At 56.5% G+C, this 114,030-nt stretch carries 112 protein-coding genes, 1 tRNA gene, 1 pseudogene and 1 riboswitch (1 of these 115 cut by a window edge); of the genes and pseudogenes, 71 read left to right on the top strand and 43 right to left on the bottom strand.

What is annotated here, in order from left to right; genetic code table 11:
- Window positions 1–1,040, bottom strand: the 5' portion of a protein-coding gene (tyrS, locus tag NOR51B_RS07320) for a tyrosine--tRNA ligase (protein WP_009021503.1). 253 nt of this gene lie to the left of the window's left edge; 1,040 of the gene's 1,293 nt are visible here — the first part of the coding sequence; it begins with the start codon at window positions 1,038–1,040; the stop codon falls past the left edge of the window.
- Between the two features lie 146 nt (window positions 1,041–1,186).
- On the opposite strand from tyrS, the gene NOR51B_RS07315 reads away from it, so the two are divergent.
- Entirely contained in the window at window positions 1,187–2,590 is a 1,404-nt protein-coding gene (locus tag NOR51B_RS07315; protein ID WP_230198424.1) for a peptidoglycan DD-metalloendopeptidase family protein, read from the top strand.
- Between the two features lie 5 nt (window positions 2,591–2,595).
- Window positions 2,596–3,684, top strand: coding sequence for an anhydro-N-acetylmuramic acid kinase (locus NOR51B_RS07310; RefSeq protein ID WP_081444014.1), 1,089 nt, complete (start codon window positions 2,596–2,598; stop codon window positions 3,682–3,684).
- Between the two features lie 42 nt (window positions 3,685–3,726).
- Here the strand turns inward: NOR51B_RS07310 and erpA are convergent, their stop codons facing one another.
- The 4 genes from erpA to argC form a co-directional block, all read right to left on the bottom strand.
- Complete coding sequence (gene erpA, locus NOR51B_RS07305) at window positions 3,727–4,080, bottom strand: iron-sulfur cluster insertion protein ErpA (protein ID WP_009019815.1); 354 nt, start codon at window positions 4,078–4,080, stop codon at window positions 3,727–3,729.
- A gap of 127 nt (window positions 4,081–4,207) precedes the next feature.
- Window positions 4,208–4,636 (bottom strand): bactofilin family protein, encoded by a 429-nt coding sequence (locus NOR51B_RS07300; RefSeq protein ID WP_009021110.1) that lies wholly within the window; start codon window positions 4,634–4,636, stop codon window positions 4,208–4,210.
- Between the two features lie 66 nt (window positions 4,637–4,702).
- Window positions 4,703–5,410 carry a DUF6776 family protein gene (locus NOR51B_RS07295; protein ID WP_009019199.1) on the bottom strand — a complete coding sequence of 236 codons (708 nt, stop codon included), beginning with the start codon at window positions 5,408–5,410 and terminating at the stop codon, window positions 4,703–4,705.
- Window positions 5,411–5,422: 12 nt separating this feature from the next.
- Window positions 5,423–6,457, bottom strand: a complete 1,035-nt coding sequence (argC, locus tag NOR51B_RS07290; RefSeq protein WP_009020264.1) for an N-acetyl-gamma-glutamyl-phosphate reductase — start codon at window positions 6,455–6,457, stop codon at window positions 5,423–5,425.
- A gap of 62 nt (window positions 6,458–6,519) precedes the next feature.
- On the opposite strand from argC, the gene NOR51B_RS07285 reads away from it, so the two are divergent.
- The 4 genes from NOR51B_RS07285 to NOR51B_RS07270 all read left to right on the top strand — a co-directional run bounded on the left by NOR51B_RS07285 (window position 6,520) and on the right by NOR51B_RS07270 (window position 10,022).
- On the top strand, window positions 6,520–6,939 hold the full coding sequence (locus NOR51B_RS07285) for a CopD family protein (protein ID WP_009018997.1): 420 nt from the start codon (window positions 6,520–6,522) through the stop codon (window positions 6,937–6,939).
- A gap of 73 nt (window positions 6,940–7,012) precedes the next feature.
- A complete protein-coding gene (gene hemL / locus NOR51B_RS07280; protein WP_009020294.1) occupies window positions 7,013–8,293 on the top strand; it encodes a glutamate-1-semialdehyde 2,1-aminomutase in 1,281 nt (426 codons plus the stop codon).
- Between the two features lie 9 nt (window positions 8,294–8,302).
- Window positions 8,303–9,310, top strand: coding sequence for a porphobilinogen synthase (gene hemB / locus NOR51B_RS07275; RefSeq protein ID WP_009019090.1), 1,008 nt, complete (start codon window positions 8,303–8,305; stop codon window positions 9,308–9,310).
- A 7-nt stretch (window positions 9,311–9,317) separates the two neighbouring features.
- A complete protein-coding gene (locus tag NOR51B_RS07270; protein ID WP_195891481.1) occupies window positions 9,318–10,022 on the top strand; it encodes a delta-aminolevulinic acid dehydratase in 705 nt (234 codons plus the stop codon).
- A 44-nt stretch (window positions 10,023–10,066) separates the two neighbouring features.
- On the opposite strand, the gene NOR51B_RS07265 is transcribed toward NOR51B_RS07270, so the two are convergent.
- Window positions 10,067–10,651, bottom strand: a complete 585-nt coding sequence (locus NOR51B_RS07265; RefSeq protein WP_009019084.1) for an NUDIX hydrolase — start codon at window positions 10,649–10,651, stop codon at window positions 10,067–10,069.
- A gap of 204 nt (window positions 10,652–10,855) precedes the next feature.
- On the opposite strand from NOR51B_RS07265, the gene NOR51B_RS07260 reads away from it, so the two are divergent.
- From NOR51B_RS07260 to NOR51B_RS07240, 5 genes are all read left to right on the top strand, one after another.
- On the top strand, window positions 10,856–11,857 hold the full coding sequence (locus NOR51B_RS07260; protein ID WP_230198423.1) for an adenosine kinase: 1,002 nt from the start codon (window positions 10,856–10,858) through the stop codon (window positions 11,855–11,857).
- 55 nt (window positions 11,858–11,912) lie between these two features.
- Window positions 11,913–12,269 (top strand): pentapeptide repeat-containing protein, encoded by a 357-nt coding sequence (locus NOR51B_RS07255; protein ID WP_009020862.1) that lies wholly within the window; start codon window positions 11,913–11,915, stop codon window positions 12,267–12,269.
- A gap of 69 nt (window positions 12,270–12,338) precedes the next feature.
- The gene (locus NOR51B_RS07250; protein WP_230198422.1) at window positions 12,339–14,087 is read left to right on the top strand and encodes a protein-disulfide reductase DsbD family protein; all 1,749 of its coding nucleotides are present in this window, start codon (window positions 12,339–12,341) and stop codon (window positions 14,085–14,087) included.
- 10 nt (window positions 14,088–14,097) lie between these two features.
- A complete protein-coding gene (locus NOR51B_RS07245) occupies window positions 14,098–14,550 on the top strand; it encodes a copper chaperone PCu(A)C (protein ID WP_050759436.1) in 453 nt (150 codons plus the stop codon).
- A gap of 53 nt (window positions 14,551–14,603) precedes the next feature.
- Window positions 14,604–15,668, top strand: coding sequence for a DUF2333 family protein (locus NOR51B_RS07240; protein ID WP_009020263.1), 1,065 nt, complete (start codon window positions 14,604–14,606; stop codon window positions 15,666–15,668).
- 6 nt (window positions 15,669–15,674) lie between these two features.
- Here NOR51B_RS07240 and prmA read toward each other — a convergent pair whose 3' ends face one another.
- The 4 genes from prmA to aroQ are packed head-to-tail and all read right to left on the bottom strand — an operon-like array spanning window position 15,675 to window position 18,904.
- The gene (gene prmA, locus NOR51B_RS07235) at window positions 15,675–16,574 is read right to left on the bottom strand and encodes a 50S ribosomal protein L11 methyltransferase (protein WP_009021438.1); all 900 of its coding nucleotides are present in this window, start codon (window positions 16,572–16,574) and stop codon (window positions 15,675–15,677) included.
- The gene (gene accC, locus NOR51B_RS07230; RefSeq protein ID WP_009019590.1) at window positions 16,571–17,917 is read right to left on the bottom strand and encodes an acetyl-CoA carboxylase biotin carboxylase subunit; all 1,347 of its coding nucleotides are present in this window, start codon (window positions 17,915–17,917) and stop codon (window positions 16,571–16,573) included. The genes prmA and accC overlap by 4 nt, the downstream gene beginning before the upstream one ends.
- A gap of 50 nt (window positions 17,918–17,967) precedes the next feature.
- A complete protein-coding gene (accB, locus tag NOR51B_RS07225) occupies window positions 17,968–18,441 on the bottom strand; it encodes an acetyl-CoA carboxylase biotin carboxyl carrier protein (protein WP_009019005.1) in 474 nt (157 codons plus the stop codon).
- Window positions 18,442–18,448: 7 nt separating this feature from the next.
- Window positions 18,449–18,904, bottom strand: coding sequence for a type II 3-dehydroquinate dehydratase (aroQ, locus tag NOR51B_RS07220; RefSeq protein ID WP_009020687.1), 456 nt, complete (start codon window positions 18,902–18,904; stop codon window positions 18,449–18,451).
- Window positions 18,905–19,284: 380 nt separating this feature from the next.
- Here aroQ and dusB point away from each other — a divergent pair, with 380 nt between their 5' ends.
- From dusB to coq7, 5 genes are read left to right on the top strand one after another with little or no spacing between them, the layout of a single operon-like run.
- Entirely contained in the window at window positions 19,285–20,295 is a 1,011-nt protein-coding gene (dusB, locus tag NOR51B_RS07215; RefSeq protein WP_040481907.1) for a tRNA dihydrouridine synthase DusB, read from the top strand.
- Between the two features lie 17 nt (window positions 20,296–20,312).
- Complete coding sequence (gene fis, locus NOR51B_RS07210; RefSeq protein WP_009019387.1) at window positions 20,313–20,594, top strand: DNA-binding transcriptional regulator Fis; 282 nt, start codon at window positions 20,313–20,315, stop codon at window positions 20,592–20,594.
- 3 nt (window positions 20,595–20,597) lie between these two features.
- A complete protein-coding gene (gene purH, locus NOR51B_RS07205; protein WP_040481906.1) occupies window positions 20,598–22,169 on the top strand; it encodes a bifunctional phosphoribosylaminoimidazolecarboxamide formyltransferase/IMP cyclohydrolase in 1,572 nt (523 codons plus the stop codon).
- 9 nt (window positions 22,170–22,178) lie between these two features.
- Window positions 22,179–23,465: a phosphoribosylamine--glycine ligase gene (gene purD / locus NOR51B_RS07200; protein WP_009021620.1), complete on the top strand. Its 1,287-nt coding sequence runs from the start codon at window positions 22,179–22,181 to the stop codon at window positions 23,463–23,465.
- A 34-nt stretch (window positions 23,466–23,499) separates the two neighbouring features.
- Window positions 23,500–24,144: a 2-polyprenyl-3-methyl-6-methoxy-1,4-benzoquinone monooxygenase gene (coq7, locus tag NOR51B_RS07195; protein ID WP_040482436.1), complete on the top strand. Its 645-nt coding sequence runs from the start codon at window positions 23,500–23,502 to the stop codon at window positions 24,142–24,144.
- Window positions 24,145–24,274: 130 nt separating this feature from the next.
- Here coq7 and NOR51B_RS07190 read toward each other — a convergent pair whose 3' ends face one another.
- The gene (locus NOR51B_RS07190; protein ID WP_009018875.1) at window positions 24,275–24,703 is read right to left on the bottom strand and encodes an OsmC family protein; all 429 of its coding nucleotides are present in this window, start codon (window positions 24,701–24,703) and stop codon (window positions 24,275–24,277) included.
- A 116-nt stretch (window positions 24,704–24,819) separates the two neighbouring features.
- Here NOR51B_RS07190 and crp point away from each other — a divergent pair, with 116 nt between their 5' ends.
- Window positions 24,820–25,503, top strand: a complete 684-nt coding sequence (gene crp, locus NOR51B_RS07185) for a cAMP-activated global transcriptional regulator CRP (RefSeq protein WP_009021029.1) — start codon at window positions 24,820–24,822, stop codon at window positions 25,501–25,503.
- Here the strand turns inward: crp and trpC are convergent.
- The 9 genes from trpC to NOR51B_RS07140 all read right to left on the bottom strand — a co-directional run bounded on the left by trpC (window position 25,473) and on the right by NOR51B_RS07140 (window position 35,263).
- A complete protein-coding gene (gene trpC, locus NOR51B_RS07180) occupies window positions 25,473–26,300 on the bottom strand; it encodes an indole-3-glycerol phosphate synthase TrpC (protein ID WP_009021729.1) in 828 nt (275 codons plus the stop codon). The two genes, crp and trpC, sit on opposite strands and share 31 nt — an antisense overlap.
- The gene (gene trpD / locus NOR51B_RS07175; protein WP_009018894.1) at window positions 26,300–27,343 is read right to left on the bottom strand and encodes an anthranilate phosphoribosyltransferase; all 1,044 of its coding nucleotides are present in this window, start codon (window positions 27,341–27,343) and stop codon (window positions 26,300–26,302) included. Before trpD ends, trpC begins: the two co-directional genes overlap by 1 nt.
- 12 nt (window positions 27,344–27,355) lie before the next feature.
- Window positions 27,356–27,940, bottom strand: coding sequence for an anthranilate synthase component II (locus tag NOR51B_RS07170; protein ID WP_009019911.1), 585 nt, complete (start codon window positions 27,938–27,940; stop codon window positions 27,356–27,358).
- Window positions 27,941–28,013: 73 nt separating this feature from the next.
- Window positions 28,014–28,862 (bottom strand): glycosyltransferase family 4 protein, encoded by an 849-nt coding sequence (locus NOR51B_RS07165; protein WP_040481905.1) that lies wholly within the window; start codon window positions 28,860–28,862, stop codon window positions 28,014–28,016.
- A gap of 490 nt (window positions 28,863–29,352) precedes the next feature.
- The gene (locus NOR51B_RS07160) at window positions 29,353–31,128 is read right to left on the bottom strand and encodes a tetratricopeptide repeat protein (RefSeq protein ID WP_009021274.1); all 1,776 of its coding nucleotides are present in this window, start codon (window positions 31,126–31,128) and stop codon (window positions 29,353–29,355) included.
- Window positions 31,129–31,135: 7 nt separating this feature from the next.
- Window positions 31,136–32,611 (bottom strand): anthranilate synthase component I, encoded by a 1,476-nt coding sequence (trpE, locus tag NOR51B_RS07155; protein WP_009021257.1) that lies wholly within the window; start codon window positions 32,609–32,611, stop codon window positions 31,136–31,138.
- Between the two features lie 10 nt (window positions 32,612–32,621).
- Window positions 32,622–33,296 (bottom strand): ribulose-phosphate 3-epimerase, encoded by a 675-nt coding sequence (gene rpe, locus NOR51B_RS07150; protein WP_009018836.1) that lies wholly within the window; start codon window positions 33,294–33,296, stop codon window positions 32,622–32,624.
- Between the two features lie 90 nt (window positions 33,297–33,386).
- Window positions 33,387–34,193, bottom strand: a complete 807-nt coding sequence (locus tag NOR51B_RS07145; protein WP_009020279.1) for a nucleotidyltransferase family protein — start codon at window positions 34,191–34,193, stop codon at window positions 33,387–33,389.
- Complete coding sequence (locus NOR51B_RS07140) at window positions 34,190–35,263, bottom strand: aminoglycoside phosphotransferase family protein (RefSeq protein ID WP_040481904.1); 1,074 nt, start codon at window positions 35,261–35,263, stop codon at window positions 34,190–34,192. Before NOR51B_RS07140 ends, NOR51B_RS07145 begins: the two co-directional genes overlap by 4 nt.
- Window positions 35,264–35,450: 187 nt before the next feature.
- Here NOR51B_RS07140 and NOR51B_RS07135 point away from each other — a divergent pair, with 187 nt between their 5' ends.
- The 5 genes from NOR51B_RS07135 to NOR51B_RS07115 are packed head-to-tail and all read left to right on the top strand — an operon-like array spanning window position 35,451 to window position 43,116.
- A complete protein-coding gene (locus NOR51B_RS07135; protein WP_009020435.1) occupies window positions 35,451–36,626 on the top strand; it encodes an undecaprenyl-phosphate alpha-N-acetylglucosaminyl 1-phosphate transferase in 1,176 nt (391 codons plus the stop codon).
- 35 nt (window positions 36,627–36,661) lie between these two features.
- Window positions 36,662–39,013 carry an LPS-assembly protein LptD gene (locus tag NOR51B_RS07130; protein ID WP_009021332.1) on the top strand — a complete coding sequence of 784 codons (2,352 nt, stop codon included), beginning with the start codon at window positions 36,662–36,664 and terminating at the stop codon, window positions 39,011–39,013.
- A complete protein-coding gene (locus tag NOR51B_RS07125; RefSeq protein WP_009020585.1) occupies window positions 39,000–40,307 on the top strand; it encodes a peptidylprolyl isomerase in 1,308 nt (435 codons plus the stop codon). Before NOR51B_RS07130 ends, NOR51B_RS07125 begins: the two co-directional genes overlap by 14 nt.
- Window positions 40,304–41,293 (top strand): 4-hydroxythreonine-4-phosphate dehydrogenase PdxA, encoded by a 990-nt coding sequence (pdxA, locus tag NOR51B_RS07120; protein WP_009020184.1) that lies wholly within the window; start codon window positions 40,304–40,306, stop codon window positions 41,291–41,293. The genes NOR51B_RS07125 and pdxA overlap by 4 nt, the downstream gene beginning before the upstream one ends.
- Complete coding sequence (locus NOR51B_RS07115) at window positions 41,290–43,116, top strand: hypothetical protein (protein WP_009019056.1); 1,827 nt, start codon at window positions 41,290–41,292, stop codon at window positions 43,114–43,116. The genes pdxA and NOR51B_RS07115 overlap by 4 nt, the downstream gene beginning before the upstream one ends.
- 24 nt (window positions 43,117–43,140) lie before the next feature.
- Here the strand turns inward: NOR51B_RS07115 and NOR51B_RS07110 are convergent, their stop codons facing one another.
- Complete coding sequence (locus tag NOR51B_RS07110; protein ID WP_009018946.1) at window positions 43,141–44,148, bottom strand: patatin-like phospholipase family protein; 1,008 nt, start codon at window positions 44,146–44,148, stop codon at window positions 43,141–43,143.
- On the opposite strand from NOR51B_RS07110, the gene NOR51B_RS07105 reads away from it, so the two are divergent.
- The 5 genes from NOR51B_RS07105 (at window position 44,140) to NOR51B_RS15855 (ending at window position 48,735) form a co-directional block, all read left to right on the top strand.
- Complete coding sequence (locus NOR51B_RS07105) at window positions 44,140–45,165, top strand: hypothetical protein (protein ID WP_040481903.1); 1,026 nt, start codon at window positions 44,140–44,142, stop codon at window positions 45,163–45,165. The two genes, NOR51B_RS07110 and NOR51B_RS07105, sit on opposite strands and share 9 nt — an antisense overlap.
- Before the next feature lie 139 nt (window positions 45,166–45,304).
- Entirely contained in the window at window positions 45,305–45,718 is a 414-nt protein-coding gene (locus NOR51B_RS07100) for an H-NS histone family protein (RefSeq protein ID WP_009021651.1), read from the top strand.
- Between the two features lie 2 nt (window positions 45,719–45,720).
- A complete protein-coding gene (gene rsmA, locus NOR51B_RS07095) occupies window positions 45,721–46,518 on the top strand; it encodes a 16S rRNA (adenine(1518)-N(6)/adenine(1519)-N(6))-dimethyltransferase RsmA (RefSeq protein ID WP_009021010.1) in 798 nt (265 codons plus the stop codon).
- Window positions 46,519–46,586: 68 nt separating this feature from the next.
- Entirely contained in the window at window positions 46,587–47,432 is an 846-nt protein-coding gene (locus NOR51B_RS07090; RefSeq protein ID WP_009021248.1) for a symmetrical bis(5'-nucleosyl)-tetraphosphatase, read from the top strand.
- 187 nt (window positions 47,433–47,619) lie between these two features.
- On the top strand, window positions 47,620–48,735 hold the full coding sequence (locus NOR51B_RS15855) for a tRNA nucleotidyltransferase (protein ID WP_009019600.1): 1,116 nt from the start codon (window positions 47,620–47,622) through the stop codon (window positions 48,733–48,735).
- Here NOR51B_RS15855 and folB read toward each other — a convergent pair.
- A complete protein-coding gene (gene folB, locus NOR51B_RS07080) occupies window positions 48,732–49,088 on the bottom strand; it encodes a dihydroneopterin aldolase (RefSeq protein WP_009019573.1) in 357 nt (118 codons plus the stop codon). The two genes, NOR51B_RS15855 and folB, sit on opposite strands and share 4 nt — an antisense overlap.
- Before the next feature lie 19 nt (window positions 49,089–49,107).
- The gene (gene tsaD, locus NOR51B_RS07075) at window positions 49,108–50,148 is read right to left on the bottom strand and encodes a tRNA (adenosine(37)-N6)-threonylcarbamoyltransferase complex transferase subunit TsaD (protein WP_040481902.1); all 1,041 of its coding nucleotides are present in this window, start codon (window positions 50,146–50,148) and stop codon (window positions 49,108–49,110) included.
- Window positions 50,149–50,305: 157 nt separating this feature from the next.
- Here tsaD and rpsU point away from each other — a divergent pair, with 157 nt between their 5' ends.
- The 14 genes from rpsU (at window position 50,306) to NOR51B_RS07005 (ending at window position 67,836) form a co-directional block, all read left to right on the top strand.
- Window positions 50,306–50,521, top strand: coding sequence for a 30S ribosomal protein S21 (gene rpsU / locus NOR51B_RS07070; RefSeq protein ID WP_009021038.1), 216 nt, complete (start codon window positions 50,306–50,308; stop codon window positions 50,519–50,521).
- An 8-nt stretch (window positions 50,522–50,529) separates the two neighbouring features.
- Window positions 50,530–50,979 (top strand): GatB/YqeY domain-containing protein, encoded by a 450-nt coding sequence (locus NOR51B_RS07065; protein ID WP_009020320.1) that lies wholly within the window; start codon window positions 50,530–50,532, stop codon window positions 50,977–50,979.
- A gap of 171 nt (window positions 50,980–51,150) precedes the next feature.
- Window positions 51,151–53,052, top strand: coding sequence for a DNA primase (gene dnaG / locus NOR51B_RS07060; RefSeq protein ID WP_009019212.1), 1,902 nt, complete (start codon window positions 51,151–51,153; stop codon window positions 53,050–53,052).
- A gap of 141 nt (window positions 53,053–53,193) precedes the next feature.
- Complete coding sequence (gene rpoD / locus NOR51B_RS07055; RefSeq protein WP_009019123.1) at window positions 53,194–55,005, top strand: RNA polymerase sigma factor RpoD; 1,812 nt, start codon at window positions 53,194–53,196, stop codon at window positions 55,003–55,005.
- Between the two features lie 8 nt (window positions 55,006–55,013).
- Window positions 55,014–56,252, top strand: coding sequence for a Coenzyme F420 hydrogenase/dehydrogenase, beta subunit C-terminal domain (locus NOR51B_RS07050; protein ID WP_009019920.1), 1,239 nt, complete (start codon window positions 55,014–55,016; stop codon window positions 56,250–56,252).
- A gap of 195 nt (window positions 56,253–56,447) precedes the next feature.
- A complete protein-coding gene (locus NOR51B_RS14965; RefSeq protein WP_009020442.1) occupies window positions 56,448–57,128 on the top strand; it encodes a hypothetical protein in 681 nt (226 codons plus the stop codon).
- A gap of 253 nt (window positions 57,129–57,381) precedes the next feature.
- Window positions 57,382–58,545, top strand: a complete 1,164-nt coding sequence (gene doeB2, locus NOR51B_RS07040; protein WP_009021061.1) for a N(2)-acetyl-L-2,4-diaminobutanoate deacetylase DoeB2 — start codon at window positions 57,382–57,384, stop codon at window positions 58,543–58,545.
- A gap of 76 nt (window positions 58,546–58,621) precedes the next feature.
- A complete protein-coding gene (locus NOR51B_RS07035) occupies window positions 58,622–59,893 on the top strand; it encodes an aspartate aminotransferase family protein (RefSeq protein ID WP_009020789.1) in 1,272 nt (423 codons plus the stop codon).
- Entirely contained in the window at window positions 59,890–61,152 is a 1,263-nt protein-coding gene (doeA, locus tag NOR51B_RS07030) for an ectoine hydrolase (RefSeq protein WP_009019378.1), read from the top strand. Before NOR51B_RS07035 ends, doeA begins: the two co-directional genes overlap by 4 nt.
- Window positions 61,118–62,488 (top strand): NAD-dependent succinate-semialdehyde dehydrogenase, encoded by a 1,371-nt coding sequence (locus NOR51B_RS07025; RefSeq protein WP_040481901.1) that lies wholly within the window; start codon window positions 61,118–61,120, stop codon window positions 62,486–62,488. Before doeA ends, NOR51B_RS07025 begins: the two co-directional genes overlap by 35 nt.
- Before the next feature lie 537 nt (window positions 62,489–63,025).
- On the top strand, window positions 63,026–63,958 hold the full coding sequence (locus tag NOR51B_RS07020) for a glycosyltransferase family 2 protein (protein WP_040481900.1): 933 nt from the start codon (window positions 63,026–63,028) through the stop codon (window positions 63,956–63,958).
- Entirely contained in the window at window positions 63,955–64,365 is a 411-nt protein-coding gene (locus NOR51B_RS14960; RefSeq protein WP_009019037.1) for a GtrA family protein, read from the top strand. Before NOR51B_RS07020 ends, NOR51B_RS14960 begins: the two co-directional genes overlap by 4 nt.
- Window positions 64,366–64,387: 22 nt before the next feature.
- The gene (locus NOR51B_RS07010; RefSeq protein ID WP_009020716.1) at window positions 64,388–66,205 is read left to right on the top strand and encodes a hypothetical protein; all 1,818 of its coding nucleotides are present in this window, start codon (window positions 64,388–64,390) and stop codon (window positions 66,203–66,205) included.
- A gap of 644 nt (window positions 66,206–66,849) precedes the next feature.
- On the top strand, window positions 66,850–67,836 hold the full coding sequence (locus NOR51B_RS07005) for a 4Fe-4S dicluster domain-containing protein (RefSeq protein WP_009019003.1): 987 nt from the start codon (window positions 66,850–66,852) through the stop codon (window positions 67,834–67,836).
- A 114-nt stretch (window positions 67,837–67,950) separates the two neighbouring features.
- On the opposite strand, the gene NOR51B_RS07000 is transcribed toward NOR51B_RS07005, so the two are convergent.
- Both NOR51B_RS07000 and NOR51B_RS06995 read right to left on the bottom strand, forming a co-directional pair.
- A complete protein-coding gene (locus tag NOR51B_RS07000; protein WP_009018953.1) occupies window positions 67,951–70,071 on the bottom strand; it encodes an oxidoreductase in 2,121 nt (706 codons plus the stop codon).
- Complete coding sequence (locus NOR51B_RS06995; RefSeq protein ID WP_050759433.1) at window positions 70,068–71,009, bottom strand: EamA family transporter; 942 nt, start codon at window positions 71,007–71,009, stop codon at window positions 70,068–70,070. The genes NOR51B_RS07000 and NOR51B_RS06995 overlap by 4 nt, the downstream gene beginning before the upstream one ends.
- Window positions 71,010–71,279: 270 nt before the next feature.
- Here NOR51B_RS06995 and NOR51B_RS06990 point away from each other — a divergent pair.
- Both NOR51B_RS06990 and NOR51B_RS06985 read left to right on the top strand, forming a co-directional pair.
- Window positions 71,280–71,356 (top strand) — tRNA-Ile (locus NOR51B_RS06990).
- A 151-nt stretch (window positions 71,357–71,507) separates the two neighbouring features.
- The gene (locus NOR51B_RS06985; RefSeq protein ID WP_009020898.1) at window positions 71,508–71,852 is read left to right on the top strand and encodes a hypothetical protein; all 345 of its coding nucleotides are present in this window, start codon (window positions 71,508–71,510) and stop codon (window positions 71,850–71,852) included.
- A 131-nt stretch (window positions 71,853–71,983) separates the two neighbouring features.
- Here the strand turns inward: NOR51B_RS06985 and NOR51B_RS06980 are convergent, their stop codons facing one another.
- Window positions 71,984–72,523 (bottom strand): VOC family protein, encoded by a 540-nt coding sequence (locus NOR51B_RS06980; protein WP_009019657.1) that lies wholly within the window; start codon window positions 72,521–72,523, stop codon window positions 71,984–71,986.
- A gap of 189 nt (window positions 72,524–72,712) precedes the next feature.
- Here NOR51B_RS06980 and NOR51B_RS06975 point away from each other — a divergent pair, with 189 nt between their 5' ends.
- The 3 genes from NOR51B_RS06975 (at window position 72,713) to NOR51B_RS06965 (ending at window position 74,557) form a co-directional block, all read left to right on the top strand.
- Window positions 72,713–73,213 (top strand): 2,4'-dihydroxyacetophenone dioxygenase family protein, encoded by a 501-nt coding sequence (locus NOR51B_RS06975; RefSeq protein ID WP_009019282.1) that lies wholly within the window; start codon window positions 72,713–72,715, stop codon window positions 73,211–73,213.
- A gap of 58 nt (window positions 73,214–73,271) precedes the next feature.
- Window positions 73,272–74,057, top strand: a complete 786-nt coding sequence (locus NOR51B_RS06970; protein WP_009019421.1) for a glucose 1-dehydrogenase — start codon at window positions 73,272–73,274, stop codon at window positions 74,055–74,057.
- A gap of 329 nt (window positions 74,058–74,386) precedes the next feature.
- Complete coding sequence (locus NOR51B_RS06965; protein ID WP_009021613.1) at window positions 74,387–74,557, top strand: AMP-binding protein; 171 nt, start codon at window positions 74,387–74,389, stop codon at window positions 74,555–74,557.
- Between the two features lie 26 nt (window positions 74,558–74,583).
- Here NOR51B_RS06965 and NOR51B_RS06960 read toward each other — a convergent pair whose 3' ends face one another.
- Genes NOR51B_RS06960 through NOR51B_RS06945 form a run of 4 tightly spaced genes read right to left on the bottom strand, consistent with a single transcriptional unit; the run spans window position 74,584 to window position 81,015 of the window.
- Window positions 74,584–76,338 (bottom strand): thiamine pyrophosphate-binding protein, encoded by a 1,755-nt coding sequence (locus tag NOR51B_RS06960; protein ID WP_009021580.1) that lies wholly within the window; start codon window positions 76,336–76,338, stop codon window positions 74,584–74,586.
- Window positions 76,339–76,363: 25 nt separating this feature from the next.
- Window positions 76,364–77,155 carry a glucose 1-dehydrogenase gene (locus tag NOR51B_RS06955; RefSeq protein WP_009019671.1) on the bottom strand — a complete coding sequence of 264 codons (792 nt, stop codon included), beginning with the start codon at window positions 77,153–77,155 and terminating at the stop codon, window positions 76,364–76,366.
- 28 nt (window positions 77,156–77,183) lie between these two features.
- The gene (mbcS, locus tag NOR51B_RS06950) at window positions 77,184–78,764 is read right to left on the bottom strand and encodes an acyl-CoA synthetase MbcS (protein ID WP_009019030.1); all 1,581 of its coding nucleotides are present in this window, start codon (window positions 78,762–78,764) and stop codon (window positions 77,184–77,186) included.
- Between the two features lie 19 nt (window positions 78,765–78,783).
- On the bottom strand, window positions 78,784–81,015 hold the full coding sequence (locus tag NOR51B_RS06945; protein WP_009020188.1) for a TonB-dependent receptor: 2,232 nt from the start codon (window positions 81,013–81,015) through the stop codon (window positions 78,784–78,786).
- A gap of 245 nt (window positions 81,016–81,260) precedes the next feature.
- Between NOR51B_RS06945 and NOR51B_RS14955 the strand changes: the two genes are divergently transcribed.
- Window positions 81,261–82,079, top strand: a complete 819-nt coding sequence (locus NOR51B_RS14955; RefSeq protein ID WP_050759432.1) for a helix-turn-helix transcriptional regulator — start codon at window positions 81,261–81,263, stop codon at window positions 82,077–82,079.
- A 99-nt stretch (window positions 82,080–82,178) separates the two neighbouring features.
- On the opposite strand, the pseudogene NOR51B_RS15950 reads toward NOR51B_RS14955, so the two are convergent.
- Window positions 82,179–82,376: pseudogene (locus tag NOR51B_RS15950) on the bottom strand (hypothetical protein); the annotation flags it as partial.
- A gap of 403 nt (window positions 82,377–82,779) precedes the next feature.
- On the opposite strand from NOR51B_RS15950, the gene NOR51B_RS06930 reads away from it, so the two are divergent.
- From NOR51B_RS06930 to NOR51B_RS06860, 14 genes are all read left to right on the top strand, one after another.
- A complete protein-coding gene (locus tag NOR51B_RS06930; RefSeq protein ID WP_009018988.1) occupies window positions 82,780–83,307 on the top strand; it encodes a hypothetical protein in 528 nt (175 codons plus the stop codon).
- A 212-nt stretch (window positions 83,308–83,519) separates the two neighbouring features.
- Complete coding sequence (locus NOR51B_RS06925) at window positions 83,520–83,702, top strand: hypothetical protein (RefSeq protein WP_009019796.1); 183 nt, start codon at window positions 83,520–83,522, stop codon at window positions 83,700–83,702.
- Between the two features lies 1 nt (window position 83,703).
- Window positions 83,704–83,877 (top strand): hypothetical protein, encoded by a 174-nt coding sequence (locus NOR51B_RS15515; protein ID WP_009021050.1) that lies wholly within the window; start codon window positions 83,704–83,706, stop codon window positions 83,875–83,877.
- 65 nt (window positions 83,878–83,942) lie between these two features.
- The gene (locus NOR51B_RS06920; protein WP_009020467.1) at window positions 83,943–84,182 is read left to right on the top strand and encodes a hypothetical protein; all 240 of its coding nucleotides are present in this window, start codon (window positions 83,943–83,945) and stop codon (window positions 84,180–84,182) included.
- A 151-nt stretch (window positions 84,183–84,333) separates the two neighbouring features.
- Window positions 84,334–84,765, top strand: a complete 432-nt coding sequence (locus NOR51B_RS06915; RefSeq protein WP_040481899.1) for an antirestriction protein — start codon at window positions 84,334–84,336, stop codon at window positions 84,763–84,765.
- A 270-nt stretch (window positions 84,766–85,035) separates the two neighbouring features.
- The gene (locus NOR51B_RS06910) at window positions 85,036–86,052 is read left to right on the top strand and encodes a hypothetical protein (protein WP_154647635.1); all 1,017 of its coding nucleotides are present in this window, start codon (window positions 85,036–85,038) and stop codon (window positions 86,050–86,052) included.
- 154 nt (window positions 86,053–86,206) lie between these two features.
- Window positions 86,207–88,591 (top strand): DUF3987 domain-containing protein, encoded by a 2,385-nt coding sequence (locus NOR51B_RS14950; RefSeq protein WP_009020602.1) that lies wholly within the window; start codon window positions 86,207–86,209, stop codon window positions 88,589–88,591.
- 174 nt (window positions 88,592–88,765) lie between these two features.
- Window positions 88,766–89,941: a site-specific integrase gene (locus NOR51B_RS06900; RefSeq protein WP_009020851.1), complete on the top strand. Its 1,176-nt coding sequence runs from the start codon at window positions 88,766–88,768 to the stop codon at window positions 89,939–89,941.
- Window positions 89,942–90,083: 142 nt separating this feature from the next.
- Complete coding sequence (locus NOR51B_RS06895; RefSeq protein ID WP_009020725.1) at window positions 90,084–90,626, top strand: hypothetical protein; 543 nt, start codon at window positions 90,084–90,086, stop codon at window positions 90,624–90,626.
- A gap of 106 nt (window positions 90,627–90,732) precedes the next feature.
- On the top strand, window positions 90,733–91,065 hold the full coding sequence (locus NOR51B_RS06890; RefSeq protein ID WP_009019266.1) for a YegP family protein: 333 nt from the start codon (window positions 90,733–90,735) through the stop codon (window positions 91,063–91,065).
- A gap of 221 nt (window positions 91,066–91,286) precedes the next feature.
- The gene (locus NOR51B_RS06885) at window positions 91,287–92,087 is read left to right on the top strand and encodes an EcsC family protein (protein ID WP_009020770.1); all 801 of its coding nucleotides are present in this window, start codon (window positions 91,287–91,289) and stop codon (window positions 92,085–92,087) included.
- Window positions 92,088–92,297: 210 nt separating this feature from the next.
- Window positions 92,298–92,540 (top strand): hypothetical protein, encoded by a 243-nt coding sequence (locus tag NOR51B_RS06875; protein WP_154647634.1) that lies wholly within the window; start codon window positions 92,298–92,300, stop codon window positions 92,538–92,540.
- A gap of 856 nt (window positions 92,541–93,396) precedes the next feature.
- A complete protein-coding gene (locus NOR51B_RS15670; RefSeq protein ID WP_154647633.1) occupies window positions 93,397–93,672 on the top strand; it encodes a hypothetical protein in 276 nt (91 codons plus the stop codon).
- Between the two features lie 151 nt (window positions 93,673–93,823).
- Complete coding sequence (locus NOR51B_RS06860) at window positions 93,824–94,858, top strand: reverse transcriptase/maturase family protein (protein ID WP_009019027.1); 1,035 nt, start codon at window positions 93,824–93,826, stop codon at window positions 94,856–94,858.
- A gap of 7 nt (window positions 94,859–94,865) precedes the next feature.
- On the opposite strand, the gene NOR51B_RS14935 is transcribed toward NOR51B_RS06860, so the two are convergent.
- On the bottom strand, window positions 94,866–96,419 hold the full coding sequence (locus NOR51B_RS14935) for a midcut-by-XrtH protein (RefSeq protein ID WP_050759429.1): 1,554 nt from the start codon (window positions 96,417–96,419) through the stop codon (window positions 94,866–94,868).
- A gap of 223 nt (window positions 96,420–96,642) precedes the next feature.
- Window positions 96,643–97,185, bottom strand: coding sequence for a hypothetical protein (locus NOR51B_RS06850; protein ID WP_040481895.1), 543 nt, complete (start codon window positions 97,183–97,185; stop codon window positions 96,643–96,645).
- A 414-nt stretch (window positions 97,186–97,599) separates the two neighbouring features.
- On the opposite strand from NOR51B_RS06850, the gene NOR51B_RS06840 reads away from it, so the two are divergent.
- The 3 genes from NOR51B_RS06840 to NOR51B_RS06830 all read left to right on the top strand — a co-directional run bounded on the left by NOR51B_RS06840 (window position 97,600) and on the right by NOR51B_RS06830 (window position 102,011).
- Window positions 97,600–99,633, top strand: a complete 2,034-nt coding sequence (locus NOR51B_RS06840) for a S9 family peptidase (RefSeq protein WP_195891480.1) — start codon at window positions 97,600–97,602, stop codon at window positions 99,631–99,633.
- 258 nt (window positions 99,634–99,891) lie between these two features.
- The gene (locus NOR51B_RS06835; RefSeq protein ID WP_009020919.1) at window positions 99,892–100,674 is read left to right on the top strand and encodes a DUF6090 family protein; all 783 of its coding nucleotides are present in this window, start codon (window positions 99,892–99,894) and stop codon (window positions 100,672–100,674) included.
- Window positions 100,675–101,426: 752 nt separating this feature from the next.
- Entirely contained in the window at window positions 101,427–102,011 is a 585-nt protein-coding gene (locus NOR51B_RS06830; protein ID WP_009019087.1) for a hypothetical protein, read from the top strand.
- 515 nt (window positions 102,012–102,526) lie between these two features.
- Here NOR51B_RS06830 and NOR51B_RS06825 read toward each other — a convergent pair.
- The 5 genes from NOR51B_RS06825 to NOR51B_RS06810 all read right to left on the bottom strand — a co-directional run bounded on the left by NOR51B_RS06825 (window position 102,527) and on the right by NOR51B_RS06810 (window position 104,852).
- On the bottom strand, window positions 102,527–102,784 hold the full coding sequence (locus NOR51B_RS06825) for a hypothetical protein (protein ID WP_040481893.1): 258 nt from the start codon (window positions 102,782–102,784) through the stop codon (window positions 102,527–102,529).
- Between the two features lie 154 nt (window positions 102,785–102,938).
- On the bottom strand, window positions 102,939–103,454 hold the full coding sequence (locus NOR51B_RS06820) for a hypothetical protein (RefSeq protein WP_009019261.1): 516 nt from the start codon (window positions 103,452–103,454) through the stop codon (window positions 102,939–102,941).
- 416 nt (window positions 103,455–103,870) lie between these two features.
- Window positions 103,871–104,407 carry a hypothetical protein gene (locus tag NOR51B_RS06815; protein WP_040481892.1) on the bottom strand — a complete coding sequence of 179 codons (537 nt, stop codon included), beginning with the start codon at window positions 104,405–104,407 and terminating at the stop codon, window positions 103,871–103,873.
- A 63-nt stretch (window positions 104,408–104,470) separates the two neighbouring features.
- Window positions 104,471–104,638: a hypothetical protein gene (locus tag NOR51B_RS15385; protein WP_154647632.1), complete on the bottom strand. Its 168-nt coding sequence runs from the start codon at window positions 104,636–104,638 to the stop codon at window positions 104,471–104,473.
- Entirely contained in the window at window positions 104,631–104,852 is a 222-nt protein-coding gene (locus tag NOR51B_RS06810; RefSeq protein WP_154647631.1) for a hypothetical protein, read from the bottom strand. Before NOR51B_RS06810 ends, NOR51B_RS15385 begins: the two co-directional genes overlap by 8 nt.
- A gap of 136 nt (window positions 104,853–104,988) precedes the next feature.
- On the opposite strand from NOR51B_RS06810, the gene NOR51B_RS06805 reads away from it, so the two are divergent.
- Window positions 104,989–105,972 (top strand): AraC family transcriptional regulator, encoded by a 984-nt coding sequence (locus NOR51B_RS06805; RefSeq protein ID WP_009020413.1) that lies wholly within the window; start codon window positions 104,989–104,991, stop codon window positions 105,970–105,972.
- A 167-nt stretch (window positions 105,973–106,139) separates the two neighbouring features.
- Window positions 106,140–106,961 (top strand): M48 family metallopeptidase, encoded by an 822-nt coding sequence (locus NOR51B_RS06800; RefSeq protein ID WP_081443912.1) that lies wholly within the window; start codon window positions 106,140–106,142, stop codon window positions 106,959–106,961.
- A gap of 280 nt (window positions 106,962–107,241) precedes the next feature.
- On the opposite strand, the gene NOR51B_RS06795 is transcribed toward NOR51B_RS06800, so the two are convergent.
- From NOR51B_RS06795 to NOR51B_RS06785, 3 genes are all read right to left on the bottom strand, one after another.
- Complete coding sequence (locus tag NOR51B_RS06795; RefSeq protein WP_154647630.1) at window positions 107,242–107,571, bottom strand: hypothetical protein; 330 nt, start codon at window positions 107,569–107,571, stop codon at window positions 107,242–107,244.
- Window positions 107,572–107,612: 41 nt separating this feature from the next.
- Complete coding sequence (locus NOR51B_RS06790; protein WP_009019210.1) at window positions 107,613–108,119, bottom strand: hypothetical protein; 507 nt, start codon at window positions 108,117–108,119, stop codon at window positions 107,613–107,615.
- Between the two features lie 56 nt (window positions 108,120–108,175).
- Window positions 108,176–108,275, bottom strand: a riboswitch (SAM-I-IV-variant riboswitch).
- Window positions 108,276–108,433: 158 nt separating this feature from the next.
- Entirely contained in the window at window positions 108,434–108,640 is a 207-nt protein-coding gene (locus NOR51B_RS06785; RefSeq protein WP_009021328.1) for a hypothetical protein, read from the bottom strand.
- A gap of 980 nt (window positions 108,641–109,620) precedes the next feature.
- On the opposite strand from NOR51B_RS06785, the gene NOR51B_RS06780 reads away from it, so the two are divergent.
- Window positions 109,621–110,679: a DNA cytosine methyltransferase gene (locus tag NOR51B_RS06780; RefSeq protein ID WP_230198421.1), complete on the top strand. Its 1,059-nt coding sequence runs from the start codon at window positions 109,621–109,623 to the stop codon at window positions 110,677–110,679.
- Here the strand turns inward: NOR51B_RS06780 and NOR51B_RS15210 are convergent.
- Window positions 110,639–111,067, bottom strand: coding sequence for a very short patch repair endonuclease (locus NOR51B_RS15210; RefSeq protein ID WP_081443911.1), 429 nt, complete (start codon window positions 111,065–111,067; stop codon window positions 110,639–110,641). The two genes, NOR51B_RS06780 and NOR51B_RS15210, sit on opposite strands and share 41 nt — an antisense overlap.
- Before the next feature lie 99 nt (window positions 111,068–111,166).
- Complete coding sequence (locus NOR51B_RS14930) at window positions 111,167–112,036, bottom strand: HNH endonuclease (protein WP_009019995.1); 870 nt, start codon at window positions 112,034–112,036, stop codon at window positions 111,167–111,169.
- A gap of 475 nt (window positions 112,037–112,511) precedes the next feature.
- Here NOR51B_RS14930 and NOR51B_RS06770 point away from each other — a divergent pair, with 475 nt between their 5' ends.
- The 4 genes from NOR51B_RS06770 to NOR51B_RS06760 all read left to right on the top strand — a co-directional run bounded on the left by NOR51B_RS06770 (window position 112,512) and on the right by NOR51B_RS06760 (window position 113,934).
- A complete protein-coding gene (locus tag NOR51B_RS06770; protein ID WP_009020574.1) occupies window positions 112,512–113,039 on the top strand; it encodes a hypothetical protein in 528 nt (175 codons plus the stop codon).
- A 212-nt stretch (window positions 113,040–113,251) separates the two neighbouring features.
- Window positions 113,252–113,434, top strand: a complete 183-nt coding sequence (locus tag NOR51B_RS06765) for a hypothetical protein (RefSeq protein ID WP_040481889.1) — start codon at window positions 113,252–113,254, stop codon at window positions 113,432–113,434.
- A 1-nt stretch (window position 113,435) separates the two neighbouring features.
- A complete protein-coding gene (locus tag NOR51B_RS15505) occupies window positions 113,436–113,609 on the top strand; it encodes a hypothetical protein (RefSeq protein ID WP_009020579.1) in 174 nt (57 codons plus the stop codon).
- Window positions 113,610–113,673: 64 nt separating this feature from the next.
- Window positions 113,674–113,934 carry a hypothetical protein gene (locus NOR51B_RS06760; RefSeq protein ID WP_009021147.1) on the top strand — a complete coding sequence of 87 codons (261 nt, stop codon included), beginning with the start codon at window positions 113,674–113,676 and terminating at the stop codon, window positions 113,932–113,934.
- The last annotated feature ends 96 nt before the right edge of the window (window positions 113,935–114,030 follow it).

Genomic DNA, 114,030 nt, shown 5'->3' with positions numbered 1-114,030 from the left:
GGCAGTCCATCGAGTCGCAGTTGTTCGAAATCGTCGGCCGACAGTGCGGTCATTTCCCCGCTAAACAGTGCCCCGGTAATCCGCGTGGCTGCCGTGAGGCCCGCATCACCATGGACGAGGGCAGTGACCTGCTCTGCGAGAATACCTTGTCCCTCAGGTCTCCCCTGCCGCTCCGAGTCCGCCGATTCAATGGCGGCTATCTCTTCAACCGATAAAAACGTGAAGTAGCGAAGAAAGCGGTACACATCGGCATCCGCCGTGTTGAGCCAGAACTGATAAAACGCGTACGGCGAGGTTCGATCGGGATCCAGCCAAATCGTGCCGCTCTCGGTCTTTCCGAACTTGGTGCCATCGGCTTTGGTGACCAACGGAAGCGTCATACCAAAGACCTGTCCGCCGAATCGACGCCGGGTAAGATCAATGCCACCAGTAATGTTTCCCCACTGGTCTGACCCCCCAATCTGAAGGGTGCAGTCATACCGTTGGTAGAGCTCAGAGAAATCGAATGACTGAAGAATCATATAGGTAAACTCAGTAAAACTGATCCCTTCACCCTCGCGCTCCAACCGCTGCTTGACCGACTCCTTCTGCACCATGGCGTTAATCGAGAAGTGCTTGCCAATGTCACGGAGAAAGGAGAGCACATCCACATTGCCGGTCCAATCGAGATTGTTGACCACTTCAGCCGCGTTGGCGCCTTCGAAATCGACAAATCGACTGACCTGCTCACGGATTTTCTCGGTCCAGCCAGCCACCACTTGGGGGGTATTCAGCTGCCGTTCCGCGGCTTTAAAGCTGGGATCGCCGATCAACCCTGTCGCACCTCCCACCAGCGCCAGCGGCTTGTGTCCGGCGAGCTGGAAGCGCCGCAAGGTCAGAAGCGGCACCAGCGAACCGATATGAAGGCTGTCGGCAGTGGGGTCAAAACCGCAGTACAGGGTCCTTGGGCCCCCATCAAGCCAGTCGGGCAATTGCTCCTCTCCGGCTATCTGGAATATAAGGCCGCGGTCGCGAAGATCTTCAAGTAAGGCGCTGGACATAAAGCAGAGTAGTGGCGTGGCGGTTAAGGGGCCGCATTATCACACAAACCCAACCCGGTGAAACCGGACACTATTGCGGCTCGTACATATGCCGTATAGTGGTGGTAGTGAGTTGTTGTTATGGACAATTGCGAGAGGTGCGCGCAGTGAAACTGCCGTTCACAAAGAATCCAGGGCTACGCCCTCGCGGCGCAACACCGCTGCGAACGGCGGTTTCCCCCTGGAATAACCGACGCCATTGGTGGGCGGTCATCGGCGCGACCGCGGGTGTGGCACTGATCGCACTGGCGGCGTCGGGGCCCCAGGAAGCGGCAACCCTCGTCGTCACCGGGCCTGTGCCCAGCGAAATCAAAACCGTAAACCCGGAGCTGACGCTATCGGGGGCAAACCTCAATGTTGACGTCGAAGATTCGTCAGCCACAGAATCCATGCCTGTAGCGCCGCCAGCCCCCCGGTGGCATGAAGAAACGGTTCGTTCCGGCGACAATTTATCGCTTATTTTTGCGAGAGCCGGTTACACGGATCGGGACGTCTATCAGGTCACCCGAGCCGACGGTGGTAAAGCCCTGCGCCGGATTTATCCCGGCGAAACCGTCGCCTTTCTCACGGACGAATCCGACCGCCTCGCTGCGGTCAGGCACACCGAATCCCGCCTGAAATCGACGACCTTTGTCAAAGGGGATCAGGGTTTCGTAACCGAAGTTTTGGAACGCAAGCCCGAGGTCCGGGAACGCGGTACCCGCCTGCGGATCACCTCTTCGCTATTCCTCGCGGGATCCGATGCGGGGTTATCAAATCGCGTCATTATGGATCTGGCGGGCATTTTTGGCGGCGTCATTGATTTTGTTCTCGACCCCCGGGTCGGCGACACCATCGAATTGGTTTACGAGGAAGAGTTCCTCGACGGCGAGAAGTTGCGCGATGGCGATATCGTTGCCGCATCGTTTACCAACAAGGGTGAACGCTTTGAAGCCTATCGCTATACCGACAGTGCCGGCGACACCAGCTACTACAACGAGGACGGCGTCAGCATGCGTAAGGCCTTCCTGATGGCGCCGGTCGACTTCACCCGAATCAGTTCAAACTTCAATCCCAACCGGCTACACCCCATTTACAAAACAAAGCGCCCTCATCGCGGCACCGACTACGCCGCACCCAGAGGCACCCCGGTGTACTCCGCAGGGGACGGTCGTGTGGTGGAGGCCGGCTACACTCGGGCCAACGGTAACTATGTCTTTATCCAGCACGGTGAGTCCTACAAAACCCATTACCTGCATCTGCACAAACGGAAAGTAAAACGCGGAGATCGCGTCAGCCAGGGCTCGGTCATCGGCACCGTAGGCTCAACCGGCGCCGCAACCGGACCGCATTTGCATTATGAATTCCTGGTTAATGGCGTCCATCGAAATCCCCGCAGTGTGCATAAGATGCTGCCCAAAGCGAAATCATTACCCGGTGGTGAATTGCCCGTATTCCGAAGCCACATTGCAGCTTTCGACCAGCAGTTAGCCGCACTGCGTAGCGAAACCAAGCTCGCGCTGTCGGATTGAATCCGGTGCAACGCTACGTCGGACTCATGTCCGGCACCAGCATCGACGGTATTGATGCCGCACTCATTGAGATCGATGACCAAACCGTACGTTTGGTGGCCACTCACTCGTCCACCTATCCGGCGTCGCTTCAGCAGCAACTCAGAGATCTCGCGCTTCCAGGCGATAACGAGATCGATCGCATGGGCGTCGCCGACCACGCACTGGCCGACGTATTGGCTGATGCCGCGCTGGCTGTCATAGCGGAAGCCGGTTGCCAGATCGGTGACATTGCCGCGATTGGCAGCCATGGCCAGACCATCCGGCACCGCCCCGATGGAGCAACGCCATTTACGCTCCAAATCGGCGACCCCCATCGGATAGCCGAGCGCACCGGGTGTCCCGTTGTCGCTGACTTCAGGCGCCGGGATATGGCAGCGGGTGGCCAGGGGGCACCGTTGGCCCCCTTGTTTCATCGTGCGTTGCTCGCACCTGTCGACCGCTGCTCCGCCGTGGTCAATATCGGCGGCATTGCCAACGTAACGGTGCTCGATGCCGGTGGCCGGATCACCGGCTTCGATACCGGCCCTGGCAATACGCTGATGGATGCCTGGATACGCAAGCACAGGGGCCTTGATTACGACGAGGATGGCGCCTGGGCGCGAACGGGACAAATCGATCATCCACTGCTGGCCTGCCTGCAGGGCGATCCCTATTTTTACCGCCCGCCACCCAAAAGCACCGGTCCTGAATATTTCAACCTGAGCTGGCTTGAGCCACAGTTGCCGACAGTGGCCTCCGCAGAGGACATACAGCGAACCCTGCTGGAGCTCACAGCGAGCACCGTAGCGGAGAGTGTGGCGCAGTATCGGCCACAGCGGCTCGCAGTATGCGGCGGTGGCGCTCACAACGGCTTGCTGATGCAACGCCTGAGCGATCGGCTGGATACGATAGAAGTGGTGTCGTCCGAGGTGCTCGGACTGCATCCGGATTGGGTGGAGGCCAGCGCCTTCGCGTGGCTGGCGAGTCAGGCAATCAGCGGGACGCCCGTGGATGCGGCTACAGTAACCGGTGCAGAGGGCCCGCGAATACTGGGGGTTATCTATCCACCCTAGCTACCCACCCCGGCGTTGGTCGCGCGTATCAGATCAACGGTCTCAGACCGAGAACGAGGCACCGCAACCACAGGTCGTCACGGCATTCGGGTTGTTGATGATGAATCGTGAGCCTTCCAGCCCTTCGGTGTAGTCCACCTCGGACCCCACCAGGTACTGAAAACTCATCGAATCGATAACGGCGACCACGCCACCCTTTTCCACCACCATATCGTCGTCGGCGGTATTCTCGTCGAAGGTAAATCCATACTGAAAACCCGAGCACCCGCCGCCGCTGATAAACACGCGCAGCTTGAGATTCGGATTTTCCTCGTCCTCCACCAGTGTGCGCACCTTACGCACAGCGTTATCGGTCAGGCGGATCTCGTTCGGGTCAAAGGCTTCGACGACGGTCATGGTGCTCCATTCTCCTGCGGATTGCGGAGCGGGCTCCGCCCCACACGCCTACTATGGTGTTACCTCGACTGAAAAACAAGGCTTGCAGGTTGGCAATTTCTCCCGAAAAACCATAATAAACAACAGGTTATTGCCCTACCTCGCGATCCTGCTCCCGCGCCTCTCGCTTGCGCGCAAGATCATCGCTCACCGGTGAAACATGCCGCATGCCGCCATTGAGCTTGCAGCCAACCGCCATTTCAATGAGGTTGTAGTAGACATCTCCATCAACCTCCGCCTCATCGGCGAGCTCCAGCCGCTGACTGGCATGGATATCCCCAGCGACCTTACCGTTGATTACCGCGGCAGGGGCACGAATCTCCCCTTCGACGGAACCACCGGCGATAACGCGGAGCATGGCTTCGGCATCGGGGTCCGCCACAATACTACCCACGACGCGCCCTTCAATATCGAGATTGCCTGAAAAATGGATATCTCCAGTGATCACGGTTTGCGGCGCAATCAGTGTCGTTGTCCCCTGAACACTCTCCAGCGGTTTTTCCTTGCGTCCCCTCATGCCCTATTCCTCCTGTTTGCACCGATCGGGCTAACTCGCTTACACCCACGGCGTCAAAAACCGGCCTCAATCGCCGAATACCACATCCTTCCACTCAAACCGCGCCTCGACCACCTCGGTGGACGGCTGGCGAAGCGCCGCCTGCAGCTCAATACCCTCGGGCTCAAACCCCGGTGGTAGCCTAAGCGTACCAGAGAGACGCTGAAAGTAACGAAAACTGAGCGCCACACCGCCATCTACCGCACCGTCGTCGAGCTCCGAGAGTGTGTACAGCTTGGGCAGCCCCTGTTCAACACCCCAAAAAGTGACCCGCAGCTCGCCGCGGCGAGGACCCGATCCCTGCCTACCCTGCTGTACCACAAACTGATAATCCCATTCACCGGGAGTTGCCGCTTGACGCACACGCGGCGGCCGCAGAATCACTCCACCCGCCAACTCCTCGGGTGCCATGACCTCACGATAAAACGCCACCTCGCGTTCGAGCTCGCTAAGCGCGATATTCCGCTCCGCCAGATCTTCGCGCAGGGTTCTGATGGTCTCGCGATTGACGGCATTAGCCGTAGTCAGCCGTGCGACTTCATCGCGCCATTGATCCTGCGCCTCGATTGCGTTGCTATCGAGACCACTCGCTGTGGGTGTTGCGCTGTGACTACCGCCAAACCAGGCAATAGCGACCAGCCCGCAGGTACCCAGCAAAAATCCAAGGCGCAGCAAGGCGCCGCGCCAGGGATGCTCACGCCGGATCGTTTTGCGAAAGGGCTGTCCGAACATCATTGACACCCTCGCTCAGGGAATGAGCGCGATAACCTCGAGTCCCATTGTCTCCGGCAGACCCAACATTATATTCATCGCCTGTACGGCCTGACCCGACGCGCCCTTGACGAGGTTGTCGATGACCGCGGTGACCACAACCGTATCTCTCCCCTGAGGTTGCGTGACTGCAATCTGGCAGGTGTTGGCACCTCGCACACTTCGGGTCTGAGGCAGCGACCCTGCGGGGAGCACATCGACAAAGGGTTCATCGGCATAGCGTCTTTCGAAAAGATCCTGTAAATCCTCCGGCGCTCCGTCCTCCAGCTGCGCAAACAGGGTGGCATGGATACCTCGCGTCATCGGCACAAGATGCGGGACAAAGGTCACGCTCACACTGCTCCCGGCCACCGCAGACAAGCCCTGCTCAATTTCGGGAAGGTGCCGGTGGCCGGCAACCCCATAGGCTTTAAAACTCTCCCCCGCCTCGGTCACCAGATTCGCTATTTTTGCCTGCCTGCCGGCGCCGCTGACGCCGGACGCACAGCTGGCGATCAAACCGCTGGTATCAACCGCTTTGGCCTCGAGCAGTGGGGCAAAGCCCAGCTGAATGGCGGTGGGATAACAACCCGCCAGTGCCACCAGCCTGGCGTCGACGATCTGCGAACGCGTAATTTCCGGCAGTCCATAAACCGCCTCGGCACAAAGCCCGGGGCTGGTATGGGGCTCTCCGTACCACTGCTCCCACACCGCGGCATCCCTGAGTCGATAGTCCGCCGACAGATCAATCACCCGCTGCCCCCGCTCCACTAAATCGGGCACGGTTTTTAGCGCCACATTGTGCGGCGTGGCGAAAAACACCACGTCGCAGTCGTCGAGACCACCGTCAGCCGGATCGGTGAACGCCAGATCACAGACGCCGCGCAGGTTCGGAAACAACGCGTCGAGCCGCTGACCCGCCTCACCGCGGGAGGTGATAACTGCCACGGAGGCCTGTGGATGGCGCAGTAAGAGCCTGAGCAACTCGACTCCCGCGTAACCGGTCCCACCAACAATCCCAACCTTGATCATTTTGCCCTCGCTTCTGTTAGTGTTGAAGGGTCGCCACTTTCGCACGTTCACTCGAGGTCGTCATGCTCTGGACGCAGGCTTTTCACGTGATTTTTATGGTGTCGTGGTTCGCCGGGATCTTTTATCTGCCCCGGATACTGGTGTATTACGCCGCCGCGGACCACCCGGAAACGAAAGCAACCCTGGCCATCATGGCACGAAAATTGTACCGTTTTGTCACGCCCTTTATGCTGCTGACTATCGGTTTCGGCGTGTGGCGACTCAGTGCACAGGCGGATTACTATCTCAGCAGCGGCTGGATGCACGCCAAACTGGCCTGCGTGGCAGTACTGGTCGCCTACCATATCCAGTGCGGTATCTATGTGCGTCGGGTCATGGCCGGCGAAGACAATAAAACCCATGTGTTTTACCGTTTTTTCAACGAGGTCCCGGTACTTTTCCTGTTTGCTATCGTGCTCCTGGTTTATATACGCCCCTTCTGACAGGCAACGTCCGACATGCAAGTAGCGCCCATGCCTGCAATAATCCACCCCCCAATCCAATACGAAGAGCATCATGTCCCAGTCTGAAATTCTTTTTGAACGCGCAAAAAAACACATACCCGGCGGCGTAAATTCACCGGTACGCGCCTTTAAGGCGGTCGGCGGAACCCCCGTGTTCATCGAACGCAGCGATGGCGCCTACTTTTTTGATGTCGATGGCAAGCGCTACACCGATTACGTACTGTCCTGGGGCCCCATGATCATGGGTCACAATCACCCCGAGGTCAGGGAAGCGGTGATCAAAACTGCTGAGCATGGCCTCAGCTTCGGCGCCCCGACCGAAATCGAATGCGAGCTGGCGGAAAAGTTGTGCGCTCTGGTGCCGAGCATGGATTACGTGCGCATGACCAGTTCAGGCACCGAAGCGACGATGAGCGCCATTCGTCTTGCCCGGGGCTATACCGGTCGTGACAAGATCATCAAATTCGAGGGCTGCTACCACGGTCATTCCGACTCGCTGCTGATCAAAGCCGGATCCGGGGCATTAACTTTTGGCGTGCCCAGTTCCCCGGGAGTCCCCGACGTTCTGGCCCAGCACACCGTTACCCTGCCTTTTAATGATCTCGATGCCCTGCGCGCGGCCTTCGATGAGCTGGGGGATGAGATTGCCTGCGTAATTACTGAGCCGGTGACGGGCAACATGAATTGTGTATTGCCCGAGCCCGGCTATCTCGAGGGCATGCGCGAGCTGTGTACGGCCAATGGCGCGGTATTGATTCTCGATGAGGTGATGACCGGCTTTCGCTTTGGCACCCAGTGCGCCCAGGGATTCCTGGGTATTGAACCCGACCTGACCTGCCTTGGAAAAATTATTGGCGGCGGCATGCCCGTGGGTGCCTTCGGCGGCAAAAAAGAGATTATGTCGCACATATCGCCCCTTGGGCCGGTATACCAGGCGGGAACGCTCTCGGGCAATCCCGTGGCTATGGCGGCGGGACTGGCCACTCTGAATATTATCTCGCGCGATGGATTTTATGACGACCTCTTCCGGCACACTACCGAACTCTGTGAAGGCATGCAGAAAGCTGCGGATAAAGCGGGGGTGCCCTTTACCACCAATCATCTCGGCACCATGTTCGGTGGTTTCTTTACCACTGAGAAAAAAGTGACCCAATACAGCCAGGTCATAGCCGCCGACACCGAAGCCTTCGGCCGCTTCTTCCACAGCATGCTCGATTCTGGCGTTTACCTGGCCCCCGCCTCCTACGAAGCGGGTTTTATGTCGTCCGCACATACCGATTCCGATATCGCCGAAACCATCGATGCAGCGGCCGCTGCCTTTGCCGCGCTGTAGGAGTCGAACATGTCTGTCAGTCATCGAGGTCCCTTCCCCGCCAGTCGACCCCGTCGCCTTCGCAGCAAAGCCTTTGCCCGGGCTTTGGTGTCAGAAAACCGACTCTCTCCCGCTGATCTGATTTACCCCGTTTTCGTGCTTGAAGGCAGCGGGGAGTGTGAGGCCGTGCCATCCATGCCCGGTGTCGAGCGGTTGAGCATCGACCTGCTCATCGCCAAGGCGCGGGAAGCACAAGGGTTGGGCATCCCTGCTTTTGCGCTCTTTCCCGTGGTCGGTCAGAACCAGAAATCCCTCGATGCCGCTGCCGCCTACGCGCCGGACGGACTGGTGCAACGCGCCATCGCCGAACTCAAGTCAGCGGTCCCTGAGCTCGGCGTCATTACCGATATCGCACTCGACCCCTACACCACTCACGGACAGGACGGGATCATCGATGAAGCGGGTTACGTCATCAATGATGTCACTACCGACACCCTGGTTCGCCAGGCCCTGTCCCATGCCGAGGCCGGCGCCGATGTGGTGGCTCCTTCAGATATGATGGATGGCCGCATTGGCGCCATTCGCGACACGCTGGAGCGCGAGGGGCACATCAATACCATGATCCTCGCCTACGCTGCGAAATACGCATCCAGTTACTACGGCCCCTTCCGCGATGCCGTTGGCTCGTCCGAGAACATCAAGGGTGGTGACAAGAAGACCTACCAGATGGATCCGGCCAACAGCGATGAGGCGGTACACGAGTGTGCCCTCGATATCGCCGAGGGCGCCGATATGATCATGATCAAACCCGGTATGCCTTATCTGGATGTCGTGCGGCGTATCAAGGAAACGTTGCAGGTTCCGACCTTCGCTTATCAGGTCAGTGGCGAGTACGCCATGCACCAGGCGGCCTTTGCCAACGGGTGGCTGGAGCGGGATGCGGTAACCCTGGAATCCCTGCTGGCGTTCAAACGCGCCGGCGCCGATGGCGTACTGACCTACTTCGCTCTCGATGCTGCGCGGTTGCTTCAGGGCTGAGCCCGCCTTGGGTAAGGCAGCGATGACTCGACAGGCGCTTCTGGTGGCATTACTCACCGGATTCACCAATGTGTCCCTCGCCGACCCCGGTGACTGCAGCTGCCTTTGGCAAGGCAGCTTTGCCGAGGTGGCCAAAAACACCGACGCCGTGGTACTCGGTGAAGTTGTCGCCACACGCGGCAATGCAGTGGACCTCAAGATCGAATCCACACTGCACGGGCTGGCCTACCCCAACCCGATTCGCGTGTGGATGAAGACCGGCAGCTACTGTCGACCGGAGGTTGAGCGGTTTCCAGAGGAGAGCCGCTGGGTCATGGCGCTGTTTCGTATCGAAGCCGACGCTGCGGAGAACTTTGACCCGGCAACGCCCAACCAGAGCTACGGCAGACCTTTTGATTATCGCCTGTCGGGCTGTGGTGGCTACCACCTGCGGGTCAATGGCGACACGGTGAAGGGCAACCTGGTGCCCGGTATGACCCGCTGGGACCAGGAGCCTGAAATGACACCGGTGCTGCTTGAGGTGGTAACGGCATTTTTGAAGGGTCGGGCGAGTAGCGAAGACCTGAAGTCGGCCTCCGAGGAAGATCCTGCGCTGAAAGCCCTGATGCTCGATACACGTACCTTTCTGCGCGGCCAATCCGACTATCTTGACGACGATGCGGTGATGGAGGATGAGGAGACTGTCGGCCAGAAGGATTCGGCGGCACCCTGACCCACCTGCATGGAGTACGCAGGATCCACCGATCGCCAGCCCAACTAGCGCTGGGCCGCTTCGAGTAACTCGTCGATCATTCTGAGTGACAGTCCCCAGATGCGGTGCCCCCGATAGAGATAACTGTCACTGCTTAATCGAGTGCCCCGCCATTCCCAGTGATGCGGCACCCGGTTGCCCTTATCGAGAAAAAACGCCAGTGGTATCTGAACCACCGCATCCACCTCGTGGTTCAGAGTCAGTTCGGGCAGGACCGCGAGCCGGAAAACAAACGGACTCACCAGCAACTCGGGTCGATCCTTGCGCCACCCGGTATCCACATCGCTCAGCTCACACAACAGTTTTGCACAGGCTTCAAGATCGACCCCAATTTCCTCGCGGGTCTCCCGGATGGCGCAGGCCAGCTCACTGGCGTCACCGGCGTCTCTTCGACCGCCGGGAAACCCCATATGTCCGGACCAGGGATCACCGACGCGACGCGCCCGCTGAATCATCGCCAGCTCCGGGCCGCGTCTGCCCTCCAGCAGCGGCAACGCAACCGCCGCCTGCCGCTTTGCAGGACCATGATCCTGTCTTGGCTTGGGGTGTCGCCGCAGCCGTTGCTCAAGTTGCTCGATGTTTAACGACATAGGAACAGGCAAACCACCTTCATCTGGACAGGCGCTGAGTTTACACGGAGCGAACTCCTGCCCCCAGACCACCTGCCAAGGCAAACTCGATAACGTGTGCGCTAAAAGCCAATCGCCGCTGCGGATCAAGACGAAAATTGGCAATACACAACTGCTTTTTGCAGCAGGATGCGGGATAATTCCGGTTTTATCTGGAGCACAATTTTGAACCACTATATGGCCTACGCCATCGGCGCGGCATTGGTCGACACTGAGATTGAGGTCAACGACGATGACCTTGAGGCGATGAACGTTGAAAAGGGCATGATGACGCTGGTCGATGAAGCACGCCAGGCGGAGTTGCTGGGCCATTTATCTGATCATCTCATACGCGCCAATCACGCTTCTGGCGGCAGCGCCGGCAACAGCATGATTGCTTCAGCCCTATTCGGTGCGCCTACGTTTATGAGCTGCAAGGTCGCTGAAGATGAGGATGGCGACATCTATCTCAACGACTTGCTCCAATCGGGTGTCGGCCACGGCCTTGACGACAAGCGTCAGCCGGGCACTACCGGCAAATGCCTGGTACTCATCACGCCCGATGCCGAGCGCAGCATGAATACGTTTCTCGGCACCTCCGAAACCCTGTCCGTCAACGAGATTGATCGCGACGCCTTGATTGCCTCGCACTGGACCTATCTGGAGGGCTATCTGGTGACTTCACCGACCGGTCACGAAGCCGCCGTGCGAACCCGAGAAATTGCCCAGGAACATGGGGTAAAAACAGCGTTGAGCTTTTCAGATCCCGGCATGGTTGCCCACTTTCGCGATCAAATGGCCGCCATTATTGGCGATGGACTCGATATGATCTTCTGCAATGAGGCCGAGGCACTCGAGTGGGGTAATACCGAGGATCTGGAAACCGCCATGGAAGCCATCAAGGCGGTTGCAAAAACCTTTGTGGTCACCCGCGGGGCACGGGGCGCTTTGGCTTTTGACGGCAACCATTTGGTCGATGTCCCCGCGCACAAGGTCGACGCCGTCAATACCAATGGTGCCGGCGACATGTTTGCGGGCGCTTTCATGTACGCGCTCTACCGGGGCGAGGACTATGCTCGCGCCACTCAATTCGCCGTTCGCGCAGCCGGCGAAGTGGTCAAATATTACGGCCCTCGACTGGCACCCGAGGGTTATCGCGCGCTGCGACAGGAATTTTTCGGTGATTAGTCAGTGACACCAACAGTTTCATAAACCCCACTGATAACCGAACAGGAGTGAGAACATGAACAACAAGGTCAGCAAACCCCAGATAAAAAACGATCCGCTATACCAGATGTTGCGGACTGAAGACGTCGATGCCTTTAACGCGAACCGGGACAGCATGGACACCGGGCAACTTGCCGGCGGCGACTACCGCGGTCGAGATCTGCGCCGACTGAATGCGCGAGGGCTTGATTTCTCCAATGCGTATTTCCGCAACTCTGACCTCAGCGGCATTGATTTTCGGGAAACCAATCTCGAGGGCGCGAGCCTGATGGATGCCAAAGTATCCGGCGTCTACTTCCCCGACGCCTTGAGCCCTGAGGAAATCAGGCTATCGCTGAATACGGGAACCCGGCTTCGCTATCGCCAGGACTGATACGCCGACGCCCCTGCACCCGCGTCTGTGTCACTAGTGAGCCCTGCGAATCCGACTACAATGCCCATCATGAATAAACTGTTGCACGCTTTTGCCTGTTGGGTCGTTGGACTCGGCCTGGTGCTCGCCAGTGTGGTCTCCACGGCACAGAGTGGGGGCCTCGCTGCGCTGTCAGAACAGCAAAACCCGTTCCTACCCGTCGACGAAGCCTACCAACTCGCCGTCGAAATCGAGGGGCCGCAGCAACTGCGCCTGGTGTGGCAGATCGCCGATGACTACTACCTGTACAAACACCGCTTCAAGGTCGTCCTCGAGGACGAGACTGGCGTAGTCACGGGGGAAATCGACTTTCCGCCGGCCATTGCAAAAACCGATGACTATTTTGGCGATGTCGAGGTGTATTACATCGATGCCAATCTCGCCTTTGCTGCCGATCGCCCTTTTGGTACTGCCAAACTATCGGTGACATCGCAGGGGTGTGCCGATGCCGGTTTGTGTTATCCACCCCAAACCGAGGTATTTACCGTCAATCCTCAGGCCGGGGTGGTTGATTCGGGCTACGACGACCCACGACCCGAACCCAGGGCAATCGTCGAAGTGGCCACACAGAGCAGCGGTACAACGACAGGGGTTACGCTGTGGACGGCACTGCTGTTCGCCTTTCTCGGGGGTATCATTTTGAATGCGATGCCCTGTGTGTTCCCGATTCTGTCGCTCAAAGTGCTGAGCTTCGCCACCGGTGATCCGCAAAAGCATCATCGCCAGGCGTGGATTTACTTCAGCGGCGTGGTCGCCAGTTTTGTTTTCGTCGCTGCCGTCCTAATCACTCTGCAAAATACTGGCCAGGCGATTGGCTGGGGTTTTCAGCTCCAGTCACCGGGTTTTGTTATCGCGCTGGCCTATCTGTTCACGGCAATGGCGCTATCACTCTCTGGCCTCGTGGAATTTGGTACGGGCCTGATGAATGCGGGCAGTACACTGGCAGGACAAGGGGGCTCTCGCGGTAGCTTCTTCACCGGTGTACTAGCCGTCGTGGTCGCCAGCCCCTGCACCGCTCCGTTTATGGGCTCCGCGCTTGGATTTGCGTTAACACAGCCGACTGCCATTGCGCTGCTGGTCTTCGTCGCGCTGGGTGCCGGCATGGCATCGCCAATGGTGCTGCTGAGCTACAGCGCCCACGCGCGCAACGCGCTGCCGAAGCCCGGCAAGTGGATGGATACCCTGAAGTCACTGCTCGCATTCCCGCTGTACGGTACGGCCGTCTGGCTATTGTGGGTCGCCGGAAAACAGGCCGGGGTGGATACCATGGCGCTCGCGCTGGCGGGGCTGGTAACGCTGGCGCTAGGGCTTTTCCTGCTCTCTGGTCACGGGCTCCGCCGTTTGCTCGGTATAGGCTTCATCGTGCTCGCTGTGGCGCTGGGAACCCTTCGCGGCACCGCACCCAGCCAAACCTCGGCGCGCCTCGAGGGTACTGTCGCCTGGTCGCCCAGTACCCTGGCGGGACTGCGGGACGAGGGTCGGGCTGTTTTTGTCGATGTGACGGCCGATTGGTGCATCACCTGCCTCGCCAACGAGCAGGCAGTTTTGTTTACCGACGATATTCGCGACGCGTTCGAACGCTCAGGGGTGGTTTATATGATCGCGGACTGGACCAACTACGACGTCGACATCGGTAATTTCGTCAACAGCCACGGCCGTAACGGCATTCCCCTGTATGTCATGTATCCCGCGGATGGGGGTCAGCCCACCCTATTGCCTCAGCTTCTTACCAAACAGCTGGTTCGTGACGCGTTGGCCGCCGCTCAACTCCCGCCCTAAAAGAGCCTCAATGAAAACATCAAGCCATCAGCCATTGACCCTACTGCTAATAACGGTGCTATCAGGCATTTTTGCAGCTTCAGTTCTGGCCGCGGACGTGACCTTCAGCAACGCGTGGGTCCGGGCCATGCCGCCCGGTCAGGCCATGACCGCAGGCTACGGAACGTTAACCAATACCGGCAAGAAAACGATTGTGATCACCGATGCCATGAGCCCTATCGCAGCATCGACCGAGATGCACATGAGCAAGACAGAGGGGGGGCAGGTCACCATGGTACCCTTGGAGAAAGTGGTGCTGGAGCCAGGTAAGGCGTTTGACCTGGTGCCCGGTGGAGCGCACCTGATGCTCATGGGTATCCAAAGAATGCCGTCAGAATCCGAGCGCGTATCAATATGCCTCATCACGGATGGTTCGGATCAATTCTGTACCGACGTTCCAGTGAGTCGCTCGGCACCGCAATGAACTGGGGTTATCATCGACCCAACTAGGCCACACCGTCACACGGGATACCGCTGATGCGCTTTGTTGACACCATCAAGGATTTTTTCAGCAACCTATCGGATTCGCTGGCGCTCTCCGGAATCGCTGGCGATGATGGTCGCAACTGGCGCTGGCTTTCAACCCTCGCCGTTATCTATCTCATCGTTATCATAGGCTTGGGAATATGGTGGAGCTTGCCCCCGGCCCCATTCGATATTCGCGAGAATGCACAGGCTCGATCAGCAGCCAATGATCAGGCCATAGTGCCGGGAACGGCGACCACGGCTACCCTCATCGGCGTGATAGATACCTTACTGAACAAACCCGGTGGCTACACCCACAACGACCTGTTCCCCCCGGGCGTTGTCATGGATAACATGCCGCAGTGGGAATACGGCGTGCTGATTCAGTCACGTGACCTGGCGAGGGCGCTGCGAGAAGTGCTCAGCCGCTCGCAATCCCAGTCCAGCGAAGACGTAGATCTGACACTGGCCGAACCCAGAATAAACTTTCAGTCCGATAACTGGGTGCTCCCCGCCTCGGAAAGCGAGTATCTCGATGCGCAACGCTATCTTCAGGCGTATTTTGAACGGCTGCCATTACGGGGTGATGGCAGTTCGCAGTTCTATGCCCGCGCGGATAACTTGAACTTCTGGCTCAGTATGGTGGAGAAGCGCCTCGGCAGCCTGTCGCAGCGGTTGTCTGCCAGTGTCGGGCAACGCCGATTGAATACCGATCTGGCGGGTGATCCCGATGCAACCCAGTCCACGGCTGAACCCACTGAAATGGAAGTGCGCACTCCCTGGAGCAAAGTCGACGATATCTTTTACGAGAGTCGAGGCGCGGCGTGGGCATTGATTCATTTTCTCAAGGCGGCAGAAATCGATTTCGCCCAGGTCCTGGAAAAGAAAAATGCGGTGGTGAGCCTGCGTCAGATCGTGCGCGAACTGGAAGCGACCCAGGGATTCATCTGGAGCCCGATGATTCTGAACGGTTCGGGCTTCGGACTTTGGGCCAATCACTCCCTCGTGATGGCGTCGTATATCTCCCGCGCCAATGCGGCCCTCATCGACCTCAGTGGGCTACTGGAGCAGGGCTGACCTCGCTCAGGGGCGGGTCATTCCGCCCAGCAAGACCCACTCTTCGAGGTCATTCTCCGAAGCCAGCGTCAACCAGGGTTGATAGTGGTCAATCAATGCAGTCATCTGGTGATCCAACAACCCCGCCAGCAATAAACGCCCGCCAGGTTTGAGCAGATCACACAGTAGCGGAGCCAGCTCTGCCAGCGGCCCTGCAAGAATATTGGCCACCACCAGATCGCTCTGACCGCGCCATTGATCGATAGCGGCATCATTGGGTGCAACGATCGCAAACCTATCGGGGTCGACATGGTTTCGCTCTGCGTTCTGATGGCTGGCGGTCAGTGCCTGGGGATCGTTATCGACGCCCAGCGCCCTCGTCGCACCCAGTTTCAGTGCGGCGATGGCCAAAATACCGGTACCACACCCGTAATCCACAACACGCATGCCGGGCTGAATAATCTTATCCAGTGCCCCGAGGCACATGGCGGTCGTCGGGTGGGTGCCCGTGCCGAACGCCAGTCCGGGGTCGAGCAGAATATTGACGGCCTCGGGCTCGGGGGGGGCGGTCCAACTGGGGCAGATCCACAAACGATCGCCCATTTTCATCGGGTGGAAGCTGTCCATCCACGCGCGCTCCCAGTCCTGATCCTCTACCTCAGTGACGGTGGTGTCTATGCGATTAACCAGTTCTCGGGGCACACCGGCGAGCACATCGGCGACGGGAGTCCCCGATGGGAACAGGGCAATGACACAAACGTTATCCCAGATAGGCGTCTCACCGGGGCCGGGCTCCAGCAAGGGCTGATCCGCATTATCGCGCAGGGTCACCGCGGCGGCACCGCAGGAAAAGAGATAGTCCTCTAACGCGTCAACCGACGGGCCAACGGTATCGAAGCGAAGCTCCTGCCATGTCGTGTCTGTCACATCTCGCTTTCCAGCTTGCTTTCCAGGTAATGGATACTCACACCACCTGCCTGGAACGAGGGATCGACGACCAGCGTTTGATGTAACGGCGCGTTGGTGCGAATACCCTCGACGACCAGCTCATCGAGTGCCTGGCGCATCTTCGCCAGTGCCGACTCCCGATCGTGGCCATGGGTAATCAACTTGCCGATCAAACTATCGTAATGGGGTGGAACCGTGTAACCACTGTAAACGTGGGAATCGACGCGGACCCCATGCCCCCCGGGGATGTGGAATTTATTCACTCGACCGGGCGACGGCATAAAGGTTTTCGGGTCTTCGGCGTTGAGACGGCACTCGAATGCATGCCCCCGGAACTGGACATCGGACTGGGAAAACGAGAGTTTTTCGCCACCGGCGATCAGCAGCTGCTCGCGAACGATGTCCACACCGGTAATCAGCTCGGTGACCGGGTGCTCAACCTGAACCCGTGTGTTCATTTCAATGAAATAGAAGCCACCGTCCTCGTACAAAAACTCGAACGTCCCCGCCCCGCGATAACCCATCGTCAGACAGGCCTGCACGCAGGCCTCTCCGATTTCATCGCGAACCTCAGGGGGAATACCGGGCGCGGGGGCTTCTTCGATTACTTTTTGATGGCGTCGCTGCAGCGAGCAATCGCGATCACCGAGATGTACGGCATTGCCCTGCCCGTCAGCCAGCACTTGAATCTCGACATGGCGCGGCCGCTGCAGGAATTTCTCCATATACACGACGGGAGAACCGAAGGCGGCGGCAGCTTCCGACTGAGTGACCTGAATGGAGCTGAGCAGCACCTCTTCGTTATGAACCACGCGCATACCGCGACCACCACCGCCCGCGGCCGCCTTAACAATCACCGGGTAGCCAATTTCCCGGGCGATTTTCAACACCGCATCAGGATCATCGGGTAGCGCTCCGGCGGAACCCGGCACGGTAGGCACACCACTTTTCTCCATGGTCTGCTTGGCCGAGACTTTGTCCCCCATCAGACGGATGGTATCCCCCGTCGGACCAATAAACTTGAAGCCACTTTTTTCGACCTGATCGGCGAAATCGGCATTTTCAGACAGGAAACCGTAGCCCGGATGGATGCTATCCGCATTGGTCACTTCTGCCGCACTGATGATGGCGGGTACGTTCAAATAGCTCTTGGCCGACGAGGCAGGTCCGATGCATACCACTTCATCGGCCAGCCGCACATGTTTAAGCTCACGGTCGGGTACCGAATGCACCGCGACCGTTTGGATACCGAGCTCTTTACAGGCACGCAGTACACGCAGCGCAATTTCGCCACGATTGGCAATCAACACCTTTTCAAGCATGGATCAAATCCTCTTTACGGGAAGCGGTCATGGCGACCGTCATCCTATGTTCAGGCAATCGTGAACAGCCGCTGGTCAAACTCGACCGGCTCCCCATCCTCGGCATGTATTGCCGTAATCGTTCCCGCGCGATCCGCTTCGATTTGATTCATCATCTTCATCGCCTCGACGATACACAGCACATCCCCCACTGCGACTTCCTGACCGACTTTCACGAAGGCGGGCGCGTCCGGGCTTGGCGAGTTATAGAACGTTCCCACCATCGGCGACAGAACACCGTGGCCCTCAGCCGCTGCGTCCGGAGACGCGGCCTCGACAGATGACGGGGCCGCTGCTGCGGCAGGTACCGGAGCCGCGGCTACAGCGGCCGGTGGCGGTGGCGGTGGCGCGTAGTGGATTGGCGCCGGAGACCCGGCACCGTTTCGACTGATACGGACCGACTCTTCGCCTTCTTTGATCTCGATTTCGTCAATGTTCGACTCCTCGAGCAATTCAATCAGTTTTTTGACCTTACGGATATCCATGGTGGCCTCACTCGTCCATCGACTGGTTTGCTAAATGATTCAGTACCGCTTCCAGCGCGCAGTCGTAGCCAAAGGTACCCAGACCACAAATCACGCCGACGGCAATGTCGGAAAAATAACTGTGCTGTCGAAAAGACTCTCGAGCGTGCACATTGGAAATATGGATTTCCATAAAAGGAATATCGACACCAGCAAGCGCATCGCGCAATGCGATGCTGGTATGGGTGAACGCACCCGGGTTTATGATGATGAAGCGCACGCCATCGTCTCGAGCCGTATGCACCGCCTCGATCAATTCGTGCTCGGCATTGCTTTGCACTGCCGTCAGTTCACATCCCGCCGTCGTCGCCCGATCCACCAACCGCCTGTTGATGTCGTCGAGATTTTCATGACCGTAAATCTCGGGCTCGCGGGAACCCAGTAAATTCAGGTTGGGGCCATGTATCAGCAAAACATCCGCCATTGCACAACAATCCAAAGCCAAAACGGTCGGTTAATTATTATCCTATAGGCCGAGTGTCACCCCTAGCCATGGCGTTGTCCAATCTTTTGCGCTAAACCGGTATTTTTGCGATTTTTCAACGACGATAGCTGCAATTTCGCCCACTATGGGTCGTACGCAGCGCCCTGGCAGCTAGCCACCGCCGCCTGGCGTTCTGCGATGCTTACACCGTTGATGGGCAGAAGACCCCGGGCTCGCAGGTGGCCCTTGCGCAATTGCAGCCCACTCACGGCGAATACCCGGGGAATTGCCCCCAGCGGCGTGGATAAATTTTGCCCAACCCCTTCTCTGATCTGGGGCACTGGAGTAGACTCTCGGGCCCCTGTCAATTCGACCCCACCATGCTGAAAATCGGGCACCATACCCTACCAAACAACGTCGTTGTCGCGCCCATGGCGGGCGTAACCGACAGACCTTTCCGGGAACTGTGTCTCGACCTGGGCGCCGCAATGGCGGTTAGCGAAATGATTAGCGACGATCCAGAACTGGCGCAGTCGCGAAAGACCCGATTGCGCCGCGAACACAGTCCGAGGGCAGCCCTGAGGTCGGTCCAGATCGTTGGCAACGACCCCGAGCGAATGGCCGCAGCCGCCCTTCGCAATGCCAAAGACGGTGCAGATATTATCGACATCAACATGGGTTGTCCGGCCAAAAAGGTGTGCAAAAAGGCGGCTGGATCCGCGCTGCTGGGTGACGAGGCCCTTGTTACCGCTATTCTGGAGGCGGTCGTCTCCACCGTTTCCGTTCCCGTTACCCTGAAAATTCGCACCGGCCTCGATCGATCGCGGCGAAATGGGGTGCGTATCGCCAAGATAGCGGAGGACGCGGGCGTACAAATGCTCGCCGTCCACGGTCGTACCCGCGCCGATAAATTCGCAGGGGATGCCGAATACCACACCATCGAGCAAATCGTTGACGCGGTGACTATTCCGGTCCTCGCCAATGGCGACATCAACTCCATTACCAGGGCAAGGCGCGTGCTCGAGACCACGGGTGCTGCGGGTGTCATGATTGGTCGTGGTGCGCAGGGACAACCCTGGCTACCCGGTATGATCGCTCGCGCACTTCGGGGTCAAAGCACTGCCGCACCATCACCAGAAACGCAGGTCCAGATTATTCAGGGTCATCTGCTCGAACTCATTGCCTTTTACGGCGAGTTTATGGGCACCAAGATCGCGCGCAAGCATGTGGGATGGTTTGCCGACGGCTGGTTTACCAACGAGCCCACGACCGCGCGCCGCTGGAAGCAACAGTTTAATCGGCTGGATCACTACAAAGACCAACTGGAACACCTGGCCCACATTCAGCACTTTAACCACCGAACCCCAAGGATAATATCGCTGGCCGCCTGAGCCCGCGTGATTCAATAGTGCCCAAAAAGAAAAAATCACTGCCGACACCGCTTCGCGACAGCGCCCAAAAGGCCATAAAAGCGTATCTGGAGACTTTGGATGGCGAGCAGCCAACGGATGTCTTTGCCCTCGTCATCGCTCAGGTTGAGGAACCATTGCTTGCCGAAGTAATGGCCTACGTGAGCAATAATCAATGTCGGGCGGCAGAAATGCTGGGGCTAAGCCGCGGAACGTTGCGCAAGAAGCTTCGCCAGTACCAACTCATCGACCAACCGAAACCACGAAAAACCAGGGAATAGATCATGACCGAGCACCTCGCTCCCGTCCGCCGTGCCTTAATCAGCGTGTCCGACAAAACCGGCGTTATCGAGCTCGCCAAGGCCCTCGTTGAGCGCGGCGTGGAAATACTCTCTACCGGTGGTACCTGTCGACTACTCGCCGACTCCGGCGTCACAGTAACCGAAGTATCCGATCACACGGGCTTCCCCGAGATGATGGATGGCCGGGTAAAAACACTGCATCCCAAAATACATGGCGGCGTGCTCGGTCGACGAGGCACCGATGACGCCGTAATGTCGGAGTATGGCATCGCCCCCATCGATCTCGTTGTAGTGAACCTTTACCCCTTTGAGGCGACCGTTGCACGTGAGGGCTGCACCCTCGAAGACGCGATCGAGAATATCGACATTGGTGGTCCCACCATGGTCAGAGCAGCGGCTAAAAACCACCGGGATGTGACGATTGTGGTCGACGCTTCGGACTATCATTGCCTGTTGGAGGAGCTGGAAAATCACGACGGCCACACCACCCAGAAAACCCGCTTTGAGCTGGCCATTAAGGCCTTCGAACACACCGCCCACTACGACGGCGCCATCGCCAACCATTTTGGAAGACTCGTTGACGGGGGCAGCGACGCCTTTCCTCGCACCTTCAACCTTCAGCTGCACAAAGTGCAAGAGATGCGATACGGCGAAAACCCCCATCAGGAGGCCGCGTTTTATCGCGAAGCAGCACCCAAAGAAATTGGAATATCGACAGCCGAGCAACTACAGGGCAAGGCCCTGTCTTACAACAATGTGGCGGATACCGATGCCGCACTGGAGTGCGTAAAAGCGTTCGATGAGCCTACCTGTGTCATTGTGAAACACGCCAACCCCTGCGGGGTCGCCAGCGCGGAGACCATTGCAGCGGCCTACGATCTTGCCTTTGCCACCGACCCGGAATCCGCTTTCGGCGGCGTTATTGCATTCAACCGAGCGCTCGATGGACCGACGGCCAGCGCCATCGCCGAGCGACAGTTTGTCGAAGTCATTATTGCGCCCGAGATTTCCGAGTCGGCACTGGCTGCGCTTGCGGAGAAAAAGAATATTCGGGTCTTACAGACGGGTTATTGGCAGTCACCGATTCCTGCAAAGGACTTCAAGCGGGTCAATGGCGGCCTCCTAGTTCAGGATCGCGACGATGGACGGATCACCCGGGAGGACCTCAAGGTGGTGACTCGCCGAGAGCCCACCGACAGCGAGTGGAAAGATTTACTGTTCAGCTGGAAAGTCGCGAAGTTCGTAAAATCGAATGCCATTGTCTACGGCGACGCCGGCCGCACCATTGGTGTCGGTGCGGGCCAGATGTCCCGGGTCAACTCAGCGAGAATTGCAGCGATCAAAGCCGAGCATGCGGGGCTTCCTGTGCAGGGTGCGGTAATGGCGTCGGATGCCTTTTTTCCTTTTCGTGATGGTATCGACAATGCGGCTGAGCGCGGCATTGCCGCGGTTATTCAACCCGGAGGATCAATTCGGGACGAAGAGGTTATCGCCGCTGCAGATGAGGCCAACATGGCCATGGTCTTCACCGGTATGCGCCACTTCCGTCACTAGGGAACTGTCATGAAGGTAATGGTGATCGGTAATGGCGGGCGGGAACACGCGCTAGCCTGGAAACTCGCCCAGAGCGCCTCGGTTGAGCAGGTATTTGTGGTTCCCGGTAATGCCGGGACCGCAATGGAGGCAGGCCTACAGAATATCGATCTCGATGTCATGGACTTTGCGGCAATCGCAGACTTTGCGTCGACCAATGGTATCGGGCTTACTGTGGTGGGACCCGAGGCACCCCTGGTAGAGGGTATTGTGGATTACTTCACAGCGCGCAAGCTACCCTGTTTCGGTCCGAGTAAGGGCGCGGCGCAGTTGGAGGGTTCCAAGGCGTTTACCAAAGATTTCCTCGCGCGACACAAAATCCCCACCGGCTTTTACCAGACATTCACCGAGGTCGACAAAGCACTGGCCTACATCCGCGAGCAGGGCGCGCCTATTGTCATCAAGGCCGATGGACTCGCTGCGGGCAAGGGGGTGATTGTTGCAGAGTCCCTTCCGGTCGCCGAGGCCGCGGTTGAGGATATGTTGTCTGGCAATGCCTTTGGCGATGCCGGCTGCCGGGTCGTGATCGAGGAATTCCTGCCCGGGGAAGAGGCAAGCTTTATCGTCATGGTCGATGGCGAGCACATACTGCCCATGGCGACCAGCCAGGACCACAAACGTATCGGTGAGGGTGATACCGGACCCAACACCGGAGGTATGGGGGCCTATTCGCCGGCTCCGGTGGTCTCTGATGAGATCTTCCAGCGTGTCATGGAGCGGATCATCGAGCCCACCGTTCGCGGTATGGCGAGTGAAGGGAATGCCTATTGTGGCTTTCTCTACGCGGGTCTCATGATTGACGACCAGGGCAATCCCAGAGTCATCGAGTACAACTGCCGCTTCGGTGACCCTGAGACGCAACCCATTATGCTCCGTCTGAAGAGTGACTTCGCCGGCCTGTGCCAGGCGGCGCTGTCCGGTGCACTGGATACGGTCGATGCGGAGTGGGACCCGCGGCCGGCGATCGGCGTCGTCCTCGCGTCGCAGGGTTATCCTGGCACCTACGCCAAAGGCATGGCCATCGCCGGACTCGATAGCCCCTTCGGTGACGATACCAAGGTATTCCATGCGGGTACTGCAGAACAAGCGGGTCATTGCGTCACCAGTGGTGGACGCGTTTTGTGCGTCACCGCTCTGGGTAACACCGTAGCCGAGGCCCAGGCCTTGGCCTACCGCGGGGTCGATAAGATCGCGTGGGAGGGCATGACCTGCCGCCGGGATATTGGCTGGCGTGCAGTCGAGCGTTATAGTCAATAGTGAAATCATGGGTAAATCCAGACTGTTAACGACGATGACTACACGAAATTTGAGCGCTATTGACCGCTTGCTTGCAGAAGCCGACTCGATGTTACGTTCCCTGTCCCGACGCGGTGCCAGCGCCGCGCGCCCCTCCCCGGCCGAAGGGCATAGCGATGCGGATCTCACCCCCGAAGAACAGCGTCATGCGGCGGGTCTGATGCGGGTTAACCACACCGGAGAAGTATGTGCCCAGGCGCTGTATCAAGGGCAGGCGCTCACGGCGCGCACCGCGGGTACCCGTGATGAAATGCTCGACGCGGCGCAGGAGGAGATTGACCACCTGGTCTGGTGCGAGGAACGACTACAGGAACTCAACGCCCGGCCCAGCGCCCTGAATCCCCTGTTTTATGGCGCATCTCTCGCGATGGGTGCCGCCGCCGGTGCGATCAGTGACAAAATGAGTCTGGGCTTTGTGCATGCCACCGAAGAACGAGTCGCCAGTCACCTGCGGCACCACTTAAAGATACTGCCCCGACAAGATCGAAAGTCTCAACTCATACTGCAAAAGATGCTTGAAGACGAGGAACGACATGGGGCCAACGCGCTCAAGGCGGGTGGGGAAGAGTTTCCTCGGCCGATAAAAGACGTGATGTCGGCATTATCGCAACTGATGACACGCAGCACCTACTACCTGTAGCACGTAAGTAGGCCTCCCCCGCAAACAGTATTCCCATCGGCTATTCCATCGTCTTTGCTTCCGGAAGCCCTTCAAAGCCAGCGAGGCAGCGCCATGGTGTAGGCGTTGCTCTCGGTTGACAGCGCATCAATCAGGCCGATTCAGCGTCTACAATTGCGTAGCTATGGCCGACTTTGACGCCAGCTGCTGCGAACATAATCGACGCCGAGCAGTACTTCTCCGCCGATAACTCGACCGCCCGCTTGACCTGAGCCTCTTTGAGACCAAAGCCCGTCACTACAAAATGAAGGTTCATTTCAGAAAAGACGGCGGGCACTGCGTCGGCACGCTCAGCGTGAAGCTCCACGCGACAGTCCACGACGCGCTGACGGGACTTTTTCAGCATACTCAATACATCGTAAATGGCGCAGCCGCCAGTACCGAGTAACAACATTTCCATGGGGCGCAGCGACTCATTGCGACCCCCGAGATCTTCAGGGCCATCCATCACCACCGAATGGCCACTGCCGGATTCACCAACAAACTTGGCTCCATCGAGCCATTTAACCTGTCCTTTCATGCACATCCTCGCTTGGCTGGAAGGTGGGGAATTTCCCGATTGATGCGGGAAAGGCTCTCCACTTTCCCCCCCTAAATACGCTATGCTAACCGAACCGTTAGTAATTCGTTGGATTTATGTCAGATTCGATCAGACCGCAGGTCACCGCTCAAATCCCTGGGGTCGAGGACTTTTTACGCTATTGCGAACGGGTCAAGGTCAACGCAAAGACCTTTATTTTCCGGCAGGGCGATGACAGTGAATTCCTCTACCTGATTCTCGACGGCTCGGTTTCGGTGCTGGTAGACGATGAGGAACATCCCGAAATGGAGATGCTCGTCAGCTACCTTAATCCCGGTGATTTTGTCGGCGAAATGGGACTGTTTGGTGAGCATAAGCGCAGCGCCAATCTGCTTGCACGGACCGACGTAACGCTCGCTCGAATCTCTTATGATCGATTCCACCAGGTGCGCGGCGAGTTCCCGGAGGTGCTCTATGCACTGGCCAACCAACTGGGCTATCGGCTAAGAAACACCACCCGCAAGCTTACAGACCTCGCCTTTGTCGATGTTGCCGGGAGGATCTCAAAAACGCTGCTTGAACTGACCGACCAGCCCGATGCGATGACGCATCCCGACGGTATGCAAATACGTATTACGCGTCAGGATCTGGGCAAACTGGTCGGATGCTCCCGGGAAATGGCAGGCCGTGTGCTGAAGGCACTTCAGGAACAGGGCCTGATTGACGTGTCCGGCAAAACTATCGTGGTGCTCCGTGAGCCTCGCCAAAGTCAGGCACCGCTGCTCGTGAACGACGGATAAAACAGTCGCTCCAACTCAGCGCCAGGATTTTCTGCGCGCATAAAAGCTTCACCGACCAGAAACGAGTGGACGCCAGCCGATCGCATCCGCTGCACATCCTCTGGATTGTGAATGCCGCTTTCAGTGACCACCAGCACATCACCGGGTATCGATCCGAGTAATCCAAGAGTGGTTTCCAGACTGGTATCAAAGGTGTGAAGATCGCGATTATTGATGCCAATCAATGGCGTATGAAGCGCCAGGGCATCCTCGAGCTCGGCAGCCGTATGTACCTCTACCAACACATCAAGACCCGCTTCCCCCGCGCATTCGTGTAAAGCCGCCAATTCACTCGACTCAAGACAGGCCGCAATCAATAATATGGCGTCCGCACCAATGCTGCGCGCCTCCCATATCTGATACTCGTCAATCGTAAAGTCTTTTCTCAGTACCGGCAGGTCACAGGCGGCACGTGCTTCCCTCAAATACTGTTCATTTCCCTGAAAAAAATCGGCATCGGTCAACACAGACAGACACGCCGCCCCACCCGCCTGATAGCTGGCGGCGATCTCTGCGGGTACGAAGTGTTCGCGAATTACTCCCTTACTGGGGCTGGCGCGTTTCACTTCGGCGATCACAGCGGGCTCGCCCACCTCCAGGCGGTGCCTGATGGCGTCAACAAAACCGCGAGCCGGTGACGCCTCAGCCGCTGCAGTCTTCAGTGTCGCGATCGACTGCCGATCGCGACGCTCAGCCACTTCTTCGACCTTGCGATCGACTATTTTCTTGAGCACGGTGGGGGCATTGAGCTTTGCCATTACAGATCACCCGCCTTCAGCCCATTGGTATAGGCGATAAACGACTCCAGCTTTTCCATCGCCTGGCCGGTGCTGACAAGATCATCGGCAAGCTCGATACCGCCGCGCAGTGAGCGCGCCACACCCGAGACATAAATAGCCGCGCCCGCATTCAATGCGATCATCGAACGGGCCTTCACCGCCTCGGCGGGGGGCTTACCGCCCAAAGCGGCCCTGATGAGATCCGCTGACTCCTGCGCGGTGTCGACGACCAGCCCCTCGAGGTTATCGTGGGCCTGATCGTAATCTGCCGGATCAATCGTAAAACGCTCGACATCCCCATCCCGCAACTCACTGACCCGGGTAGGCGCCGCAATCGATATCTCATCCAGACCATCGTTGCTGTGCACCACCAGCGCATGGCGCAGTCCAAGCAGGCCCAGCGCCGAGGCGAGGGTCTGACAAAGATCAGGGCTGAATACCCCCAGCACCTGCCGCTCGACATGCGCTGGATTGGTCAACGGGCCGAGAATATTGAATAACGTACGCATACCCAGGTCTTTTCGCGGTTCCACCGCGTATTTCATGGCACCGTGGTGCGCCGGCGCAAACATAAAGCCGACGCCGACATCGTCCACGCAGCGGGCAATCTGCTCCGGCGTCAGATCGAGGGGGACACCGAGCGCCTCGAGGACATCGGAGCTACCGCTGGAGCTCGACACCGAGCGATTACCATGCTTTGCCACGCGACCACCGGCGGCGGCGACAACAAAGGTCGACGCTGTTGACACATTGAAGAGATTGGCGCCGTCACCCCCCGTCCCTACCAGATCCACCAGATTGGTCTGGTCGACATGAACGCGTTTGGCGAGGCTGCGCATGACCTCCGCAGCGCCTGCGATCTCATCGATCGTCTCACCGCGGATACGCAGGGCAACGAGCAATCCCGCGATCTGGGCGGCGGTATTCGCCCCACTCATGACATCGGTCATGACCTCCCGCATTTCCTCACGCGACAGGTGATCGCCATCGACCAGTTGCTGGATCGCCTGTTGAATATTCATGCCATGGTCCTGTTATTGGGTATTTTCAAGAAAATTTCGCAGCAGGTCATGCCCGTGCTCTGAAAGTATGGATTCGGGATGGAATTGTACGCCTTCCACCGCCAATTCCCGATGCCTCAGCCCCATAATGGCCTCAAATTCCCCGTCGTCGGTTTCGGTCCAGGCCGTGATTTCCAGAACGTCCGGCAGGGTCTTCGGATCCACAACCAGGCTGTGGTAGCGCGTGGCCGTAACCGGGCTCGGCAGTCCGGAAAATACCCCGGTGCCATAATGATGTACCGGACTGGTCTTACCGTGCATCACCGACGGCGCGCGGACGATGTCCGCGCCATAGACGGCACCAATGCTCTGCTGACCCAGACAGATACCAAACAGGGGGATCTTCCCCGCAAAGTGCGCGATGACCGACATCGATATCCCCGCCTCAGTGGGCGAGCACGGGCCCGGCGAAATACAGATTTTTTCAGGCGCCATGGCTTCAATACCGGCAATATCGATCTCGTCATTACGGCGCACCTCAACCTCAGCGCCGAGCTCCCACAAATACTGGACGATATTCCAAGTAAAGGAATCGTAGTTGTCGATCATTAGAATCATGATTGAATAATAGCAGGCAGCAATAGCTTATTAGGCGGCGTTTTTATCGCAATTTTCGCTGCAGGTTCGAACTCTAAAGTCTTGCTTTTAGCAAGTTTATACAGCGCTGATTAGAGAAATTCTCGTTCACATAGTCAGAGATATCAGACAGGTTGACTTCGTTAACTGCTTCATCAATCAGACTAGGCCAGTTCCTAAAGTCGTCGTCGCACCTTACAACCCCGCTTATTCCCTCTGGAAATCCTATAAAGCTATGATGGGTACCGACTACTGACCGGCCGTGCGCTAAAGCTTCAAGAACCTTGATCTTGAGACCCGAACCAAATCTCACTGGCGATAGGCTTACATGGATCGCTTGGTAAAATACACGTACTTGATTTATCGTTCCCATTATTTGGGTCGAATTCATATTCCTCTTGGCCAGATCGGGTCGATTTTGAAGATATTCCGAAATCGGACCGGCTAAAACGAGCTCAAAACCTAAATCCCCATGCTCGAAAAAATGTTGCCAGCCATCAATATTTGGCTCCATCACCGAACCGATCAAACCCGAGGTTATGGGTCTGCGAGGCATCACCTGAGGATTCCAATTAACATTCGGAGGCAGGTAACACACATTATTCAAACCTGATGCATGGAGATAATTTGCCTCGTCTAAACTAATCGAGCAGACGATGTCATAGGTTCGAAGTTTCCTAATCTCCTCTTCTTTTTCGAGCCCTCCCGACCAAGAAAAGCCGAAGCTTTCATATGCCTCCGCTCGCAAGTGCATAACATCATGGTTTTCACAGATTGTTACGCATGACAATGCTGCTGCAATTTCATTTAGATTGTCATAGTTGAAATAAGCGATATCGATCGATTCCTGACTAAATAATGCATCGACCTGGCCACCAAAATCACGTGGAAGTCCATCACCCACCGGCACAGTCCAACCCGGTAGGGGGCAAGAATCTCCGTTTAAGGAGAAATATAGTATAGACACCTGCTCGAAATGACCTAGCAGTAGTTGGTATCGATTGCGTATAAGTGACCCACAACCGGAAGGCAGCTTCCAAAACGGGTGGTGCGTAACTACGCATACATGTGCGCTAAATTCTGGCATTAAGCGTCAAATCTTCCCCGCCTTTGGGCGCGTTTTAAACAGATCTCTGGCTAATGGCCAGTCTGATAATCCAAAAAAAAAAAAACAAATTCCCTAATACACTCCCGCGAGTTAGAACCTAAAGTCGAACACTTATTGATCAATAATCATCGAACCTACCCAGCATAAATGAGATTCGGCGTTGTGATAAAGTCGATAAGAGGTCGAATACATGCGAAAAAATAGTGGGTGTTCGCTTTAGCAGTACAAACAATACTTAACTTTGCTAGCTACAAGCCTACGTCATCCATAGCTGCCCTAAAAAATATCACCCTTCCAAAACTGCCTTCCAACACTGAATCGCCGGGACACTCCAGTCACCCAAGGTCTGCTGCTCATGTACAGTTACCGCCGGAAAAATCAGCTGCTGGATTGCCTTATTCTTCCAGCGAAATGAAGGAAGCTGCTTCGGAACCACAAGGTGAGTGTCGGTGCCGACGGCAGCCGCCAGGTGCGCATTGGCATTATCCACAGTAACAACGGCATCGCAGGCAGCCATTAATTGCAGCAAGGAATCGATGTCGTTGAAATTATCGATGCCGCTGTCCACCAATCTCGCGTCGCCCAGCTTTCGGACCTCCGCCGCGCAATCACCGTACTGCAAATTTACAAAAGTTACCTGTGCATTGACTGCGGCCGAAAGGAGCTCCTTCAGCTCGAGAGAACGCATAGCCGCGGCCGAAGGATCATCTCGACGTCCACCGCGCCAGGAAACACCGATCAGCGGACGATCCATCGGAAAAGACGCACGGCATTCTGCCACAGACTCCTTATCACTCATCAAGAGCGGGTGCCACAAGTCTCCGGGAAGTAACTGCAGCTCCTGCCATTTTTGTGCAAACAAGTCTCCCGCTGAAATTTGAAAATCAAAGCCTGAAAGGCTATGCAAATTACTCCGGTCCACGACCTTTACATCGGGGTATCGCTCCTGGTACCTCGCAACCAGTCGCGAATCGGTGGCAAAGATAATCCGTCCCGGCTCATTGAGCATTACTTCCAATGCCGGGGCAAATAAAATCTGCTCACCCAAACCCTGCTCACCCCATACAAGTAATGTCTTCCCGTCGAGTGGGGCACCGGTGTACTGCGGCTTTTCAGATTCGAGGAGTCTCAGCTCAGGCTCAAGCTCGAAGCGGGCACTGTAATTGGAAAATCCCGCATCATAATCGCCCACCATCAGCTGTAGATTCGCCAGTGACGCACGAACATCATGGTCCTTCGGATTCCACTCCAGCGCCGAATTCAGCTCGCTTACCGACTTCTCGAAGTCTCCTAAAACGACATAGGCCGCGGCCTTGGCGACAGCAGCCTCCCTCGCATTAATATTGAAATTAGCCTGCTCAATCGCCGTACTGTCGCCAGCGCCTGCAACGCGGAGCAAATAGCTCTTACTGACCAGCCCCAGGCGTAACATCAAATCCGCATCCCCGGGGTGCTGCTCAAGTCCACCGCTGAGTGTTTCCATTGCGGAAGCAGGATCACCGGATCGAGCCTGCGCCGACCCCAAAGCGGCAATAACCGCAGTGGAATTGGGTCGCTTATCCAATAGATCACGATATAGCTTTATCGCTGAATCAAACTGCTCCGCCTCATAGAGTGCCGTGGCCAATGCATTGATAAGACGCGGGTCATTGGGCGACTTCTGATAGCCGTTCCAGGTAGCAAGCAGCGCCAGATCGACACGCCCGCACTGCGAAGCCGCGTTTGCAAAATGATTCACCGCATAAGGGTCGTCGGGCTTCTTCAGCAACATCAAAGCCAAAAGCAGCAAGACCGCCTGATGGTTACTCTCGACGGAATACTGCTTAACCAGCGGCGTTACCTGAGCGTAAGAAATACGCTGGACCTTGTCGTTCATGGACAACCGTTTTAGCAGGATATGGCCGATGTCATCCCGGGGGGCGGCTGACAGAATTTGCCAGATGGCGAGACTGGCCGGTCCAATACTCCCCGCCTTTAAGGCATCTTCGCCGAGCTTACGCAACTCAGCCAACTCTTCTTCGGGCACCGCGGGTAATTCAATACTTGTCAACACATCGTTCATCACATGATCATCCGCAACTCATCGCCACTGCCCGCAAAATAGCCCGCGATTTATTCATGGTCTCTTCCCACTCCTGTTCCGGCACCGAATCGGCAACAATGCCCGCCCCTGCCTGAACGATTACCTTACCGTCTTTAACCACCGCGGTTCGGATGGCTATTGCCGTGTCCATATCGCCGGCCCAGGACAGGTATCCCACGGCTCCGCCGTACACACCGCGCTTAACCGTTTCAAGCTCATCAATGATTTCCATGGCGCGCACCTTGGGGGCACCACTCAGTGTCCCGGCGGGAAGTGCTGCTCGCAACGCATCCATCGCGGAAACATCGTCCCGCGTCACGCCCTGCACATTGGATACGATATGCATGACGTGGGAATAACGCTCAATGGTCATATTCTCTGTGAGCTCAACGCTACCCGATACCGAGATTTTACCCACATCATTGCGCCCGAGGTCGATCAGCATCAGGTGCTCTGCCCGCTCCTTGGGATCGGCGAGTAAGTCTTGCGCGAGCGCCTCGTCCTCGGCGTCATCGACGCCCCGTCGACGGGTACCGGCAATTGGCCGAACGGTCACTTCGCGGCCCTGCAGTCGCACCAAAATCTCTGGCGAAGAGCCGACGATCTGGAATTCGCCCATATCAAGATAATACATATAAGGCGAAGGATTGAGGTTTCGCAGGGCTCGGTAGAGCGTTAAGGGCTCGCCGCTATAGGGCACCTCCATGCGCTGCGAGGGCACCACCTGCATCACGTCCCCATCCAGAATATAGTCGCGTATTTTTTTGACCCACCCCTGATATTCCGCAGCACCGGTGAGGTGCTTAAGCGTTGCCTCGATCTCAGTAGTGTCGAGATTGCCGAGAGCGATAGTCGGCAAACGCGAACCCGACTCGGGCAATTGTGCCTCGATAGAATCGAGCCGACCCAGCGCGCTTTGCAGTGGATTCGGATCTTCGACATCGGCGTTGATGACTATCGTTAACGTCCCCGCCAGATTGTCGAAGATCAACACCTCTTCGGCGACCAGCAGTAAAACATCGGGAGTGCCGAGACGATCAACAGGCCAACTCGCCGCCAAACGCGGCTCCACATAGCGCACTGCGTCGTAACCGAAATAACCGACCAGCCCACCGTGAAACACAGGGAGTCCATCCACCGGCGCCACACGAAAAGTGGCGTGACTCTGCTCAATAAATTCCAGCGGATCGGTCACCGTCTCCGTCAACACCACCTCACCGTCGGTGAAACGCTTTACCTCCAGCCCTTCAACGGTCAACCACTTTCTGGCGGGGAGACCAATAATGGAGTAACGCCCCCATTTTTCGCCACCCTGCACCGATTCAAAGAGAAAAGACTTCGGCCCCTGCGCCAGTTTTCGATAAGCCGAGAGCGGTGTTTCCATATCGGCAAGAATAGTCCGGGCTACCGGTATGTGGGTGTAACCCTGCGATACATAATCAGCGAAAACGTCGGGTGTCATCGTGGGATTTTCAGCCCTGGACCGATTCCAATTCGGCACGCATGTCGGCGATAACCTGCCTGTAATCGGGCTGATTGAAAATCGCAGAACCGGCAACAAAGGTATCGGCACCCGCCGCCGCGATGACTGCGATATTGGCGGTATTGACCCCTCCATCGACCTCAAGGCGGATAGGCAACCCCGAATTGTCGATCAAGCCTCGCGCTTCGCGCAGTTTATCCAGGGTAGCCGGAATAAACTTCTGTCCACCAAAACCCGGGTTTACCGACATCAACAGAATCATGTCCACCTTATCGATGACGTAGCGGAGAACGTCGAGTGGCGTAGCCGGGTTGAATACCAGGCCTGATTTGCAGCCGGCATCGCGAATCAATTGTAGGGAGCGATCGACGTGGGTGGAGGCGTCAGGGTGAAACGTGATGTAGCTGGCTCCAGCTTCCACGAAACTGCCGATCAGCGCATCGACCGGACTGACCATCAGGTGTACATCAATCGGCGCCGCCACGCCATAGTCTCTAAGAGCCTGACAAACCATCGGACCAATGGTCAGGTTCGGGACGTAGTGATTATCCATGACGTCAAAGTGAACAATATCTGCACCCGCAGCGAGCACGCTATCGACCTCCTCTCCCAAGCGCGCAAAATCAGCAGAGAGAATGGATGGGGCTATTTGGTAGTCGCGCATGGGCAACGGGTCCGCCTTTAAAATTCGTGTTGGCGCAGTTTACAGCGTGTTCGATAAAGGAGCACGGGAATCGCCGCGGAAAGCGCAATCCTACTCATACCCGTGTAATCGTGCATCCAATGCTGAGAGCCGCTCGGGGGTGCCCACGTCCTCCCAGTCACCTCGCCACAACTCACCGGTAAGGCGACTATTCGCGATAGCCACATCGAGAAACGGGCGCAGCGGTGCTTTTTCGGGAAAAATCGTCGGCTCGTGGATGATGATCGGTTCGAGATCGGCGTCATGACCAGCAGCCTCACCACGCGACTCCACCGTCGGCTCGCTCGCCGACTTATCATGCTCGACGAGTGGGCCACTTGGCCCCTTATCGTCGCCGGGTAGAAAAAAGCGGGACTGAAAGACACCGATACCGCTATACGTCACTGTCGTTTCCCGCCGCTGGGTTACCTGACCTGAGCTTCCCAGAGAAAAATCACCATCGGGATGATGCGGTCGATTGGGCACCAAAACAATGTGCGCGCCCTGCCTGGGCGGAATAGCCCCCAAAAGCCCGGAGAACGGATAGGTCGTAAATATGTCGCCGTTCACCACGAGAAACGGCGCATCACCGAGCAGCGGTAATGCAAAGCGAATCCCACCCGCCGTTTCCAACGGTTCCGGCTCCCGGGAAAGGGTTACGGGGATACCCCACCGGCTGCCGTCACCACAAAAGTGCGCTATCTGATCCCCAAGGTAGGCCGCATTCACCACCACCTCGGAAAAGCCCGCTGCAGCCAGGCGCTCGAGATGCCACGCTAACAACGGCTTTCCTCCCACGCTCAAAAGCGGCTTGGGGGTGTCGTTCGTTAATGGCCGCATTCGCCGCCCTTCGCCCGCGGCAAGAATCATGGCTTTCATGGCGGTGGCGCATCCGGTGGCATGGTTTTAAACCAGGGCTGGTCCACCACACTGGGCATGACCGTCGCCATGAACCAGTCATGGAATGCATTAATCTCGGGCGCCCTCCGGGCATACAACGCCAAGACCTCTTGTACATAGTGCAGAACCAGCGGCAGGTCTTCGAGATAACCCGACTTGCCATCGCGGGCATCGAGGCGGGCAAAAATCCCCAGAACCTTGAGGTGGCGCTGCAAACCCATCAGATCAAACCACTCAATGAAATCTTCTGCAGTAGCGCCGGTGATAACACCCGTCTGCAAGAGATTCTTACGATAACGCTCAAGCCAGCCCAGCTGATAAACACGGGGCCAGGCAATGTAGCAGTCTTTAAATAAGGACACCGGATCATAAGTCACAGGCCCACGCACCGCGTCCTGAAAATCGATACAGGCCAGCGTTTCATCAGCCAACACCATCAGGTTTCGACTGTGGAAATCTCGATGAACAACCACCTGGGGCTGAGCTGTGGCCGAATCGATAAGCACTCGACTCAACGCCTCAAAGACCACTGTGCAAGATTCATCCACGGACAGACCCAGCAGCCTTTGGCAAAACCAATCGACAAAAAGATCCAGCTCTCTCTGCAGGTACGCGGGTGAATACGGGAGTAAAGGCAACAATTCCTTTTCAATTGCTGCAATACCGACCAGCATCGTGACCGCCTGCTGGTAGTAAGCCTCTGCAGTATCCAGAGACAGTAATGGCAGCAATGTCTGATCGCCGAGATCTTCCAACAGCAGATATCCGTTACTGAGGTCACTGGCGATACAACCGGGAACACGGATACCAGCGGCGTCCAATGCATCACGTACTTGAAGAAATTCAGTATTTTTTTCGGAGGCGGGTGAAGATACCGCGATCAGTGTCAAGTGGCGCGGCGGAATACAATTCTCGGGCGGTCTTCTTAGAAAATGGACTCGATAATACTGCCGTGGTGACGCGTCACCCGCCACTATTTCCACGAGAACATCAGCCATCGGTAGACCGACCCAATCAGCGACCCATTGCCTCAGCGTTTTATTCGCCATCTATCGGTCCAGTAAGAATAAAAACAACGGCGGTCCATCGAGCCCCAGATCAATAGCGAGGTAGTAAACCGCACCGCGTGAGTGTACCTATTGTGCTTCCCATCGTCGCCATCGCGGCACAAATTACGCAAGCGGAAACCCCCGTTAGCGGTTAAACTGGGGCATTACCGATTCAACAAGTCATCCCATGTCGCCATTGCTGCTTCAAACCATTACGAGCTTTTGCGTTACGCTCACAGCAATCTACCTACTCGCCAGAGTCGCGCCCTCAATTGGTATTGTTGACCGTCCTGATGGTCGTAAACGACATCGTGGAGAAGTCCCCCTGGTCGGTGGATTGGCCATTTTCACGTCCTTGTGCGTCGGCGCAGTGCTCTGGGGGGTCGAAAATGAGACCATGATTCTCGTTAATGGTAATGATGCACTTTGGGTCTTTATGCTGGGTGGCGCCGTCCTGGTGGTCACTGGGACACTCGACGATCGATTTCATCTGGGTGTATTTCTCAGGGTGCTCTCTGAGGTGGCAGCGGCGATTATCATTATTGAAGGGCTGGACCTGCGCGTCGGCGCACTGGGTGACTTGCTGGGCACTGGGGTTATCCGTCTGGCACCTGAAGTGGCTTATCCTTTCACAGTGATTGCCATTTTCGGCGTCATCAATGCCTTCAACATGCTTGATGGTATGGACGGGGAGCTTGCCGGCCTGGTGCTCTTTTCCATGGCGACATTTTATCTTTTCACCGGTACCGCACCCGGTTTTGTTAGTTTATTCGTCGGCACGTCTTTGCTGGCATTCCTCGTCTCCAACCTGAAATTAACGCCGATAGTACCCAAAACCTTCCTCGGCGATGCAGGAAGCAAGTTACTGGGATTCATCATGGTCTGTTTGATTTTGGCGGCATCGTCGCAGCAAATTGGCGGCGTTAAATTGATCAATCCCGTGACGGCGCTTTTCGTTGTGGCGCTGCCGCTTTTTGACATGACCTACACTACGTTACGACGGGTTATCCGTGGCGAAAATCCGGTGCGCGCTGACCGTACTCACATTCACCACCTGCTCAATGATCTTGGCTTCAGCCCCCGGCGTTCGTTAGTCATCATTCTGTTTATAGCCCTGTCCTTGCAAATGCTGGGCCTCATGCTACACCGCGCCCAGGCGAGCGAGTTCCACCAACTTGCCATCTTTCTAGGCTGCTTTGTCTTTTATTCCTTCATCTCGAATCAGTCCTGGCTAATCGCCCGACGACTACAAACATCGGTCAACGCGCTCAATGTTAGCTTCCAGGATACGATACCGATTAACGAAGAGGCCGAAATCAAGCACTGGAGCAGGTCTTCCGTTTCGTCAAAAAAGCACAAGTAGCATTGTCCTTGATACCCAACGAACTACTCTCCCGCATGTCGTCATTGATGGTGGCGACCTCCGTGATCGCTGCCTGTTCGCTTCCGACGAGCGCCGATGATGCTCAGGATGAGCCCCAGCTTACCGAATCAGTGGTAACCGCTCTCGACTGGCGGCCACTGGATTTGATCCCTGAGAGCGAGCGGAATCTCCAGTGTTTACAGTGCGGTGGTGACTTCATTGACCCGTTAGGGGCGGCGGACCGATCACAGATCCCATCGCAACACGCGCTCAAAGCCAGCGCTGACAACAGCGAAGTAACCGAAGACGAAGTTATCTTCAGCGGTAACGTCACGGTCAAGCAGGGTTATCGTCGAGTAAAGGCTGACAATGTCCGCATTAATAGGACACTAAAAACCGCTGTCGCAGAAGGCAATGTCGTGGTTCGTGAACCCGGCGTGGTCCTCACCGGAGAGGGAGTTAGCTACGATGGCAATACCGAAGTAACTCATATCGAAAATGCGCGCTTCGCTCTCCATGAACAGCACATCAGTGGCGCTGCGGGAAGCCTGACTCGACTTGCCAGTGGCATGATCGAAATCACAGAAGGCCAGGTTACCTATTGCGCACCCGGCGATCCCACCTGGGTCCTGACGTCCAGGGAGTTGGCACTCGATCCCGGTTCGGGCACCGGGACCGCGCGGGGAGCCAAGTTATCGATTGCAGGAGTACCTGTCTTCTATACGCCCTGGATACAATTTCCACTCGATCGACGCCGTAAAACAGGCCTGCTGTTTCCCGATATTGGCTCTGATACCCGAGGTGGACTCGACATTACCGCGCCGGTGTACCTAAATCTGGCGCCTAATTACGACGCCACACTGGCACCGCGATACATCGCCGAGCGCGGTCTGTTACAGCAGGTCAATGGACGCTGGCTGAGCGGGGACGTAGGCCGCTGGGACGTCAATTTGGCCTACCTTGATGATGACGAGAAATATCGTCAGGAAATCGATAGCAGCAATGGCGAGCGATGGCTGGTTGGTGTCCAGCAGCGGGGCACTTTCAACCAGGTGTGGCGCACAGAAATTGATTTCGCGCGGGTGTCAGATACCAGCTACTTCAAAGACCTCGATAACCAGACCCTCAGTGCCCAGCGCGAAACGGCGCTGATCCAGCTCGGCCAAGTCGATTATCTGGGGAAAGACTGGACCGTAAATGTTCAGGCCCAGCAATTTCAAACCCTCGCCGACGATATTCGTGAAGGCTATAAGAAACTGCCCCAGATTACGGCTCAATACAGAGGTAACGCGGCCTGGCGTGGATTTGAGCCCATTGCCGAAATGCAGTATTCCAATTTTGATCGCAATGACAACCGGGTCCTGGGTCATAGGCTTTATGCTGAAGCGGGGATTCGCTACCCCATGGCCTGGGAATTTGGGTTCCTGAGGCCGACGCTGAAACGGCGCCAGGTCAGTTATGACCTCGAAAACACCAGCGCTGCGCGCGATAATCGCCCCAATGCGGGTTCGACAGTGGCCAGTGTCGATGGTGGTCTGTTTTTTGAGCGGCAAACCACCATTGGTGGTGAGCCGCTGACCCAAACGCTGGAGCCGCGTATCTATTATCTGTACAGCCAAAAGGCCGAGCAGCGGGATCAACCCGACTTCGACAGTGCCGAACTGACGTTCAGTTACAACCAACTTTATCGAGATACCCGCTTCTCGGGTAATGACCGTCTCGATGACGCCGATCAGGTTTCCGTCGGTGTGACGACCCGATTTTTCTCTGACGTTGATGGGCTCGAGAGAATGAGCGCCAGCGTCGGGCAAATCTTTTATTTCCGTGACCGGGAAGTTCGCCTGAGCGCCTCAAGCCCACCGCAGACACAAAGCAATTCGTCCCTTGCCGCAGAATTTAATTGGCTACCCACCGAGACCTGGAAGGTCCGGTCAAGCCTGCTCTACGACCCCTATGAAACCAGTTTTGAAGCCGCTAACCTTCAGGTCAGCCACACACCCAGCAACGGCTCGGTGTTTAATGTGGGCTACACACGCAGAGAGCCCCTGTCACCAACGCGCCCCATCAACGAGCAAGCTAATTTCTCCGGCTACTACCCTATCGATGAAAACTGGAGTATTTTCGGCGCACTCGAGTACTCGCTGGAGGGTGCAGTCAGCGTGGAAGATATGTTTGGAGTCGAGTACGATGACTGCTGTTGGCGTGTGCGAATGCTTTATATGCGCTACATCGACACGACCTCTCGATTCCCTGACTTCTCCGACCCCGATCTCGAGCGCGAACATGCGTTCCAGTTCCAGATCGTACTGAAGGGCATGGGCGGATTCGGTGGCCGTGTAGACAACCTGCTCCGAGACATGATCCGAGGCTTTAATGACCGCTACTAATATTACTTTTCTTTCACGCGCATTGATAACCACCGTGCTTACCAGCGGGATGTTCCTCAATGCCATCACCGCCCACGCGCAGGCAGGAGACCAGGTTCAAATCCTCGAGCAGATCGTCGCCATTGTCGATGACGACATTATCCTGGCGAGTGAACTACGCGAACGACTCGATACCCTGAAGGTCAATATCGAACGCCAGGGCGCCGAGATGCCGGCTGAGGACATACTCGTCCGGGAAACCCTCGACCGGCTAATTCTTGAAAGTATTCAACTCCAAATGGGGGAGCGCTATGGCATACGCATACCCGATACCCAGCTCGACGAAGCCTTGCGTCGGGTCGCATCGAACAACGGCCTTACACTGGCGCAATTCAGGGGGGCACTCGAAGCCGAGGGGCGCAGTTATGCCGAAATGCGCGAATCAGTCCGCAAGGAAATGACCATCCAGCGGGTCCAGCAGGGCAACGTCAGCCGGAATATCAATATTTCGGATGCGGAAATTGACAACTACCTTGAAACCGAAGCCGGTCAGGAACTGACCGAACCCCAGTACCGGGTTTTCCAGGCACTCATCCCCGTTAATTCAACCGACTCAGAGGCCGAACGCGCCAGTAAAGAGGCCTTTGTCGATAGCGCGCTCTCAGCGATTCTCGACGGGCAGGCGTTTGAAAGCGCAGTCTCGGTAACCCAGCCCTATGCGTTTCAGGGCGGTGATCTCGGCTGGAGAAAACTCAGTGATATTCCCAGTATGTTTACCGCCATCGTACCCACGCTGGATCGGGGCGAAACTGGCAAGGTAGAGAGCGGCAGTGGATTCCACCTGGTGCACGTCGCCGATGTTCGCGGGCGCGAACGCGTCATCGCGCAGACCAAGGTGCGCCATATTCTTGTAAAGCCCAGCGAGGTGCGCACAGAAGCCGAAACGGAGCAACTGGCCGCAGACTTGCGCCAGCGTCTGTTGGATGGGGCAGATTTCGCCGAGCTGGCGAAAGAGTATTCGGAAGACATCGGATCTGCTCAGGAAGGGGGCGATCTGGGGTGGACCAGCGCAGGACAAATGGTACCCGAATTTGAACAGGCCATGGCCGAAACAGAAGTCGACGACATTGCCCCGCCGGTGCGGTCACAATTCGGTTGGCATGTACTTGAGGTCACGGGGCGGCGCGACAAGGATGTGTCTGATGAAATGCGCCGTAATCAGGTGGCAAACTATCTCCACGATGCCAAGTATCAGGAGGAGCTGGATGCCTGGTTGCGCAAGATCCGTACCGAGGCCTTTGTTGACATCAAGTGACCACGCCCAAAATAATTCTCACCTGCGGTGAACCCGCCGGGATAGGTCCTGATATCGTTCTGGCCGTCGCCGCAAAAACGTGGCCTGCACACCTTATTTGTGTCTCCGATCGCGACATGCTGGGGGCGCGAGCGCGCCAGTTGGGGCTTGATATAACGCTGACCGATTACACCAGCACCGACAGTCCCCGAGCTCATGTGGCGGGCGAGCTTCCACTGGTGCATATTCCGCTGCACTCACCAGTAATCCCCGGCTGTTTAAATCCGGATAACGCTGGCCACGTCCTCGCCACTCTCGACTATGCCGTAGAACTGTGTCGCGTCGGGGAGTGCCAGGGAATGGTCACTGCGCCTGTGCAAAAATCGGTGATTAACGACGCCGGCTTCGCCTTCAGTGGCCATACCGAATTTCTTGCGGATGCAACCGACACCGAACAGGTCGTCATGATGTTAACCGCGGGCGATCTCCGGGTAGCGCTGGCAACCACCCACCTACCCCTGTCAGAGGTTCCTCGCGCCATCACCAAAGAACGTCTCGAGCGTATCATCACGATTCTGCATCAGGATTTACAGGCTAAATTCGGCATCGAGGATCCCCGGATAACGGTGCTCGGCCTCAACCCCCACGCTGGCGAGGGAGGGCACCTGGGTCATGAGGAAATTGAGGTGATTACCCCGGCCCTTGAGCTGTTAAAAGCCAAAGGACTCGCGCTGGTGGGGCCTCTGCCTGCCGACACCGCATTCAATCCAGAGGTTCGCGAAAATACCGATGCTTATCTGGCCATGTATCACGATCAGGGCTTACCGGTTCTCAAGTACGCGGGATTTGGCGACGCCGTCAATATTACGCTGGGGCTACCCATACTTCGCACCTCAGTGGATCACGGCACAGCGCTTTCCCTCGCAGGCACAGGCAACGCCAGCGCAAGCAGCCTTGAAGCAGCACTTTCTTTGGCCATCGACAGCACACTCAGGACTATGCAATGACCGACATAAGCTACTCTTTTTCGGTGACTGAGCCCGGGACCTCAGCGCCCGTCGAGCGGTTCGCCTTCACCGATTGCGAGCTGGTGCGAATCAATAGCGATATGTGCCTGGTCATCAATCGCCTCAATGGTAAACAGGGGATCATTGCGCCCCATGTCGTCGAGGCGCTGACCTATTGCTCCCGCTTCAAAACCATCGATGAACACGCGGTGGACCTCGCCAGAACCCGACCAGAACTCAAGGGTAATAGTGAAGCTGCAAAAGCGGCACTCACCACCCTCGATAAAAGTGGTCTACTGATGCGGGCCTCCGAAATTGCGGCCAGACTCAAGCCAGTGGAAAAGCAGGAGGTTGCACCCACTCGCGTATTCATTATTACCTGCGATCGTCCGGCAGCGGTAGAGCGTTTGCTGGAGTCGATGCTTGAGGTCGGAACACTGGCCAGTCACGAGGGTTTCTATCTCATCGACGACTCCCGCAATCCGGAAAACCAGGCGAAAAATGCGGCATTGGTGGAGAGCTTCAGCATCCGTGCGGCCAAAACCATGCAATACATTGGCCCCCAGCAGCAACAGGCATTGCTGCAAGGCCTGATTGGAGCCCTACCCGAGCACGAAGCCGGAATCCGATTTCTTATCGATGCGGAGCAGTGGCCCCGATACGCCTCCTACGGTCGCAGTCGCACCCTGGCGCTCTTGTACAGTGTCGGCTATCGGGCCATTGTTCTCGACGACGACATACTCTGCCAGGGATTAAAGCCCGTTATTGAGGAAACTGGAGTTGCTTTCGGTGCTGGCACCCGTCAGGCGGCGTATTTCCCCAGCGATGAAATAATGATGCAACTGCGCCAGCCCACCGACTTTGACGCCCTCTCGGGTCATGCCTCGTTGCTCGGCCAGCCGCTGGGATACGCCATAAATCAGTTAAATCAGGGTCCGCTGAACCCCGACGTCCTGGCCGATACCAACGCCATGTTGGTCAGCGTCTTAAAACCCGAGGGGAAGGTGCTGATCACCCAGTGCGGCTCCTGGGGTGATCCGGGGACTGCCAATTCGCATTCGGTCTTGGGAATTGATCCGGATTCGCTGGATCGCCTCCTGGCAGCCCCCAAGGGCATCGCGGAGACACTGGCGGACCGGCGCATGTGGCTGGGTAACACACGGCCTGGGGTGCTCAAATTGGCCACCATGTCGCAAATGACCGGAATCGATAACTCGGTACTGCTACCGCCCTACTTCCCCGTCTTTCGGGGTGAGGACCTGCTGTTCGGGGCGATGGTAGAGACCATGCACCACGACGGCGCCGCAGTTGAATATGACTGGTGTGTACCACACCTGCCCCTGGAGAAGCGCAAGACCTCCCTGCGTGACCCTATCGCCGCCAAAGGCGGCATTGGCAGTTACGCGGGGTATCTTATTGATCAGCTGGACTACCACGACAGCGCCAATCCAGAGATCCGACTAAGAACTATTGCCTGGGATTTGCGACGCATCGCGGGTCGGTCGGACGACGATCTGATCGTGGATTATAAGAAATCCGTCGCCGAAGCCCTCGGCCAGCAACTGGGTCAGATAGCGAGTCAACAGAAAAGATCCACCGATGTATCTTCACAGAACTGGCATCAATACCTTGATCGCGCAAAGGGCGAAGTTGAGGCGGCCCTGGCGCGGGAACACTACCCCAGCGAACTCGACGAGCTCCCTGAGGGCACCACCAACGCCGAAGTGATTAACGAATTCCGAGACATGGCCGATGGCTTCGCTGCGGGCCTTGAGGCCTGGCCCGCGATGCGCGACGTGGCGGCGAATTTGAACCATCATTGATCGCCAGCACCGCGATAATAACGATTAATCGTATCGCGGCGAATTAAGCCTCTCGGCAATCTTCTTGAGCGTCGTCTCATTGTCCTCAATCAGCCGCGCTGCCACCGCGCTCAAAGCGGCCAGGTTACTTTCCGATGCGTCGTCAAGGTCATCGCTGGCAATATCCAGAGTGGCCTGAAGCCTAAAATAGCGATCGCCCAGGAACGCGCGCATTTGCTGATCAACCGCCTTTGAATGGCCGTCAAACATGCAGTCCAGTAACGGTAGCACCCACCCGATCTTGCCCCAGTTCCGGGCGTCACTGATGGCAATGGGCCGTGTCAGCTCACCGGTACCCAGGGAGACCACGGTCAGTTCATGATCAGGAAATAATCGCAGTGCTTCGGCATAGGCTGAGACCGCCGGAGAATTGATAAACACCCCGCCATCAATCAGTGCGCGCTGCCGCGTTGAGGCCTCCAACTCAGCCGGCTCGAAATACGCGGGGGCTGCCGAGGTCGCCCTTGCTGCCGCCCTGCAGAGCAGCGCCACGTCTCGTGACTGCCAGCTCTTCATGAATAGCGTTTCCCGGTGCGCAATATCGTAAGCGGTCACCATACAGGGGGTAACGAGATCCCCCAGACACCTGTCGCCAAAATAATCCGAAAGCAGCGCTTCAAGGGGTCGATGGTCATAAGTCTCGTCCAGCGATCCGCCCGCAGAACGAATCCCGCGCCATAGCGATCGAGTAAAAATGGACCTGCCATGCTCGATGTACAGATCAGCGAGTTCGGCCGCTCGAAACTCACAGGGATCGTCGGTAGCGGGCCTGGCCGATGCCAAAGCACTGGCATCCGGTCGGGTAATGGATGGAGCTCTGTTGCCAAGTGCAAGCCCGAGAGCCAGAATACCACCAGTGGAGGTACCGACTATCAAATCAAATAACTCGCAGGCAGGCCGTTTTGTCATTGCTTCCAAATGAGCGACCACAAGCGCAGGTATCAGCCCGCGGATACCACCGCCATCAATGGAGAGAACAACGCGATGGGGCATGACGCCTCCAGCAAAGTAAATAGCGCTACTCAGGCTAACCTCGATGGTTCATCGTTGCCAGAACCATCGGTGTGGAAGCCGGCCTTCAAGGAGGCCGGCGTCGTATTCTGTGTGGCTGCGGTAGTACTCGTCGCAGTCTACAGTCTCTGGTTTTTTGACTTTCATCCGGAATTTGAACCGTTTGCCGGTCACGATGTGGAAACGGCAGTAATCCCCGGAAAAGCCTTTCAACCCCTGGTTGCCGGAGGCGGTTTTCTCGACGGCGATACCGGTGTTATTACCGCCTTCGCCGAGGGTCAGGCCATATTATCGATGCCCATCAATTTTTTAGCCGAAGATTTTCCGTTTATTAAATTCAATATTGAGGGCATCACCACCTGGGCCAATGCCGCTGTTTATTGGCGTCGAGCCGACGAACCCGAGCTGTTGTATAACCTGCCTCTGAATCAGTCATGGGGAGAATTAACACAAGTGGCCATGGTTTATGGGAAAGATAAATATCGGGGTCGAATTATTGAACTGGCGATCGGTTTTCACTCCGATCCGACAGACCACGATAACAATGGCGAGCCGATCCGAATGAACGGCGCTGAATTAAGGCCTTTTTCGGCCGCAGCCGTTGCCGAACAGATTTTTGAAGATTGGACCAACCCGCCATTGTGGGGCGGATGGTCCAATAACATCGTCCGCGGCATACATGCCGCCGGCATGGTCTACCCGAACCTGGTTGCCAACCTGTTGGTGGTCACCGGCCTTCTGGTTGCCGGACTGTGGCGATTGGGCAAAAAACTACGCAAAAAGGCAATACCGTCCCACCGACTGCTCGCCACCGCGTTGTGCCTGTGCCTTATGGGTTGGGTTTTCAACGACGCGCTGCGTTGGCACTGGCGGATTGCCCAGCTCGCCGATACCCATGAGCGCTACGCGGGATTACCCCTCGAAGAGAGAATACGGAACAACCCCATCCGCTGCGGCCGTCGTGATGATTGTTTCGAGCATTTACTGCCCTATTTCTGATCGACAAAGCCAAGCTTTATTTAATATTTTATTTTTAACCGCTATTTTCAATCACTGCTGTCGCAATAGAAACCTCTACTTTAAAATAGAGTGGATTTGTTTTATAAACCATCCTGTTTAATTTAATTGGAAATAAATTGTGCTTTCTGCTATCGCCAAATCGAAAACCGCAGCGCGAAATGCTGCCAAAGATCTGTCACTCGTCGAATTAAAAAGTGCGATTGCGAATTTGACTGCCGCCGCCAAACAAATCGAGGTGAAAGAAAAAACACGGGAAGATAAGCGCCGCGCGGCAGATCTTAAGAAACTGCAGTCGATGATGAAGAAGTTAGGTGTTACCGCCAGCGAAGCCGCCGAATTGGCGGGTAAAAAACGCAAAGTCGCGACGAGGAAGAAATCCGGTAAGCGATCGGGTAAGCGAGGCCCGGTACCGCCCAAGTATGAGATAACCGTTGCCGGCGAAACTCACCAGTGGACCGGTCGCGGGAGAACCCCCATCGTATTTCGTGAGTTTATGGAGAACGGAGGCGACCTCGATAGCTGCCTGATCTGACAATGTCGGATTCTCGCCAGGGGCGGCTCGGCCACAAACCTCGAAAACGCTTTGGGCAGAACTTTTTGCGCGATCAATCGGTGATCGATGCTATCGCGCAGGCCATCAATCCTCAGCCGGGCGACCATCTGGTCGAAATAGGACCCGGCGAAGGCGCACTGACCCAGGCGCTCATCTCCACGGAATGCGCCTACGACGCTATCGAACTCGATCGAGATCTAACCGCGGTGTTGCTGGCGAGTTTCAGTATTTACAGCAATTTCGCTCTACATTCAGCCGATGCACTCAACTTCGATTTCAGCCAATTACGGGTGTCCGAAGAGAAGCTGCGCGTTGTGGGCAATTTGCCGTATAACATTTCAACACCGCTGATCTTCAAATTGCTGGAGAACATCGACATTATCCGCGACATGCATTTTATGCTTCAGCTTGAAGTGGTGCAAAGGCTCTCCGCCGCACCGGGCAGCAAGCACTGGGGACGTGTCGGTGTCATGGCGCAGTATCTTTGTCAGGTGACCCATCTTATCGATGTTCCTCCCGAGTCTTTTTATCCGGCACCTAAAGTGCAATCAGCTGTGGTGTCGCTAAGACCACATCACTCCTCGCCGTACAAAGCGTGCGATCCGGTAGCGCTGCGCACTGTCACTCGCCACGCCTTTGCCCAGCGCCGAAAGACCCTGAGAAACAATTTCAAGGGGATTATTGATGACAGTGCGCTGGAGGCTTTGGGTATCGACCCTAATGCCCGCGCCGAGTCACTAGCACTGGCCGACTTTGTGTCATTGGCATCGCTAATGTAGTCTGTCGCCGTGCATTCGCATACAGGGCTGACGCAGTAAGTCGGAGTTACAGGTAAAACGGAACTGCTATGACTCATTACGCTGTCGGCGATATTCAGGGTTGTCTTCGGCCGCTGAAAAAGCTCCTGAAACAGGTGGGCTTCAACCCAAAAAAAGACCACCTCTGGTCTACCGGTGATCTTGTTAACCGTGGTCCCGAGAACCTCGCCAGCCTCCGCTGGTTTCATGATCATCGAGACAGCGTCACCGTGGTTCTCGGAAACCACGATCTGCACTTACTGGCCATCGCAGCAAATTCAGCCACTCACGGCCGCTCCGACAATCTTCAGGATATTCTCGACGCGCCCGATCGCGACACCCTTCTCCACTGGCTGCGCCATCAGCCGCTACTGCATCGTGGTAGCCTGCCTATCACCAATGAGCAGCAGACCTATGGGGCCGGTATTCTGGTCCATGCGGGAATCCCTCCTGTATGGACCAGCGAACAGGCGGCCGAGCATGCACGTGAGGTTGAAACGGTGCTTCGCGGGCCGGATTATCGACAGTTTCTCAAGGCCATGTATGGCAATGAACCCTACGTCTGGAGTGATCACCTGAAAGGAATGGCCCGGTTACGGGTGATAACCAACTATTTAACGCGAATGCGTTATTGCTCGCGCCGGGCGAAACTCGATTTTGTCAGTAAAGAAGCCACTCCTCGAGTCGGTGCACTCAGCGGGAAAACCGTGAACGCCTGGTTTGCTCAGCCCAATAAACTTGAGGCCGATGAGTGTGTTGTTTTTGGGCACTGGGCGGCGCTGAGTGGCGTCACCCAAGACCACCAATTCATAGGCCTCGATACGGGATGCGTGTGGGGTGGTTGTATGACTCTGATGAACCTGCAGACAGGAGCGCGACACACCGCCGCTTGCTAAGCGCTACTCATTACGCTCCACTACCAACCAGACATCGATAACCAGTAGGGATTTACAGTGGCAGGCATCGGGAGTCTCCAGCAGCAACGATCAGCGCGTTATTCGAAACCTGAGCAATGGATTCTGGGCCTCGGAAATCCGGCAACCATACACCCCAGCAACATGATAGCGATTCCCGAGCGATATCATGCAAGTCTATAAAGTCGGCGGCGCCGTTCGCGACCAACTACTGGATTACGCCTTCCACGAAACCGACTGGGTGGTCGTCGGTGCTACCGCCGAGCATATGCTTGAGCAAGGCTTCACCCAGGTCGGCAGGGATTTCCCGGTTTTTCTGCACCCCGATACCAAGGACGAGTACGCCCTGGCGCGCACCGAGCGCAAGTCAGGACGGGGTTATCACGGCTTCGAAGTTCATGCGGACCCCTCGGTAACCCTCGAGGAGGACCTGCAACGACGGGATTTGACCATTAACGCCATGGCAATGTCCGAAAAGGGAGAAGTTATCGATCCCTATGGGGGCCAGCGGGACCTTCAAGCGCGGGTGTTACGACACGTTTCACCCCACTTTGTCGAGGATCCACTGCGCGTTCTGCGAGTCGCGCGCTTCGCCGCGCGCTATCACCATCTCAACTTCAAGGTCGCTTCCGAAACGACTGACCTGATGCGCACGCTTGTTACGGAGGGTGAGCTTGCGCACCTGTCGGTGGAACGAATCTGGGTGGAGACCGAGCGCGCCCTGGCGGAAAAGAGCCCCGAGGTCTTCTTCAGGGTGCTGGACTCCTGCGGGGCGCTCGAGCAGCTCATACCCGATATTGGCGTTGCAGATATCGACCGTCTAAAAAATGCCAGTCAATGGACGTCGCGTACCGAGTGCCGCTGGGCCGCGCTACTGTCCCAGCTCGACGCGACACGCGCTGAGCACATCAACCGGCAGTTCAAGACACCAAAACGCGTGGCCGCGCTGAGCGCCGCCATTATCAAGCACCGCAGCTCGATAGATTCAAATGACGCCAGTGAGCTACTTCGATTACTGAAAGCACTCGACGCGTTACGTCGAGAAGAGCCCTTTTCAGGATTTTGCGAAACGGTGGCCGCGCTGAATGGCCATCACCCTGCCGCCTACGCGCCTGCCGAAAGACTGCGGCTAGTGGCAAATTCAGCGCGCTCCATCAGCGCCAGGGATATCACCAATGAGGGCCTTTCGGGGCCGGAGATCGGCGCCGCAATAGCCCACCGTCAAATCGCCGCGATTGAAGACGTCCTGGTGTCTCAGGAGGGACTCGAAGCGCGGCGCGATTAAGTGCGCACCCCCCGCTCTATTACAACCCCAACGCTTTGCGCCTCAGGAACGGCACCCGGCTTGGCAACACGCAGCCTGAACCAGGGAATTCCGAACTCATCCACCAACGCCGTAGCAATCACACCTGCCAATGCCTCCAAAAGCTGGAATTGGGAACCGACCACGATCTGCTTGATGCGTTCGGAGACCGCACCGTAATCGATCGCATCGGCAAGGGCATCGGTTTGTTCAGCGCGTGCGAAATCGGCACCGAGCTCCACATCAAAAACCAATTCCTGCCGGATACCCCGCTCCCAATCGCAAACCCCGATCACGGCATCGGCGCGCAGACCTTTGATGAACACAATATCCATAGTCAACTCCGAAACGAAATCAAGCCGCTTGCGATGGCGGCGCAAGTTCTGTCATCGGCCATCGCGCCCGCACATCGGTATCGTCGGTGTCACGCTCCCCGGCGACCATACGCTGGGCACCGGCGTAGGCAATCATGGCGCCATTATCGGTGCACAATGACGGTGCCGGGTAATAAACACCCATCCCCTCGGGTCCCAGCTTTTCAGTGAGGGCTGCTCGGAGGCGCTTATTGGCACTGACACCCCCGGCCATTACCAATGTCCTGAGCCCCTCCTGTTTAAGGGCTCGCCGGCACTTGATAACCAGCGTATCCACAACCGCCGACTCAAAAGCGCGGGCAATATCCGCCTTATCGATGTCAGTCAAACCCTGCGGCTTTTTCCCCTCGGCGGCGATGGTTGTTCGGGTGTGGGTTTTTAATCCCGAGAAACTGAAATCCAGTCCTGGCCGTTTAACCATTGGGCGGGGAAAGTCGAAACGAGCGGGATTACCCTGCTCTGCCAGCGCGGCCACCGCGGGCCCACCGGGGTAGCCCAGTTCCAACATTTTTGCTGTTTTATCAAAGGCTTCGCCGGCAGCATCATCAAGTGATTCACCCAGCAGCTTGTAGCGCCCGAGACCATCCACCCTGACAAGCTGCGTATGCCCGCCGCTGACCAGAAGCGCAACAAAGGGCCACTGGGGCGGCTCATCGGCCAACATGGGAGCCAGCAAATGACCCTCCATATGGTGGATACCGAGACTCGGCACCCCCAACCCCCTGGCCATCGAACGACCCAGTGTGGCGCCTACCATCAGAGCCCCTACCAGGCCCGGGCCCGCCGTGTAAGCGATGCCATCGATATCCGTCTTGAGCAACTCCGCCTCAGCCAGCACTTTATCGACCAAGGGCAGCGTTTTACGGATATGGTCTCTCGACGCAAGCTCAGGAACCACGCCCCCATACTCGGCATGAATGGCGACCTGACTGAAGAGCGCGTCCGCCAGCAGTCCGCGCGCGGTATCGTAAATTGCCACGCCCGTTTCGTCACAGGATGTCTCGATACCCAGAACTCGCACTAAAACGCCCCCACATAAGCGAAAAAGGTGCGAGAAATTAACATGTTAGCCGCCTTTGCAAAATCCCCCCGCTGCGCCTATACTTCGCGCCCTCTGAAATCAATGGCTGTTACTGGCTAAAAAGCAGCCGTAAATAACCCGCTACAGGAACGAATGAATGCCTTCAGTTAAGGTAAAGGAAAATGAGCCGTTTGACGTCGCATTGCGTCGTTTCAAGCGCTCCTGCGAGAAAGCCGGATTGCTTGCGGAAGTTCGCAAGCGTGAGCACTACGAGAAGCCAACGACCGTGCGCAAGCGCGCGGCCGCCGCTGCCGTGAAGCGCCACTTGAAGAAGATGTCGCGCGAAAACCGTAAGCGCCAGCGTCTCTACTGAGCACCGACGTGAGCGATATCGTCGCTACCGTCAAGGCGGATATGAAAGCCGCCATGAAGGCGCGTGACAAGGCGCGCCTCGGCACCATCAGACTCATTCAGTCTGAGTTCAAGCGCATAGAGGTCGATGAACGCATCGAAATCGATGATGAACGCGCCCTCAGTATCCTCGACAAAATGGTCAAGCAGCGCCGGGACTCAATCCGGCAGTATGAAGACGCCGGCCGTACCGAACTCGCGGATCAGGAGAAATCGGAGATCGCGGTTATTCAGGACTACCTCCCCGCACAGCTTGGGTCCGATGAAATTGCGGCAATGATCGACGACGCTCTCGCGAGCATTGAGGCTACCGGAATGGCCGCCATGGGCCCCCTTATGGGGAAGCTCAAACCGCAACTTCAGGGCCGCGCCGATATGGGCGAGGTCTCGAAGCTCGTTAAGGCGAAGCTGAACGGCTGAGCGGAGACGCACCGCGACTTTGCACTACGTTTACTCTCCCCTGAATCGTCCCAAGGCGCTAAGGTAGACGTCTACCTACTTTTAGCCACCGGATGTTTCACTGTGATTTTCCAATGGCATCACCCCGCTCTCGACACCCCGGAACGCGGCATCAGCCGCGAGGTGTAATCCGTGGCCGGTAGAATCCCGCAAAAATTTCTGGATGACCTGCTCGACCGTCTCGACATCGTTGATGTGATCGACCGGCGCGTCAAGCTGCGGAAAACCGGCAAGAACTACTCTGCATGCTGTCCGTTTCACGACGAAAAGACCCCCTCCTTCAGCGTTAATCCGGAAAAGCAGTTTTTCTACTGCTTTGGCTGCGGCGCCGGTGGTAACGCGATCGGTTTCGTTATGGATTACGAAAAACTCGACTTTCCGGAGGCAGTGGAGAACCTCGCCCAGTCAGCGGGGCTTGAAGTCCCGCGCGAGGAGGCACGACCAGGCAGTGCTGCCAACTCTGCCGACAGCAACAAGCCGCTGTACGAATCACTGGAACAATCCGCCCAATTCTACGAACGCAGCCTGCGCCAACATCCGGCGGCCGGGTCGGCGGTCGACTATTTAAAGTCCCGCGGCCTAACCGGTGAAATCGCCAAGGCCTTTCGCCTGGGCTATGCGCCTCCCGGGTGGGACAACCTGATCGCCGCCTGCGGGCAAAGTGAGGCCGAGCAGGAACGCTTGCTGAAATGCGGCATGCTCATCAAAAATGATCGCGATCGGGTATACGACCGCTTTCGCGAACGCGTGATCTTTCCGATCCTCGACCAACGCGGTCGAGTGATCGCCTTCGGCGGCAGGGTGCTCGGTGATGACAAACCCAAATACCTGAATTCCCCCGAGACACCGGTATTTCATAAATCCCGAGAGCTTTACGGGCTTTATCAGGCACGCAAGTACAACAATCGTCTCGAGCGCATTGTGGTAGTCGAGGGGTACATGGATGTTATTGCACTGGCACAGCATGGTATCGGCTATGCCGTTGCCACCCTCGGCACCGCCACATCAGAAGCCCATCTGGAGCGACTTTACCGCCTCGTTCCCGAAGTTATCTTTTGCTTTGATGGGGACGACGCGGGCCGCAAGGCCGCGTTTCGCGCCCTGGAATCGGCGCTCCCGGTCATGCAGGACGGGCGACAGGCGCGGTTTTTGTTTCTCGATGAGGGAGAAGACCCCGACACCCTGGTGCGAAAGAAAGGTCGCGATTTCATCGAAGCGCGTTTTAATGGCGCCGCACCACTCGAGACCTATCTGTTTGACCATCTGTCAGAGGCCATGGATGTGGCGACCATGGACGGTCGCGCGCGCCTATCCAAACTCGCCGCACCGTTTTTGCAGCGGTTACCCGATGGTGTTTTCAAGGAGCTGATGTACCAGGATCTGGCGCGAAGAACCGGGATAGACCTCGACAGCCTGAAGCGCCTGCAGGCACCACCGCCAACCCCCGAACAGCGGCCAACATCCGGCCCCGTCATGGCTGAATCCGAGCTGACGCCACCGCCGTTTGACGCGCCGCCTCTGGAAGACGGTGACTGGGAGCCCACGGGCCAGCAATTTGACGAGGCAGAGTCCAACGCCGAACGGACAGGACCCGCGCTGGACCCCCGGGTTCATAGCGCGGTACAACGCCTGCTGGGCCTGACCGTCCTGAAACCCGTATTGGCAAAAGACCTCGACACTGGCGAGCTCGTCGACGGCAGCCACGAAGACCTCACCTTGCTGCGCGAGTTGGCAAACCATATTCATGAAAATCCCCAGATTTCGTCCGCTGCCCTGCTCGGTTACTGGTATGGCACCAGCGATGGTCAACGGCTGGCAGACTACTCGGGTCGAGAAACACTGATCGAAGATGCCGGGCTCGACGCGCTGTTTACCGGACTGCTCGACCAGGTCAGAAACCATCGACAGGCGGTGAGCCTGAATGAACGGCTGCGGGCACTGAAAGCCAAGCCCTTCGCCGACCTGGACACCGACGAAAAACAGGAGCTTATGGCGATCACGCGACAGTTGCGCACCCTCAAAGGGCGCAGCTGATCGGGGTGATCCGCTGCTATCGCCGGTAAGAACGGCAAAAATGTCCGTTTTTTGCCCAAATCATCCTCGGGTCGTGGCTGATCCGATCTCAAAGAGCTACAATCGCGAACTTATTTAGTTGCGAAATGCGTAGGGTTACGAATGTCTGAGCGAGTGCACAAACAGTCACGATTAAAAGCACTTATAGCCAAGGGTAAGGAGCAGGGCTACCTCACCTACTCCGAGGTCAACGACCATCTGCCACAGGATATATCCGAACCGGATCAGGTCGAAGACATCATCCAGATGATCAACGACATGGGGATTCAGGTCTTCGAACAGGCGCCCGACGCCGACGAACTCATATTGACCGAAGGCGATCGCTCCGCCGACGAAATCGCCGCGGCAGAGGCCGCCGCCGCTCTCGCAGCGGTTGAAAATGAAGCGGGTCGCACCACGGATCCGGTGCGTATGTACATGCGCGAGATGGGTACCGTCGAGCTCCTGACCCGTGAAGGCGAGATTGTTATCGCCAAGCGCATTGAAGAGGGCATCCGCGAACTCATGGCCGCCATGGCGCACTACCCCGGTGTCGCGCGGCGCCTGACTGAAGAATACGACCTTGTCACCAAGGAGGAGCGAAAGCTCGCCGATATTCTGGTCGGTTATCTCGATCCGGCCGACCATGTCCCCTCCGCCCAGGAGATTGCCGAGCAGACGGCAGCTGCAAAAAACAAGACCGACGACGATGAGGCCCCCGATACCGGCCCGGATCCCATTGAGGCCAAGAAGCGCTTCACTGCGCTCAAGCGTCAATGCACCCGTACCGAAAAGGTGTTGGCAGCCGAGAGTCGTCAGTCTAAAAAGGCCATCGCGGAGATGGACAAGCTCGGCGAGCTGTTCAAGTTCTTCAAGTTAACCCCGCGTGTTTTTGATCCGCTGGTTGAGGCACCTCGGACTGCGCTGCAAATTGTACGGGAGCAGGAACGCGAGATTATGCGAATCGTGGTGCGTGAATGCCGCATGGACCGCAAGGATTTCATCAAGAGCTTCCAGGGGTCTGAGAGCGACTCGCGCTGGGTATCGCGCGTCATGCGCAAAAAAGAGCTCGGCGCCCGCATCAGCCTGCACAAAGACGAAATTCAACGACTGCAACGTCGTATCGGTGCTGTCGAAGATGAGATCGGCCTGACCGTCGCGGAAATCAAAGAGATCAATCGCCGAATGTCGATGGGGGAAGCCCGGGCCCGGCGCGCCAAGAAGGAAATGGTGGAAGCCAACCTGCGCCTGGTTATTTCGATCGCCAAGAAATACACCAACCGCGGTCTGCAATTCCTCGATCTGATTCAGGAAGGCAATATCGGCCTGATGAAGGCGGTGGACAAATTTGAATACCGGCGCGGCTATAAGTTCTCGACCTACGCGACGTGGTGGATACGCCAGGCGATTACCCGCTCGATTGCGGATCAGGCGCGCACGATTCGCATACCGGTACACATGATCGAGACCATCAACAAACTCAACCGTATATCGCGCCAGATGCTCCAGGAAATGGGCCGTGAACCGACCCCCGAAGAGCTCGGCGAACGCATGGAGATGCCCGAGGACAAGGTGCGTAAAGTGCTCAAGATTGCCAAGGAACCGATCTCCATGGAGACCCCGATCGGCGACGACGAGGACTCCAGCCTGGGCGACTTCATCGAAGACGTGACCATTGCCAGCCCCGTAGACTCCGCAACCGAAGAGGGACTCACGGAAGCCACCACCGACGTGCTCGCCGGGCTGACGGCTCGTGAAGCCAAGGTACTGCGCATGCGCTTTGGCATCGATATGAACACCGACCATACACTTGAGGAAGTCGGCAAGCAGTTTGATGTCACCCGCGAGCGTATCCGTCAGATAGAGGCGAAAGCGCTGCGTAAACTTCGACACCCCACCCGCTCGGACTACCTGCGTAGCTTTCTCGACGAGTAATACTCGTCGTGACTACCGCCGCACCGCACCGTAACCTGTGCACCGACTGCGGTATCAGCCGCACCGAAGACCCCGATCGATGTGGTCGGGCCTGCCAGTTCATTCGGCCTGACTACGCCGCTCTGGAGCAACGTGTGCACGGTCGCACACGGGATCTCGAACGCGGCGACGAGCGCTTCTTTGGCGTCACCCGCGCCATGCTTCGGGCACGTCGGAATCCTCCTGCCGAGAATGCCCAATGGACCGGTATCACCACGCTGATCGGCCAGAAGTTACTCGAGACCGAAGCGGTCTCGGGAGTACTCTGTATTGGTCCCGACCCTGAAGATTCCTGGAAGCCGCAGCCCCGGCTTATCACTGAGCCCGACGCTATGGCCGGCTGCCGCGGCATGCGCATGGGTTATGCCCCCCTGCTGGCCTTGCTTGAACCGGCTATCGCCGCAGGGCACCGCCGCCTCGCCGTTATCGGCATACCCTGCCAGATCTACGCGCTGAGGGCACTTGAAGAGGAGCTGGGGCTGGAACGACTGTACGTGATCGGCACCCCCTGCTCTGACAACACCACCACCGAGAATTTTCATCATTTTCTTGAGAAGCTCGACGACAAACCCGAGGACATTACCTACCTCGAATTTTTACCCGACTTTCACGTTGAACTCCGTTTCACCGACGGCAGAAAACGGCGTATTCCCTTTTTGATGCTACCGATCGCCGACCTTCCTAAGGACTTCTTTCCGCTGACCTGCCGCACCTGTGTCGATTACACCAATGCGCTCGCCGATATTACTGTCGGGTACATGGGTGGTAGTGGAGAGCAGTGGCTGATAACACGGAACCCACGGGGCGTTGAACTGTTGTCACTGATAGAAGACGAACTGGTACTGGCCCCCCCCACCTCTTCCGGGAATCGCCGGAGCGCCGTCGCCGGTTTTATCGAAAACACCCGCCGCGCCTGCGGTGGCCTGCCTCTCCGTCGAATGCCCGGATGGCTGCGTCCGATAGTCGCCAGGCTTATGCCCATTACTGGCCCCAAGGGGCTGGAATTTGCGCGTACGCGACTTGAAATGAAAGCTGCCGAGAGCGTGTTACACCTCAGGCGGGAAGCGCCCAAACGCATGCGTCACATGCTCCCGGATTACATCTGGACACTGACCGCCCCCTACGACATCACCCCTGAACCCGGCGAGGTCGCGCGAGAAAGCGAACGCGATGAACTCATAGCCTCTGATAACAGCGGGGACACGTAGCGCCTCCACCCCGTGCGTGACAAATAGCACGCTAATCTCAAGGTTCGTTGCCCCGTGACGTCAACAACGCCGGCGCTGATGAGCATGGACCGGGAGGCGCCGGCAGCCCATCCCAAGTGCCGCATCCAAGAGGTCACTATGAATTCCCGTCCCAGCGCGTAAACTGACGGGGTCGGCCTCGGTCTTGGAATTACCATGTCAGCACCCTCCACCACAGGCATCAAATTTGCCTACGTGTTTACCGTGATACTCGCCATTATCACTACCAGCATCATCTATACGATGCCGCTGGCTGAACGCACCCAACTCCTGCGTGAGGGCGGCCCCATCGAGGGGCTTTCGGCGGCGGGCTATATTGTTGTTCTCATCTACGCCATCGTGATTTTCAGCAATCGCTATATCAAGCAATACCACTATCTGCTTCTTCTGATCGCTTTCTTTGCCATGCGGGAACTCGATTTCGACAAACGCTTTACGACAATGGGGGTGTTGAAGAGCAAATTCCTGGTATCGCCAGACGTGCCGTTACTGCAAAAAGTGATTGGTGGGCTGGTACTGGCGCTCCTCATATACTGCGTTGTGTATACCCTTCTGCTCCACGGCAGACCCCTGGTAAAGCGGCTGTTTAACCCGGCGCTGCATCATTGGGGCATTCTTCTGGGGCTCGCGTGCATGGTCTTTTCAAAATCTGTCGACGGGCTGGGACGTAAAGTCAAAGGCTGGACGGGCTACGAATTGGATTACGTCACGGTAAAAAATGCCTCGGCACTCGAGGAGTGCCTTGAATTGTTTATACCCCTTTTCTTTCTGTTGGCTTTTGTCGCCTATGCTCGACTCATCGCCTCGCCGCAACAATTACGTAGCGGGAGTCCCTGATCGCTGACCAGCGCTTTATTCGTATTTTCCTACCCTGATAGGGTAGGTTTTTCAGGGAGTAATCACAGCGCAAGCGGGGCCAACAACGTGTGTCAAAGCCTACCAGTTAAAGCTTTATCCACGCTTTAGACCCCAACAAAACCCGGCGGCGCACTTTTGAGAAATGACCTCTAATTTGAGATGATATGGGGTAGCTGTGGCAACACGGCTTTTTTTATGCCGTTTGATAACGTTTTAGGCCCTACGGAGGAACATGCCAAACGATTGGCAAAACACCATCGCGCTCGCCACCAATGTGCGGCACGAACTTCACCAACAGCCCGAGTTAACCTGGAAGGAAGAGCACACCGCCAGCGTCATCAGGCACCATCTGACCGAGCTTGGCATCGCCTGGGCCCCCTGCGCGGGCACCGGGACAGTGGCGACAGTAAACCCGAACGGTGCAACACCGGGTATCGCCCTGCGTGGCGACATTGATGCCCTGCCCATCACCGAAAATTCCGGCGTCGACTGGAGCTCACAGAGCACCGGTTGTATGCATGCCTGCGGCCACGACGGCCACACTGCCACCCTACTGGCGGCTGCCGCCTGGCTCAAGCTTCACGAAGCTTCGCTTGAATCCCGAATTACCTTACTGTTCCAGCCCGCCGAAGAGGGCGGGCATGGCGCACGTGCCATGATCGAAGAAGGCGCGCTTGAAGGGGTGGAAAAAATCTATGGCTGGCACAACTGGCCAGGCCTGCCGCTCGGCCAGCTCGCATGCCCGGACGGCATTGTGATGGCCGGCAACGGCACCTTTGAGATCGATTTGACCTCCTCAGGTGGCCACGCGAGCCAGCCCGACATCACGGGCGATACCATTCTTGCCGCCAGCGCCGTGACCATGGCCTTGCAGCAGATTGTTTCACGACGACTACCGCCCCAAACGGCGGCCGTGGTCAGCGTGACGTCAATAGACGGCGCCAGCGCGCCCACTGTAATACCCCAGTCCGTCACGGTCAGTGGCAGCATCCGTGTGCCAAACAGCGAGGTGCGCAATCGAGTCAACACGCTGATACCCGATATCGCAGCACAGACAGCAGCGTGCTACGGGGTGGCTGCCCGCACGCGGATTTTTCCCCGGTACGAGGCGACCATCAACCATGCTGAACCGGCAAGGGCAGTGCGCGCGACCTGGCAGCAACTGTTTGATAGCCAAGCCGTGGCATCCGACTTCGTGGCTCCCGTCATGGCTTCCGAGGACTTCAGCTACTACCTCGATGAAATCCCCGGCGCCTTTGCGCTCATTGGCGGTGCCGATGCCGAAAAAGCGCATCAGGCGCCGCTGCACAGCCCACACTACGACTTTAACGATGCGCTGATACCCCGCGTAACCCAGCTGTTCGCACAGCTCGCCGGTGCGCCGCAACCCCGCTGACGTTACCGAACAGCTGCAGCACCATCGCGCTGGCCACCCCACGCTTTCATTCATCCGTAAACGAGGACGCAAATCCATGAATATTTTTACCGAAAGAGAGTCTGATATCCGAGCCTACGCGCGGGTTTACCCCGTCGTCTTCGATAAAGCCTCGAACGCGCGAATGACCGACGAGGACGGCAAGGAATATATCGATTTCTTCGCCGGTGCGGGCGTACTTAACTTTGGCCACAACAACGAGCAGATGATAAAAGCCGTTGTCGACTACCTGCAGTCGGGGGGCATCCTGCATAGCCTTGACCTCCATACCACGGCCAAGCGTGACTTCATGGAGGCTTTCACCAAAACCATTCTCGAACCGCGCGGTATGGCCCATAAACTGCAATTCATGGGCCCGACCGGCACCAATTCGGTCGAGGCGGCGCTCAAGTTGGCGCGTCGGGTAACCGGACGCGAAGAGGTGGTGGCTTTCACCAAGGGCTTCCACGGTATGACCCTGGGCGCGCTGGCCTGCACGGCGAACCAGGTGTTCCGTAACGCGGCGGGTGTATCGCTTGAAAATGTCGCTCGCATGCCCTTTGGTTGTGAAACGCCCTGTCAGGGCTGCGAGCTCGGTTGTGGCCTCGCGTCTCTTGACGATATGGCCGCGAAGTACCGCGAATCATCCAGCGGCATAAAGCCACCGGCGGCGTTCCTGGTTGAAACCATTCAGGCGGAAGGTGGTGTGAATGTTGCCTCTGCTGCCTGGCTCGAGAAGCTGGGCGCGATCGCCAAAGAGTTTGGCTCGCTGCTGATCGTCGATGATATTCAGGTGGGTTGCGGCCGCACCGGTAATTACTTCAGCTTTGATGGCATCGATATCGACCCCGATATTGTCTGCCTGGCGAAAGGCATTGGCGGTCTTGGCACACCGCTGGCAATGAACCTGGTCAAGCCCGAGCACGACCAGCACTGGAAGCCGGGCGAGCACACCGGCACCTTCCGCGGTCAGAATATTTCGTTTATCGCCGGCCGCGAGGCGCTGAAGTTTTTTGATAACGACACGCTGATGAACGAAGTCCACGCCAAGACCGAAATCATCAATCAGGCGCTCGCGCCGCTGGCGCAGCACGCGGGAATCCAGCTGCGTGGTAAAGGTATGGTTGCAGGCCTTGATATGGGCGACGGAGTGCGCGCCCGATCGATTATCGATATCTGTTTTGCCCAAGGGCTTGTGGTTACCGCCTGCGGCTCCGAGGGCCGTGTACTCAAGATCATCCCGCCGCTGACGATATCCGAGGCCGATCTCAAGGCAGGACTGCAGATCCTGGTTGAAGCGACAGAAAGTACTCTGGCGGAGGCGGCATGAACAAGCGTGATGACATGACTTTCCCGCCGGAGGAGTACGAACGCCGACTCAACGAGTTGCGGGCGCGTATCGCTGAGCGTCATCTCGATGCTGTGGTCATCAGCGACCCGGAAAACATCATGTACCTCACGGACTACCAAACCACGGGCTACTCTTTTTTCCAGGCGTTGGTGGTGCCGCTGGAGCAAGAGCCTTTCATGATTACCCGGAGTCTCGAAGCGTCGAATATCGTGGCCCGCACCTGGGTGGAGCATATGCGTCCTTATCCGGACACCGGCGATGCCATCCAGATGCTGGTCGATGCGCTGAGAGAGTTTGGGCTTGATAAGAAACGTATCGGCTACGAACGAAACAGCTATTTCTTCCCTGCATACCAACAGGATCGGGTACACACGACGCTGACCAGTGCCAAACTGATGGACTGCTTTGGTATTGTCGAACAGGGTCGAGTGCGAAAATCGGCGGTTGAAATTGAGATCATGCGCAAAGCGGCCCATGCCACCGAAGCGGGTATGCGCGCCGGTATCGATGCCTGCCAGCCTGGCGTTACCGAAAACGAGATTGGCGCCGCGATCAGCGATGCCATGTTCCGCGCCGGCGGCGAGCCCCCTGCGGTAATGCCGTATGTCACCTCAGGTCCGCGCACCATGATTGGGCATGCGACTTGGGAAGGTCGCGAGATTCAGCCCGATGATCACGTGTTCCTCGAAGTCGGCGGATGTTATCGCCGCTACCACACGGCGATGATGCGCACGGTGCTGATGGGCGACATGTCCGAGTCCATGTTCAAGGGTCAGGAGCTTATGAAAGTGGCCCTCAACGCGCTGCACGACCAGGTTCAGCCGGGCATGACCGTCTCTGATGTCGACAATATGGTACGCAACATCATCCAGGCCAACGATATCGGCGCGCAGCTGATTACACGTTCGGGCTACTCGATTGGTATCGCGTTTCCACCGAGCTGGGATGAGGGCTACATCGTCAGCCTCAAGCAAGGCGATGCCACCGTCCTCGAAGAGGGAATGACCTTCCACGTTATCCCCTGGCTGTGGGGCATTGACGGCGATAAAACCTGTGGTATTTCCGACACTATTCTGGTGACTGAAAACGGCTGCGAATCCTTTTTCGATTTCCCACGGGATTTCGTAGTTCGGGGAAACAAAGGCAACACCAAAAAAAGCACGGTAACCGCATTGAACTCTGCGAAATCCAACGAAGTGAAAAATGATGACATCATTGAAAACAACGAATCCGTTTAACAACAGCACCCATGCAACCTACGAGGCCCTCGATAACGCCGCTCTATCGGCTGCGATTGCGAGCGCCAATGACGCGCAAAATTCCTGGCGAGCGCTCTCCTTTACCGAGCGTGGTGAGTACCTGAAAGCTGTAGCCATCGAGCTTCGTAAGCGTAAGGCAGACATCGCGAAAATCATGGCGGAGGAGATGGGCAAGCCGGTGAAGGAAGGTGGCCCGGAGGTCGAGAAATCGGCATGGTGTGCCGAACACTACGCCGAGCACGCCGAAGCGTATCTCGCCGATCAGGTTCTCGAGTCCGACGCCCAAAAAAGCTATGTACACCACCAGCCGCTGGGCACGATCCTGGGCATCCTGCCGTGGAACGCGCCGCTGTGGATAGCCTTTCGCTTCCTGGCACCCGCTTTGATGGCGGGTAATACCTGCGCCATGAAACACGACCCCAACGTTCAGGGGTCAGCAAAAGCTATCGCCGATGCCTTTAGCGCCGCCGGTGTTCCCCCAGGCGTGATGGTGAACCTGCCGCTGGCCAATGATCACGTCGAGTCCGCTATTCGTCACCCGGGAATTGCCGCCGTGTCGTTCACCGGTTCCAGTCGAACCGGTGCGTTGGTGGCCAGCACTGCCGCCAGCGAGGTTAAACCCCACGTACTCGAATTGGGAGGCTCGGATCCCTTTATCGTACTCGACGATGCCGACCTGGAACGCGCCGCCGATGTAGCGACGCTTTCGCGAATTATCAATGCCGGGCAATCCTGCATCGCGGCGAAACGCGTGATCGTGGTCGATGACGTCTACGATCAGTTCTTGAGTATGGTTGAGACGCGCCTTGCCAAACTCAAACTCGGCAACCCGCTACTGGAAGATACCGATGTTGGTCCCATTGCGAGGGATGATTTGCGTACGAACCTCCACCGGCAGGTGAGCGAATCGATCGAAGCCGGAGCCCGCTGCCTGCTTGGTGGCGAGCTACCCGATGGCGATGGTTACTTTTATCCGGTGACGCTCCTGGCCGACGTAACGCCAGGAATGACCTGCTATCGCGAGGAAACCTTTGGCCCCGTAATGAGTGTTATCCGCGCGCGCGATGTCGACCACGCGATCGAGCTCGCCAACGATACTGACTACGGTCTCGGAGCGGGCGTATGGACAGGGGACAGCGCATTGGGCGAACGGCTGGCTAAGGTTATTAACGCCGGCCAGGTCGCCGTCAACGGCATCGTAAAAACTGACCCCCGGCTACCCAGTGGTGGTGTCGGCCGGTCCGGTTACGGTCGCGAGCTCGGGCCCCACGGGATCCATGAGTTCGTCAACGCAAAGCAGATCTGGCTGGGTTAATGCCAACGACGATAAGCCTAGGAATCCATACTGTTCTTAGGTACACGGACCTAGCTATATATAGCCGGAGCATGGAGATTTCGCACTGCAACAGCGCTTGCAGCAGGCTCGAAACTGACCTCGTAGGCTTGCCGCCCAATGGAGCCCGTGACATCGCGGGCTTTTTTATTACCGCAAGCAGCCGTTTCTACTACGTGAAGTGATCGGCACAAGCCCTCGAGAAACTGGTATAGGAATCGCTTTTCGAGAGGCCGTTTTTATTCGACTCGACTCGTATCTTCACTCGCATCGACTTGGCATCAATAGACGAGCGTTCCTGAAATAACTACACTGGAAACATGGGTACTGGTCTCATTTTTCAATGGTGTCAATCCAATACTGTGTACTCGATGAGATAATGGCGCCCATCGGCGCGATGGAGACGCAGAACGTGTACCCACAGATTCCACACCGATACTCGAGAGACTCATTTTCAATTCTCTATGGTCTATGCCACATTCTTCAGGTGGAGGCGGTTTCTGCTCGACCGAAAAAGGCATGAACACGATCAAAGAGATAGCGGTAGTACTACCAGCCTATAACGAGGCGTTAACAATTGCCGAAACGCTGGAAGACTTCCATGCGAACCTTCCCGAGGGGTTTTTGGTGGTCGTAGACAACAATTCCTCAGACGATACCGCGCGAATCGCCAGGAAAACCCTTGACCGCCTTGGTGCTAAAGGGATTGTCCTGACCGAGCCAAAACAGGGAAAGGGTTTCGCGGTCCGAAGGGCCTTCAAGACGATAGATGCCGATATATATATTATGTCGGATGCCGACTTCACTTATCCTGCCGAGCAAGCTGGGCAACTTATCCAGTGCATGAATGAGCGTAACGCGGACATGGTGGTGGGTGATCGTCATAGCTCTGGCAGTTATCTTCAGGAAAATACGCGACGTCTCCACAACTTTGGCAATGGCTTGGTGACATGGCTGGTTAATACGCTATTTGGTGCGGAGCTAAATGACATAATGAGTGGACTCCGCGTTCTGACCCGTCGTTTTGTTAAAAACTATCCCATTCTCGTAAACGGATTTGAGCTGGAAACAGATATGACGCTTCATGCGCTTGATAAGCGCATGACCATAGTCGAGATCCCGATTGAGATTAGAGATCGACCCGAAGGCAGTGAGTCCAAGCTTAAGACCGTGCCGGATGGGGCTCGAGTTTTATTCGTTATCCTGCAGCTACTTAGATATTACCGACCAATGTTTTTCTTTGGCGCTACAGCGCTCATTCTATTTATTGCGGGACTGGCCGCCGGAACACTACCTGTTCTCGACTATTACTTCGAAGGTTTCGTACACCATGTCCCTCTAGCCATACTCGCCACCGGTCTGGAGCTCTCCGCACTCATATCACTTTCAATAGGGCTCATTCTCGACTCAATCGGCCACAGCGCTAAAATGCAGTTCGAAAAGGACCTATGAGCCGACCCCCTCTGCAAGAGCAATCAGAGAGCGAATTAGAAAAAGTTGTCCTTTTTTCAATCGCGGGGTTTATTGGTTTTGTAGTAGACGCGGTCTTTCTCTACTTGTTTTCGACGCTTACCAATCCATTTCTTGGGCGCATCGGCTCTTTTGCCATTGCAGTCGTCGTAACCTGGCGCATTAATGCGGTCTTTACTTTTAAAGATGAAGGAAAGGGACTACTCCATTATGTGCTTGGACAGGTCGCGGGAATAACGATCAATTATCTCGTATTTTGTACATCAATATATCTGCTCCCAGATCATGTCTGGCAACTATTACTGGCACTCGCAATAGGATCCGGAACGGCCATGATATTTAACTACATGGTGATGAAGCACTGGGTTTTTCAGCCGTCGGAAAGGTGAAGCACTCAACCAAAGGACTGAGATGGTTACAGAACTACTTTATATGTCGCCGCAAACGATAGTCGCCTTCCTGATCTTTGTACTAGGCGTGACCGCTACTGGCGGCCTAGTGCATTACCGCCGCCATAAGGAAGATCAGTTTGCGACCATACCGCTTTCGATCTTTATCGGTATAGCGCTCTGGATGGTTTTGGCATCTGCAATCGGTGGGCTTGGACAGTTCGACCTAGTCAGTCCACTCTTGCTCAGCATTCTGGCAATTTTTGCCTTCCTCGCCAGAAGGCACTATGTCGCGCGTAAGGAGTCCCGCACACCAGAAAGTCTGAATCCACGGGCTTTCACTATGAAACACCAAATTTTCAAGCCCGAGTGGCTTGTATCGCTCATAGTGTTCTCCTATGCACTGCGTGCTTTCCAAAGTCCCCACTACTGGGACGATATTATGTACCACCTCCCACAAACTCTTGCCTGGTGGAAAGGCGGGGGTATTGTTGTTAACGAGGCGATTAGGTATCCATTGTTCCCCATGGGACCCGCAGCAATCGCAGCGTGGTGGTCGCAATCGGGGACCCTATTAGTGGGTCAATGTTTATCGGCACTGGCGTTCACCGCGGTTGCTTTCCTTATTTTTCATACGGCGCGAAAGACACTTCCTACACTGCCCTCAATTTTGGTGGTGATCATTTGGACGACTTCGATGAGTGGTACGGTTATCGCCACGGCAACCGTCGATATGGTGCTTTGCGGTATGGTAACGGGCTGCGTGTACGCCGCTCGTTGCTACTTTACGGATGACGATAATTATTTCGTGATTATTGTGGGCTTGTTAGCTGGCGCTGCATTCTCAAGCAAGTACCAAGCCGCCCTTTATTTGGCCATTCCACTGGTAGCTTTCTTTTTTTTGCTTCGTACGCACCCGGCGCGAATTTACCTCTTGGCTTCATTCTTTTTGAGCTGTGGCTTTTGGTATGCCCGCGCTTTTGTCGTCTCGGGGGATCCTTTACACCCTCTGGGTGCATCTATATTTGGTAGCTGGGGATGGAATATTGAAGATATGGATCGCCAGCTCAATCAACTGGAAGGCGTCAGAGATTGGCCTCCCGCGCTCCTCCTCAGCTCCCTGTTCCTGCCAATATTCTGGAAACGCTTAACCGCAGAATACAAGTACGCTGTGGTCCTTCTATATCTCTGGTTCCTTAGCTGGATGATCGTTAGTGGCTATCCGCGGTATCTCGTCCCTGCTTATCCATTGATGGCAATACTCTCAGCTGAAGTCTTCAGACTCATCTGGGTGAAGATATCTGGATACAGCTGGTCAAATCACTTTCGCGAGCGTTTGAAGCATGGGGGATTGCTCAGGCTCTCGAGACCCGTGTTTACTGCGGTATGTATTTTGCTTGTATTAGTGAATGCCAAAAGTGCAGGTAAGTGGATTTTTGTAAGCGAGGACACTCTGATTGAAAAATACTCCAAACGATATGAGGGATTTGCACTGCTAAGGTCTACAGACGCGAATATCACGGGCAGTGACGGCAGAACCTACCAAATCGCACTTGATAATCAGAATTTACTCCTGGGCCAGAATGTAATTGGTGATTATTTTGGACGCTATCGACTAAAAGACTTTTTAGAGGCTTCAAAAAAAGAAGATGGGTTCCAGCCTTACCTGGCTGAACATAATATCCAAAATATTATTGTCAACTTGGAACTCCCATGGTCCAGGAAATTCTATCGTCGGATCGAGCAAATGCCCTTTTTATGTGAACTTGGGAGGAATGATGGTGCCGGACTATTGTCGGTAGCGCAGGCCGGCAGGGGTTGTAAGTCATACAAAGGCTGAAGCCTAAGCATTAGCTGGACTCAAGGACCAATTTACAATGGGCCAGTCGACGAAAATCTGGCCAACATTATTGACGCCGCTCCGGGCGGCTCAGCCGCGGATTACTAAAGCGACTCGCGTTGCTCCATTGGCGAGGCAGTACTCACCGGTTCGCTCGTCGACGCTCTGGTAAACCGGTGCCGAGCCACCCGTAATGATCGCGGCAAGCACAGTCGAAGTAATCCCGAATGTGGCACTGCCGCGAGATGAGGTGGGCGGGAGCTCTTTGCGCGTCGAAGAGCTACTCTGAGGGAGCGCTGAACCTGCTGGAGCTACGCGCGCGGCTAAAAGGACTCCCGACTGCATTACCGATTCCAAGAAATAAGGTTTGGTTTTCAGCGACTGTTCTCCAGAGCGTTAATTATGGTATCGCGCAGGCCTTGATCCCGCGAAGCCGCGAAGCCGCGAAGCCGCGATAAAACCAAGATAGCACCCGCCTCTAAGTGGTGGTCGGCGTTTTTTGTGCCGGTGATTGTTATGGCGCCGCAGGCGTCGACTCCCGCAGCTCTGGTAATTTGGCGTGCGCAGATTTAGGGTAGGAGGAATAAGAAGCAGCTAACGCGGCGGTTACGGCAGCGCCGGCGAGTTGGTAGCAGGAGTAACACATGCCCAAGAACCCGTATCGGCCTTACACACCAAACCCGGAATTTCTGGCGCTGCTGCCCGAGGATTACAGTGGTAATGCCGTCAACGGTGTGGGGGAAGAGGCGGTGCGGCCGCCGACGATGGTCTGGTGGGCCCCCGACATGGAAAGCGCTGAATTTGGGGCGGCCCAGCAATGGTTTTACGAACACGAGCAACCCGATGAGGAGATGATCGCGCTGCGGGCCTATCGTCGCGACGCGGTGCTGTCACCACTGCCACCGGTAGCGGAGGTACAACAGCAACACAGCGAATCGGCATGGACGGCGGCGCTGGATGATTTTGTCCAGTCAGGTGATTGCGAGATGACGGGGGTGACTCCCCTTCAGCCCCAGTGGATATTTGATCACGCCGCGACCAGTCTGCCCAACGTGGTGATGCTGGCCTTCCAGCACGACTATGAGGAGCTTCAGCATGTCCCCGCATTGCGTGGAGGCAAAGATGTCACCCGCCAGTACGGACGCGCTGCTGTTACCGCCAAGAAAGTAGCGAGCTGGATTCGTGAACAGGGCTGGCAGGCGGAGCCGGTGACGGGGCCGATGACCGGAACCATTCTGCTCATTCCACCGGCCATCGAGTGTGGCTTCGGCGAATTGGGTAAGCACGGCTCGATTATCAATCCGGAATTTGGCTCGGCGTTCCGGTTGAGCGCTGTACTGACCGATGCGCCATTTGCCGCGACATCCCCCCGCGAATTCGGTATCGATGACTTCTGCTCCCGGTGCCGGGTCTGTGAAAATGCCTGTCCACCCGCTGCCATAACGCCGGAAAAGAAGACGGTGCGCGGCAGCGAGAAATGGTATGTGGACTTTGATAAATGTATTCCGTTCTTTGCCGAAACCTCGGGCTGTGCAATTTGCATAGCAGTATGCCCCTGGTCACTTCCAGGAGTGGGCATTAATCTCGTTGAAAAGCTCGCCCGACGGGCGCGGCGTTTAAAGCCGGACTAATACGGCATCGGGTCTGAGAGATGGCGGACAGCCAACCCGTATACCTGACCCATAAAAAAAGCCCCGCCAATAGGCAGGGCTTTTTCGTTTAACTCAGAGGTAAAGAAACGCGGATTAACCTGCCGAGACGATTTTAACCGGCTCCGCCTCGATACCCGGGCCACCGATACCCTCAGCACGCTGGGGATCGTAACGCTCGATCGAGCCAGGCTCGATGTATTTGGACCAGTTATCGAACTGCTCACGACCAGCGAGGAAGCCTTCAAAGATCGCGTGGTCGGTTTGCCGCGGCGTGACACAATCGCCAACGCGATGCACGACCGGTAGCGCCTCCTTGAGTTCGAAGTACAGCTTCTCCATCGGCAGATGTCGCACTGACAAGACAATGGCATCAACACCGTCCATTCGCTCGCTATCCCCGGTATAGAGATTGAATACATCGATACCCTTCTCGTCGATGCTACCCACCCAGCTGTTCAGCGTATATTTCATGCCCGCCTTGAACAGGTTGGTATAAGACACAGGCATATCGAGCGTGGTCGACATTTTGTGGAACAGTGCATTCCAACGACTAATCACGTGTACGTTGTGACCCTGATCGGTGAGCAATTCCGCGATACCCGCCGAGTAGCGATTGGAGTTTTCATCGAGAATCACCACGTTCTTACCAATCTTCTCGGGCGCCTTGAGCACTTCCTCGATGGTTATGACGTGGGGCAGATCAACGCCGGGAATTTCGGCCTGCATGGGATTGATATCGCTATAACCCGTTCGGTCCGGCGTGGAACCGGTGGCTACAATGACACCATCGGGATTGAGTGCCTTGACCGATTCAACCGTCGCCTCGTGGCTGGTCTTGATATCAACACCCAGCTTGGTGATCTGGGCCTTAAGGTCTTCGGTAATCCAGGCCCATGAGCCACGGCGCGGCATTTGCACAATCTGGTTCACCTGACCGCCGAGCTGATTGGATTTCTCTAGCAGGGTGACCTTGTGACCCCGTTGGGCAAGACCTTCGGCCGCCTTCATGCCGCCAGGACCGCCACCCACGACAACCCAATGCCCCGGTTTTTCAGCCGGCTGTTGCGTATCGGGACCAAACACCTCCTCGCGACCGGTCGCAGGGTTAACCTGACAGGTCATGGATGCGCCCTGGAACAATCGCGCCACACAACCCTGATTACAACGCAGGCAATGATAGATCTCGTCTTCACGGCCTTCGGCGGTTTTGTTCACAAAATTGGGGTCGGCGATCTGCGCACGAGTCATCGCCACCATATCCGCATGACCCGCGGCGAGCACCTCTTCAGCTTCTTTTGCCGTGCTAATGCCAGAGATGGCAAATACCGGAATGCTTAGCTCCTGCTTCAACTTGGCGCAGGTCGGTACCAACCAGGCATTGGGTACATCGTAGGGAGGCATGAGGTAGGTGGGCGACTGATAAGCACCCGCCGTGGTCATGACGTAATCGATCAAACCTTCTGCTTCGATGGTCTTGGCAATCGTCACCCAGTCCTCGGGCTCCATACCACCGGGGATCATCTCCTCGATGGTAAAGCGAATACCGACGACCATATCCTTACCGACGCGCTCGCGGACCGCACGAATCACTTCCAGCGGGAAGCGCATCCGATTCTCAAGGCTGCCGCCGTATTCGTCGGTACGCTTGTTGTAAACCGGCGACAGGAACTGGTGCAGCAAATAGCTGTGTGCGAGGTGCACTTCGACCCCGTCAAAGCCCGCCTGTTTGCTGTATTCCGCAGACAGACACCAGCCTTCCAGTACCTCATCCATATCGGCGCGTTCCATGGCCTTGGCCATTTCACCAAACACCGGGGATTTGATGTTAGACGCGGACCACAATACGCGGTAATCGTCCATTGAGTGGCTCTCGCCCATCACACCAAAGTGATTGAGCTGGGCAATGATGTGTGAACCATGGCGATGCACGGCGTCGGTTAGCGAACGGTCTCGCTCGACCATTTCCGAACGGTAGCCGTAGGGATAGCCGCGGGTGAAGGTGTTGGAGGTGGGGTGCACCAGGCGGTTACCGGTCACCATCAAGCCAATGCCGCCCTTGGCTCGGGCCGTGTGGTAGTGGATGTCGCGCTCAGTGGTTATGCCATCGCGGGAATTAAACGCCATAGCGTGCCCGGACTGCATGATGCGATTACGCACCGTGATATTACCGATCTTCAGCGGCTGAAATATATTGGGGTACTGGGAATTACTCATAGTTTGCTTCCTCTCTCATTGGTCTGTTTGATTGCTGCGGCAGTGGTCGGACCACCACCCTCGTTAATACCGGACCGCCAAAAAATGTATTTACTCGGGGGCACACTGGTGATCAGTATGCCGATCAACACCGTGCCCGCACCCAGAAGCTGCCACGGGGTGAGTGCCTGATTAAGCACCACGTAGCCCAGCGCCATCGCCGATACCGGACTCAATAAAATCAGCGTCGAGATGATCACGGGCTCAAGATGGCGTATGGCGCTCATCCAGAGAAAATAAGGCAATAACGTACCGACGAAAGCCAGATACAGATAGCCGGAGATATGACGAACCTCCAGACTTTGCATCGGCAATTCGAAGAGCAGAGCCAGTGGCAGTAAAAACAGGCCACCGAGCAGCAGCTGCCATCCTGTAAAGGCCAGTACCGGCATATCGAGTGCCCAGCGCTTGGTCAATAGCGTGCCCAGTGACATAGACAGTGCAGCCGAAAAGGCAGCAATCACGCCCACCGTATCCCAGGCGAGCTTACTCGGAACGATTAGCACCATAACCACGCCCGAAAGCCCGAGGGCTATCCCCGCCGTAACGTTACGTTGCACGCGGATACCAAAAAAAGCAAAACCGAGTAGCGCGACGATAAGCGGCTGAGACGAAATGAGCATTGCCGCCAAACCACCCGGGAGACGGTAAGCCGCAACAAATAAGGGCCAGTGAAATAGCGAAATCACCAACAGGCTAATGACCACCAGTTTCTTGAATTGGTCTGCCGTTGGCCTAAAGCGAGTCATTAACAAAATGAGCAGCCCTACCGGCAAGACGCGCAGTACCGCCGCCGTTATGGGCTTGTCTGGCGGAAGTAACTCAGTGGTTACAAGGTAGGTACTGCCCCACAGGATAGGGGGCAGCATGGCCATAATGATGGCGGATGAGTGCCGCATCAGGCTGGTCGTTGTCCCGATGTGGCGCCCAGCTGACCACCATAACACCGACCCTTGGATTGGCTGCGCTTCATAAAGATACGACTTTTACAAAAATTTGTTCGAAACAATCTACACTATAGAGCCGTGCAGTAGTTGCGAATGCGACTCGGTTGAAAAGAGCATGAGCAGCGGATACGCGGGGCGCCAATAAACCCATTGGGGTGACAAGAAAATCAGCGCCACCACGCCCCGCAGACAACGCATTTCTGATAAAATCCGGCGCGCTGTGGGCCCATAGCTCAGTTGGTTAGAGCAGTCGACTCATAATCGATTGGTCGAAGGTTCAAGTCCTTCTGGGCCCACCATCTTCTTGATTTTTATAGATTTTCTATAAGGTTCGCCAGCCGACTCCGAGCGCTGACTCATAGACTTGAGTCGGTAGGTGAATTGTTTCCAGCGCGGATAAGATAACATCGTTACATCGACCACTCCGGGGGCACCCATCGGGATCACGCCATGCTAAATCGCGATCTGCTTATCATCCGGTACAAGAAGCCCTTTATCGACTGGGTCAACGAAGCCGATCCTGACTCGGATGGACCCCTTGTGACCCTGGACAGCGCGAATGAGGACTCGCCGGCCTACTTGATTCATGACTGCGCCAGTGAGCACTTCGAGGAATGGCTGGAGTTGTGTTACCTCCCAGTGTTCGAGAACCTTCTCCACGAGTGGTACGTCGACCCGACGCTCTGGCCGCAAGACCGGTCACTGAAGGTTTTCAAGAATTGGTGCGACTTCCGCCTGCACAGTCTCGTTCAGGATTGCGTCGATGGCCCGTTACTGGATGACGAGATTGAGTGAGACCGTCCCTTTTGCAGCACTCACCGCAGTATTAATCCTGCGTGGGACATCGGTATTCTTTCCATTAAACGAACTTCGCAAATTCGGTGTAATGGATGCCGGTGTCCCCCGTTTATGATGAAGAGCCTATATCAGTCGGGAGTTCGTACGGGCTCACTGCTATCCCAGCCGACCGCGGCATGACGAATGTCCGTCCACAATCGCTCCACGGCTGATGTCATCTCTACCACCTCAATCATTCCAAAGACGCTGCCGCGGGTATCGAAATAGGCTGCGCGGCCACCGACCGCCACCGAACAAGTAAGCACCTTTTCGAACCCCTGGGAGGCATAGTGCGCACAGCTATGCTCGAAATCGGTGGCAGCCACCGCATGATGATGAAAGCACCAACCCGAGTCCCTGGACACCTCGCGATACGGGGAAGGCTTATCGTCAAGTGGCTGAATCAACTCAAACTGCATGTGACCGCAGTTAGCAAGCGCTAAGTTAACGGCGAAGTCGGCCGGCTGCCCCTTGTAAATGAGGTCGTTGAGCTCGAAGTTCTCGAACAGAAACCACGGCCCCACATTCAGCTGCCGGGTGAACTGCGCCATGGATTTTTGAATATCATCGGTGATAAAGGCAGTTTGAATCACACCGCCATCGGGCTGACCAAAATTCAGGACGGGCATTGAAGAATCTCCTTGTTTTCTGGCGCCAGCGTATTCACCACAAAGGCTGGAAACAATGAGTATTTCTACTCTGTTGAGGCATTTTTTCCGGTGCTAGGCTGTTATTTGATTGAGATTTCCCTAAAACGACCGTGCTGTCGCGCACACCCGCGGGGAATCGTAGCCCACCAGACTGAATGGAGTAACGTTATGAACAACACCAAAACCAGCAAGCAACTCAGCGACTCCGGCACCACCGGTATCGAAATCAGCAGGCAGCTCAAGAGCGCATTTTTTGCTCAGGGTAATCTTGACTGGGCCCCGTGGGTCATGCCCGATACCTGGTTCAAGCTGTTAGCGATCAATCCTATAACCGGCGGTTTCAGCATGATGCTGAAAGTCGGACCCGATAACATTGCCCCAATCCACGGTCATATCGGCTCGGTGGAAGGTATCATCCTTGAAGGTGGGTTTGCCTACGAGGATGACTGGGGCCACGCCGGGGACTACGTACAGGAACCGGCAGGGATCAACCACAAGCCGATCACCGGTGCCGACGGCATGATGATGTTCGCGATAGCTCATGGCCCGCTGGCTGGCTATAACGACGATGGCAGTGTCGCCCTGATCCTGGATGCCAGAGAAATGTTCCGGATGGCGGAAGCTGCCGGTGTCGCCACTCACCTTGACAAGCCCGAGCACTGGGACTGAACCAAAGGTGTCACCAGCCTAGAGGTCAATTTAATTATTGCAGGGAGAAAAACCAATAATGAGCGACAAGAGACTGGCGGGAAAAACTGCCATCGTGACCGGTGGCGCATCGGGACTGGGACTGGGAATCGCTCAGCGCTACATCGAGCACGGCGCTAACGTGATAATCACGGACATCAATGTAAATGCGGGAGAACAGGCGGCAGCCAAAATCGGTGCTCGTTTCTTGGAACAGGATGTCACTGACGAAAGCAGCTGGGAAGCGCTATTCACAACGCTGACGAATGAGCAAGTCCACGCCAGTGTGCTGGTGAATAACGCGGGATTTGCAGACGCTGGCCTAGGTGTGCTTTTTGAAGACATAGATGTGGCGGAGGCGAAAAAAATCTTCACTGTGAATGTCGACGGCACCATACTGGGTTGCAAACATGCCATCCGTCACATGAAACAAAACGGTGGCTCCATTATCAACATGTCCTCCATTGCTGCCATGGTACCGGTGCCGTTCATTGCTGCCTATGGTGCCTCCAAGGCCGCGGTGCGCCATCTCACCCAGTCAGTGGCTCTGTACTGTGCACAACAGGGTTATCGCATCCGCTGCAATTCAATCCATCCCGGGCAGATTCGCACCGCGATGCACAACCGTCTGGTCGAAGCCACTGCAAAGCATAACAATATTACCGCGACACAGGCAGAAGCCGGGTTTCTGGACATGATTCCGATGGGCGAGTTCGGTCAGGTGGAAGATATAGCCAATGCAGCATTGTACTTTGCCAACGATGAGAGCAAGCATGTCACCGGCGACCGCATTCTCGTGGATGGCGGAATGATGCTCACGAGTTGATGCAGGGAGCATGACGGAAAAGTTGAGTTATGTGAGCTGCATTGCAGATGTGCCGCTGCGGCACAAGACAGTTGGCCTGGCGCTAGCCGCGGCGGCCGAACGCTGGGGTGTCAATGAGGCACTTGTGGTAGCGCATTAGGGCGAGCGCTGGAGTTGGGCTGAACTCAAGACCAGATCCGAAGAATTGTCGGCGGGCTGACTCGCACTGGGGCTCGAACCCGGCGACCGTTTGGTAATCAGGTCGCCCAACGGGCCGGAATGGGTGCTGATGCGGTCTGACGCCACCGTACACGGACAATTGCAGGCGGCCCGTTTGCCAGGGCTCCCCTATGCAGCAGATTCTGGATTTTTGCAAAGGCCAGATCGTGCACTACAAGATCTCCGCCTACACCCGCTTTGTAGATGATTGCCCGATGACGGTAACAGGGAAGATCCAGAAATTCGTGATGCGGAAACAAATGGCCGAGGGACTGCATTTGACTAAACCCCTGATGGCCTGACCGCTGTCGGGCCGATCACCAGTTGTTCAAGCAACTGCCTTTAGAGGGGTTTTCTCGGTCGCGGGAAACTGGAAGCCATCCAGAATGATATTGGGCCAGAGGAAATCCATCGGGTGCGGCGTGAAATCCACGCCAATGTTCAATAGCGCCGGGCGGCCACTGTCCATCGCACGCTGAACCGCGGCAGGGATGTCACGAAGCTCGGAGACATCTTCAGCGTAGCAGCCAAACCCCTTTGCAACAGTAGCAAAATCCACTGTGGACAACTTGGTTCCGAAATCAGGGTTGTCCAGCATTTCCCCAAAGGGCTTGTACATGCCCCAATAGCTGTCATTGAACACGATAACTATGACCGCCAGGCCATAGCGGCTGGCAGTTTCCAGTTCCTGGATGGTCATTCCCATGGCACCATCACCCGTCAGGCAGAACACCGCCCGCTCCGGGTGCGCCAGTTTCGCAGCATTGGCATAGGGCAGACCAAAGCCAAGGTGGCCCATGCCGGGAACGAACAGTGAGCGCTCGGGGCTGTCCACCTGGATATGGGAGATTGTCCACATCATCGTCTGGCCGCCATCATGGACGACAATGGCATCGCGAGGCAGAAGGTCGCCGATCACAGCGGCAACTGCGGATTCGTTGAGCAAGCCGACTCCACCAACCACCTTGCTCTCCTTCGCCGTTTCCCGATACAGTTCCCTGCTCGTATCTCGCTTCTTCACAATGGATTGCTTCCAGTCCTGGTCCTGCCGGAAACCATCGCCCTCCTCCGCTAGCACTTCCAGCAAAGCTTCCAGGGTTGCCCGGGCATCTCCCACCAGGCCAATCTCCACCGGGGCCGCACGGCCAATGGATTCCGCATCTATTTCAATCTGAATGATTTTCTGGTAGTCCGGCTTCGGGTAATGCGGCGGCTTGTGAATGGGCGTGAACGTGGAGAATTTGCAGCCCACGGCCAGCACCAAATCCGCTTCCTGGCCGATATCAATGGCCGCCTGTCCGGACACTAGGCCAGCGGATCCAAGGGTATTGGCATCCGCCGGGTCCAACACACCGCGACCGTTGGCCGTGGTCATCGCCAGCATGTCCGTATATGCCACCAGATCGCGGAACGCCTGCACACCTTCGGAGCGAGCAACACCGCCACCGGCAATCAACAGCGGCCGACAGGCTCCCCGCAGGGCAGCCGCAACCCGCTGCAGCTCTTCCCTGCAGGGAATAGGACGCTGTAGCCGGTAGGGTGGTGTCTGGGCGAGGTCGTAGCGGCACATCAAGGTCCCGACATCACAGGGAATATCCAGGTGTACAGGCCCCGGCCGCCCAGAGCGGGCGATATATACGGCCCGCTCGAACAGTTCAGGGGCGCGCTCTGGATGGTGCACGATGGCATTCCACTTGGTGATTGAGCGGAATAGCCCGATCTGGTCCGCGGACTGCAACTGGTCGATGCCCGGGTCTATCGCCCGGGCCTGATTCTGCCCGGTAATCACCACCATAGGAATATTATCGGCAAAAGCGGCGGCCACACCTGGGACTAAATTCGTCGCTCCCGGCCCGACCGTGGCGAAACAGACGCCCATGGTATCGGTGACCCGAGAGATCGAGGCCGCCATATGCCCGGCGGCTTCCTCGTGACGGGTCGTGATGTAGACCAGGTCCGGATCCCGCGAGGCGCCGTGCATGATGAGACCGATCTGGGCTGCAGGCAGACCGCAAATATACTTGACGCCGTGCTTCTTCAGAATGGCGAGCAACATGTCGCTCACGGTGCTTTCCATAATCATTTCGCGGGTCTCCGGGACAGGGTTATCAGTTGCGTTGGGAGTGTTTGGAGGGCATTCCGGCAGTGGTACCACCATCGACTAGGAACGCGGTGCCAGTGATCATGGCCGACTCATCGCTGGCCAGAAATACGACCGAGTTGGCAATATCCGCCGCTGTCGCCAGCCGCCCCAGGGGCACGTTTTCGATCATTCCCGCCACCATCGCGTCCCGGTCTCCGACCGCTGCTGCAATAGGATCCAGCATCTCCGTGTCCACATAGGTTGGGTGAATGGCATTGCAACGGATACCGTAACCACGCTCGGCGCAGTCGAGAGCCACAGACTTCGACAGCAGGGTGACACCCGCCTTGGAGGCACCATACGCGGGCAGATCGGAAGTCCCCAAAAGGGCACCAATAGAAGAAATGTTGATTAGCGACCCGCCACCATCAGACTGCCTGATGGCACGGATACCGTGCTTGCAGGACAGCATGGTACCGGTGAGGTTGACGGCCAACACCCGGTTCCACTCCTCCAGCACCATATCTTCAACGCTGCCGGTAATTCCGATGGCGGCACAGTTCACCACAATATCCAGGCGCCCGAACAACTCAATAGCACAAGCGGTTGCCGCCTCCCAGTCGGTCTCGCTGCTGACATCAAGTGCGTTACTGGCCGCGGCTGCGCCAATGCGCTCGGCAGTTGCCTGCGCCCCTTCAGTGTTGATGTCCGCGGCCAGCACACTGGCACCCTCACGCGCGAGAGCTTCACAAGATGCGCGCCCAATGCCCGAGGCGCCCCCGGTGACCAGTGCCACTTTTCCGTTCACTCGACCCATTATGACTCAGCTCCTATGGCTTGATGACTCAATATTTGCAACCTTCCTGTTCCAGTTGCCTGAGTTCTACGCGACGAATTTTTCCCGAGGTAGTCTTTGGCAATTCCGCGACGAACTGGATCTTGCGTGGATATTTATAGGGTGCTGTCAGCGCCTTCACGTGCTGCTGAAGCTCTGTCACCAGCACGTCATGATCGTGGGAAACACCATTCTTCAAGATCACAAACGCCTTCACGACGGATCCGCGAACTTCGTCGGGGCTGGCAACGACGGCACATTCCTGAACCGCGGGGTGCTTGACCAGCGCATCCTCAACCTCAAATGGGCCAATGGTGTACCCGGCGCTGATGATGATGTCATCGCTCCTTCCCTGGAACCAGAAATAGCCATCCTCGTCCTCGCGCGCCCTGTCGCCAGTCAGGTAATAATCCCCTCGACGGGACATGCTGGTCTTCTCTGGGTCGTTGTAGTAATGCTTGAACAGCGCCGGTGTATCCAGATGAACCGCAATATCTCCGGTAGAACCTGTTTTGACGGGCTGACCTTCTTCGTCCAGAATTGCCACGCGACAACCCGGAGTCGGTCTTCCCATGGAGCCGGGCTTGGGCTGCATGTCTTTCAATGTGCCAACCAAAAGAGTGTTCTCCGTTTGCCCATAGCCGTCTCGGACTGTGACATTGAAGTGCTTCTGGAAGGTGCTTATGACTTCGGCGTTAAGAGGCTCCCCGGCCGAGACCGCGCTGCGAAGACTAGACAGATCGTACTCCGATAGGTTATCGGACTTGGCCATGATCCGATATTCCGTGGGTGTGCAGCACAGAACGTTTATCTTGTACTCGTCAAGCAAGTGCAAGTAGGTTTCGGGGTCGAATTTGCCGGAATAGACGAAGCCCGTGGCACCTGAACCCAGCACTGACAGGAAGGGGCTCCACAACCACTTGGCCCAGCCCGGCCCGGCAGTTGCCCAGACCAGATCACCCTCGTTGATACAGAGCCAATTCCTGGCAGCCGTTCTCAAATGAGCAAACCCCCACCCGTGCGTATGAACCACGCCCTTGGGATACCCGGTGGTTCCAGAGGTATAGGAAAGAAAGGACATGTCATCACGGGTTGTAGCAACCGTCTCCAGGCTATCCTCCTCCGCCAGCATCAAGTGATCCAACCGCTCCCAGCCATCCTGATCCCGTCCCAGAATGATTTTTGTCAGTTTCTTGGTCCTGGATACTTTTTCGAATTCAGCCGTAAAAGGAAAATAGCTGATGATTGCCTTTGCACCGCTATGATTTATCCTATAGTCCAGCTCCTTTTCCCGCAGCATCTCTGAGCAGGGAATTACAACAATCCCTAGTTTCAGGGCGGCAATGTAGGTCTGGTAAGCCTCGATTCGCTTTGGAATCATGACCAGGGCTATGTCGCCCTTCTTTAGGCCAAGACGAGAGAGCGCGTTGCCGATCCTATTGGCGCACCTCCAAAGATCAACATAGGTTATTTTATCTGAACATCCATCGTCATCGAGCCACTTTATTGCGACCCTTTCTGGATCATCTGTGAACTTCTCGAACTCATTGGCAATGTTGTAGTTGAGCGGCGCTACAAGTTGCTTATACATTATCGTGTCTGCCTGATCTTCAGAAATTCAAGCGACCTTCCACGCCGATCCAGCGCGGCAGGCCAAGGGTCTGCTCCGTGAAGCCATTTGAGGCAATGTCAAAGGCATAACTGAAGTATTCCTCATCCAAAAGGTTTCGGGCGAACACTGACAGTTCGTACTTCTCTGCGGACGATCTGTAGGTCACCCGGCCATTGAAAATTTTATAGCTGGGAATTTCAGTGTTCGGCGCGTTGGTCAGCTGAGAGAAATAGCCGCTGTTATAATAGCCACTGAGCTGTACCGAAATCAGGCCCTCCTGCAGGGGAAAGTCCTGCACGATGGCGCCGCTAAAAGTGAACTCCGGTGACTGTGGCGCTTCCCGGGTGACATTGATGGGATTGAGCGGATCCGTCCCGATCAGCACATCTTTCACCTCGGTATCCAGATACGCGGCACTGAACATCAGCGTGGTGGTATCGGTCGGCGAGATGGTTAATTCAGTATCCATCCCATGAATCGTTGCATCTGTGTTGTACAGGGTGAAATTGATGCCACGCTGATCGAAGGCTTGGTAACCCCGGTAATCGTAATAATAGGCGCTGATGTTCCAGCGAGCCCGGCTCTCCCAGAAGTCCAGCTTGCTGCCAACCTCCCAGGCATAGATGTCCTCACCGTCGAAGCGAAGGCCATCAAAGGGCGCTTGGCCGGCAAAACCGGCATTGTAATTGAACGCCTTGTAGCCCTTGTTGAAGCTGGCGTACAGCAACCAGTCTTCCGCCGCGCTGTAGTCAAGCTGCAGGCGCGCGGAGATACCATCTTCGTCATGCTCGTCGTCAATGGGCCCATTGGTCAGCACTTCCTCGATCAGACTGCCGGGCGGGACGCCCAAGGGAGCCTGGCCGGGAATTAGGACGCCTCCGGCGCGAAGGAATGGTGTCGCGTCGTAGTCGTAGTCTTTTTCGTCGTAGGTCCAGCGCAGGCCTGCGGTCAACACCAGGTCCGGGGTCAGGTCGTGCTCCAGCTGGCCAAAAGCGGACCAGGAGGTGGTTTCCACACCCCAGTTCGCCGTCTGGCCCAGGGACAGAGCCGCGGGATCCAGATCTGGCGGCGGGTTGACCCGCAGTGCCTGACTGTAGTCGCCGTCAATATTCAGGTAGTACAGCCCGGTGCTCCAGCGGGTTGCTCCCTCCACCTGCTCCAGACGAAGTTCCTGACTGAAGGTGTCACTGTCTCCGGTCTGCCCGAACTCAATAAAGGGGAACGGGGTCAGGTCATTGTCCTCCAGATAATCGGACTCGACGCTGTTGAAGTTGCTCAACGATACCAGCCTGACCCGGTCAAACTCATAGGCGATGTTGGCGATGAGGTTGCTGGAATCACGCTCTAAGAAACCAGGCTGGTCGAAAGCGCCGCTGTAGAGGTCACTGTCGGGCTTGACGTAGCCGAGGATGGTATTGTTTACCCTCGGCACGTTGAAACCGAGGCCAGTCACCGGGTCGACCGCCGCGCCCTGAGTTTGGGCGCCACCGACATTGTCCACATCCATCTGGTAGATATCAGCGCTGAGCAGGATATCCAGCCGGTCCGAGGGAGTGATCTGCACATGCAGTCGCCCCGCCAGCGTGTCGTCCTCCAGCTGGTCGGGGCCAATGGCGTTGGCGATATAGCCGTCCGCCTTGCTGTGAAACAGCGCCAGTCGGGCCCTGACCGTGTCTGACAGCGGACCACTTACGGCGCCTTGGGCGCTATAGGAACTGTAGCTCCCTGCCGATGCCTTGAAGTAGCCTTCCAGCTCTTCAGTTGGTTTATTGGTAATCAGGTGTATCAGTCCGCCGGTAGCGTTACGACCGAACAGGGTACCTTGCGGGCCACGCAGCACCTCAACGCGACTGATGTCGTACATCTTGATTGAGTTGGTCGAGATCGAGGACTGGTAAACCTCATCCAGGTACAGCGCGTTTGGCGATTCAATATGCCCGGCGAAGTCGTTCTGGGCCACGCCGCGGATGGAGACTAAGCCTACCAGCGGTGCCCCACCCCCATTCTGCAGCATCAGGCCTGGAGTCATCATGGTCAACATGTCAGTATCGGTGATGTTGAACTGCTCAAGCGCGGCACCGGACATTGCCGTGACCGAGATACCGGTGTCCTGGAGGTTGATTTCACGGCGGGTAGCGGTGACCACAACTTCCTCGAGAGTATTTGCCATAACGTCGGCATTAAGCAGCGCTAGAATCGCCGCCGATAGGACACAGTTTCTTTTATACATTGGTAGCCTCCAGGTTGTGGACTTCGCACATATTGTTGTTATCGCAAAGGACTTCAAAAATGCTGCCTTCTGACGGGCACAGACGTAATCCGTGCAGGGACTGCAGCATTCCAACGGAGTCTAGGCGCACAGGGCCGGAAACGGGATAGCGAGAATTACTCATTTTTGTATATACTCAGGACATACAACAATAATCGAGACTGCCTGTACAAGGATGGCAAGTCCCCCACCCAAGGTATGACGTTATGGGAGCGTTGCGTACACGAGATCTGCAGGATGTTGTCGACATCACCCATAGGGCCCTCGAATGCAACAACATGGATCAACTGCAACAGGAAGCCCTGACTTTCATGGAACGCGCCATTGGCGCAAGCAGCAGCGTTTACGGCCACCTCAGACTGAGCCAGCAACAAGTACACATCAGTGAAGGACAAGAACGCGGCGTGCCGGCTGGGGCGATGGCGCGCTGGTGTGCCGGCTACCATCGCCAGGACCCCTTCATGCGTAGCTATCTCACCTGCCTGTCGACGTCGCCCCGGAATGTCATTGTTTCCAGCGAGGTCATTAGCCACCATGACTACGTGGCCACCCGCTTCTACAACGAATTTCTCAAGCCGCAATCGATCTATCACGTTATGATCGTTGGCCTGCGCCCGTCGGGACGCGTCCCCTTTGGCATCATCGGCCTGCATCGTCCCGCGGAGGAACGCGGCTTCTCTCGTCTGGAGATCGCCAAGGCCGATCTGATGGCCCCCTGCCTGCGCGGCGCTGTCGAGCGCATCCAGGCTAGAGAATTGCTTTCCCAGCACGATCCTCTGCAGCCAGGGGGCGTGGATGTAGTAGACACTGACAGCAGCATAACCATGGAACGGCGCATGAAGAGGTTTGGTCTGTCACGACGCGAGAAGCAAGTGGTGGAACTCCTGCGCCAGGGCCTGTCCAGCCTGCATATCGCCGACCAGCTCAACATCAGCGCTCGTACCGTCAACAACCACCTGCGCTCGGTGTATGACAAGTGCGGAGTGCACAATCGGACCGCTCTTATTTATCAACTGACCCACTGACCTCGCAACAGCCACGAGACCAACACTTGTCAGGGTTTTGCCAACTTAAGGGTATTGGCAAATTAATTTTCTTGGGTCAGGAAGTATTGAACCTAAGAATTAGGCAACCACGCTCCTCCACTCATTGAACCCACTAACCCTGAGATCTCTATAGTGCTGCGCTCTGACCAGATGTTTCCCCAGGTTGAATAGAGTCTGGACAGCCGCATGCGCACCCACAAATCTCTGGACCTGCTTAAACGACTTGAATCGCCGCTCCTGCTTCACTGATTTGAATTGCCTCATACCCTGTTCTCGCACCCCGTGATCGGATATCCCGAAGTCTTTTGCGATATGGGTCACTGGCTTTGCACAGACGCGGTCATAGAGGCTTTGGCGGAGCATAAAGGCTCTCCTTGGAATAAACAGTAGTTTTTTGAATTCAAAAACTGAGAAACCGCGCGTATCTAATTCAGAACCAAATCCGACGTTCTCCCTCCGCATTGAAGGGCAGTCTTTTCTAACTGCCTCGTATCGTCCTCAGGCACTAAATCACAGCTGATTCCGCCTGCGGCCGTCCTGAGTCTCATGGCCTAAAAGCTCACCCCGGGCTATACCCCGCCCCACCCATAAACCCTGGCCTGCGACCTCAGCAGTCCTGCCGGCAGCCCCCGCTCGCCCGGCGATTCATCAAACCCATCACCCATGAAAGGAGCCCCCTATGGCTACCACAAGCAAGCGAAAGACCACCGACAAGAACCCCAAAACCCCCGGAACCCCCTCCATCACCGTCATCAAGAAGGCATCAACCAAATCCCTGGAGGGTCGCGGAAAGCTGGACTACGAACTCGGCACTGATGCCGCCGGAGCCCTGCACTGGCGTATCGCTAAGAACTCTGGCGGTGGCTTCTTCAGCGATGAATGGGTCAGCTTCCAGGCTATTCAGGCTGCCCTGGAGGAGTGGCCTGAGGAAAGACCGATTACCAGCATGGCCCTGCGGTCGCTGTTCCAGGGCAAGTCCGTAAACACCCCCAGCTTCCTGTTGGCTGCCCTGCTGTGCGAGGGCGTCGTTCGGCTCTTGGCCGGCAAGCGGCGGCAGTACGAGCTCGGCGATGTCGCAGCGTTCCTGGAGACGGTGCACGCTACGAAGGCACCCCATAGCAACCCGCGGCAGCCTCGGGCCCAGGCTAAGGCGAAAGCAGGCACCCGTATGACAAAACCGACGAAACCGTCCGCGACTGCCAATTAGTCCCAGCACTCTTCGGAGAACACCGCCAAATCTGTAGTCGGATGGTGAATCCGCTACGCCCTCGGCAAGCCCCTGAAGCGTAAGCCCCTTTCCTGAGGGCAATCCGGCACTCACCAAAACGTAGAACCTATTTCGACCTTTCCGACGCAACGTCGGGACTCTGCCCTGCGCGCAGCAAAAATCCCATTCCCTCAACTCACCAACTCAAGGAGATGCCTTTGCTCTCTCTACTGCTGTTTGCCGCAGTCGTTCTCGGCTTTCTGTCGGGATCGCTGTGGTTCTTCTCGGCTGCTCTCGCGGCCTTACTCGCGTCGATGTACCCCGTCGTCGCTCTCCTGATCGCCCTCGGCGGTCTGACTTATCTCGCTTATCGCTACTACGAAAGGAAACACTGATATGACCTATGAAGACTACATTGCTGAAGCCATGGAGATCGTTGCTGCCTGGGAAGTACCCCCCGAGGACTTTGCCCAGGTCGTGAATGATCAGGCCAAGATCATGGCGGGAACTGATCTCGACCCCTGGCACGATTTACTCCAGGACTGCCGGGACACCCCCCAGTACGCCTGACCCCCCTCGCCCGTTCTGGGCATCAGTAACACCAATCTAAACCTCAACTTTAATAGGAGATAACTATGACTATCCGCTCACTGGCGGAGGTCGGCGCTCGCCTGGAGGAAGCCGTTGCGCTTCTTCCGGGCTGTCCCGGCTCCCCGCAGGACCTGTATGACCGCTACGAGATGATCGCGATTGCCATCCTCGACGCCGAGTTCGCCGAGCATCCGCCCGGGGTGCTGGAGGCATACCTGATGGCTTATCTGCGGCTGAAGGAGTTGGAACTGGGGGTATGTCATCCCCCGGCGACACACCCATAGCCAATAAGGCCTGCGCGTTGGCGCCTCGCGCGCTGGCGAGGGCCTGAACACCGTTCTTCATCCCCTCTGCTCCTGCCAACCCCTTGGACATAGCGCCTGCGTCCAACGGGTTGGTGGGAGTTCCCCTACATACAACTTCTTGGAGATACCCATGACAACTACCGACAAAACCGACGAAACCCTCGGCCGCACTGAACTTGTCGAAGACGCCCGCGCTGCCTTCACCGGCTCGCTGTTCGGCCCCTACTTCCCGCTGCGCCTGGAGCCCGCCATCTACGCCACTACCGACCGGATGGCCCCGGCCTACACCGGTGGGTTTTGGCGGTTTTGGCGCCTCGCCGATGGGGGCTTCTACATGGCACCGGATGCCGAGGAGCCCTATGAGGTCCACAGCATGAACGGCTGGTCCGGTCAGCTCTCCGCGGATGCCCTCGGCATCGTCAGCTGCCTGACGGCCTACAGCCACCTCAGCTTCAGGGGTCCCGAGAGTGTCGCCCGGACCTGCGCCGAGCACTACCACCGGCTGCGGCATTGGATGATGGAGCATCCGGAGGTCGAGGGAGTGCTGCGGGCGACCGACTGAGGCACACCCCTGTTATCGTGAAAAAGCGATTGAATCCATCTGATGTCATGCATCTGGCTATATGATACCGGTCTTGGTCGACTTGCACTGCAAGCCAGTGGCGCACGATAGGTTTTTCAATCCCGGCTTCGGGGCTGCTCTCTGGTCTTTAGCATGAGCAGACCTGAGGCCGTCCACTCCCCGCTGAACGTCAACAACGCAATTGCAGTGGCGCAAAGAGTCAGTCTTCGGTTCAATAGACTCTTTCTTGTACCTATAGGGGCTGAGAAGTTGTCGGATCTCGACACTGTGGACGGCGCGACCATTCACCTCGAAGACGCAATAGATACGATCATCGGCTATCTGGCAAAAGGTCGCGTGACCAACCTTGAACCGGTTGATATCCACAGCGGACCTAACTTCATTCAACAAAGCTTGGAGCGGCGCCTCCAAGCCCTGAGCTCATCCTCACCGCTGACGCCAGAAGCACAGGAAGAGGCCGCTGAGATTGAAAAACTGTTGGAGACCGCTGCAAAGATTCGACGGGACTTTGCCATCGCGGCCGATCTCCACGCGAGGGGAGAACAGACGGGCCTCCTACGCATACACAGGGTGGAAGACCCGAGTTTTCCTGATGACATCTACGCCGACAAGCTCATCACCGATAGCGTGTATCGCTGGGCGCTTGACACATTTGAGCTCGATATCAACGAATGGGCACCCCTTGGAAAAGAGCGACGCGATTCCGAACCAGAAGCTTCAAAGGGAGACAGTGATAACGGGAAGCAGGAAGTTCCGAACACCGAAATCGCGATAGCCCAGCGCGTGCTTGCCGATCTCATCCGACAATTTATGCTGCTCGCTTGCCCTCGCTGGAAACCCGGGCAGCCGACAGCGCAAAGGCCAACGAGCAAGTTCTTGCGCAACGGAAATCTCGCGGCCCGCCCTCTTGCCGCAGCGATCGTGAAGGATGCTATCGACTCTACAGCCGAAGACGATTCGGAAGGCGCTCGAAGGCAGATTGGTATCGTTCTTGCGCTGATTGAGGGGCAAGGAGGGCCCAGCAAGGCTCAAACGGAAAAAGCTCTCCCCGGGTACTACCGAACAATCTACTGGACGGCTACTGCCATCGATGCCCGGCTTCGGAAGAATGGCGGGACCACTACCGACAAAACCGACGAAACCGACACAGTTTTCCGATCCTTTGCCGTGTTCCTCTCAATCGACCGCCAACATAAGATCGTCGATGACGACACTCTCCGCCGCTGCTTGGAGATAGCAGTCCATAAACGCCTCAAGGACCCATAAGCAGGCGTATCTTTTGGGGGCGAAAAAACTACCGCGTATCAGCCGCTTACGTGTTTGGGGGAGATGAGCTCCCCCGTTTCTATGGTTTGCTACCCGAGCTTCTCAATGTAAATATCGGCGTAATCGCTGCATTCCAATCAATGAGGAACGCACGATGCCAGACCCCAAAATCAACCCCGCTGAACAATTCGCCGCCTTTATGGAAGAGCGCCTCGGCTGCTCGATTGAGGCGCCCCTCGATGGCAAATTCCATCGCTTCGAAGACCCGGAGAAGCGCAGGGGCAATCGCAACTGCTTTGCGATGCTGACGCCCGATGGCTCTTTCGGCTGCTACGGCAACTGGGCCACTGACGAGAAGTACTATTGGTTCGGCGATACTGCCGCGTCGATCACGCAAGAGGAACACCAGCGGCTCTCGGAGAAAATAGCCACTGCTTTTGCGGCGAATGCCGAGCAACGCCGCCGGGACCAGGATGCAGCGGCGAACAAGGTGCGCGCCATGCTGGACCAAGCCGGTAATCCGCGGGCGGACCATGCGTATCTCCTGAAGAAGCAAGTCCCGCCTTCGAACGCCCGACAGTACGGCGAGCACTTGCTGATCCCCCTGCAGAATGTTGAGGGTGAAGTCCGCAATGTCCAGAAGATTCACCCCAGCGGCAAGAAACGCTTCCAGAAAGATGCCGAGGTATCTGGCAACTTTGCACTGATCGGAGCTGACACCCTCCCGAACCAGGGCAGCATCGTCGTCTGCGAGGGATGGGCGACCGGAGTGACTCTGAATCAATCCCTGGGCTGGCCCGTGGCAGCGGCTATGAATGCCAGCAACCTGGTCGAGGTCGCACAACAGTTGCGGCGGGTATTACCGTCGGAGGTGACCATCATAGTCGCGGCAGATGATGACCGACGTACTCGGGGAAATCCTGGACTGGCCTATGCATACCTCGCTGCCGATATCACTGGCGCCGGTCTAAAGCGTCCACTGTTTCCCTGCTCGGATTGCGAGTGCACTGACTTCAACGACCTTGCCGGGTGCCCCAAGGCTCAGTCCTCGGCCGATATTGGTGAATTGCCTGCTACCACTGAGGAGGTTGGTTTCATCCCTCTGACCACCACACTACCGCCGGTCAAACCGCTTGTTGAGGCCATGTTGCCCAGAAGTTTCGTCGGTTTTGTCACTACCAGCGCAGAGCGTATGCAGATACCTCCGGACTATTTGGCCGTCGCCGCTGTCGCCGTGGCTGCGGGAATACTTGGTGGCAAGGTCGGGATTCATCCTAAACAGTTGGATCCCTGGCTGGTGGTAGCAACCGTCTGGGCGGGATTGGTTGGAGGTCCCTCCACCATGAAGTCCGCAACATTAAGCGCGGCCAAGAAACCCCTGGAAGATATGGAGACTGAGCTTGCAGCAGAATTTGAAACCGCTGTAAAACGGCACGCGTTCCAAGCTGAAGTTGCGGAGTTAGAAGAAAAAGAAGCTAGAGAAAAGGCCAAGGAACTCTATAAAAAAGACCCCGATAAGGCGTTTCAGCTGTTGGACGAGGCCGAGTTTGATGTACCGGCGCCAGTTCTTCGCCGACTTTGCGTCAATGACGCGACCATCGAAAAACTGGGGGAAATCATGCGTGATAACCCCAATGGGCTGATACTCATTCGGGATGAACTATCTGGCTGGTTGGCAAAGCTGGCGGACGAAGATCACCAAGGTGAGCGTGCGTATTATCTGGAGTGTTTTGAAGGACAGAACCCCTTCGTTTGGGACCGGATTGGTCGTGGAACTGTCCGGATTGAGCGCTGCATTCTAAGCATCCTCGGTGGCATCCAGCCGAGCAAGCTCGCACCCGTCATTCAGGCCGCCCTAAACGGCACGACTGACGATGGACTTATCCAACGCTTTCAGCTCTCGGTGTGGCCCGATGTGCGGAGTAGCTGGAAGTGGATAGACAAGCCACGAGATGAGGCTGCCTACCAAGCTTATTCAAATGCGCTTAAGGCGCTGCATGATATCCCCACTACAGATTCCAAAGATGCCCTGCCCGCACTGCGCTTCACCGCAAGCGCTCAAAAATTGTACCGGACGTGGATGGAGGCCCTGCAACAACGCATTCGCAGCGACGAGGACCACCCTGTGCTGCAGAGCCACCTCCAGAAGTTGCCGAAGACCGTAGCTGGCCTGGCTCTTCTGTTTGAGCTTCTGGACGGTGGGCGCAAAGCAGTGGGCGATGAGGCGACGCTGCGTGCCCTACTCTGGGCAGATTACCTAATCTCCCATGCCGAGCGGATTTACAGTGTCTCCAATACGCAGGCTGTGTCCAACGCCAAAACTATTCTAGCTCGCAGAAACAAGCTGCCGGAGCTATTCGCAGCCCGGGACGTTTCTCGGAAAAATTGGGCTGGAATGACGTCTGGTTCGGCTGTCACGGTAGCGCTGGAACTCCTCGTCGAGCATCGTTACCTCTCGGTTATCAAGACGCAACGCCCCGAGGGTGGGCGTCCGACTTCACGCTACCGCTGGAACCCGGGCATCCCCGACAAATCCTAAGATGCACCAGGGAGGATATGACAAAACCGCCAAAACTCAGTTTCGTCGGTTTTGTCACTATCTGTCTGGCCAATTTCTGAATCACTGCCTGTACCAATTACTTCGTCGCAGGCACCACCCAACCCGGCACTAACGCCATTAACCATCACCCCGGCAACTACGGAGGACCTCCCCATGCCGAAAATCAACCTCACGCAACGCTTTTGCGATAAACCCACCCCGCCTCCAGCAGGCAAGCGCCGCATCGAGCACTGCGACACGACCCTCCCGGGCCTCTACCTGGAGGTGCGGGATACCAGTCTTGTCGGCACCTACTACCAGCGCTACAAGAACGCCGCCGGAAAAACGGCCCATGTGAAGATCGGTCGCGCCTCGGACATCAGCCTCAAAGCCGCTCGGGCGAGAGCCCAACAGCTACGGACGGATATACAGAGCGGCTCCGACCCCCAAGCAGACACCCGGCAGCGCAAAGCTGTGCCCACCTGGAACGCCTTCTTCACCCACAGCTACCTGCCCCATGCAAAGCAGAAAAAGCGTACCTGGAAGAACGATGCGGATATGCACCGGCTGCGCCTTGGCCCTCGATTCGGTGCAACGCCGATCAATCGCATCAGCCGGCAGGAAGTGCAGCAGTTCCACAATGAGCTGCGGGAATCCGGCATAGCTCCCGCCACTGCAGATCATCACCTCAAGCTACTCCGGCACGCTCTGAACTTGGCGGTCGATTGGGGGCTCTTGCAGGCGAACCCAGCAGCCCGAGTGAAGCAGTTCAATGTCTTTAATGAGGTCGAGCGCTATTTATCCGAAGTGGAACTTCGACGGCTCCTGGCAGTACTCAAGTCACACGAGAACCGTCCAGTATCTTGTGCTGTTCTCTGGCTGCTTTGTACTGGCTCTCGTGTAGGCGAAATGCTGGCGGCAGAGTGGCCTGACATTGACCGAGGTAATCGCGTCTGGGTGGTTCACGCCACCAACAGCAAGTCGAAAAAGCTTCGGTCGATACCGCTAAACGATGTTGCCCTGGGTGTGCTGGATGAGCTGCAGACCCTGCCGCGCTATCAACCAGACGGACGATTGTTCATTGGCAAGCGCGGGCCTCTCGGAACCATTAACAAGGTCTGGTACGGAATCCGCGACGCCGCAGGACTGGAAAACTTCACTCTCCACTGCCTTCGACACAGCCATGCCTCGTTACTCGTGAACTCGGGACACTCACTGTACGAGGTTCAACGAGTACTTGGCCATTCGGACCCGAAGGTAACGATGCGCTATTCGCATCTATCGCAAGAGAGCCTGCAAGGCGCTGCCAATAGTGCCGGTGATCGCATCAAGGCAGCGATGGCTGAGTAGGTATGCCGGGGCCCTGCAATGGGCCCCCATGCACATCCCCGAGGCCTTATCGCATACGTCCAGGGCCCGCAGGTTCCGGCCCGCGCCCGCGTGAGCCCCTCAACACCTGATAACCTAACCCCAGTAATTCGGAGACACACCCATGCTTACCTGGACCCGCCGCCTGTTCCTCACGGGCGTAATACTGTCCCTCCTCGTCACCAATCTACTGACGCTCACAAGCGTTGCATTCAACGCCGCTCTGTCGGGCGTGATCAGCACTGCCGCAGGCGTTCAAACGGTGGCGGACGTGATGAGCCAGCGCCTGACTGGCAAAGACAAGGTCATAAAGCAACAGAAGAGTGCGGCTGTTAAACGCACCGCAGCCGTCAGGAAGTTCGGCACCCGCCTCAGTGTTCGTACGAAGCGAGTGGCTACCCGCAGCGTTGCGGCAATACCCGCCGAGGCCATCCCCTATCTGGGCATTGCAGCGCTGATTGGAGGGACCGCCTATGAACTTTATGAGGCCTGTCAGAGCATCAAAGATCTGGATGAACTGTATGGCGAGCTTGGTCTGGATGAGGCCGCTTCTGAGGGCGCCATCGCAGCCGCCTGCAATCCGCAGCTACCCAACCCGACGGCGGTGTGGGAGAGCGTCAAGGGGAACACGGATACTTGGCTTGAAAGCGCTGCTGAGCAGGGATAGCAACAATTTTCGCTCCATCTCCTGTGCCCGCTATCGCCTAATTTATATCGCTTGGTCTACACTACTGTCAGGCGCTTTGCCTACCTGGAATCGAGGGAGAAAAATAATGGCAGGAAAGTTTGATCTGAAGAAAAGTCCGAGCGGAAAGTACATGTTCAATCTCAAGGCGGGGAATGGCCAAATCATCCTCACGAGTGAACTCTATGAAAGTAAGTCGGCCGCCGAGAACGGCATTACATCGGTTCAGAAGAATGCCGGTGATGATTCCCGTTATGAGCGAAAGGAGTCCAAAAGGGGCGAGCCTTATTTTGTTCTGAAGGCCACAAATGGACAGGTGATTGGCAAGAGCGAGATGTATTCTGGCAGCTCTGGCATGGAGAACGGTATTGAGTCGGTCAAAAAGAATGGACCGTCTGCTGAGGTTGCCGATAACACTTAATACTTTAACAGTGCAGGCGACTCGATAAAGGCTGTAATGGCGTAGCAAGTAACGGCCGGTACGGTCCAGCAACGTCCCCTACCCCGAGGTGGGTCGGTGGCAGGAGATTGTGGAGCAGTGTCCTGACTGCACACAGTGCACGACATGCACTCCTGCGGGAAGCTGACATCAGCACTCCGAAAAGGCACCTTAATTGTTCAGGATTGTTCTCAGTGAAATCCATGCCGACCCTCTCAAATGAACATCAGAAACAACTCCAAGAAGCAAAGTTGCTGCTTGAGAATCCCGGGGTTGCCTCAAAAATATCAAACTATATTGGCGCTCCTATTGAATTGGGTTTAGACCAGCTCCCAGTGAGCTGGAACGAGGGCTTACAGGATGTTGTAGAGACCGCATTGCACAGTGCCGCTGATGCAGCCATTTTCACGATCGAGGATACCCCGGGCGTTGCATCCTCAAACAATTGGCACAAGTTTGGCGTTGCGGCCAGTGGTGGTGTCGGCGGGTTTTTTGGGCTTGCGGCTATAGCAGTCGAATTGCCGATATCGACCACCATCATGCTTCGTTCAATGGCAGACATCGCGAGAAGCGAAGGAGAATCTGTCGATAACTTAGCGACAAAAATTGCTTGTATTGAGGTTTTCGCCCTCGGGGGCACATCCAAACAGGACGATGGAACAGAGCTTGGTTATTACGCAGTACGAGCGGCCCTGGCCAAAGCCGTTTCCGAGGCAGCGCAACATCTATCGCGTGCAGGAGTAACTCAAACCGGCAGTCCCGCACTGGTCAGGCTTATTGCCCGCGTTTCTCAATATTTCGGCGTGCAAGTTTCGCAGAAGATAGCGGCTCAGGCGGTCCCAGCGATAGGCGCTTTTGGTGGAGCGATCATTAACACTGTTTTCATCGATCATTTCCAAGATATGGCAAGGGGCCACTTTGCGGTTAGGAGACTGGAACGAATCTATGGGCCAGAGCGTATTGAGGATGCCTATTTTCGCTTGCCGGCTCGCCCGGAACCCTGATTCCAATGTTGCGCCATCGTACCTGATCCCCTTCGGCGCTGAGGGCATCGCTGCCCTCCCCCGGGACCTGCGGGGCTCTTCGGCGACCGAGGTCATTATCAGCTCAACTCCGACTCACATCGAGAAATGCTCGACCTTCAACGGCGCGCTGTACTGCATCCAGGAAGCTACCGAGGGCGCCGGGGATAGCCCCGCAGCCCCGGCTGAACGATGCACGACCTACCACGGCGCTCTCCACTGCATCGCGGAGGATGTCTGATGCCCGCCTTGACGCTCCTTGGCGCTATCGTGCTGTCCGCGGGAGCCACGGCGGTTGCTATAGCGCTGCTGGGACCCGACGCCTCCGAGCAACAGCGGGAGTGTGTCGAGGCGCTGGTGGAGGCCCTAGAGCCCCGGACGAAGCGCGGGGTGCAGGAGATCGTGGGGCAGTGTCGGGAGCGGTATGGGGAGTGAGGGGGTTCTGCCTGAAAGCGGTCATTCGCGGGGCGACGCACGGGCTTCCGCTTTCGACCCACTTCTGCCGGTCGGGTTGGCGTTGCTGAGCGTCGGCTTTCGCCTACATGCGGACACGCCCAATCCTCACAAAAAAACCTGCACAGTTGCGGGCGATTCGTCTCAATTAGCAGCTACTTCTTTCGCATCTTGAGCGCGCCTAGGGCCGCGATCACCAATGATGTCGCCAAAAGCATCCATATGCCATCGACCGGTATAGCCTGTGCTGGGGAGCCGCCCACCCCCCAGAGAAAGCTACCCCAGTTTTGGCCCCAGTTGCCCGCATGTGAATCAGCTGCGATCGGCAATCCTAAAACCGGGATGCAGGTCTTACTAAAAAATCTATTGAATGCCCACATGTTAGCACCCCGGTAATGCAGCTATGAGTATTAGTGCGCATTGCCCAGAGACTGATTGCGGCAAGAAAAACTCAAAGCCGCCCGCCGCAGTTCTACATGAACCTCTATTCCCGTCCGCAGACATATTTACTGCGAAAGTTCCATCGGGCTGCGATCCGAAAACTCGTGTGGGCGGATTAGCAGTGATACCAACCCCTGTCGGAGTCGCATCAATTGCAGAAACACATGATGTCTCTGTGGATTGAATTACCTCTGCCAAGGTGTAACAGGGACATGAGAACGTGGGCCCAGCTGGACCTGTTGCTCCGGTGGGCCCTGCTGGACCTTCGGCACCCGGTGGTCCAGGTGGTCCCGCTGGACCTGTTGCTCCGGTGGGCCCTGCTGGACCTTCGGCACCCGGTGGTCCCGCTGGTCCTTCCGGTCCGGCTGCCCCTGCGGTACCTGCAGGGACGTTATCAATGGCCTCTGCAAGTGCATTAAAGTTCTCATTCACTTCGTCCGCATTTGCCGGAGTACCGTTCGTAAAGACGTTGGGAACGGTGGTTTGGGCTACCGCCCAGACCGACCAGACCGATGCCATGGCGACGAGCGCCAATCTCATTCGTATTCTCATAACTGACTCACCTGATTGGAATGGTTTTTACAATCCGTTCTGGACGGATTTGGTGGATAATAACAGCCGAGTTCAAAGGTTGGTCAATGTCAGCTCTGAGGTGATAGCTGTCGCCGTATAGGTGAGCATCAGGCTTCCGCTATTGGCCGATAGCGGACATCTGAGAACACTCGACCAAATGTCCGCTTCCGACCCATCAGAGACGATCAGCTAGACGTTACTGAAGGTCGGCTATCGCCTAACAGCGTCCCTCCGTCTAAGCTCACACAACGATGGAAGCGCAGCACATCGACACCGCTTACCTCTGGCTCTGCCACCGGCGCCAGCACTATCCAGATAATGCGGACATCTGGCACCTGCGATTTCACTGGCAAAGCGAGCGTGAGCGCATACTGGACGCGCTGCGCCAGAGCAGTTATCGCGTCTCTCCCCTGCAATGCATCCACAGGGCCGACGGCACCGTGATTCACCTGTGGAGCGCCGCTGACGCACTGGTAGCCAAAGCACTGGCGCTGGCTATTAGGCCACATCTTGGTATTTCGAAGCGCTGCACGCACATCAAAGGAAACGGCGGTCTGAAGGGCGCCGTACGCGCCGTAGAGCGCAACAGCACCTGGTTCCGCTTCGTTATTCGCACCGACGTCAAGGCGTATTACGAGTCGATTGACCAATCCCTTTTGCTGACCCAACTGTCCGCCCATATCAATGACCGCTGGACCCTGAACCTGCTGTCCCAGTTCATCGGCCGTACAGTCGAGCATGGCGGGCTTTACCGGGATATTCGCCGGGGCATTGGGCGCGGGTCGCCACTCAGTCCACTGTTCGGTGCGGTTTACCTGCAAGAGCTGGATGCCGCATTGGAGCCACGCGACGTCTTCTATGTCCGCTACATGGACGACATTTTGGTGATGGCACGAACACGCTGGCAACTGCGACGGGCCATCGCCGTGCTCAATGGCGTGCTGGGGCGGCTGAAGCTGTCCAAGCATCCGGACAAAACGAGCATTGGCTACATCGCCCGAGGATTCGATTTCCTCGGTTACCGATTTAGCCGCAACAGACTGCAATTGGCGCGCAAAACCCTCGACAACATGCGAAGTACGTTGTCCCGGCTTTATGAGCAAAAGAAAGCCGACCCGCAAAGGTCGGCCTATCTTGGGGCGTACTTACGACGGTGGCGAGGCTGGGCCAGGGGTGGGCTGTGTGACATAGCAGTGGATTTACCGCAACGACCATTGGCGGCCGGCAGTCAGCGTATCGCCCTCAAGGGGCCCGACCGGCGGTATCCTGAGCACCTAAGGCAATAGGAACGGGTCACTGCTCTACGCAATACAATGGGTATTGAGCACCTGAGCACGATGAAGCGCCTATCGATATGGCCAGAATGTCTAGTCGTGACGCTAAACCGTAAAAACCATCTACCAACGTCTCACCCGACCAGCCATCGCACGTCGACCCCGCCGCGGTCCAATTGTTTAGGAGGCCTGTCCAAACCCGACCGACACCCGGGTCTACCGCGGAGACGAGCGGGAAACTAAACACAACGTACGGCCCAGTGCCCGCGATATACACACCGCTCGGTCTGAAATACTTCGTGTCGGCCGCCAAAACCCAGTCGGATGGAGTGGGGGCTGCCGACCTTCCACCGCCCGCCAGCATCGCCTTGTAGGTGCCCCCGTCGCTGGGCTTGTTCGCATCCGCGTTACACTTCGCATCTGCGCCGGCGATGCCACCGAGACCTCCGACGTAACCAGATCGAGTCACGAATAATCGCTTGTCAGGAGCCGTGATCTCCGCCACGACTGCACCCACGGTCCCGACGGTGTAAGCCGTGTTAGCGGACAGTGTTACTTCCACAGTCTCACTCGGATCGTACACCTCGTCATCTAACACGGTAATCGGCAGGTCAACGGAGGAATGGCTGGCGGGGATCTCAATGGTCGCCTCGCTGGCTACGGTGTAGTCATTAACAACCGTCGCCGTACCCGACAAGGCATAGGTCACTGTCAGAGGGTTGGTGGTATCGCCCGTCCGTGTCAACGTAAAGGAGGCATCCGTGGGCATCATGCCCTCGGCCCCATCCGCCGTCTTGGTGACCGTGACCACGGGCAAGGCAACGCTGAATGATTGCTGTACCTGCGGGGCGACAGAGAAATTGGCATCCCCCGCCTGATCGGCATTGATGACACAGTCACCCACAGCGTCAAAGGTCACCGTAGAGCCGCTGACAGAGCAGGCGGCGCTGGTGGTGCTGAAGGTCACGGCCAGACCAGAGGTTGCTGTGGCGGCCACGTCATAGGTGGCACCACCGGCGGTGGCGTCGGTGGGGGCTGTAGATGTGAAGCTGATGGTTTGAGTGCAGTCATATACCGTGCTGCAGCTTTCACCGTTTTCAAGGGTCAGGTCCGTAACACACTCGTCAGCAGGTGCGCTGGTCGCGCAGGATGGCGGTGCCGTTACCGTTCCGATCTGCAGGGCCACACCCGAGGTGTTGGTGTAGATGGCATCCGAGACAGGAATATCCACCGTGCCGCCGTTCGGCTGGTTCAGCTCAATCATCATCTGCGCAATGGCGTCCTGTATGTGCAGGCTGCTGATACCGCCAAGGCTCACGCCCGAGGCGAGCAGCACCGCGCCCAGCAGTTGCCTGCCACCTTGCTTACGCAGCGCCCGGTAGCCGAAGAACGCCAATGCAACGGCCAGCGGCAACAGGAACAGGGAGGGAATCGGAACAGGCTCTGCAGGGGTCGCGCCACTGCCTCCAGCCCCAGCCGACGGCCCGTAGGTCAGGGTGCCCGTGGTTTGAGCTATAGCTGACACGGGTAGGGTGACTGCGAGCCAAGCTAATACGTGCCTGAAGACAGACATGGGCACTCCCTGAGGAAATAGGTGTCGGAAAATTGAGGAGTGACAAGCATTCCAGTAAAAGAACGCGTCTGCAAGAGTCACGGACCGATGGTGCCTTTGGTTATCTCGTGAGGTTGAGCGGGGTCGTGAGTTTGCCGTTCAGTCTCTGGCAGGTTGTGGCCGATAGCGGACCTCCGAGGTTGCTTTGTCGAATGTCCGCTTCCGACCCTATCCAGGATTTCAATCAAGCCTCTGGAACGCGCAAAAATTTAGCGAGCTTTGCGTCTATGTTCCGATGCATCTGAGTGTAGTGGTCGGCAGGAAGCTCGGAAATCCTTTCAGCGATGCGCTTGTCGAGTTCCGGGTGCCTACTCCCAAAGCCGACCTCACTGAACAAAGCCCTTGCGTATGGAGTGCTAAATATTTGGCTAAGGACCTCCTCCGCTTCTCCAAGCATTTCATCCACAACACTTTGACTTGTGTATTGAAATACGACGAAATCAGCTTGATAGAGAGAAATCCAGCCCACGTAGTAGTTGAACAACTCCTCCTTCTCAGCCAACGTAAGAGAAGCTGGGTCTTCAATCGATTTGGCCACAACCGCCATCACGCCAGATTCATTCAAGCTCTGGTGCCAGTTTAACCAATTAGTCCAAGACTGCGATTGTGCTTGTTGCGTCGCAAGCGCATTCGACTGGCGCAACTCGTATCCCAAAACGAAGATGCCGACAATCGCTACAGCCGCCGCGCCCGTTTGAATGTACTCATTTAAGTCAGATAGCTTCATTGTCAGCCCCTTACGAACAAAGGCTCCAAGCATAGTGCCGAGGTCAAACCGTGTTAAGCATTATTAGTAGGCCGCTCTCCCTTAGTCCGCTCTTGGCCAATGCGCCGCGCCAGGCGGTGTACCAACCGCGAGAGTTCCTCGTTCGTCGGCGCCATCACCCCGTGGAACCGCAGGTTCCCATCAGCGCCCTGGGCCAGCTCGACCCAAGGCTCGAGCCCGGCCGCGGGAGCCAACCCTTGGAATCGTGCCGTAAGTCAAGCGTCTGGGGTTTTTACCCTGTACTTTCCGGCATGCATGTCGGGTTGTCGGGGACGTTTACCGAGCATTTGACCCGTCCAGGATTCAGCGCATAATCTACGCTGGGCCCGAAGTAATGTCGGCTGCCGATTCAAACCCCCTGCCCGGAGTATGCCTGTGACCACATTGCGAGAGCTAGCCGTGGCGTCCGTCGTCCTGTCGTTGTCCGTGCCCGGCCTCGCGCAGGCTGCGACACAGCAGAGGTCGCTCACGATCGACGACCTGCTGGCCCTGAAATCCGTGGCGGCGCCGGCGATCAGTCCGGATGCCGGCTGGGTCGCCTACACGGTCGAGGCTGTCGACGGGGAGGCCGACGAGTCGAGCACGCAGATATTCATGGTGTCTCGTGCCGGCGACGACGTCGTCCAGCTGACCGCTGACGATTACTCGGCATCATCTCCGCGCTGGAGCCCTGACGGGCGCTACCTCGGCTTCCTGGCGGCGAGAGGCGCCGAGGATGACGAACCGAAAACGCAGGTCTGGACGCTCGACCGGCGCGGTGGCGAAGCACAGGCTTATACGGCCGTCGACCAGGGTGTCAGCGATTTCCGCTGGGCTCCCGACGGCAAGGGCATGCTGTTAGTGATCCGCGACAAGACCGCGGCGGACCTGGAGCGGGAAACGGCGCATGAGGAGGGCCGGGACGAACGGCCGCTGCCCCACGTAATCGACCGCCTGGAATTCAAGCAGGACGGTGTCCCTTACCTCGACCGCAGCCGCACCCACATCTATGCCGTCAGGGGACGCGGCGAAACGCCGCTACAGCTCACCTTCGGTGATTTCGACGACTCCCAGCCCGCATGGCGGCCCGACGGACGCGAGATTGCATTCGTCAGCAATCGTGCCGATGAGCCGGATGCAACGCAGAACACCGACATCTGGATTGTTTCGGCCGTCGGCGATGCAAGCTCGCGCAAAGCTCGCCGCGTGACGAGCAATATCGGCAGCGATTACGCGCCTGCCTGGAGCAGGGACGGCAAGCAGATTGCGTACGTGACAGTCACGGAGCCTGACCTCATCTGGTATGCGACGAATCACCTCGCCATCGTGCCTGCGGCGGGCGGGACGGCGCGTGTGCTGACCGCGGCACTCGATCGCAACGTCATCAAGCCAGCTTTTACGCCGGATGGGCGCGGCATCACCTTCGTGCTTGAGGATAGCGCGGAGCAGCATCTTGCTCGCTATGACCTCGAGACCGGCAGTATCGATCGACAGGTTCGCGGCGAACTCATTGTCGAGGATTACTCGCAGAACCTGGCTGGCGACACCGCCCTGACGATCAGCGTGCCGCATTCACCGGCCGAGGTGTTCCTGCTCGCCGATGACGCGCTGGAGCCGTTGACTCGGACCAATGCGAACGTGCTCTCGGGACTCGGGCTCGCCGAGGTTAACAACGTCACGTTCCCGAGCGCCGACGGGACCGAGGTCGAGGGCTTTATCTTCACGCCGCCCGACTTTCGCAAGGGGCGGCGCTACCCGACCATTCTGCGCATCCACGGCGGCCCGGTCTCGCAGTACGACTTCGGCTTCAATGCCGAAGCGCAGCTCTTCGCAGCAGAGGGCTATGTCGTCGTCATTTCGAACCCGCGCGGTTCTAGCGGCTACGGCCAGGACTACTCCGCGGCGCTGTTCGCGAACTGGGGCGTGCCCGACTTCGAGGACGTCATGGCCGCGGTCGACTACGCCATCGATCAGGGCTATTCCGATCCTGATCGACTGGGCGTCGGCGGCTGGTCGTACGGCGGTATATTGACGAACTACGTGATCACGAAGTCGGATCGATTCGCCGGTGCGATCACAGGCGCAAGCGAGGTTAACTACATCGCGAACTACGGTCACGATCAATACCAGTACATTTGGGAAGCCGAGCTCGGACTGCCCTGGGAAAACAAGGAAGCCTGGGAGCGGATCTCGCCCTGGGAGGGCGTCGACAAGGTCGTGACGCCTACGCTGGTCATCGGCGGCAAGGATGACTGGAACGTGCCGATACAGAACTCCGAGCAGCTCTACCAGGCGCTGAAGCGCCGCGGGATCGACACCCAACTGGTCGTATACCCTGATGAGGATCATAGTATCGACCGGCCGAGCTTCCGTCGCGATCGCTGGCAGCGCTACCTAGACTGGTACGACCGCACGGTACGGGGGCAATAGACCTGTGCCCCGGCCACAGCGCTGGCATCCGTGCAGGCTGGTGGCAACAGCATTGATCGCGTCCCTGCGATGCGGTGCTTACACGAAGGTACGACAGGTTGAATCCACAGCCGGAAGCGGACGTCGACTTTAGGCTTTGGGCTGTCTTTGATGGGTTTCGGGCTTGGTCACCTTCACTGCTGGGGCAATGGCGGACGGCCGCAAGACTATTTAGACTGAACGTGCGGTAAGATCTGCCCAGCTAACTCGGTCCGAAGCATGCTGAAGAGAATTTTCGTGTTTGTGCGCCAACGCGACTGGTTCGCTGTTGCAATTGAGATTCTGGTCGTCATGGCTGGCCTGCTCCTCGCGTTCCAACTGGATCGTTGGCGAGAAGACCATGCCGAGCGGCAGCAGGAGCGGTCCTATGTCAACCGGCTGATTGCCGATATGCAGACCGATATTCCGGAAATTGAGAGCGCAATCGCTCTGCAGCAGTTGCGGCTGGAGTTGGTGGACCTACTGATCGCAGTGGGTGAGGATCCGAAAGCCGCAATGGCGAAGCCTACCGTCTTCATGGGCGCAGTCAGCCAGGCGGCCTATACCTATACACCGGAACTCACCTCGTACACTTTCGACAATCTTCGATCCACGGGCGACCTACGGTTGATTCGTAGCGCGACTCTCAAGAACGCACTCTTCGATTACTACGCTTTTGATGCATCTCAACGCCAGTATCGACCATTACACTTTGCGACCGAGCATCGCCATTTCGAACTGGCCGCCGGCGTTCTGAACACAAGGCAGGCACAGTACATTCAGCAGCACTGGTTGTTTTTCTACCCGGAGAACATGGATGCCCCGAGCAGTGAACGACCCAAAATCGAGGGTGTTTTTGAGGCAGCCCAGCGGTTGCAAAGCAAATCTGAATTAATCGCTTGGTTACCTTTTGTGCGCCAGATGCAATTGGAACAGATCGAAGTGCACGGCGACCGTTTGAAGCGGGGCCGAAACGTGCTCGATCTGGCGCAAAATTACGCCCGAGAAATCAGTGGCCTTTGAATGATTCAATCCCCATGCAACTAACCGGGCACTTTACTGACTGACTGAGGTTTTTCGATAGGGGCCCCTATTGGCCGACTCCTGCCGGTCAGCGTGCGGTTGATGGACGTCCGCTTTCGGGAAGCACGCCGCTACAGCAACCCGTTCGGCTCTGGTTCGGTGTTCGGTTTGCAGGAACTCGTTAGCAATCTTCGGCTTACAGCCACGGCCCCCGCAGACCGGCCTCGGATCGGTTCGGTCCTGGTTCGGTATCGGTGCTGAAGCAATAGCGCGAGCAGAAAAGCCCTTACCTTTCTTGCCCTTGCAGCCCGGGCTCGCCCCTCTCCCCCATCCTCATAATCGATTGGTCGAAGGTTCAAGTCCTTCTGGGCCCACCATCTTCTTGATTTTTATAGCTTTTCTATGGGTTTGACCCATCGACTGCGGTTCGGTGGGTGTCGCCTGCGTGGGACATCGGTGTTCTCTCCATTAAACGAACTTCGCAAATTCAGTTTAATGGCTGCCAGTGTGCCCCGTTTATGATGAAGAGCCGAGTGATAACGGGTGTTCGACCTTAAACCGTTTCCGCACATTCAGTTTAATGAGCCCCGGTGTCCCCTGGTAATAATGAAGAGCCCGCAAAAACAGTTTAATGAGCCCCGGTGTCCCCCGTTAATAATGAAGAGCCCGTGTATGATGAAGAGCGAGTCGCAGGTCCTGAAGCATTAGACTACCCTCTGCGTTGACCCTTCCGTTGGACATCATTCTCGCTTATGAAGTATCTACGCCGTCTAGTCGATGACGCCACGCTGACGCCCCAAACCCAGCGGTTCCTCGCCCTTGGCTGTCTGGCACTTGCTGCCGCGATGTCATTCCAAGAGTACGCACAGGTAAGCTGGCTGTGGGAGCGCCACATGACTTTCAGTCCAACCTTTCTTTCTTCAGCTCTCGCATTACCAATAATGGCGCCTCTTTACATGCGGGGGCTCTTGAAGTGGGACAAGTCAATCTACACCACGGTTTCATTTCTGCTACTACTCATGGTTTTCGCGTCATTGGTTGAACTCGCTCTCGGCGGAAACCGGGCGAGCAGCATTACCATGGGCGCGATATTCATCACGCTTGTCCTTTCATGGCTGGGTTTGAATGGCGTAGCCCGAAGCTCCTGGATTGTACTGGCAGTGGTGGCCGTATTCTCAACTTACAAGAATAACCTGGCGTTAGACTTTTTCGGCTACGTCTATGTTGCCGCCTGTTGCCTTGGGCTGCTGTTCCACACCGAACTGAACCTCGGTCAGCTCATGGGCGAGCTGCAAGCTGCTTACAGCGGAGGAACGTCAAAAACAGTTGATCAATGATGCAGGTGTGCCGATGCGAGTCTATTGCAAAGCGAATCCGCAACCACACCCGCGGCAGTCGGGAGCAGGTGCAGAGACTACGTGGAGCAGCACGATCTTGCTGCGTAAGACACGATTAGCGTCCGGCACCCTACCAGAGGAATCTGGGGGTGATGAGATAGTCCAGGCCGGGAGGAGACTTCCGGTAGCCCGCATAAGGTTGTGGAGCGAACTTGTTGTTTGTTTACGCTGCGGGTATGTGCAACCGATTAAGGCTTGAATATGAACAATGCACTTAGCTTAACTGCGCTTATTCTCTTTATAAAAGAATAGACGCACCTCATTTTTAGCTGAACAGCGTCGGTGGTCGCGCCTGCGAGGGACATCAGGTGTTTGACCTTAAACCGTTTCTGCAAATTCCGCTTAATGAGCGCCGGGGTCCCTCGTTAGTGATGAAGAGCCGAGCCACCTTGTTGATAAGTAGCCTGACGAACCAAAGCCGAACCTCACTTGGGGAGCGGCCATTGATGCTTTTGCTAATCCGCGGAACTCCAATCATTGAAGGCACTCACCGAGAATGCATATATTCCCCTTAGGCAGTTCGTGATGATTAATGGGATGGCAACTATCCCTGCTGCTTCGACATAGAGTTGAACTACCTGGATCGCACCGCGGGTATATGCGCCCCCATCCACAACCAAGCTCATGCCAACAAATACGCTAAACACAGTAATCAAATATCCTAAAGCGATTACGCCTTTGGCTCCGATGCTTACAATCTGGCTAATATTCATGTGTAGGTCGTCCTGTTTTCTTGAATCTTACTCCGAAATCCTTTTGCACTTGCCTTGCGCACGAGGCAGTGGTGTTTCTCGCGGCTCATCCATAAAGGTTCGCAGGAGGCCGTCAAGGTTTCATCCCGCGCTGGAATGGAGCCGTGCACGTCAATCATGAGCTGAATAGCGATTCCAACAACTCGTCCACGCCTTCGCCTGCTTCACCCGCGTCAACGCCAACCTCAGCAAAGCTATCGACGCCCTCCAGGCTCGCTGCTGCTTCGTCCATCACGCTCTCGACAGCCGCGACATGCATCGCCGAAGAAACGGCGTTCGCTGCCAACACACCCCCGGCGACAGCCCCCGCGGTCTTCAGCGAGGAATCATTGCTGGTGCGAGTAGGCGCAGCGCCACCCCGTACCGATTGCCCCGTAGCTTTCGCCAAGAGCAGCTGATTGATAAGTTCCTGATTTCCCGAAGCCATAATTGCCTCCTCGGCTGTCTGCTGCTCAGATAGCGATGCAGTCTGCTCCGCTTTACGCTCACCCTCATTGCCGAGAAATGCGAGCACGATGATGGCTATAGGAAAAAGACCGCAGCCGATAGCCCACCCCCAAGCATTGCGACCTTTGCTCTTGGCCAGGTGATAGGCGCCGACAGCCGCTGCGATTACGATGATGAGTTCCATGGTTGCTTCCTCTGCTTTGATAGAAGTTGATGTTTGTCGATGGACTTAGCTTCGCGGATTTGGCAGCTCGCTACTCGGCTGTTTACGCCATCCTCATATCCAAACCAGCCAGGATTAAACCCACCCGACAAGACTTTCCTGTCGTAATCGCACTTTCACTGCCTCGGGCTTTCTATGGGCGCCCAAGAAATCCTATGGCGAGTACCTTGTTTCCGTACAGGCGAGCCGCATAAGCGACTCACGCTAAGCCTTTCGTCTTTCTGGTGACCTCGATGGCGGCGGTCTTCAACATCTTGACGATGCTCTGCACGCAGAACGCAATCATTATGTCCACGCTCGCGTTGTGTCCTCGGTCGGACGGGTAATCACCGCCCGCAAGGTGCCGGATCGCGTCGCACACAGAGTTCAGCACCAGTCTAAAAATTGAATCCGAATGTGAATTGCTGGCTCCGGCCAGTGGCTCTGAACCCAATTGAAATCGCTCGATATTCAAGGGTTAAAAGGCCACCGCCGTTAAAGCCGAATTCTCGATCAGGCTCGCGATCTGCATAGCAGTCAAAGCCTAGGTAGGACGGAGGGCAGCTAATACTCTCCGTCCCAACGCCTGCCAGACCGCTGAAACTCACTCTAAGGCTGTCTGTCTCGTAAACGTCGTAGCCAATGACACCATTGAAAGATACGCCTGGTTCAATCCAACCGTTGTTGTTCATCGAACCCTCACTCGCAGCATCAATGCCAAGAATCCACGGACTGTCCGGGCGGTGATAGAGCAACCCCAATCCGAACGCATCCTCCTCGGGAAGGTCGGAATTCTCACCATACATTCCGTAGAGTGTGTACCTTTCCTCCTCTGCGTTTACTTGCATCGCTTCTGAAGCCAACGCGAGTCCGAGCAGTCCACAAAAAATGCCTGTGGTGCCGTGCATAGATTTCCCTCTCTCATTTTTGAACATTTCTGATATCTCCAGTGGATTGAATTGATTTGCTGTGTGATGCGATGGGCATAGTTTGCTTAATCACCGACTGGCGTTCTCGGCGATCCGCGCCATCCGCATACCCATATCTGCCAACCCGAGGCCTACCCGGCAACCCTTACAATTCTGAGCAGCACAGCCAGCAGCCAGCATCTCTACTGCAAGCGCCAGGCCCATCAAATCTCGATCGCTCCTCGCGTTTCTATTCACTGCTGTCTCCAGCGTGTTTCACCGCTGCGGCGATAGAGAAGGCCAGCCGCTCAGCCTCCGCAGGCGTCAGCAACGCCGTCGCTGTGCGGTAGCTCCGAAGCGCCTGATCCCATTCCCGGGTCTCGATACAGACGCCCTTGGCCGCCGCTTCCGCTCGCACGAAGTCGCGTGTGGGGAGAGCGTCGTTGGCATCGCTGGGTTGGTAGGTAGTCATGCTGGTATTTTCCGCAGCGAGGGGGGCCCAGCCTCGGCCTACCGCGCCGTTCGCATGACCATTTGCGCCGCGGTTGCTTGCATCTACTGCCTGATACGGCAGAATCAAAGCTACCCGAGCAGGAGTAAGACACCGCATGACAGCCTTGGCTACCGCTATCCGCCCTCTCTGGACTCTGATTGAGTCCTATGGCGAAGATCCGGCAGAAATCTTCGACAGCGTAGGTATCGACCCGGCGAAGCTGCGGGAGTCCAACGAGCGTCTTCCCGTGGCGGCGTGCAATGCGGCCTGGCTGCGTGCCAGCACACGGATTCACGACCCGGCCTTTGGGGTGCATTACGGAGAGCACTGGCGCCCCGCCATGTTTGGCTCCCTCGGCTACGCCTGGCTTGCCAGCGTTTCCCTACGGCGCGCTCTGCATCGGGCGTCGGAATACTTCGATATGCTCATCGAACGCGGTGCCCTGGAGGTGAAAGACCTCGATGACGGGCAGGTCCTTATCGCCCTATCGTACCGCGGCAATGCTTTTACGCTGCCGGCGCTCGCCGATTCACTGCTGAGCACCCTGGTAAAGCTCTGCCGCATCAGCTGTGGCGATGACTTCAATCCGAGCGAGATTCTGCTCTTTCACTCTGCGCCGCCTGAGCAGTCCGCATACTTCAGCTACTTTAAATGCACCGTGCGCTTCGATGCGGACGTGGACGGCATCGTGCTGCCTAAAGCCATCCTGGACGAGCCATTGCCCGGCGGGAACAAAGCCATTGCCGCGATGATTGACCAGGAGACCGTGCGCTACCTGGCGCAGCTCGACCGAAGTAAGGTTGTGGAGCGGGTCCAGGCTGCCATCACAGAACGGCTGGCATCCGGGCGGGTAGCCAGCGAGACCGTCGCGGCCGACTTGCATGTGAGTAACCGAACGCTGAACCGGCAGCTGCAGGCTGAGGGCACCACCTTCAAAGCAGTGATGGACAAGACGCGCCAGAAGCTGGCGGACGCCTACCTGGCTGAGAGCCAGAGCATCACGCAGATCGCGTTCTCGCTGGGGTTCTCAGACCAGACGTCATTTACCCGGGCTTACAAACGCTGGACTGGTCAGACGCCGAGCGAGGCGCGGGGGTAAAGCAGGACACCGAGCCTTTACCTAGCCCACATACAAGCAATGGCGCGTCGTGTAATGCGCTTGACGCGCTTCGTCATTCAATCTCCCTCAAGTCTCCCCCACCATTAACAGGGTCGAAACCGGTCGCAAAGATCGACTTCTTCGCAACCTTTTAATCGGGAGAGAACATGATGAGGAACCCAGCGAGATTACTGGTACCAGCAACTGCAATCGCCTTTGTAGGCTGCGCAGGCGTGGGCCACGAGATGCCTTTGGCCGAAGCGCATCTGGTCAGCAATGCAGCGGTGGAGATCACCAGCCACCCGATGCCACTGCAGAAACGGGTGATGAGCGCAGAAGAAGCAGAGGCGATGCTGCACCGCGTCTACAACCGGTTACTGCCGGCGGCGCAGGAAGTCTGCGAGCAGTCCGACGAGCAAGATACGTGCTGGTGGGACGTTGACTACGCGGATGAACGAGACTTCAACGCTTACGCTACCAAAGAAAACCAGATAGTCGTCTACCACGACGTCATGACCACGGTGGGCTCGGATGACGAGCTGGCCATGGTACTTGCCCATGAGATGGGGCATCACATCGCCGACCACATCGACGAAACCAAGACCCGGGCAGCGACCGGTGCGATTCTGGGTGCCATCGCGATGGCCGCCGTCGCGGCGAATGCGGGACCCTGCTACAGCTACAGCTGCACGCAAAACATGTCCAATGCAGTGGAGAACTCAGCGTATCTGGGCGCAGCAATCGGAAACTTAACTTTCAGCGTCAAGCAGGAAAAGGAATCCGACTATCTGTCTGCATACATTCTGCATCGCGCCGGATACTCCCTGATGGAATCACGCGGTGTCCTGGTGAAGATGGGCGCGATGTCGCAACGGATGGAAACCGGGCTGTTTGACACGCACCCGGCTGGGCCTGACCGCCTCGCCACTTATGACGCGGTCATCTCACACGTCGAAATGGACGAAGATGGAATGCCCGACGCAAAGTAGTCGGGAAAACTGAAGTGTGTCATCATGGTCTGACCATCGCGGCACTTTCTTTCTGTACGCCGCGCATTGGGCGCGGCAGACACATAGGCTTTCTTAGCCGGATAGTGCCACTGAAGAAATGCTCTATAGAAAAACCGCGAAACCTGATTTATCTAAGTGAGGTGGCGTTGCCCCGAAAACCCCGTCCTTACTACATCCGGTCTTCTCACTTACCAACCCAAGGGCATGGGCGAGTTAACCGCTCCAGGCTGGTTAAATCTGGCCCACGACCTCACGCCCGCTACTGCAGCGTAGTGAAAGCCAGCGCCACCCCCGCAGCCGCAAAGCAGCGCTTCAGGGCAGCGCAGAACAGTTGCCGCTGCGCGTCCTCGATGACCCCCGAGTCCTTACCACACAGCGCCGCATAGGCGTCCAGATCGGTGGTCAGCGTCAGGGATTCCATGGCGCCCTGCTGCAGGTGCCAGGTGACGATGCCGTCGTTACAGTGGTGCAGGAGCCGCGCATCCGGGTCGAGATACTGCACGAAGACCCGCTCGATGTCCTCCCATAGCCCTTGCTCCTCGGGCGAGAGCTGCGTTTGCTGCGCTTGTACTACTCGTAGTCTGTCCAAATCAGACATAAAACCTCCTTCGTTTTCCTGTTGATTTCTCCTCAGTTCACGCCATCGCGCCACCGGCGTGCGGCGTAGCCCATCATCTTGGTTGGCGCGCGATCCGGCGGGTCCGCCAGCACCTCGCCCCACAGGCGGTAGAGCCGCAGGCGGGCCTCACGTCGGTCGCTGCGGGACCGGGCCTCGTGCAGGCGCTGTAGCGCCGCATCCCGCCGCAGGTTCCACCAGAGGCTCCGCTGCTCATCCCAGCCCGAGGGCAGCGCAAGCTTCCAGGGCTTCTTTGCAGTGTCGTGGTCACGAAGGGCTGCTTCGTTCGGTCCACCGATGCCCTTCCTCCGCGCTGGGACCGACGGCGGCGCCGGTTGCACCTCCGGAGGAATCACCCGCTGGTGAACGCGAGGCCCAAAGATCGCTTCCAACTCGCGATCCATCTGGCGCCCCTGAAACGCCGCGACTTCGGTCTCGTCCCGGTCGTGCCACCAGTGGCGCACGGCAGCCACCGCGGCAATGGCGTAAACAGCGTACAGGGCATAGGTGATGTAGATCATGCTTCCTCCTCTGGCTGGGTTGACGCACACCAGGGAGGAACGAGGCAATACAAGGCAGGTACCTGTTTGGTTGCCGATCGGCCACATCTCCTTGCGGATACCACCTTGCCCAGGTCAGGCAGGTTGGTAGGGGCTCGCCCCTTCCTGATGTTGGCCCACACATTAGGCGATACCTGCATATTTGTCAACATTAAATGCAGATCGGAGCATTTAACGACATTTCGCGGCATTAGAGTTCACTGACCTGCCGAGCCTACCCACACCTGCCACGGAGAAGTGGGCAGCCAGCACCTGACCCGCGGGAGCAGCCACCCTCACCGCTCCCTCTCGGCGATAAGCGCCTCAACCCTATCCAGCAGCGCAAGGACCTCCGGGTCGTAGGACTGCTCGCGGCGGATGCGGGCAAGCACCGGACGGGCTACGGGGGCAAGCAGTGGAAGATGGATCTCACCGGCCTCTGCAGCGTCGAGGGTCTCGGTGAGCAAAGTAATGATCTGGTCGTGCAGCGTGGGGGTCGTCATGGCTACCTCCTTTAGGTGGGTTCGTAGAACTCACCCACCGTAAGGAGGTTAATGCCCGTAAACGCGGTGGAAGGTGCAGAGCCTACGTGGGACAGCACGATCTTGCTGCTTAAGGCACGATTAGCGTCCGGCACCCTACAAGGTTAGGCTGGGGGTGAAGAGATAGTCCAGGTCGGGATGAGAATCCCGGTAAGAATCGGCCGGTCCGCGGTTCAAGTCCGCGCAGGCCCACCATTCCCCCTTATCGTTAGCTAGATCCAAAATTGGTGCCCATCGCTCACGAAATACACATCAGATCATAGGAATTGCAATCAACACATCGCAACACCACCTTCAAACGCTACACGTGTTTAAAGGCGTCTCGTGTTACCAGGACACAATACGAATAAGCCACAAGAGCGAGTAGCGCCGGCTCTTTTCCTTGTAATTTTCACGATTGATCCTATTTGCTTCATAAGGCTTGGCTAAACGCTGCGCATCGCTCTTACAGCTGTTTAGATCGGTCCAAGGGCTCCTCCAGAGACGACATCTAGGTTCAAGTTTGTTTTCAGTCATTGAAAATTGTCTGCTGAGTGTCACTACTTGGTCGCGACCGAGCACTACACATGATTGATTTAGTCAAAACCAACTGTCTCAGTTGAGATCTCGCTACCTCCTAGCCAAATATCGCATAGGAAGCCGACATCCGGAGTAAGCGACCAAAAAAAGCAGAAAAAACACGGATAGGGATCAGTCAATCGCTACAAAACCGGTGATAATTGAGTTCACATGATTGAGCTGTCGCGAATGACCGATTTAGACATGGAGATGAAGCTTGTTACCGAAGGAGGTCCAAAATTAGCACACTAACACCTGATCTGACCGAACATCTCAGTGCCACTCTTGGGCAGTTTTTACATGGGACTCCCCTTCATGACGAACAGTTAGCGCTGGCAACGCACCTTAAGACCGATGCCCATTGGGCAGAGGTGATTAGCCGATTGAGTTTGCGTTCAACTATCTCAGATGATGCGGTGCTCAAAAAAGTGACTGCACGAAAAGAGGCCAGGTTTAAGTTCATTGACCTGTTCGCGGGAATAGGTGGATTCCGCCTCGGTCTAGAGGCACAAGGGGGGCGGTCAGTTTTTGCTTCTGAGTGGGATAAAACGGCCAAGGAGTACTACTTCCGCAATCACGGGGATTATCCGTTTGGTGATATCAACAAGTTCACCGGCGAACATCTCAGCGATGAGCAAGTTGATCAATTGGTGCCCGACCATGATTTGCTCGCTGGCGGATTTCCTTGCCAGCCTTTCAGCATTGCCGGCGTTTCAGCCAGAAATTTCAGGGGTAGCTCCCACGGCTTCAGCTGCAAAACACAAGGCACATTATTTTTCTCTATTGAACGTTTAGCGCGCATCAAACGGCCGAAGGTACTGTTTCTGGAGAACGTAAAAAATATAACTCGGCATGATCAAGGCAGGACTTTTAACATCATCCGAGAATCTTTAGAGAGTGCTGGATATGCCTTCAATTACAAAATAATTGATTCACAGTCGGTAGTCGCCCAGCGCCGTGTGAGATGCTTTATGGTTGCTGTGCGAAACGATATAGCTGCGAATCGCGGCGCCTTTGAATTCCCAAAGTTTCCAGAGGGTTCCATACCATTGAGATCAGTACTCTCTAAGGAACCCGATCCCAAGTACACTCTATCGGATAAAATGTGGGCGGGGCACAAGGCACGAACGATCAGAAACGTGGAGCGCGGAACGGGTTTCACGGCACTTGAAGCAAATCTAGACAAGCCATCAAACACTATTGTTGCGCGGTACGGAAAAGACGCAAAGGAGTGCCTTGTTCCTCAAACTGGCAGGAATCCCAGATACCTCACAATTGATGAATGTAGGCAGTTGTTCGGCTACCCCGAGACGTTTCAACTACCCGCCTCAAAAACCCCAGCCTACAAACTTCTTGGAAATAGCGTAATTGTACCCGTTGTTCAGGCTATTGCCTCATCTATCAAGCGAAGCTATTTTTCCGGTCGTGATATGCGGCAATGAAGCTATCCAGCACTTGGTAGTTGCCCTTAGCCAAATCACAGCCCCACGCAACAAAGACCAGATAACCCTTCTTTTCTAATTCAGATACGTTACGTAAGTCGCGAGCCTTATTTCCGTTTATTTTTTCCGACCAAAAAGCTCTATTGGATTTTGGAAGCCTAAAAACTTCGCACCCCTCATGTCCGTGCCAGAAACAACCACGCACCTCTAACACGAGGAAATACTTCTTTATCGCTACATCAGGCTTTCCAGGAAGGTCTTTAACATGGGTTCTGAATCGTACTCCCTTCGCATGCAGGTAAGCACGCGCCTGCAACTCGGGACGAGTGTTCTTGCCACGGATAGCAGCCATATTTTTTGACCGCGCTTTCTTACTAATACGATCCATCGGCAGTCCAAAGTGAGTGGTAAAAGGATCAACCCGAAATCTACGTCGCACAACCAAAACGTGATCGGCTTACTGCGACATAAAAAAATCCGAACAGTATCAATAAAAACCCAAGAGTCCTTCCTCGGTCAGATCTATCCCCTGAGCGGCCATTGCCGCCCTTCTGTCTCCAAAAAGCTTTTGCAACATAGCCACCTGGACTGTTTTCGTGGAACGATGAATTGCGCTATGACAATTTGGACAAAGACTCACTACGTTTGCCAAGACATCCAAACTACAACGGAACTCGGCAGACTTTGATATAGGCACCAAGTGGTGAACCTCCATTATGGGCTGGCCAGTCACTGCGGAGAGTGGAGTCTCGTGCGTGTTGTCAAACTCACACGCATATCCTGCGGATTCAAGAGCTTCCCTTCCAACTGCGGCCGATCTTTCATATCTCATTGCTCGGTATTCTTTTGGTACGACTGCGTCCTCGGGTGCAGCAACCAATTTTTGATAAACGTCATCGTCTACATCCAGTGCGAAGTCACGCTGGACAGCCTTCACCACATCGTCATCCGAAGTAATGGAGTCAAAGAGCGCAGACGAGCAAGAGCCTATGAACGGCAGCGGCTCATTCTCGCGCCGGAACATAAACCAAACTTGCCCTGATTCTGGGTAAAAACCAGAGTCTCGCCTGAAATAAAGACGAAGTTCTGCCCCGGACTCTTTGGGGTACTTAATCGCCAGTTCCTTAGCCGCAAAAGAACCCAAAGACAGGTCTATAACGTTAAACGGCCGCGTGGGTGGACTCCTATCTGCGCTGGTCCTAGCAAAGTCGTCACCATAGACGTCAAACAAAACAGCCTTCTCGTGCCGATCCACGGTAACCGATTTATCACCGCCCGCTTCTCGCTGTGTGACATTTGAATAGGCACCGTCTATAGCGCCTAGCGCCGAAAGATGTCGCTGCTGGAATCGTGGCATACGTTTACCCGTTAAATTTACAGGGTAAATGCTAAAGCAATTTCATTGCATGTCAATGCCATTCTTAACGCAATACTTGCGGCCCCCTTAATCGGACAGAGCCAAGTTTTTTTGCTGCGGAGATCATGGGCTTTGACCAGACGGTTCTTGCCGTGTCATTTGGGCTCTCATTGCTTCCATTTAATGCGATTTTTTGCATCGGAAAACTCGGGAAACCTGCGTATCTGATTTGGGGCCTGACCCGACGTTTTCCCTGCATTTAAATGCAGTCTTTTCTATTGACTGATATCGTTTTTTTACTCCAAGTCACAATTAATGATTCCAGCATTTTTCCAGGGCTTTGTGCCTCAATACCACTAGCGCAGCTATACCCCGGGTCACATATAAACCCAGGCCTGCGACATCAGCAGTCCTGGCGGTAGCCCCCGCTCGCTCGGCGTTTCTTTAATCCCATCAGCCACGAAAGGAGAACCCTATGGCTACAACCAGCAAACGCAAGACAACCGACAAGAACCCCAGCATCCCCGATACCCCCTCCATCACTGTCATCAAGAAGGCATCGACAAAGTCCCTGGAGGGTCGCGGCAAGCTGGACTACGAACTCGGCACCGATGAGGCCGGAGCCCTGCATTGGCGCATCGCCAAGAACTCTGGCGGCGGCTTCTTCAGTGATGAATGGATTCCGTTCTCAGCCATCCAGGCTGCTCTGGAGGCGTGGCCGGTCGAAAGACCGATTACCAGCATGGCGCTGCGGACGCTGTTCCAGGGCAAGTCCGTGAATACCCCGTCATTCCTCTTGGCCGCCCTTCTCTGCGAGGGTGTCGTTCGGCTCTTGGCCGGCAAACGGCGCCAGTACGAGCTCGGGGATGTCGCGGCATTCCTGAAGTCGGTCAAAGCAACGAAGGCACCGCATAGCAAACCGCGGAAGCCTCGGGCCAAGGCTAAGGCCAAAGCAGGCACACGTATACGAAAGGCACCGGCCGCTCCGGCCAAAGCCGAGTAGCACTCTCACCCCTCAGGCGACACCGCCAAATCTGTAGTCGGATGGTGAATCCGACAATCCTCCCGTAAGCCCCTGAAGCGTAAGCCCATTTTCTGAGGGCCATCAGGAACTCACCCAAACGTAGAACGTATTCCGAGCTTTCCGACGCAACGTCGGAGGCTGTGCCCTGCGCGCGGCAAAAACACCTTCCCTCAACCCACTGACTCAAGGAGATGCCTTTGCTCTCACTACTGTTGTTCATCGCCGTGGCTTTCGGATTCGCGTCTGGAAGCCTCTGGTTTTTCTCGGCTGCGCTCGGTGCGCTGCTGATGACCCTGTACCCAGTCCTCGGACTGCTCATTGGGGTAGCTGGCCTCAGTTACCTCGCTTATCGCTACTACGAAAGGAAACACTGATATGAACTATGAAGACTACATTGCTGAAGCCTTGGAAATCGTGTCTGCCTGGGAAGTACCCCCCGAGGACTTTGCCCAGGTCGTGAATGATCAGGCCAAGATCATGGCAGGAACTGATCTCGATCCCTGGCACGATTTACTTCAGGACTGCCGGGACACCCCGCAGTACGCCTGACCCCTCTCGCCCGTTCTGGGCATCTGAACACCAATCTAAACCTCAACTTTAATAGGAGATACCTATGACTATCCGCTTACTGGCGGAGGTCGGCGCTCGCCTGGAGGAAGCCGTTGCGCTTCTTCCGGGCTGTCCCGGCTCACCGCAGGACCTGTATGACCGCTACGAGATGATCGCGATTGCCATCCTCGACGCCGAGTTCGCCGAGCATCCGCCCGGGATGTTGGAGGCATACCTGATGGCTTATCTAAGGCTGAAGGAACTGGAGCTGGGGGTGGCGCCATCCCCCGGCACCTCCACTACGCCCAACACCGGCCCCGGGTAGGGGCCTCGGGCGCCGGCAAGGCTGAGGTCTCGCCTGCTCTCAACTACTTGGATGCAAACTCTGCGCTCAAGTAGTTGGCCGGAGGGGGTATTGGGG

This window comes from Luminiphilus syltensis NOR5-1B (assembly GCF_000158175.1).
In the GTDB taxonomy this organism is placed as follows: domain Bacteria; phylum Pseudomonadota; class Gammaproteobacteria; order Pseudomonadales; family Halieaceae; genus Luminiphilus; species Luminiphilus syltensis.
The sequence above is the reverse complement of the archived record's forward strand: the minus strand, read 5'-3'. Positions and strand labels throughout refer to the sequence as shown.

Bases quoted from the DNA above. Each gene is read 5' to 3' on its own strand.
- NOR51B_RS07265 (WP_009019084.1), bottom strand. From the start codon at position 10,651: ATGTCGTTAAACATCGAGCAACTTGAGCAACGGCTGCGGCGACACCCC.
- coq7 (WP_040482436.1), top strand. From the start codon at position 23,500: ATGACTACACGAAATTTGAGCGCTATTGACCGCTTGCTTGCAGAAGCC.
- accB (WP_009019005.1), bottom strand. From the start codon at position 18,441: ATGGATATCCGTAAGGTCAAAAAACTGATTGAATTGCTCGAGGAGTCG.
- NOR51B_RS15515 (WP_009021050.1), top strand. From the start codon at position 83,704: ATGACCTATGAAGACTACATTGCTGAAGCCATGGAGATCGTTGCTGCC.
- NOR51B_RS07125 (WP_009020585.1), top strand. From the start codon at position 39,000: ATGACCGCTACTAATATTACTTTTCTTTCACGCGCATTGATAACCACC.
- NOR51B_RS15855 (WP_009019600.1), top strand. From the start codon at position 47,620: ATGCAAGTCTATAAAGTCGGCGGCGCCGTTCGCGACCAACTACTGGAT.
- NOR51B_RS14930 (WP_009019995.1), bottom strand. From the start codon at position 112,036: ATGCCACGATTCCAGCAGCGACATCTTTCGGCGCTAGGCGCTATAGAC.
- NOR51B_RS06985 (WP_009020898.1), top strand. From the start codon at position 71,508: ATGCTAAATCGCGATCTGCTTATCATCCGGTACAAGAAGCCCTTTATC.
- doeB2 (WP_009021061.1), top strand. From the start codon at position 57,382: ATGCCAAACGATTGGCAAAACACCATCGCGCTCGCCACCAATGTGCGG.
- NOR51B_RS15505 (WP_009020579.1), top strand. From the start codon at position 113,436: ATGAACTATGAAGACTACATTGCTGAAGCCTTGGAAATCGTGTCTGCC.
- NOR51B_RS06965 (WP_009021613.1), top strand. From the start codon at position 74,387: ATGCAGCAGATTCTGGATTTTTGCAAAGGCCAGATCGTGCACTACAAG.
- NOR51B_RS15210 (WP_081443911.1), bottom strand. From the start codon at position 111,067: ATGGATCGTATTAGTAAGAAAGCGCGGTCAAAAAATATGGCTGCTATC.
- NOR51B_RS07110 (WP_009018946.1), bottom strand. From the start codon at position 44,148: ATGCCCCATCGCGTTGTTCTCTCCATTGATGGCGGTGGTATCCGCGGG.
- NOR51B_RS07115 (WP_009019056.1), top strand. From the start codon at position 41,290: ATGACCGACATAAGCTACTCTTTTTCGGTGACTGAGCCCGGGACCTCA.
- crp (WP_009021029.1), top strand. From the start codon at position 24,820: ATGTCAGATTCGATCAGACCGCAGGTCACCGCTCAAATCCCTGGGGTC.
- NOR51B_RS06760 (WP_009021147.1), top strand. From the start codon at position 113,674: ATGACTATCCGCTTACTGGCGGAGGTCGGCGCTCGCCTGGAGGAAGCC.
- NOR51B_RS06825 (WP_040481893.1), bottom strand. From the start codon at position 102,784: ATGAATATTAGCCAGATTGTAAGCATCGGAGCCAAAGGCGTAATCGCT.
- NOR51B_RS06860 (WP_009019027.1), top strand. From the start codon at position 93,824: ATGGAAGCGCAGCACATCGACACCGCTTACCTCTGGCTCTGCCACCGG.
- NOR51B_RS07170 (WP_009019911.1), bottom strand. From the start codon at position 27,940: ATGATTCTAATGATCGACAACTACGATTCCTTTACTTGGAATATCGTC.
- NOR51B_RS07255 (WP_009020862.1), top strand. From the start codon at position 11,913: ATGAACAACAAGGTCAGCAAACCCCAGATAAAAAACGATCCGCTATAC.
- NOR51B_RS07005 (WP_009019003.1), top strand. From the start codon at position 66,850: ATGCCCAAGAACCCGTATCGGCCTTACACACCAAACCCGGAATTTCTG.
- NOR51B_RS06975 (WP_009019282.1), top strand. From the start codon at position 72,713: ATGAACAACACCAAAACCAGCAAGCAACTCAGCGACTCCGGCACCACC.
- NOR51B_RS06930 (WP_009018988.1), top strand. From the start codon at position 82,780: ATGGCTACCACAAGCAAGCGAAAGACCACCGACAAGAACCCCAAAACC.
- NOR51B_RS06915 (WP_040481899.1), top strand. From the start codon at position 84,334: ATGACAACTACCGACAAAACCGACGAAACCCTCGGCCGCACTGAACTT.
- NOR51B_RS06820 (WP_009019261.1), bottom strand. From the start codon at position 103,454: ATGGAACTCATCATCGTAATCGCAGCGGCTGTCGGCGCCTATCACCTG.
- NOR51B_RS06835 (WP_009020919.1), top strand. From the start codon at position 99,892: ATGCTGAAGAGAATTTTCGTGTTTGTGCGCCAACGCGACTGGTTCGCT.
- NOR51B_RS07145 (WP_009020279.1), bottom strand. From the start codon at position 34,193: ATGAAAGCCATGATTCTTGCCGCGGGCGAAGGGCGGCGAATGCGGCCA.
- NOR51B_RS07295 (WP_009019199.1), bottom strand. From the start codon at position 5,410: ATGATGTTCGGACAGCCCTTTCGCAAAACGATCCGGCGTGAGCATCCC.
- NOR51B_RS06980 (WP_009019657.1), bottom strand. From the start codon at position 72,523: ATGCCCGTCCTGAATTTTGGTCAGCCCGATGGCGGTGTGATTCAAACT.
- NOR51B_RS06765 (WP_040481889.1), top strand. From the start codon at position 113,252: ATGCCTTTGCTCTCACTACTGTTGTTCATCGCCGTGGCTTTCGGATTC.
- NOR51B_RS07010 (WP_009020716.1), top strand. From the start codon at position 64,388: ATGGTTACAGAACTACTTTATATGTCGCCGCAAACGATAGTCGCCTTC.
- NOR51B_RS06830 (WP_009019087.1), top strand. From the start codon at position 101,427: ATGAAGTATCTACGCCGTCTAGTCGATGACGCCACGCTGACGCCCCAA.
- NOR51B_RS07135 (WP_009020435.1), top strand. From the start codon at position 35,451: ATGTCGCCATTGCTGCTTCAAACCATTACGAGCTTTTGCGTTACGCTC.
- argC (WP_009020264.1), bottom strand. From the start codon at position 6,457: ATGATCAAGGTTGGGATTGTTGGTGGGACCGGTTACGCGGGAGTCGAG.
- NOR51B_RS14935 (WP_050759429.1), bottom strand. From the start codon at position 96,419: ATGTCTGTCTTCAGGCACGTATTAGCTTGGCTCGCAGTCACCCTACCC.
- trpE (WP_009021257.1), bottom strand. From the start codon at position 32,611: ATGACACCCGACGTTTTCGCTGATTATGTATCGCAGGGTTACACCCAC.
- NOR51B_RS14960 (WP_009019037.1), top strand. From the start codon at position 63,955: ATGAGCCGACCCCCTCTGCAAGAGCAATCAGAGAGCGAATTAGAAAAA.
- NOR51B_RS07300 (WP_009021110.1), bottom strand. From the start codon at position 4,636: ATGAGGGGACGCAAGGAAAAACCGCTGGAGAGTGTTCAGGGGACAACG.
- NOR51B_RS06850 (WP_040481895.1), bottom strand. From the start codon at position 97,185: ATGAAGCTATCTGACTTAAATGAGTACATTCAAACGGGCGCGGCGGCT.
- rpoD (WP_009019123.1), top strand. From the start codon at position 53,194: ATGTCTGAGCGAGTGCACAAACAGTCACGATTAAAAGCACTTATAGCC.
- NOR51B_RS07025 (WP_040481901.1), top strand. From the start codon at position 61,118: ATGATGACATCATTGAAAACAACGAATCCGTTTAACAACAGCACCCAT.
- NOR51B_RS14965 (WP_009020442.1), top strand. From the start codon at position 56,448: ATGTCAGCACCCTCCACCACAGGCATCAAATTTGCCTACGTGTTTACC.
- NOR51B_RS07240 (WP_009020263.1), top strand. From the start codon at position 14,604: ATGCGCTTTGTTGACACCATCAAGGATTTTTTCAGCAACCTATCGGAT.
- NOR51B_RS06995 (WP_050759433.1), bottom strand. From the start codon at position 71,009: ATGCGGCACTCATCCGCCATCATTATGGCCATGCTGCCCCCTATCCTG.
- mbcS (WP_009019030.1), bottom strand. From the start codon at position 78,764: ATGTATAAGCAACTTGTAGCGCCGCTCAACTACAACATTGCCAATGAG.
- NOR51B_RS07250 (WP_230198422.1), top strand. From the start codon at position 12,339: ATGAATAAACTGTTGCACGCTTTTGCCTGTTGGGTCGTTGGACTCGGC.
- NOR51B_RS14950 (WP_009020602.1), top strand. From the start codon at position 86,207: ATGCCAGACCCCAAAATCAACCCCGCTGAACAATTCGCCGCCTTTATG.
- NOR51B_RS06970 (WP_009019421.1), top strand. From the start codon at position 73,272: ATGAGCGACAAGAGACTGGCGGGAAAAACTGCCATCGTGACCGGTGGC.
- NOR51B_RS07035 (WP_009020789.1), top strand. From the start codon at position 58,622: ATGAATATTTTTACCGAAAGAGAGTCTGATATCCGAGCCTACGCGCGG.
- NOR51B_RS07130 (WP_009021332.1), top strand. From the start codon at position 36,662: ATGTCGTCATTGATGGTGGCGACCTCCGTGATCGCTGCCTGTTCGCTT.
- hemB (WP_009019090.1), top strand. From the start codon at position 8,303: ATGTCTGTCAGTCATCGAGGTCCCTTCCCCGCCAGTCGACCCCGTCGC.
- NOR51B_RS06885 (WP_009020770.1), top strand. From the start codon at position 91,287: ATGCCGACCCTCTCAAATGAACATCAGAAACAACTCCAAGAAGCAAAG.
- NOR51B_RS06810 (WP_154647631.1), bottom strand. From the start codon at position 104,852: ATGACTACCTACCAACCCAGCGATGCCAACGACGCTCTCCCCACACGC.
- NOR51B_RS06815 (WP_040481892.1), bottom strand. From the start codon at position 104,407: ATGTTCAAAAATGAGAGAGGGAAATCTATGCACGGCACCACAGGCATT.
- purH (WP_040481906.1), top strand. From the start codon at position 20,598: ATGACCGAGCACCTCGCTCCCGTCCGCCGTGCCTTAATCAGCGTGTCC.
- aroQ (WP_009020687.1), bottom strand. From the start codon at position 18,904: ATGGCGGATGTTTTGCTGATACATGGCCCCAACCTGAATTTACTGGGT.
- NOR51B_RS07020 (WP_040481900.1), top strand. From the start codon at position 63,026: ATGAACACGATCAAAGAGATAGCGGTAGTACTACCAGCCTATAACGAG.
- NOR51B_RS06770 (WP_009020574.1), top strand. From the start codon at position 112,512: ATGGCTACAACCAGCAAACGCAAGACAACCGACAAGAACCCCAGCATC.
- dusB (WP_040481907.1), top strand. From the start codon at position 19,285: ATGCTGAAAATCGGGCACCATACCCTACCAAACAACGTCGTTGTCGCG.
- NOR51B_RS07245 (WP_050759436.1), top strand. From the start codon at position 14,098: ATGAAAACATCAAGCCATCAGCCATTGACCCTACTGCTAATAACGGTG.
- purD (WP_009021620.1), top strand. From the start codon at position 22,179: ATGAAGGTAATGGTGATCGGTAATGGCGGGCGGGAACACGCGCTAGCC.
- rpsU (WP_009021038.1), top strand. From the start codon at position 50,306: ATGCCTTCAGTTAAGGTAAAGGAAAATGAGCCGTTTGACGTCGCATTG.
- NOR51B_RS14955 (WP_050759432.1), top strand. From the start codon at position 81,261: ATGGGAGCGTTGCGTACACGAGATCTGCAGGATGTTGTCGACATCACC.
- NOR51B_RS06785 (WP_009021328.1), bottom strand. From the start codon at position 108,640: ATGACGACCCCCACGCTGCACGACCAGATCATTACTTTGCTCACCGAG.
- doeA (WP_009019378.1), top strand. From the start codon at position 59,890: ATGAACAAGCGTGATGACATGACTTTCCCGCCGGAGGAGTACGAACGC.
- rpe (WP_009018836.1), bottom strand. From the start codon at position 33,296: ATGCGCGACTACCAAATAGCCCCATCCATTCTCTCTGCTGATTTTGCG.
- NOR51B_RS07190 (WP_009018875.1), bottom strand. From the start codon at position 24,703: ATGAAAGGACAGGTTAAATGGCTCGATGGAGCCAAGTTTGTTGGTGAA.
- folB (WP_009019573.1), bottom strand. From the start codon at position 49,088: ATGGATATTGTGTTCATCAAAGGTCTGCGCGCCGATGCCGTGATCGGG.
- NOR51B_RS07000 (WP_009018953.1), bottom strand. From the start codon at position 70,071: ATGAGTAATTCCCAGTACCCCAATATATTTCAGCCGCTGAAGATCGGT.
- NOR51B_RS06955 (WP_009019671.1), bottom strand. From the start codon at position 77,155: ATGGGTCGAGTGAACGGAAAAGTGGCACTGGTCACCGGGGGCGCCTCG.
- NOR51B_RS06960 (WP_009021580.1), bottom strand. From the start codon at position 76,338: ATGATTATGGAAAGCACCGTGAGCGACATGTTGCTCGCCATTCTGAAG.
- rsmA (WP_009021010.1), top strand. From the start codon at position 45,721: ATGTCGGATTCTCGCCAGGGGCGGCTCGGCCACAAACCTCGAAAACGC.
- NOR51B_RS06900 (WP_009020851.1), top strand. From the start codon at position 88,766: ATGCCGAAAATCAACCTCACGCAACGCTTTTGCGATAAACCCACCCCG.
- NOR51B_RS06875 (WP_154647634.1), top strand. From the start codon at position 92,298: ATGCACGACCTACCACGGCGCTCTCCACTGCATCGCGGAGGATGTCTG.
- NOR51B_RS06805 (WP_009020413.1), top strand. From the start codon at position 104,989: ATGACAGCCTTGGCTACCGCTATCCGCCCTCTCTGGACTCTGATTGAG.
- trpD (WP_009018894.1), bottom strand. From the start codon at position 27,343: ATGAATATTCAACAGGCGATCCAGCAACTGGTCGATGGCGATCACCTG.
- NOR51B_RS07160 (WP_009021274.1), bottom strand. From the start codon at position 31,128: ATGAACGATGTGTTGACAAGTATTGAATTACCCGCGGTGCCCGAAGAA.
- NOR51B_RS15670 (WP_154647633.1), top strand. From the start codon at position 93,397: ATGGCCTCTGCAAGTGCATTAAAGTTCTCATTCACTTCGTCCGCATTT.
- NOR51B_RS07140 (WP_040481904.1), bottom strand. From the start codon at position 35,263: ATGGCGAATAAAACGCTGAGGCAATGGGTCGCTGATTGGGTCGGTCTA.
- NOR51B_RS07090 (WP_009021248.1), top strand. From the start codon at position 46,587: ATGACTCATTACGCTGTCGGCGATATTCAGGGTTGTCTTCGGCCGCTG.
- NOR51B_RS06800 (WP_081443912.1), top strand. From the start codon at position 106,140: ATGATGAGGAACCCAGCGAGATTACTGGTACCAGCAACTGCAATCGCC.
- NOR51B_RS06920 (WP_009020467.1), top strand. From the start codon at position 83,943: ATGACTATCCGCTCACTGGCGGAGGTCGGCGCTCGCCTGGAGGAAGCC.
- NOR51B_RS07285 (WP_009018997.1), top strand. From the start codon at position 6,520: ATGCTCTGGACGCAGGCTTTTCACGTGATTTTTATGGTGTCGTGGTTC.
- NOR51B_RS06890 (WP_009019266.1), top strand. From the start codon at position 90,733: ATGGCAGGAAAGTTTGATCTGAAGAAAAGTCCGAGCGGAAAGTACATG.
- NOR51B_RS06895 (WP_009020725.1), top strand. From the start codon at position 90,084: ATGCTTACCTGGACCCGCCGCCTGTTCCTCACGGGCGTAATACTGTCC.
- NOR51B_RS06790 (WP_009019210.1), bottom strand. From the start codon at position 108,119: ATGATCTACATCACCTATGCCCTGTACGCTGTTTACGCCATTGCCGCG.
- accC (WP_009019590.1), bottom strand. From the start codon at position 17,917: ATGCTTGAAAAGGTGTTGATTGCCAATCGTGGCGAAATTGCGCTGCGT.
- trpC (WP_009021729.1), bottom strand. From the start codon at position 26,300: ATGGCAAAGCTCAATGCCCCCACCGTGCTCAAGAAAATAGTCGATCGC.
- NOR51B_RS06925 (WP_009019796.1), top strand. From the start codon at position 83,520: ATGCCTTTGCTCTCTCTACTGCTGTTTGCCGCAGTCGTTCTCGGCTTT.
- NOR51B_RS06945 (WP_009020188.1), bottom strand. From the start codon at position 81,015: ATGTATAAAAGAAACTGTGTCCTATCGGCGGCGATTCTAGCGCTGCTT.
- hemL (WP_009020294.1), top strand. From the start codon at position 7,013: ATGTCCCAGTCTGAAATTCTTTTTGAACGCGCAAAAAAACACATACCC.
- erpA (WP_009019815.1), bottom strand. From the start codon at position 4,080: ATGACCGTCGTCGAAGCCTTTGACCCGAACGAGATCCGCCTGACCGAT.
- NOR51B_RS07105 (WP_040481903.1), top strand. From the start codon at position 44,140: ATGGGGCATGACGCCTCCAGCAAAGTAAATAGCGCTACTCAGGCTAAC.